This window comes from Bacteroidota bacterium (assembly GCA_016722565.1).
Classification (GTDB): Bacteria; Bacteroidota; Bacteroidia; order 2-12-FULL-35-15; family 2-12-FULL-35-15; genus 2-12-FULL-35-15.
In genome coordinates, this window is sequence record JADKIU010000002.1 from 57,672 (window position 1) to 173,014 (window position 115,343).

Annotated in this window: 98 protein-coding genes, 4 tRNA genes and 6 pseudogenes (2 of these 108 cut by a window edge); 60 read left to right on the plus strand and 48 right to left on the minus strand. The window is 36.5% G+C overall.

Annotated elements, in window-relative coordinates; all coding sequences use genetic code 11:
- The 10 genes from IPP64_05560 to guaB all read left to right on the plus strand — a co-directional run.
- Positions 1-1,027, plus strand: the 3' portion of a protein-coding gene (locus IPP64_05560; GenBank protein MBL0328882.1) for a LysM peptidoglycan-binding domain-containing protein. The gene continues 692 nt to the left of window position 1, outside the view; only the last 1,027 of its 1,719 coding nucleotides appear in the window; the start codon falls outside the window, past its left edge; its stop codon occupies positions 1,025-1,027.
- A gap of 2 nt (positions 1,028-1,029) precedes the next feature.
- On the plus strand, positions 1,030-1,923 hold the full coding sequence (gene hemF / locus IPP64_05565; GenBank protein ID MBL0328883.1) for an oxygen-dependent coproporphyrinogen oxidase: 894 nt from the start codon (positions 1,030-1,032) through the stop codon (positions 1,921-1,923).
- A 257-nt stretch (positions 1,924-2,180) separates the two neighbouring features.
- Positions 2,181-3,164, plus strand: coding sequence for a hypothetical protein (locus IPP64_05570; protein MBL0328884.1), 984 nt, complete (start codon positions 2,181-2,183; stop codon positions 3,162-3,164).
- Between the two features lie 113 nt (positions 3,165-3,277).
- The gene (locus tag IPP64_05575; GenBank protein ID MBL0328885.1) at positions 3,278-5,974 is read left to right on the plus strand and encodes a gliding motility-associated C-terminal domain-containing protein; all 2,697 of its coding nucleotides are present in this window, start codon (positions 3,278-3,280) and stop codon (positions 5,972-5,974) included.
- Between the two features lie 155 nt (positions 5,975-6,129).
- Positions 6,130-6,375, plus strand: a complete 246-nt coding sequence (locus IPP64_05580) for a hypothetical protein (GenBank protein MBL0328886.1) — start codon at positions 6,130-6,132, stop codon at positions 6,373-6,375.
- Positions 6,376-6,406: 31 nt separating this feature from the next.
- The gene (locus IPP64_05585; GenBank protein MBL0328887.1) at positions 6,407-9,967 is read left to right on the plus strand and encodes a PKD domain-containing protein; all 3,561 of its coding nucleotides are present in this window, start codon (positions 6,407-6,409) and stop codon (positions 9,965-9,967) included.
- A 97-nt stretch (positions 9,968-10,064) separates the two neighbouring features.
- Positions 10,065-10,673 (plus strand): tetratricopeptide repeat protein, encoded by a 609-nt coding sequence (locus IPP64_05590; protein MBL0328888.1) that lies wholly within the window; start codon positions 10,065-10,067, stop codon positions 10,671-10,673.
- Complete coding sequence (locus tag IPP64_05595) at positions 10,570-11,691, plus strand: tetratricopeptide repeat protein (protein MBL0328889.1); 1,122 nt, start codon at positions 10,570-10,572, stop codon at positions 11,689-11,691. Before IPP64_05590 ends, IPP64_05595 begins: the two co-directional genes overlap by 104 nt.
- Before the next feature lie 113 nt (positions 11,692-11,804).
- The gene (locus tag IPP64_05600; protein ID MBL0328890.1) at positions 11,805-12,503 is read left to right on the plus strand and encodes a SpoIIE family protein phosphatase; all 699 of its coding nucleotides are present in this window, start codon (positions 11,805-11,807) and stop codon (positions 12,501-12,503) included.
- 129 nt (positions 12,504-12,632) lie between these two features.
- Positions 12,633-14,102: an IMP dehydrogenase gene (gene guaB / locus IPP64_05605; protein MBL0328891.1), complete on the plus strand. Its 1,470-nt coding sequence runs from the start codon at positions 12,633-12,635 to the stop codon at positions 14,100-14,102.
- Between the two features lie 74 nt (positions 14,103-14,176).
- Here guaB and IPP64_05610 read toward each other — a convergent pair whose 3' ends face one another.
- Genes IPP64_05610 through IPP64_05620 form a run of 3 tightly spaced genes read right to left on the minus strand, consistent with a single transcriptional unit; the run spans position 14,177 to position 17,684 of the window.
- Positions 14,177-15,220: a PorP/SprF family type IX secretion system membrane protein gene (locus IPP64_05610; protein ID MBL0328892.1), complete on the minus strand. Its 1,044-nt coding sequence runs from the start codon at positions 15,218-15,220 to the stop codon at positions 14,177-14,179.
- 29 nt (positions 15,221-15,249) lie between these two features.
- Entirely contained in the window at positions 15,250-16,857 is a 1,608-nt protein-coding gene (locus IPP64_05615; protein ID MBL0328893.1) for a gliding motility-associated C-terminal domain-containing protein, read from the minus strand.
- Positions 16,824-17,684, minus strand: a complete 861-nt coding sequence (locus IPP64_05620) for a hypothetical protein (protein ID MBL0328894.1) — start codon at positions 17,682-17,684, stop codon at positions 16,824-16,826. The genes IPP64_05615 and IPP64_05620 overlap by 34 nt, the downstream gene beginning before the upstream one ends.
- Positions 17,685-17,983: 299 nt before the next feature.
- Here IPP64_05620 and IPP64_05625 point away from each other — a divergent pair, with 299 nt between their 5' ends.
- From IPP64_05625 to IPP64_05675, 11 genes are all read left to right on the plus strand, one after another.
- Positions 17,984-19,984: a peptidylprolyl isomerase gene (locus IPP64_05625; protein ID MBL0328895.1), complete on the plus strand. Its 2,001-nt coding sequence runs from the start codon at positions 17,984-17,986 to the stop codon at positions 19,982-19,984.
- A 165-nt stretch (positions 19,985-20,149) separates the two neighbouring features.
- On the plus strand, positions 20,150-20,992 hold the full coding sequence (locus IPP64_05630) for a peptidyl-prolyl cis-trans isomerase (GenBank protein MBL0328896.1): 843 nt from the start codon (positions 20,150-20,152) through the stop codon (positions 20,990-20,992).
- Positions 20,973-21,788, plus strand: a complete 816-nt coding sequence (locus IPP64_05635; GenBank protein ID MBL0328897.1) for a SurA N-terminal domain-containing protein — start codon at positions 20,973-20,975, stop codon at positions 21,786-21,788. The genes IPP64_05630 and IPP64_05635 overlap by 20 nt, the downstream gene beginning before the upstream one ends.
- Complete coding sequence (locus IPP64_05640) at positions 21,749-22,330, plus strand: peptidylprolyl isomerase (protein ID MBL0328898.1); 582 nt, start codon at positions 21,749-21,751, stop codon at positions 22,328-22,330. Before IPP64_05635 ends, IPP64_05640 begins: the two co-directional genes overlap by 40 nt.
- A gap of 67 nt (positions 22,331-22,397) precedes the next feature.
- A complete protein-coding gene (locus IPP64_05645) occupies positions 22,398-23,360 on the plus strand; it encodes an AAA family ATPase (GenBank protein MBL0328899.1) in 963 nt (320 codons plus the stop codon).
- A gap of 131 nt (positions 23,361-23,491) precedes the next feature.
- The gene (locus IPP64_05650) at positions 23,492-24,427 is read left to right on the plus strand and encodes a hypothetical protein (protein ID MBL0328900.1); all 936 of its coding nucleotides are present in this window, start codon (positions 23,492-23,494) and stop codon (positions 24,425-24,427) included.
- Positions 24,420-25,106 (plus strand): ATP-binding cassette domain-containing protein, encoded by a 687-nt coding sequence (locus IPP64_05655; protein MBL0328901.1) that lies wholly within the window; start codon positions 24,420-24,422, stop codon positions 25,104-25,106. The genes IPP64_05650 and IPP64_05655 overlap by 8 nt, the downstream gene beginning before the upstream one ends.
- A 91-nt stretch (positions 25,107-25,197) precedes the next feature.
- Positions 25,198-26,469, plus strand: a complete 1,272-nt coding sequence (locus IPP64_05660) for a T9SS type A sorting domain-containing protein (GenBank protein MBL0328902.1) — start codon at positions 25,198-25,200, stop codon at positions 26,467-26,469.
- Between the two features lie 2 nt (positions 26,470-26,471).
- Complete coding sequence (locus IPP64_05665) at positions 26,472-26,960, plus strand: hypothetical protein (GenBank protein MBL0328903.1); 489 nt, start codon at positions 26,472-26,474, stop codon at positions 26,958-26,960.
- Positions 26,961-27,010: 50 nt separating this feature from the next.
- Entirely contained in the window at positions 27,011-27,970 is a 960-nt protein-coding gene (locus IPP64_05670) for an NAD(P)-dependent alcohol dehydrogenase (protein MBL0328904.1), read from the plus strand.
- A gap of 39 nt (positions 27,971-28,009) precedes the next feature.
- Positions 28,010-28,870, plus strand: a complete 861-nt coding sequence (locus IPP64_05675; protein MBL0328905.1) for an alpha/beta hydrolase — start codon at positions 28,010-28,012, stop codon at positions 28,868-28,870.
- A 78-nt stretch (positions 28,871-28,948) separates the two neighbouring features.
- Here the strand turns inward: IPP64_05675 and IPP64_05680 are convergent, their stop codons facing one another.
- The 4 genes from IPP64_05680 to IPP64_05695 form a co-directional block, all read right to left on the minus strand.
- A complete protein-coding gene (locus IPP64_05680; GenBank protein MBL0328906.1) occupies positions 28,949-29,398 on the minus strand; it encodes a hypothetical protein in 450 nt (149 codons plus the stop codon).
- Between the two features lie 166 nt (positions 29,399-29,564).
- A complete protein-coding gene (locus tag IPP64_05685; GenBank protein ID MBL0328907.1) occupies positions 29,565-29,714 on the minus strand; it encodes a hypothetical protein in 150 nt (49 codons plus the stop codon).
- A 95-nt stretch (positions 29,715-29,809) separates the two neighbouring features.
- Positions 29,810-32,443 (minus strand): ATP-dependent chaperone ClpB, encoded by a 2,634-nt coding sequence (gene clpB / locus IPP64_05690; protein ID MBL0328908.1) that lies wholly within the window; start codon positions 32,441-32,443, stop codon positions 29,810-29,812.
- Positions 32,440-32,856, minus strand: a complete 417-nt coding sequence (locus tag IPP64_05695) for a hypothetical protein (protein ID MBL0328909.1) — start codon at positions 32,854-32,856, stop codon at positions 32,440-32,442. The genes clpB and IPP64_05695 overlap by 4 nt, the downstream gene beginning before the upstream one ends.
- A gap of 161 nt (positions 32,857-33,017) precedes the next feature.
- Between IPP64_05695 and IPP64_05700 the strand changes: the two genes are divergently transcribed.
- Genes IPP64_05700 through IPP64_05710 form a run of 3 tightly spaced genes read left to right on the plus strand, consistent with a single transcriptional unit; the run spans position 33,018 to position 39,167 of the window.
- Entirely contained in the window at positions 33,018-35,189 is a 2,172-nt protein-coding gene (locus IPP64_05700) for a tetratricopeptide repeat protein (GenBank protein ID MBL0328910.1), read from the plus strand.
- Positions 35,190-35,216: 27 nt separating this feature from the next.
- Positions 35,217-37,181, plus strand: a complete 1,965-nt coding sequence (locus IPP64_05705; protein ID MBL0328911.1) for a tetratricopeptide repeat protein — start codon at positions 35,217-35,219, stop codon at positions 37,179-37,181.
- A 3-nt stretch (positions 37,182-37,184) separates the two neighbouring features.
- Positions 37,185-39,167 carry a tetratricopeptide repeat protein gene (locus tag IPP64_05710; GenBank protein MBL0328912.1) on the plus strand — a complete coding sequence of 661 codons (1,983 nt, stop codon included), beginning with the start codon at positions 37,185-37,187 and terminating at the stop codon, positions 39,165-39,167.
- 2 nt (positions 39,168-39,169) lie between these two features.
- Here the strand turns inward: IPP64_05710 and IPP64_05715 are convergent, their stop codons facing one another.
- The 5 genes from IPP64_05715 to IPP64_05735 all read right to left on the minus strand — a co-directional run bounded on the left by IPP64_05715 (position 39,170) and on the right by IPP64_05735 (position 42,815).
- Positions 39,170-39,883, minus strand: coding sequence for a pirin family protein (locus IPP64_05715; protein MBL0328913.1), 714 nt, complete (start codon positions 39,881-39,883; stop codon positions 39,170-39,172).
- 105 nt (positions 39,884-39,988) lie between these two features.
- Positions 39,989-40,273, minus strand: coding sequence for a hypothetical protein (locus IPP64_05720; protein MBL0328914.1), 285 nt, complete (start codon positions 40,271-40,273; stop codon positions 39,989-39,991).
- 167 nt (positions 40,274-40,440) lie between these two features.
- On the minus strand, positions 40,441-40,980 hold the full coding sequence (locus tag IPP64_05725; GenBank protein MBL0328915.1) for a YceI family protein: 540 nt from the start codon (positions 40,978-40,980) through the stop codon (positions 40,441-40,443).
- Between the two features lie 91 nt (positions 40,981-41,071).
- Positions 41,072-41,521 carry a MarR family transcriptional regulator gene (locus tag IPP64_05730; protein ID MBL0328916.1) on the minus strand — a complete coding sequence of 150 codons (450 nt, stop codon included), beginning with the start codon at positions 41,519-41,521 and terminating at the stop codon, positions 41,072-41,074.
- A gap of 82 nt (positions 41,522-41,603) precedes the next feature.
- Positions 41,604-42,815, minus strand: coding sequence for an NAD(P)/FAD-dependent oxidoreductase (locus IPP64_05735; GenBank protein ID MBL0328917.1), 1,212 nt, complete (start codon positions 42,813-42,815; stop codon positions 41,604-41,606).
- A 98-nt stretch (positions 42,816-42,913) separates the two neighbouring features.
- Here IPP64_05735 and IPP64_05740 point away from each other — a divergent pair, with 98 nt between their 5' ends.
- From IPP64_05740 to IPP64_05760, 5 genes are all read left to right on the plus strand, one after another.
- A complete protein-coding gene (locus IPP64_05740; GenBank protein MBL0328918.1) occupies positions 42,914-44,218 on the plus strand; it encodes a hypothetical protein in 1,305 nt (434 codons plus the stop codon).
- On the plus strand, positions 44,215-44,808 hold the full coding sequence (locus tag IPP64_05745; GenBank protein MBL0328919.1) for a hypothetical protein: 594 nt from the start codon (positions 44,215-44,217) through the stop codon (positions 44,806-44,808). Before IPP64_05740 ends, IPP64_05745 begins: the two co-directional genes overlap by 4 nt.
- A 113-nt stretch (positions 44,809-44,921) precedes the next feature.
- Positions 44,922-46,034 carry an SPFH domain-containing protein gene (locus tag IPP64_05750; protein MBL0328920.1) on the plus strand — a complete coding sequence of 371 codons (1,113 nt, stop codon included), beginning with the start codon at positions 44,922-44,924 and terminating at the stop codon, positions 46,032-46,034.
- A 119-nt stretch (positions 46,035-46,153) separates the two neighbouring features.
- Positions 46,154-47,290: a hypothetical protein gene (locus IPP64_05755; protein MBL0328921.1), complete on the plus strand. Its 1,137-nt coding sequence runs from the start codon at positions 46,154-46,156 to the stop codon at positions 47,288-47,290.
- A gap of 308 nt (positions 47,291-47,598) precedes the next feature.
- The gene (locus IPP64_05760; protein MBL0328922.1) at positions 47,599-47,760 is read left to right on the plus strand and encodes a hypothetical protein; all 162 of its coding nucleotides are present in this window, start codon (positions 47,599-47,601) and stop codon (positions 47,758-47,760) included.
- Here IPP64_05760 and IPP64_05765 read toward each other — a convergent pair whose 3' ends face one another.
- The 3 genes from IPP64_05765 to IPP64_05775 form a co-directional block, all read right to left on the minus strand.
- A complete protein-coding gene (locus tag IPP64_05765) occupies positions 47,761-49,134 on the minus strand; it encodes a M20/M25/M40 family metallo-hydrolase (protein MBL0328923.1) in 1,374 nt (457 codons plus the stop codon).
- A gap of 226 nt (positions 49,135-49,360) precedes the next feature.
- Entirely contained in the window at positions 49,361-49,651 is a 291-nt protein-coding gene (locus IPP64_05770) for a DUF721 domain-containing protein (GenBank protein MBL0328924.1), read from the minus strand.
- Positions 49,648-50,781: a DNA replication/repair protein RecF gene (locus IPP64_05775; protein ID MBL0328925.1), complete on the minus strand. Its 1,134-nt coding sequence runs from the start codon at positions 50,779-50,781 to the stop codon at positions 49,648-49,650. Before IPP64_05775 ends, IPP64_05770 begins: the two co-directional genes overlap by 4 nt.
- A gap of 187 nt (positions 50,782-50,968) precedes the next feature.
- On the opposite strand from IPP64_05775, the gene IPP64_05780 reads away from it, so the two are divergent.
- Both IPP64_05780 and IPP64_05785 read left to right on the plus strand, forming a co-directional pair.
- Positions 50,969-51,655 (plus strand): tetratricopeptide repeat protein, encoded by a 687-nt coding sequence (locus IPP64_05780; GenBank protein MBL0328926.1) that lies wholly within the window; start codon positions 50,969-50,971, stop codon positions 51,653-51,655.
- 92 nt (positions 51,656-51,747) lie between these two features.
- Positions 51,748-52,242: a 6,7-dimethyl-8-ribityllumazine synthase gene (locus IPP64_05785; GenBank protein MBL0328927.1), complete on the plus strand. Its 495-nt coding sequence runs from the start codon at positions 51,748-51,750 to the stop codon at positions 52,240-52,242.
- 75 nt (positions 52,243-52,317) lie between these two features.
- Here the strand turns inward: IPP64_05785 and IPP64_05790 are convergent, their stop codons facing one another.
- Entirely contained in the window at positions 52,318-52,671 is a 354-nt protein-coding gene (locus IPP64_05790) for a hypothetical protein (protein ID MBL0328928.1), read from the minus strand.
- Between the two features lie 189 nt (positions 52,672-52,860).
- Here IPP64_05790 and IPP64_05795 point away from each other — a divergent pair, with 189 nt between their 5' ends.
- The 14 genes and pseudogenes from IPP64_05795 to IPP64_05860 all read left to right on the plus strand — a co-directional run bounded on the left by IPP64_05795 (position 52,861) and on the right by IPP64_05860 (position 66,790).
- Positions 52,861-53,064 (plus strand): DUF2892 domain-containing protein, encoded by a 204-nt coding sequence (locus IPP64_05795; GenBank protein MBL0328929.1) that lies wholly within the window; start codon positions 52,861-52,863, stop codon positions 53,062-53,064.
- A gap of 9 nt (positions 53,065-53,073) precedes the next feature.
- Entirely contained in the window at positions 53,074-55,479 is a 2,406-nt protein-coding gene (locus IPP64_05800; GenBank protein MBL0328930.1) for a heavy metal translocating P-type ATPase metal-binding domain-containing protein, read from the plus strand.
- 133 nt (positions 55,480-55,612) lie between these two features.
- Positions 55,613-55,789, plus strand: a complete 177-nt coding sequence (gene ccoS, locus IPP64_05805) for a cbb3-type cytochrome oxidase assembly protein CcoS (GenBank protein MBL0328931.1) — start codon at positions 55,613-55,615, stop codon at positions 55,787-55,789.
- A 3-nt stretch (positions 55,790-55,792) separates the two neighbouring features.
- Positions 55,793-57,922, plus strand: a complete 2,130-nt coding sequence (gene ccoN, locus IPP64_05810) for a cytochrome-c oxidase, cbb3-type subunit I (protein ID MBL0328932.1) — start codon at positions 55,793-55,795, stop codon at positions 57,920-57,922.
- Between the two features lie 6 nt (positions 57,923-57,928).
- Positions 57,929-58,111 carry a hypothetical protein gene (locus IPP64_05815; protein ID MBL0328933.1) on the plus strand — a complete coding sequence of 61 codons (183 nt, stop codon included), beginning with the start codon at positions 57,929-57,931 and terminating at the stop codon, positions 58,109-58,111.
- A 9-nt stretch (positions 58,112-58,120) separates the two neighbouring features.
- A complete protein-coding gene (locus IPP64_05820) occupies positions 58,121-59,335 on the plus strand; it encodes a c-type cytochrome (protein ID MBL0328934.1) in 1,215 nt (404 codons plus the stop codon).
- A gap of 4 nt (positions 59,336-59,339) precedes the next feature.
- A complete protein-coding gene (ccoG, locus tag IPP64_05825) occupies positions 59,340-60,758 on the plus strand; it encodes a cytochrome c oxidase accessory protein CcoG (protein ID MBL0328935.1) in 1,419 nt (472 codons plus the stop codon).
- A gap of 11 nt (positions 60,759-60,769) precedes the next feature.
- Positions 60,770-61,216 (plus strand): FixH family protein, encoded by a 447-nt coding sequence (locus IPP64_05830; protein ID MBL0328936.1) that lies wholly within the window; start codon positions 60,770-60,772, stop codon positions 61,214-61,216.
- A gap of 4 nt (positions 61,217-61,220) precedes the next feature.
- Positions 61,221-61,931, plus strand: a complete 711-nt coding sequence (locus IPP64_05835; protein ID MBL0328937.1) for a sulfite exporter TauE/SafE family protein — start codon at positions 61,221-61,223, stop codon at positions 61,929-61,931.
- Between the two features lies 1 nt (position 61,932).
- Positions 61,933-63,192: an aspartate aminotransferase family protein gene (locus IPP64_05840; GenBank protein ID MBL0328938.1), complete on the plus strand. Its 1,260-nt coding sequence runs from the start codon at positions 61,933-61,935 to the stop codon at positions 63,190-63,192.
- Entirely contained in the window at positions 63,183-64,553 is a 1,371-nt protein-coding gene (locus IPP64_05845; protein MBL0328939.1) for an MBL fold metallo-hydrolase, read from the plus strand. Before IPP64_05840 ends, IPP64_05845 begins: the two co-directional genes overlap by 10 nt.
- Positions 64,554-64,597: 44 nt before the next feature.
- Complete coding sequence (locus tag IPP64_05850; protein MBL0328940.1) at positions 64,598-64,948, plus strand: 6-carboxytetrahydropterin synthase; 351 nt, start codon at positions 64,598-64,600, stop codon at positions 64,946-64,948.
- Between the two features lie 55 nt (positions 64,949-65,003).
- Positions 65,004-66,355 (plus strand): annotated as a pseudogene (gene hemN / locus IPP64_05855) (oxygen-independent coproporphyrinogen III oxidase).
- Positions 66,356-66,367: 12 nt separating this feature from the next.
- Positions 66,368-66,790: a hypothetical protein gene (locus tag IPP64_05860; GenBank protein MBL0328941.1), complete on the plus strand. Its 423-nt coding sequence runs from the start codon at positions 66,368-66,370 to the stop codon at positions 66,788-66,790.
- 492 nt (positions 66,791-67,282) lie between these two features.
- Here IPP64_05860 and IPP64_05865 read toward each other — a convergent pair whose 3' ends face one another.
- Both IPP64_05865 and IPP64_05870 read right to left on the minus strand, forming a co-directional pair.
- Positions 67,283-67,579: a hypothetical protein gene (locus tag IPP64_05865; GenBank protein MBL0328942.1), complete on the minus strand. Its 297-nt coding sequence runs from the start codon at positions 67,577-67,579 to the stop codon at positions 67,283-67,285.
- Positions 67,522-67,722 carry a hypothetical protein gene (locus IPP64_05870; GenBank protein MBL0328943.1) on the minus strand — a complete coding sequence of 67 codons (201 nt, stop codon included), beginning with the start codon at positions 67,720-67,722 and terminating at the stop codon, positions 67,522-67,524. The genes IPP64_05865 and IPP64_05870 overlap by 58 nt, the downstream gene beginning before the upstream one ends.
- 35 nt (positions 67,723-67,757) lie before the next feature.
- On the opposite strand from IPP64_05870, the gene IPP64_05875 reads away from it, so the two are divergent.
- Positions 67,758-67,940: a hypothetical protein gene (locus tag IPP64_05875; GenBank protein ID MBL0328944.1), complete on the plus strand. Its 183-nt coding sequence runs from the start codon at positions 67,758-67,760 to the stop codon at positions 67,938-67,940.
- Here the strand turns inward: IPP64_05875 and IPP64_05880 are convergent.
- The 9 genes and pseudogenes from IPP64_05880 to IPP64_05920 form a co-directional block, all read right to left on the minus strand.
- A pseudogene (locus tag IPP64_05880) lies at positions 67,909-69,197 on the minus strand (homogentisate 1,2-dioxygenase). The gene IPP64_05875 and the pseudogene IPP64_05880 overlap by 32 nt on opposite strands.
- An 11-nt stretch (positions 69,198-69,208) precedes the next feature.
- Positions 69,209-69,613: pseudogene (gene paaJ, locus IPP64_05885) on the minus strand (phenylacetate-CoA oxygenase subunit PaaJ).
- A gap of 84 nt (positions 69,614-69,697) precedes the next feature.
- Positions 69,698-70,321 carry a phenylacetate-CoA oxygenase subunit PaaC gene (paaC, locus tag IPP64_05890; GenBank protein ID MBL0328945.1) on the minus strand — a complete coding sequence of 208 codons (624 nt, stop codon included), beginning with the start codon at positions 70,319-70,321 and terminating at the stop codon, positions 69,698-69,700.
- Positions 70,288-70,356: a hypothetical protein gene (locus IPP64_05895; protein MBL0328946.1), complete on the minus strand. Its 69-nt coding sequence runs from the start codon at positions 70,354-70,356 to the stop codon at positions 70,288-70,290. The genes paaC and IPP64_05895 overlap by 34 nt, the downstream gene beginning before the upstream one ends.
- An 18-nt stretch (positions 70,357-70,374) precedes the next feature.
- A complete protein-coding gene (paaB, locus tag IPP64_05900) occupies positions 70,375-70,746 on the minus strand; it encodes a 1,2-phenylacetyl-CoA epoxidase subunit B (protein ID MBL0328947.1) in 372 nt (123 codons plus the stop codon).
- 11 nt (positions 70,747-70,757) lie between these two features.
- Positions 70,758-71,628 (minus strand): annotated as a pseudogene (gene paaA / locus IPP64_05905) (1,2-phenylacetyl-CoA epoxidase subunit A).
- Between the two features lie 343 nt (positions 71,629-71,971).
- Positions 71,972-72,045 (minus strand) — tRNA-Arg (locus IPP64_05910).
- A 78-nt stretch (positions 72,046-72,123) separates the two neighbouring features.
- Positions 72,124-72,197, minus strand: a tRNA-Pro gene (locus IPP64_05915).
- A 93-nt stretch (positions 72,198-72,290) separates the two neighbouring features.
- A tRNA-Ser gene (locus IPP64_05920) sits at positions 72,291-72,382 on the minus strand.
- Positions 72,383-72,568: 186 nt separating this feature from the next.
- Between IPP64_05920 and IPP64_05925 the strand changes: the two genes are divergently transcribed.
- From IPP64_05925 to IPP64_05940, 4 genes are all read left to right on the plus strand, one after another.
- Positions 72,569-74,452, plus strand: coding sequence for a hypothetical protein (locus IPP64_05925; GenBank protein ID MBL0328948.1), 1,884 nt, complete (start codon positions 72,569-72,571; stop codon positions 74,450-74,452).
- Positions 74,452-75,984 carry an ABC transporter permease gene (locus tag IPP64_05930; GenBank protein ID MBL0328949.1) on the plus strand — a complete coding sequence of 511 codons (1,533 nt, stop codon included), beginning with the start codon at positions 74,452-74,454 and terminating at the stop codon, positions 75,982-75,984. Before IPP64_05925 ends, IPP64_05930 begins: the two co-directional genes overlap by 1 nt.
- Positions 75,984-77,270 carry an ABC transporter permease subunit gene (locus IPP64_05935; protein ID MBL0328950.1) on the plus strand — a complete coding sequence of 429 codons (1,287 nt, stop codon included), beginning with the start codon at positions 75,984-75,986 and terminating at the stop codon, positions 77,268-77,270. Before IPP64_05930 ends, IPP64_05935 begins: the two co-directional genes overlap by 1 nt.
- A gap of 123 nt (positions 77,271-77,393) precedes the next feature.
- Positions 77,394-78,761 (plus strand): peptidoglycan synthetase, encoded by a 1,368-nt coding sequence (locus IPP64_05940; GenBank protein MBL0328951.1) that lies wholly within the window; start codon positions 77,394-77,396, stop codon positions 78,759-78,761.
- Between the two features lie 193 nt (positions 78,762-78,954).
- Here the strand turns inward: IPP64_05940 and IPP64_05945 are convergent, their stop codons facing one another.
- The 13 genes from IPP64_05945 to IPP64_06005 form a co-directional block, all read right to left on the minus strand.
- A complete protein-coding gene (locus IPP64_05945) occupies positions 78,955-79,467 on the minus strand; it encodes a DUF4199 domain-containing protein (GenBank protein MBL0328952.1) in 513 nt (170 codons plus the stop codon).
- A gap of 43 nt (positions 79,468-79,510) precedes the next feature.
- Complete coding sequence (gene rho, locus IPP64_05950; protein MBL0328953.1) at positions 79,511-81,145, minus strand: transcription termination factor Rho; 1,635 nt, start codon at positions 81,143-81,145, stop codon at positions 79,511-79,513.
- 178 nt (positions 81,146-81,323) lie between these two features.
- Positions 81,324-81,821, minus strand: a complete 498-nt coding sequence (locus IPP64_05955) for a metallophosphoesterase family protein (GenBank protein ID MBL0328954.1) — start codon at positions 81,819-81,821, stop codon at positions 81,324-81,326.
- A 73-nt stretch (positions 81,822-81,894) separates the two neighbouring features.
- Positions 81,895-85,746: a gliding motility-associated C-terminal domain-containing protein gene (locus IPP64_05960; GenBank protein MBL0328955.1), complete on the minus strand. Its 3,852-nt coding sequence runs from the start codon at positions 85,744-85,746 to the stop codon at positions 81,895-81,897.
- 190 nt (positions 85,747-85,936) lie between these two features.
- Entirely contained in the window at positions 85,937-86,623 is a 687-nt protein-coding gene (locus tag IPP64_05965; protein ID MBL0328956.1) for a tetratricopeptide repeat protein, read from the minus strand.
- 70 nt (positions 86,624-86,693) lie between these two features.
- A complete protein-coding gene (locus tag IPP64_05970; protein MBL0328957.1) occupies positions 86,694-88,013 on the minus strand; it encodes a protein BatD in 1,320 nt (439 codons plus the stop codon).
- Positions 88,014-88,030: 17 nt separating this feature from the next.
- On the minus strand, positions 88,031-88,498 hold the full coding sequence (locus tag IPP64_05975; protein ID MBL0328958.1) for a BatD family protein: 468 nt from the start codon (positions 88,496-88,498) through the stop codon (positions 88,031-88,033).
- 66 nt (positions 88,499-88,564) lie between these two features.
- On the minus strand, positions 88,565-89,245 hold the full coding sequence (locus IPP64_05980; GenBank protein MBL0328959.1) for a tetratricopeptide repeat protein: 681 nt from the start codon (positions 89,243-89,245) through the stop codon (positions 88,565-88,567).
- 49 nt (positions 89,246-89,294) lie between these two features.
- A complete protein-coding gene (locus IPP64_05985) occupies positions 89,295-90,335 on the minus strand; it encodes a VWA domain-containing protein (protein ID MBL0328960.1) in 1,041 nt (346 codons plus the stop codon).
- 1 nt (position 90,336) lies between these two features.
- Entirely contained in the window at positions 90,337-91,347 is a 1,011-nt protein-coding gene (locus IPP64_05990; GenBank protein ID MBL0328961.1) for a VWA domain-containing protein, read from the minus strand.
- A gap of 15 nt (positions 91,348-91,362) precedes the next feature.
- Positions 91,363-92,355, minus strand: a complete 993-nt coding sequence (locus IPP64_05995) for a hypothetical protein (GenBank protein MBL0328962.1) — start codon at positions 92,353-92,355, stop codon at positions 91,363-91,365.
- Between the two features lie 64 nt (positions 92,356-92,419).
- Positions 92,420-93,283 carry a DUF58 domain-containing protein gene (locus IPP64_06000; GenBank protein ID MBL0328963.1) on the minus strand — a complete coding sequence of 288 codons (864 nt, stop codon included), beginning with the start codon at positions 93,281-93,283 and terminating at the stop codon, positions 92,420-92,422.
- Positions 93,284-93,396: 113 nt separating this feature from the next.
- On the minus strand, positions 93,397-94,392 hold the full coding sequence (locus tag IPP64_06005; GenBank protein ID MBL0328964.1) for a MoxR family ATPase: 996 nt from the start codon (positions 94,390-94,392) through the stop codon (positions 93,397-93,399).
- Between the two features lie 227 nt (positions 94,393-94,619).
- Between IPP64_06005 and truA the strand changes: the two genes are divergently transcribed.
- Positions 94,620-95,378, plus strand: coding sequence for a tRNA pseudouridine(38-40) synthase TruA (truA, locus tag IPP64_06010; protein MBL0328965.1), 759 nt, complete (start codon positions 94,620-94,622; stop codon positions 95,376-95,378).
- Positions 95,371-97,142 (plus strand): annotated as a pseudogene (locus tag IPP64_06015) (ABC transporter ATP-binding protein). The gene truA and the pseudogene IPP64_06015 overlap by 8 nt, the downstream one beginning before the upstream one ends.
- Here IPP64_06015 and IPP64_06020 read toward each other — a convergent pair.
- Both IPP64_06020 and uvrA read right to left on the minus strand, forming a co-directional pair.
- A complete protein-coding gene (locus IPP64_06020; protein ID MBL0328966.1) occupies positions 97,139-98,734 on the minus strand; it encodes a tetratricopeptide repeat protein in 1,596 nt (531 codons plus the stop codon). The pseudogene IPP64_06015 and the gene IPP64_06020 sit on opposite strands and share 4 nt — an antisense overlap.
- Positions 98,735-98,743: 9 nt before the next feature.
- A pseudogene (gene uvrA / locus IPP64_06025) lies at positions 98,744-101,657 on the minus strand (excinuclease ABC subunit UvrA).
- A 323-nt stretch (positions 101,658-101,980) separates the two neighbouring features.
- On the opposite strand from uvrA, the gene IPP64_06030 reads away from it, so the two are divergent.
- The 7 genes from IPP64_06030 (at position 101,981) to IPP64_06060 (ending at position 108,176) form a co-directional block, all read left to right on the plus strand.
- A complete protein-coding gene (locus tag IPP64_06030; GenBank protein MBL0328967.1) occupies positions 101,981-102,583 on the plus strand; it encodes a sigma-70 family RNA polymerase sigma factor in 603 nt (200 codons plus the stop codon).
- 224 nt (positions 102,584-102,807) lie between these two features.
- Positions 102,808-102,996: a hypothetical protein gene (locus IPP64_06035; protein MBL0328968.1), complete on the plus strand. Its 189-nt coding sequence runs from the start codon at positions 102,808-102,810 to the stop codon at positions 102,994-102,996.
- Between the two features lie 253 nt (positions 102,997-103,249).
- On the plus strand, positions 103,250-104,464 hold the full coding sequence (locus IPP64_06040) for a tetratricopeptide repeat protein (GenBank protein ID MBL0328969.1): 1,215 nt from the start codon (positions 103,250-103,252) through the stop codon (positions 104,462-104,464).
- On the plus strand, positions 104,461-105,129 hold the full coding sequence (locus IPP64_06045; protein MBL0328970.1) for an NAD(P)H-dependent oxidoreductase: 669 nt from the start codon (positions 104,461-104,463) through the stop codon (positions 105,127-105,129). The genes IPP64_06040 and IPP64_06045 overlap by 4 nt, the downstream gene beginning before the upstream one ends.
- An 86-nt stretch (positions 105,130-105,215) precedes the next feature.
- Positions 105,216-105,815, plus strand: coding sequence for a hypothetical protein (locus tag IPP64_06050; GenBank protein MBL0328971.1), 600 nt, complete (start codon positions 105,216-105,218; stop codon positions 105,813-105,815).
- 43 nt (positions 105,816-105,858) lie between these two features.
- Positions 105,859-106,797 (plus strand): tetratricopeptide repeat protein, encoded by a 939-nt coding sequence (locus IPP64_06055; GenBank protein ID MBL0328972.1) that lies wholly within the window; start codon positions 105,859-105,861, stop codon positions 106,795-106,797.
- 35 nt (positions 106,798-106,832) lie between these two features.
- Complete coding sequence (locus tag IPP64_06060) at positions 106,833-108,176, plus strand: hypothetical protein (protein ID MBL0328973.1); 1,344 nt, start codon at positions 106,833-106,835, stop codon at positions 108,174-108,176.
- An 8-nt stretch (positions 108,177-108,184) separates the two neighbouring features.
- Here IPP64_06060 and IPP64_06065 read toward each other — a convergent pair whose 3' ends face one another.
- From IPP64_06065 to IPP64_06085, 5 genes are all read right to left on the minus strand, one after another.
- A complete protein-coding gene (locus IPP64_06065; GenBank protein MBL0328974.1) occupies positions 108,185-108,385 on the minus strand; it encodes a hypothetical protein in 201 nt (66 codons plus the stop codon).
- Positions 108,386-108,431: 46 nt separating this feature from the next.
- Positions 108,432-108,968: a hypothetical protein gene (locus IPP64_06070; GenBank protein ID MBL0328975.1), complete on the minus strand. Its 537-nt coding sequence runs from the start codon at positions 108,966-108,968 to the stop codon at positions 108,432-108,434.
- Between the two features lie 77 nt (positions 108,969-109,045).
- Positions 109,046-110,995 (minus strand): T9SS type A sorting domain-containing protein, encoded by a 1,950-nt coding sequence (locus IPP64_06075; protein MBL0328976.1) that lies wholly within the window; start codon positions 110,993-110,995, stop codon positions 109,046-109,048.
- Positions 110,996-111,116: 121 nt separating this feature from the next.
- Positions 111,117-112,307, minus strand: a complete 1,191-nt coding sequence (locus IPP64_06080; GenBank protein ID MBL0328977.1) for a glycosyltransferase — start codon at positions 112,305-112,307, stop codon at positions 111,117-111,119.
- Positions 112,304-114,439 carry a cation-translocating P-type ATPase gene (locus tag IPP64_06085; GenBank protein ID MBL0328978.1) on the minus strand — a complete coding sequence of 712 codons (2,136 nt, stop codon included), beginning with the start codon at positions 114,437-114,439 and terminating at the stop codon, positions 112,304-112,306. Before IPP64_06085 ends, IPP64_06080 begins: the two co-directional genes overlap by 4 nt.
- 118 nt (positions 114,440-114,557) lie before the next feature.
- Here IPP64_06085 and IPP64_06090 point away from each other — a divergent pair.
- Positions 114,558-114,631 (plus strand) — tRNA-His (locus IPP64_06090).
- Positions 114,632-114,972: 341 nt separating this feature from the next.
- Here IPP64_06090 and nhaD read toward each other — a convergent pair.
- Positions 114,973-115,343, minus strand: partial view of a sodium:proton antiporter NhaD gene (gene nhaD, locus IPP64_06095; protein ID MBL0328979.1) — the final stretch only. The gene runs 910 nt beyond the window's last position; 371 of the gene's 1,281 nt are visible here — the last part of the coding sequence; its start codon lies beyond the right edge, outside the window; the stop codon is at positions 114,973-114,975.

The following is a 115,343-nucleotide window of genomic DNA, read 5'->3' on the forward strand; positions in this document are numbered from 1 at the left end:
GTTGATTAAAGGTGATGTGTCTTTTTCTAACAAAACAAATGTGGCCTTGCAATTTTATGAAGGTGCTTTGATGGCAATCGATTCGTTAAAAAAACAACATTTAAATGCAAAAGTGTTCGTCTACGATATTGATGATAAAGATTCTGCAAACATTGCGAACGTTTTAAAGAAACCTGAATTGGCGTCAATGGATTTAATTATCGGGCCTCTTTATGGTTCGGGCTTTATTCCTGTTGCAAATTTTGCAAAAGAACATTCCATTGCTATTGTTTCTCCTTTTACGCAAGTAAATAAAATTTTATTTAATAATCCTTATGTTTCAAAAGTATCACCTTCTATTACCATGCAGGTGGAACAAATGGCGCATTTTGTTGTGGATACATTCAAAACCCAAAATATTATTCTTGTCAATAATTCCAATATAAAGGAAGTTGCATTTTTTAATGCGTTTAAAAATGTGGCGAACCCCGAATTGGTAAAAGCCGGATTACCTGTTTCTGATTCTATTAAAATTGGATATGGATTAGGCAACACTCAGAGTTTATTAAGCACTTCGAAAGTAAATGTGATTATTCTTCCTTCAAACAATCAATCATACGTTACTGAATTTATTTCAAGTTTAAATGGGCTAAAGGATAAATATAAAATTGTGTTATTCGGACTTCAAAATTGGGTGAATTATGATAATTTGGATTTTGAATATTTAAATAATTTATCACTTCATCTGCCATCAAATACTTATATTGATTATTCGAATGTTTCCACCCAATATTTTGTGAAAAATTATCGTGCGAAATACAAAACAGAGCCAGAGACTTATGTTTTCCAGGGGTTTGATATTACGTATGCGTTTGTTTCTCTTCTCCAAAAAGAAGGAACAGGTTTTCTGAAAAATCTTTCTGAAAATAAATTTCAAGGGATTTCCAGCAATTATCAGTTTGCTCAATACCCTGCTGATAGTGGATTCGAAAATAGGTTTGTGTACATTCTCAAGTACAGTGAATATCAACTACAAAAAGCAAATTAAAGGTGCCGAATAAAGAACAGATTTCTGAATGGTTTATGCAATTGCAGGATGCCATTTGCAATGCATTGGAGCAAGAAGATGGTCAATCAACTTTTAAAGAAGATAAATGGGTGCGTGCTGAAGGTGGAGGAGGAAGAACCCGAATCATTCAAAATGGAAATGTAATTGAAAAAGGGGGCGTTTTATATTCTGCCGTTCATGGTCCCTTACCTGATTTTTTGAAACGAGACGTAACAAAACCTGCAACTACTTTTTATGCAACGGGAGTTTCCATTGTTATCCATCCCAATAATCCAATGGTTCCAATTATTCATATGAATGTTCGCTATTTCGAAATGGATAACGGTGTTTGGTGGTTTGGTGGAGGAATTGATTTAACCCCCCATTATGTTGTGGAGGAGGATGCTACTTTTTTTCACCAGGCTTTAAAACAATCCTGCGACAAACATCAACCTCATTATTATCCTGATTTCAAAAAATGGGCAGACGATTATTTTTTTATTAAACACAGAGATGAAACACGTGGAGTGGGAGGTATCTTTTTTGACCGACTTACCGCTAACGATGATATTTCAAAAGAACAGCTTTTTGATTTTGTGAAGGAAATTGGAAACACGTTTGCCCCGACCTACACAAAATTGATGAATAAAAATAAAAATCTACCATTTACCGAAGAGAATAAACAATGGCAGCTGCTGCGAAGAGGACGATACGTGGAATTTAATTTGGTCTATGATTTGGGCACCAAATTCGGACTGGAAAGCAATGGCCGTGTTGAATCTATTTTAATGAGTTTGCCCAAAACTGCCGGTTGGGAATACGATTTTTCACCCAAGAAAGATAGTTTAGAGTCAAAAACCCTCCAATTTCTAAAAAAAGACATCTCCTGGGCTTAATAAGGTCTCATTTCGAGCCTTTTTTTGCCTCCTATTTGCTTGATTGTTAGTAGCTTTTAGACTAAAATGCAACCTTTTGTATCAATTTAGTCTCTTTCTTGAGACTTAGACAGTTGCTTTTGGTATTACTATCGACAAAAACAACAAATTCGTCTAAGTTTTTGAAAATCATTAAGGCTAAAAAAACGGCCGAAATATTTTTTATTCGCCTCATTCTTAGGTAAATTCGTCAAACAAAAACTACAAAATCTCTCTAAATGACTACAAAATACTTTTTTAGAAATCTACGGATGCTTTTCTTAGCATTGGTTTTGGCTGTAAGTAGCGCAGCTGTTTCTCAAAATTCTCTTGCAGGCGGAATGGCCGTTTCCAATCCTTATGGGATTTCGGATAAAGATTGGACCTCTTATTTGAATAAAACCAATTTGCTTTCCGAAAAAGTGGATGTTCAGAGTTTTATCAATTATACCTTGTTTACCAATGATGGTAATTTCTATGATACCGAGTATTTCATGGATTATATCAAAGTGAAATTAAAAAAAGACAAAGAAGTACTTATATACAAAGTAGGAAAAGGAGAGATTTCTACTTCTGCTGAAATCAACAGCTATTACGCAGGTTTGCAACCACAATATCAAATTTATTTTTATGACTTTAAAAAGAGAAGAGATCAAATTGTAGAAGCTCATAATCAACGAGCACCTAGTATAGGCGTTTTTCCTACCCCTGCAAATTGTGGTTCTCCATGTACAAATCCTGGATTTGAGGCGGGTACCGGTTTTTGGGATTATTATACAGGAACAGCTTGCGCCAGTTCAACAAGTGACCCTTGTTCCATCGTAGCAGGATTTAGTTCATCACAACACATTATTCAAACTGTTGGAGGTTTTGATCCGGCTGTTGGTGGAACAATTCTACCTGTCGTTCCTCCCGGTGGTGGCAGCAGCACATTGATGTTAGGGGATGGGCCCGTTACCGGAGGTTATGCTTCTCGAGCGAGCATTTCGTTTACAGTATCTGCAGCCAATGCAAACTTTACCTATCGCTATGCTTGTGTTTTGCAAGATCCGGTTTCCGGACATTCAGATCCTGAACGCCCATATTTTAATGTTCACTTGCGAGATGGTTCCGGTGCATTAATTATGTGTGGTGAATACATGGTAATGGCAAAACTCCTCTTGTTGGTTTTACCGAAACTTCACCCGGTAGTACAATTTGGTACCGAAACTGGACAACAGTAGTAGTTCCATTAAGTGCTTATATTGGTCAATGTGTTACTGTTCAATTTACTTCTTCAGATTGTGCGCAAGGTGGTCACTATGGATATGCTTATATTGATGGAGATTGTGATCCATTGGCAATTTTAGCGTCATCACCTTCCATCTGTGGTGGAGGAACTGTAACGCTTACTGCTCCTGCTGGTGCAGCTGGCTATGCTTGGACAAATACCGCAGGTGGTACAACCGGAATTGTAGGCTCAACAACCGGATCAACGGCTGTTGTAAATGCTGCCGGAACTTATCAATGTGTAATTACCTCTGCTGCGGGTGCTTCCTGCACAACTACACTAACAATTACTGTTGGTTCTAGTCCTACAAACCCCGTTGCGAACTTTACGAATACAACTGTGTGTGCCGGTCTACCAACCGTATTTACGGATAGTTCAACTCCTGGTGGCACAATTACCAGTTGGTCGTGGGATTTTAATGGTGATGGAGTTGCAGATGATTTAACTCAAAATCCTTCTTATACTTTCCCGGCTGCAGGTACCTATCCTGTAACCTTAACAATTTCAAACGGCCCTTGTAATGCTGTGATTACTCAAAATGTTACTGTTAATCCTGGAGCACCACCTGTAATTACTCCTGCTGGTCCGTTTTGCGCAACAGCTCCTGTTGTTAACTTAGTAGGTACTCCAGTTGGAGGTACATGGAGTGGTACTGGAATTACAAATGCTGCTACCGGTGCTTTCGACCCTGCAGCTGCTACAATTGGAAACAATACAGTTACCTACACAGTAACAGGTGCTTGCGGTGGCTCTGCAACTGCAACGGTTGTTGTCAATGCAAATCCTATTACAACAGTTAATTCGCCATCTATTTGCCCAACCACATCTGCAACACTAACAGCAGCAGGTGCTACATCGTATGTATGGAGCACAGGTGCTGTCATTAACCCGATTTCAGTTACACCTGCAGTTACTACAACGTATACCGTTACTGGTACAACATTGGGATGTACTTCTTCTGCTGTGGCAACTGTTACTATTGGTGGGTCATTAGCTCCAACAGTAAATTCACCGACCATTTGTGCTGGAGGAACAGCAACTTTAACTGCAACCGGTGGAACTACATATTCTTGGGATACGGGGTCTACTTTAAACCCTTTAACTGTTAGCCCTGCTGTTACAACATCTTACACGGTTACTGCTACAACAGGTGGTTGCACAGGCTCCGCTATTGCAACCGTTACTGTGGACCCATTACCAGTATTGGTTATTACGAACCCTGCAAATATATGTTCGCCTGGAACATTTGATATTACTGCTCCTGCTGTAACAGCAGGAAGTTCAGGTGGTGGAACATTAACGTATTGGTCGGATGCTGCTGCAACGATTGCTTTGGCTACTCCAACGGCTGTTGGGACTGCAGGAACCTATTATATTCAATCAACAACTGCAGGCGGATGTACTGATATCGCACCGGTTACTGTTGCTTTTAATCCTCCACCGATTTCTAATGCCGGACCGGACATCATTATTTGTACAGGTGGTGTTGGAAACTTAGGTGCTGTGGCAACTGCAGGAGATACGTATTCTTGGTCACCAGCAACCGGATTGAGTAATGCTACAATTGCTGATCCAACTGTTACCTTAATCAATGCCGGTGGCCCTGCAATTATAAGTTCATACACAGTTACGACTACAAACGCTACAACTGGTTGTACTTCCACGGATGTTGTGGTGGTAACCGTAGATGCTGTTGCAACAGCAAATGCCGGTTCTCCGCAAAGTGTTTGTGAAGGAAATGGAATCACACTTGCCGGTGCAATTGGCGGTTCTGCAACCGGTGGAACATGGAGTGGTGGAGCTGGAAGTTTCTCTCCAAACAATACCACTTTAAATGCAGTGTATACACCAACTGCAGCTGAATTTGCCTCAGGTACAGTTACATTAACATTAACAACAAATGATCCGACCGGACCATGTACATTTGCTTCATCCAATGTCACCTTTACATTCTTCCCGAATCCTGTGGTGAGTTTTACTGTAAATGATCCTGATGGTTGTCCAACTCATTGTGTACAATTTAATGACTTATCTACTGTTGCCGGAGGAACCGTTGTTAGTTGGACTTGGAACTTTGGTGAAGGCGGTGCTCCTGATTTAACTCAGAACCCTGCAAATTGTTATGAAATTGGCGAAGGCTGGTATGATGTTTCTTTAACTGCAACATCTAATAATGGTTGTTCTTCAACCCTTACAATGCCGGCATATATTCATGTGTTCCCTAAACCAATTGCAGAATTTACTCCTACACCAAATCCTGCATCTATCCTGGATCCAATCGTTACTTTAGTAAACGGTTCTTCATCCGATGTCAACTCATGGTTGTATTATTTTGGAGATGGCGATTCAATTGGCTATTCAACACCGAGCCCTGTTCATTCATATCCGGATGTAGCATCTAGTAGTTATTTGGCTACATTGTATGTTTCGAATGTATATGGTTGTTTGGATACTGTTCAACATGTTGTTGAAATCGGACCAGAATTCACCTTCTTTATTCCTAATGCGTTTACTCCGAATGGAGATGGTGTAAATGATTATTTCTTTGGTCAGGGAATTGGAATTATTGATTACGATATCTTTATTTTTGATCGTTGGGGAAATGAAATTTTTCACGGAAAACATTTAAATGATATGTGGGATGGTAGAGCAAATGGCGGTGCCGATGTTGCTCAGCAGGATGTATACGTGTGGAAAGTTCGATTAACAGATGTGTTTAATAAAAAACACAATTACATCGGTACTGTAACACTTGTTAAATAAGGTTTTGGAGATTTAAATCTCCTCTATTAACGATAAAAGGTTAATAATTAGATTGTTGATGCAACTATTTGCGAATAATTGTATCTATATTAGCGATGTATTTTCTCTTCCTCTTAAGTGAAAATAGATGAATTTGTAAAACAAATTTTAAACTAATGAATCTAAAAATTAATTCTTTTATCGTTTTTGCATTTCTGTGTTGCTCTTCAGCATTCTCTCAAGACACAGTGAAAGTCAAAAAAGTGGTGCATAAAATTCCGGCAGCATCAATAAAGCCTGCCGACTGTTCTTCTGAAGTCAAAGCACCTCCCCGTGAAATTCTCCCAGTTTCAAACGGAATAAAAAGAGAAGAGCTTATCGTAGCTCCAACTGCTAAAGCCACTTCGAAATCAAAAAAATAAATCATGAAATTTTTCCCCCAACATTAAGATCATGAAAAAAATCTCTCTTATCCTCTCTCTCTTATCATTACCATTTATTGGGTGGTCACAAGGAGGAAACACCTGTGCCAACGCAATGGCCAGTCCGATTACAATCCCCTTTTCAAGTGCTTCCGGTACAACATGTGCTGCAACAACTACCAACGACTATAATTTAGTTGGTGCATCCTGCATGGATATGCTAAACATACAAGGTGCTGACTGGCTCTATTATTTTTGCGCTCCTACAACGGGAACAATCAATATCGCGCTTACAAATATGACATTGTATTGTTATGATCCTTTGCAACCATTTCAGTTTCCTGCACTTTCAGTTTGGCAAGGTTGCCCCGATGTGGGCTCCTGTGTGAGCGGAACAACAAGTCAAGGTACCCCTGAAGTTGGTGTAACGGCAACTGTTACAGCCGGACAATGTTATTACATTTTAATCGATTGTTATCCGGGGTATTGTCCTTGTTTTGATTATAACATAAATGTGAATTATGTAGTTACACCACCAACGCAACCATCTTGTACCAATATGGGATTTGATGCTGGAAGTTTTACTGGTTGGTCGGGCACCTATGGATATTCCATCCATGACGGTGCTCCTGGTGCGCCAACACCTACTTATAATCCGATTACTTATGCAATAGCAGCACCACAACATAGCATTACAGCAGGTGCAGGTGTAGACCCTATTGGCGGATTTCCTGTTGTTGCTCCCGGTTTAGGACCTAATTCTGCAATGCTTGGAGATGGTGTTACCTCAGGTTATGGTGGCGCAACCTTGCAGCAAACATTTAATGTAACAGCAGCCAACGCTTTGTTGACCTATCAATATGCGGTTGTTATTCAAGATGCAAATGGTGCCACTGCACATACTACCGAACAACAACCTTTTTTCAAAATTGAAGTATTCGATTGTGCCGGAAATCCAATTGTTTGTGGACAATATTTAGTTGTGGGAGGCCCCGGAATCCCTGGATTCTTTCTTGCACCTGGGTATACAGATGTTTATTATCGTCCTTGGACTCCAGTGGCTGTAGACTTAACACCTTATATCGGTTCATGTGCAACAATTAAATTTTCGGTTGGAGATTGTTCACTCGGTGCACATTTTTCTTATGCTTATATCGATGTGCAATGTTCTCCAATGGCCATCACTGGTCCTAATTTCGTTTGCCCTGGTGCTTCTACAACACTTACTGCTCCTGCAGGTGCTGCCGCTTATTCATGGGCTCCGGGTGGACAAACCACTCAGTCGATTACCGTTTCTCCGGCAACTAATACTACTTACACTTGTACCATAACATCGGTTGCAGGACCACTGTGTACAACATTATTGACCTATCCAGTTTCTGTGTATCCTCCCGCGTCTGTGACGTCTACCTCGCAAACTGTTTGTGCTGGAACTGCTGCAACAATATCAGCAACACCTACTGTTGCAGGTGGCGGTTTCTCTTGGTCTCCCGTTGGTGGAACAACTTCTTCTATTACCGTTACTCCACCTGCAACCACAACATACGTGGTGACTTATACTGATTTAAACGGATGTACAGATACTGCACATGGAATTGTTACCGTAAATCCTTTACCGGTGGTGGTGGTGAATTCCCCTTCTATTTGTCCAGGTGATACTGCTTTTCTTACAGCAACCGGTGCAACGTCTTATGTGTGGTCTCCTGGTGTAACGGTAACAGGTGTTGGAACTGCATATGCAACGCCTGCCACAACCACTTCCTATACAGTTACAGGAACAACAGGTTCCTGTTCAAGCACAGCAGTGGCAACTGTTTCGAATGGTGGCACTATTGTCGTCAATGTCAATTCTCCAACTATTTGTGCAGGACAAACAGCTAATTTAACAGCTACCGGTGGAACAACCTATGTGTGGACAGCAGGAGCAACATCTACTGGAGTAAATACGGCTGATGCTTCACCTGCTGCAACAACAACCTATACGGTTACAGGATCAACAGGCTCATGCAGTGGTACAGCAGTGGCAACCGTTACTGTTAATCCGCTGCCGATTACTACCGTTAATTCACCATCTATATGTGCAGGAGCAATAGCAAACTTAACTGCTGGTGGGGCAACTAGTTATACTTGGTCAGCCGGTGCAACTTCCACCGGAGTGAATACAGCTACTGCATCGCCCGCTGTTACCACAACATATACTGTTACCGGAACATCCTTAACCTGCACTTCAACTGCTGTCGCAACGGTAACAATTAGTCCTGCTCCGGTTTCAAATGCCGGTCCGGATATTTTAATTTGTACAGCTACTCCAGGAAATTTAGGATTTGCCGGAACGGCTGGTGATACTTACGTTTGGACACCTGCAACAGGTTTGAGTAACGCAACCATTTCAAATCCAATTGTTACTTTGATAAATCCGGGACCGACTGTTTCAACAACAACCTATACCGTTACAACCACCAATACCGCTTCAGGCTGTACTTCAACTGATGTGGTGATTGTGAGTGTTGATCCTGTTCAAACAGCAAATGCCGGATCTCCACAATCCCTTTGTTTTGGATCTAGTGTTACACTTGCCGGTTCAGTTGGTGGATCAGCTACCGGAGGAATTTGGAGTGGTGGCACGGGAACGTTTTCTCCAAATGCTTCAACCCTAAATGCTACATATACTCCTAGTGCTGCCGATACTGTTGGTGGTTCTGTTACATTGACATTAACATCAACCGGTTCGAGTGTTTGTCCGTTTGCATCCTCCAATGTGACACTTACATTTAATCCTTCTCCTGTTGTTGCTTTTTCTGTAACCAATCCAAATGGATGCCCTCCACTTTGTACAACATTTACTGATCTGTCAACAATTGTTGGTGGAGGTGTAATTGTCTCTTGGTTATGGGATTTTGGAGATCCAGCAAACCCTGCGAATACAAGCACCTTGCAAAATCCATCGCATTGTTATCCTGCTACAGGATCATATAACGTAACACTTACTGTTACTTCTTCAAATGGATGTAGCTCGACTTTAACCATTAATAATTTTGTGATTGTTTTTCAAAATCCTACTGCTGAATTTTCTCCAAGTCCAAATCCTGCAAGTATTTTTGATGGAAACATTACAATGAACAATCAATCCTCATCTGATGTGGTGAATTGGTTTTGGGATTTTGGTGACGGAGCAACATTATCTCCATTGGTTTCTAGTCCAACACATACCTTCCCAACAACTAATCCTGCTTCCTATAACGTTACCTTGATTGTAATGAATGCGGATGGTTGTTATGACACAGTGGTGCATCCTGTTGAGGTGGGGCCGGAGTTTACATTCTACATTCCAAATTGTGTTACACCGAATGGTGATGGTGTAAATGATTATTTCTTTGGCGATGGTGTTGGAATTGTCGATTATGATATTTGGATTTTTGATCGATGGGGAAATGAAATTTTCCATGGAAGCTATTTGTATGATAAGTGGGACGGAAGAGCAAACGGAGGAAAAGAAGTTGCTCAGCAAGATGTATATGTTTGGAAAGTTCGATTGACTGATATCTTTGATAAAAAGCATGCATATATAGGAACCGTGACGATTGTGAAGTAATAACGAATAACGAATTTTATAGCAAAAACCTTTCATGTAAATAATGGAAGGTTTTTGTTTTTTTATTGAGTTTATTCGATTTTACTATATTTGGTTAATGAAGAAATATTTAGTTATAAGTGTTTTTATTCTATCGATTGCAAATCTATTTGCACAAGAGCTTTCGCAGTTAGATTCAATGAGTCGGCTTATTAAATCGTCTGGAGAAGACTCTGTTCGAGTAAAAGCATTCATATATGTAACGAAAATTTACTACAAGGCATCTAATTTTGATAGCGCGCTGGTGAATGTTGATCGTGCAATTGCGCTTTCTCAAAAAATAAATTCAGATAATTATTTTGAACAACAACATCTTGGAAATGCATATCGAGCAAAGGCCCGTATCTACCAAAAATTTAAAAGTGATTATCGTTTAGCACTAAAATATTACAAAGACTATTATGAAGTTTCCGAAAAAATCAAGGATAAAGTTTCGATGGCGGATGCATTTCATGGAATTGCAAACATGTATCTCTATTTGAGTAATTACGATAAAGCGCTAACATATTATATTCAGTCGGCTAAATTGAATGAAGAAACCGGAAATGAATTATGGATGGCGAATGATTATACGAATATGGCAATTGTGTATATGCGTCAAAAAGCATATTCCGAAAGCAACAGATATATTAAAACAAGCTGTAGTCCCTTACGCAAAGGCAAATGATAAAGATGGACTCGTTTCTGCGTATAAGAATTTAGGAGTTTGTTATTCTGAAACAGGAAATTATGACGATGCATTGACCTATTACAATAAATGTGTGGAAATAGAAAAGGAGAAGCCGGATGAAGGTTTGGCTGGGACCTATAACAATATCGGTATTGTATTGATGAATCAGAAAAAGTCCAAAGAAGCATTGGATTATTTTAATCAATCCTATGAGATCTTACAAATTCATCCCGATAGCTTTGGGTTGGCGTATTGTTTTCAGGGGTTTGGAACGGTTTACTCAACAATGAATCAACATGCATTAGCGCAAGAATATCTCCTTAAGGCAACTTCCGTTGCTAAAAGCATGGGCATGACTTACGAATTGATGGACAATTACGGACTGCTTGCGGAAAATTATGCCAATTTAAAAGATTATGTAAATGCTTATAAATACCGCGGGCTGCAATCCGAATTAAAAGATACCATTCATAATTCAGATAGTAGAAATGCGTTTGCAGAAATGCAGACAAAATTTGAAACAGATGCGAAAGAAAAAGAAATAGAATTGCTTAAAAATGAACAGGACATCAATAACCTTGCGCTTGAAAAGCAGCGCGTTTTTATTATTTCAGCAATAGTTGGCATTCTTTCATTGTTGGTTATTACACTTCTGATTTATAACAGAAACCGCATTAAACAGCGATTGAATCTGGAACTTGAAAAGTTATCTTTGGTGGCACGTTCCACCGATAATATTGTGATTATCATGGATGCAAATGGAAAGATTGAATGGGCAAATGAAAGTTTTGAACGATTAAATGGAATTTCAATTGATGCGTTGAAACTTAAAAAAGGAGAAACCATATTTGAAGTGAGTAACAATCCTCGTATTCGTGAATATGTTAATAAAGCAATTGCAGACAAGAAATCAGTTGTCTATGAATCAAAGAATAGCAATCTTACCGGTGAGTTAATTTGGGAACAATCCATGTTGACACCTGTGTTTAATGAAAAAATGAGTTACAGCGATTAATCATTGTTGATACAAATATTACACAACGAAAGCATGATGAACAAATCATTCAAGAAAAAAACAAGGATATAATTGACAGTATCAATTATGCAAAACGCATTCAGGATGCAATCTTGCCTTCCATCGAAAACCGAACAACGATTTTCCCTGAATCTTTTATTTTATTCAAGCCAAGAGATATAGTAAGTGGTGATTTCTATTGGTATGCTGAAAAAGAGGGTAAAAAAATTATTGCTGCAGTGGATTGCACGGGGCATGGCGTTCCGGGGGCATTGATGAGTATGATTGGAAATGCATTTTTAAATGAAATTGTAAATAAACGAGGCATTACGAACCCCGGCTTGATTTTAAGTGAATTAAGACATTTGGTGATTAGTACATTAAAGCAATCTTCGAATCAAGGGGAGAACAAGGATGGAATGGATATCGCACTTGTAGCGTTTGATACTCAAACGAATTCCTTGGAGTTTGCCGGTGCCAATAATCCGCTTTGGATTTATACAACAGATAATGGCGAAAAGAAATTAGTTCAGATAAAAGGCGACAAACGACCGATTGGTTATTTTCAGGGTCGAGGATTGCCTTTTACCAACCATTCTGTGGATTATAAAGCGGGAGATGTGGCCTATCTCTTCACCGATGGTTTTGCTGATCAGTTCGGTGGTGATGCCGGGAAAAAGTTTAAATACAAAAAATGCAGGAAACCATTCTTGGGATTCAAAACGAAACATTCAGCAGTCAAAAAGAAATACTTGACAGGATTTTTGAACAATGGAAAGGCCCTTTGGAGCAAGTGGATGACATGCTGGTAATAGGAGTGAAGTTTCTATAAATCTCTTTATAGGCTTTTGGTAACGAAAAAAAATGTATCTTTGCGGGAATTTTAACCATAGCTAATAAAACCCGTCTACCGTCAGGCCGGTTCAAATATTAAAATTCATATGCCATTAGATTCAAGCAAATTTGTAGGTGAAGGCTTAACTTACGATGATGTACTCTTAGTACCTGCTTATTCCGAAGTACTTCCTCGTGAAGTAAACACAGCTTCCTTTTTTACAAAAAAAATTAAACTCAATACACCCATTGTATCCGCAGCTATGGATACAGTTACGGAGTACCAATTGGCAATTGCTATTGCTCAAGAAGGTGGCATCGGTGTGTTGCATAAGAATATGAGTATTGCTGATCAGGCCGATCAAGTTCGTAAAGTAAAACGTTCTGAAAGCGGTATGATTATGGATCCGGTTACTTTATTGGAAACGGCAACTGTGAAAGATGCCCTTAATCTGATGAGGGAAAATAAAATTGGTGGTATTCCTGTTGTAAACGATAAAAGAGATTTGATTGGAATTGTCACTAATCGTGATTTGCGTTTCGAAAAAAACCATAAACGTCCTGTGAAAGAAGTAATGACCAGCAAAAATATGGTGGTTGCTAAAGTGGGAACTGATTTGAAGAAAGCGGAACAAATTCTTCAACATCATAAAATTGAAAAATTACCGGTAGTTGATAAAAATGGAAAGCTGGTTGGACTCATTACCTATCGTGATATTATTAAAGTAAAAGTTCATCCCAATGCAAATAAAGATAGTTTAGGCCGACTTCGTGTTGCAGCTGCAATTGGTGTTACTGCCGATGCTGTTGAACGAGTGGATGCCTTAGTGAAATCTGGTGTTGATGCGGTTGTGTTGGATACAGCTCACGGACATTCCAAAGGTGTGGTGGATTCATTGAAAAAAATTAAGAAAGCATTTCCTGCCTTGCAAGTGGTTGTTGGAAATGTTGCAACTGCTGAAGCTGCTTTGGCTTTAGTGGCTGCAGGTGCTGATGCCGTTAAAGTTGGTATCGGTCCGGGTTCTATTTGTACAACTCGCATCATTGCTGGGGTTGGTGTTCCTCAATTAACGGCTGTAATGGAAGTGGCGAAAGCGCTAAAAGGGAAAGGTGTGCCATTGATTGCAGATGGAGGAATTCGTTTTACTGGTGATATTGTAAAAGCTTTGGCTGCAGGTGCAAGCTGTGTGATGATGGGTTCTATGTTTGCAGGTGTGGAAGAGTCACCTGGAGAAACCATCATTTTTGAAGGGCGTAAATTTAAATCTTATCGTGGAATGGGTTCCATTGAAGCAATGCAAATGGGCTCAAAAGACCGCTATTTCCAAGATGCGGAAGATGATATTAAAAAATTAGTTCCAGAAGGAATTTCCGGTCGTGTTCCTGTTAAAGGCAGTCTAGCTGAAGTGGTGTATCAATTTGTTGGTGGCTTGCGCGCTGGTATGGGATATTGCGGTGCTAAAACGATTACTGAGCTTCAAAAGGCAAAGTTCATTCGTATTACCAACTCCGGAATTCGTGAAAGTCACCCGCATGGTGTTTCGATTACCCGAGAAGCTCCAAATTATAGCAGATAATTATTTATTGTTAAGCTTAAAAAAGAAAAGGAATCCGGTTGGATTCCTTTTCTTTTTTAAGCTGATGAATTTCATTAAAACGACATAATAGGATTTGAATAAACTTTTGTATCCTTCAAAATTTCCTTTTCAATTTCATCCGTATTGATTTTGCCTTTTGGTCCTCTTGATATTTTTATAGACAGTGTTAATTCGTGTGCTTTTACACTGTTTTTGGCATCATTCAAGCCTGAGTTAATCATGTCGTAGCTATAGCCAAAAGTGAAATTGGCATGCTCAAAACCAATCACAATTGCATTCGCATCGTGCACACGATACCATCCACCAATCACAAAATCAAATTGTTCGTTGAAATGATAGTTGATATACAAACCTGCTGCTGGTTCAATATTCCCATTTTGGTTGTTTACACGAACAGCCGGACTTAAATCCACTTTGTTTTGTCCGAATATTTTTAATCCTGCTTGGTAGGAAAACCGCATTGGTAAGCGACCTTGACCACCAACCAAACTTTGGTTTGGTTGATTTAAATGATAGCCGGATAAACCCAAATAGGCATTCACTTTGGACTCAGACCGATTTGGATTGAAGAACCATAAAAAACCAAAGCCCAAATCCGGGTGTGTTACAGAACTATTTACTGAAGACTCGTTGGTGGGGTTGGCAGCATTGAATGACCCTGCTAAATACTGACTATCAAAAGTGAGTTTTGCGATGTCAACGGATTGTTGCACATAACCACCCATTAAAGACAAACATAAATTATTGTTGGGCGAAATTTCTTTGCTGTAATCTACGGCTAATGCAAAATCAGAAGTACTAAAAGCCCCTGCTTTATCATTCATAGCCGTTAAGCCAATATCAAATTTCCCATTTTGATTTTTTAAAATAATCGGATACATCGCAGTAAACGAAAAGGTTTTATAACCTTTTTCGATGGCTGACCATTGACTGCGATAATTTAATCCAAATTTAATATCTCTGCTGGTACCCATCATTGCAGGATTAATGCGTAACGGGTTTGCATACGATTGGGCAAAACGTGCATCTTGTGCAATCGATTTATTATTGATTAAAACCAATAAAATTGCTGAGAGTAGAATAAGTATTTTCTTCATGTTCTGTAGTTTAGATATCAGTAGTTTTTTTAGCGAATCAAATTGATCATGCCTTTTGAATCAATCACTTTACCATCAGACAGTGTTCCTCGTATTTGATAAATATATGCGCCTTCAGGTAGTTTGTCACCGTTTGATTGACGTGTTCCATCCCAACCGGTTAACATATCTTTTGTAAAAAAGATACGCTCTCCCCAGCGATTGTATACAGAAAATTCAAAGTCTGTTATTCCTTCTCCGCGAACATAAAATACGTCACTGATGCCATTGTCGTCAGGCGAAAAGGCCGTTGGTACCCAAAATGCAGGCTCTACAACGGTAATTTTTACAGCATCTGAAGTTTTGCATCCGTTTAAATCAGTAATCACAACCGTATAAGTGGTTGTAACATCTGGGCTTGCAATTGGATTATAGATTCCCGGATTGTTTAATGTAGCAGCCGGAGACCATACGTATGAGATTCCACCAGTAGCATTTAATTGTATTGCTTCTCCAACAGCGGTTGTGTCATCCATTCCTGCACTAACAATAGGAACGGCATTAACGGTAATGGTTACTTCATCTGTAACGGTTCCACATCCGTTTCCGGAAACAGTTAATGTATAAGTTGTGGTTGCAGTAGGAGTAGACATCGGATTGGAAATGGTTGAATCATTCAATGTCAAAGTAGGACTCCATGTATATATTTGCCCCACTATCGACCCTGTTCCTAATTGTGCGCTATCGTTTTTGCAAATTTCTAAATCGCTTCCTGCATTTGCCATTAAGGGCGAAAGCATGGTAATGGTTACCGTATCTTTATTTGAACAGCCTGTTGTGCTATTGGTTACTGTTAAAATATAATTGGTGGTAGTAGTAACCGGACTTGCAACGGGGTTGGAAATAGAGCCATTGCTCAACGAAGAGGAAGGTGTCCAACTGTATGTTAAACCTGCAAATGCTGTATCACCAAGAATGATTGATGTATTGAAACAAATGGTTGAATCAATCCCTGCATTTACAGCTGGTAATGTATCAATGTTTATTGTTTGCGTATTGGTGGTTGTGCAACCGTATTGATTAATAACCGTGAAGGTCACTGTTTTTGCTCCTCCATTGGAATAAATAATGCCAGTTGGGTTTTGAATGGAAGAGGTGTTCGGACTACCGCCTCCAAAGTCCCAGTTGTAGGTAACCCCAATACCGCTAGTTCCTGTGTTGCTAAAGTCTACACCCACACCCGGACAAACTGGATCTGTGGAAGAAAAGTTTGCAATAGGTTGTGGATTTACAGTAAGCACCATCGTTACTGTATCAGAACCTAAAGCTGTCGTTGCAATATGTGTAATCACTTTTGCTCCGGCAGTAGCATATAAGATTCCAGAAGGATTGTAGAGGTTAGAGGTGGCAGGTGCAGCACCTGTTCCAAAGTTCCACGAATGTGTAACCCCCGGAGTACCATACATCACGCTGTAAAAATTTTGTGTTTGGCCCATGCAGCTGGGAGTAGATATTGCAAATGAAGCATCGGCTGTTGCTGGAGGCAACGGAACGGTATATTGTAAGATGGTTCCATCAAGTCCAACAGCATACCCCAGATTTTCATCGTAAAAATCGGTTTTTGTTAGGCGAGAAGAACCTGGTAAAAGCTTGTCCACGTATTTCCGGCATCCACTGTACGCAAGATGATACCGGTATTTAAAGGAATATTGCCACCTACCATAAATCCATTATTAGCATCATAAAAATCCATTCCGGTTAAGTTATCAGTTGTACCGCTGGCAATAGTCCCCCAAGAGGTTCCGGAGCTGATGGTTTTTCGAATAACACCACCATCGCCACCAACAACAGCATCCGTTGCGGAGGTGAATTGTAAAATACCCAAATTTGCTGCAACACCACTTGTTAGGGTGCTCCATGTACTACCGGCTGTTGTTGTCTTTAATAGGACGCCACCATTTCCGGATGCATATCCGATTGAAGGCGTGGTGAAATAAATAGAGTTGATTTGCACCGAAGTAGGGGTGGTGGTGGTGGTCCAAGTCGCACCACCATTTGTTGTTTTTAAAATCAATCCACTTGCTCCGCTGATGTAGCCGTTGCTAGCATCCAAAAAGTAAACAAATCGCAAAGCGAGAGATGTTCCCGTTGTCATTGCACTCCAGGTGGTTCCACCATTTGTTGTTTTGAGTGCTGTTCCGTTATCACCTACCACAAAGCCGGTTAATACATCTAAAAACTGAATAGAATGGAGGTTTTGACCAGTTCCACTGGAAAGTGGCAGCCAAGAAACACCGGCATTGGTTGTTTTTCGAATAGTACCTGTGGCACCACATACAAAACATAAGGATGAGCTGGGGGCAGAAACACCAAGTAAAGTGGTGGTGGTTCCGCTGGTCAGGGGCGCCCATGTACCTTGAGCCAAACTGGTACAGATGGAACCCAAAGTAAGCGTTAAGATTAGTAGGGTAGAACGTATTTTCATAGTTTTAGTATTATCGTTTTCAAATATACTTATTGGAATCCAATAAGTCAACTGTTTCACGTACAAAACTCCTTATGGTTGCTGATAAATCGGATTTTCTCGATATGAGCTGTGTTTGTTTGGAAATCAATCTTTTATATTAAAACGTGAAGCTGTTAGAAGGATAAGGTTTTAAGCGACAAATGCTTAACAAATTTTAACACTGCAATTACTAAATTTTAAACCTTCTTTTTTTTTGATACATCGCATAAATAACTACATTTGTTACCCTAAATAAAAAAACCGTTAAAACTATGAATATGAGTGTTTTTTCAAGAACGTTGATGTTGCCGTTGGCACTGATTACAATGAATGCTGTTGCACAAAATAAGAAGCCTGCAGGGAAACCTGAGCCGACTCCTGTTGTTGCAAAAAGTGAACCTGTTTTAATGACAATAGGTACAACCAAAGTAACAGTTTCTGAATTCGAAAGCGTATTCCATAAGAATAACAGTAAAGAAGGCGTTGCAGATGCTAAATCACTTAATGATTATGTGGATTTATTTGTCAATTTTAAATTGAAAGTGAAGGAAGCGGAAGATTTGGGGTTGGACACTGCAAAATCATTTAAAGAAGAATTAGCAGGATATCGCAAGCAATTGGCGCAACCCTATTTAACAGATAAAGACGTAAACGAAAAATTACTAAGAGAAACTTACGAACGTATGCAAGAAGATGTGCATGCATCGCATATTCTTGTAAAAGTGAACGAAAGTGCATTGCCAAAAGATACTTTGGAAGCCTACAATAAAATTATGAAAATTCGTGCCCGTATCTTAAAAGGCGAAGATTTTAATAAAGTGGCTGCTGAAAAAGGAATCTCGGATGATCCTTCAGCAAAGGATAATGGTGGTGATTTAGGTTACTTCACTTCTTTGCAAATGGTATATCCTTTTGAAACGGCTGCCTATAAAACAAAAGTTGGTGATATATCAATGCCTGTTCGCACACGTTACGGTTATCACATCATCAAGGTAACAGAAAGAAGAAAAGCGCAAGGAGAGGTATTGGCTGCGCACATCATGGTGAAAACAACACCGAACATGAATAAAGAAGACTCGTTAAATGCGTACACAAAAATTACCGAAATCTATAATAAGTTAAAAGCGGGTTCAAAGTTCGAAGAATTGGCAACAGAATTTTCGGATGATAAATCAACCGCTAAAAAAGGTGGAGAATTGCCTTGGTTTGGAACTGGAAAAATGCCATTAGAGTTTGAGAAAACTGCTTTCGGAATTGCAAATAAGGGGGAGTTTAGTGCTCCAATGCGCACTAAATACGGATGGCATATCGTAAAACAATTAGATAAAAGAGGTTTAGCTTCTTTTGACGATATGAAAAATGATTTGAAAGCGAAAGTAACCAAAGACTCTCGTTCACAAGTTGGTCGTGCGTCTTTAATAGCAAAAGTAAAAGCTGAATACAAATTCAAAGAAACTCCAAAAATGGCAGATGAGTTTGTAAAAGTAGTAGATACAACTTTCTTTGAAGGAAAGTGGGATGCAGCTAAGGCTATCGCGTTAAAGAAACCAATGTTTAATTTTAATGATAAAGTTTACACACAAGTTGATTTTGCAAATTACATTTCTTCGCACCAAAGCAAACGTGCTAAGACAGATATTTCTGTTGTAATTAATCAGTTGTATAAACAGTTTGTTGAAGAGTCGGCTGTTGCTTATGAAGAAGCTCGTTTGGATCAAAAATATCCGGAGTTTAAAGCATTGATGCAAGAGTACCGCGATGGTATTTTATTGTTTGAATTAACGGATCAAAAAGTATGGAGCAAAGCAGTAAAAGATACTGTTGGTTCAAAAGCATTTTACGAAAAGAATAAGACCAATTACATGTGGGATGAGCGTGCTGAAGCAACTGTTTATAGTTGTACGGATGATAAAATAGCGGCAAAAGTAAGAGGGTTGATGAAAAAGAAGAAAACAGAAAAGGAAATTATAGCAGCCATCAACAAAGATTCTCAATTGAACCTTCAAACCGAAACACGTGTTTTCAATAAAGGAGAAAATGAATTCGTGGATAAAAACTGGAACCCAGGAACATCTGCTGACATGAAATCTGAAAAAGATAAAAAAACAGTTATTGTTGTTACCTCTAAATTGTTGAAGCCGGAGCCTAAATCGTATAACGATTCAAAAGGAATGGTAACTGCAGATTATCAAAATTATTTAGAAAAAGAATGGATTGCTTCTTTAAAAGCAAAATATCCTGTATCGATTGATAAGGCCGTTCTTTCTACAATTAAGTAATTAAAAAAACAGCATTTAAAAGTTTATGGTGTTAAAAGCGCCATAAACTTTTTTATTTATCAGAAAGGCACGATCCACCTTTGGATTTCATTTCCACAATGGTCGAGCCGTTTGAAACCAATACGATTAATTATAAAAGTGATACAACGCCTTACATATTTTCTAATGCTCTCCCTTCTGTTTGCATGTGATCGTTCACCCAAACAGGAGCAGAACAGAGTAGCCGTTGCCCGCGCCAATGAGGATTATTTGTATTTGGACGAAATTCAAGACATTGTTCCTTCTGGAACTCCTGCCAAAGACAGCACCGAACTTATCACGAAATACATTGATAACTGGATTCGTGAAACCTTGGTTACTCAAAAAGCAGAAAGCAATTTGGGAGATGAACAGAAAAATGTGGAAAAACAACTTCGTAACTACCGCAATTCACTAATTACTTACACCTACGAAAAAGAATTGGTAAAGCAAAAGTTGGATACCATCGTTTCTGATTCAGAAATAGAAGAATATTACAATAATAATCAAGCTGATTTTGAGTTAAAGGATAACATTATTAAAGTGGTATATGTAAAAGTGGATAAAAAAGCGCCAGGAATTGATAAATTAAAACGAATGTACAAATCAGATGTCGCTAGCGATCGGGAGCAATTAGCCAGTTATTGTCATCAATTTGCCAGTAACTTTTACCTGGATGATTCGTCATGGTTATTGTTTGACGATTTGTTAAAAGAAATTCCTATTCAAACCTATAATAAAGAGTTATTTTTACAAAACAATCGCTTTGTGGAAGTAAGTGATTCCTTGAATCATTACTTTGTAAATATAAAAGGGTTTAAAATCAGAAATAGTTTATCTCCTCTTGGATTTGAAAAGGAGAACATTAAAAATATTATATTAAACAAACGGAAGTTGCAGTTGATTAACAAGATGATTGAAGATGTTTACAACGATGCTGCCAACACCAATAAAATAGAAATCTATTCGAATGATAAACTCAAGAATTAAATTATTGCTTGCAGGATGCTTTTTACTATGCATGTTGGGCGTAAATGCGCAAGAAAAAGTAATTGACCGTATTGTTGCAGTGGTTGGAAATAACTACATTCTTCAATCTGATTTAGAGACACAATACCAGCAATTGATAGCTGCTCAAGAGCCAGTTGATGAAAACACACGTTGCAAAATTATGGAGGAGTTGCTTTATCAGAAACTGTTACTTGCTCAAGCACAAAAAGATAGTTTGGATGTGTCCGAAGGGCAAGTTGAGCAAGAATTGGAGCGTAGAATGCGCTATTATATTCAGCAATTCGGTTCTGAAGAAAAATTTGTTGCTTTTTATGGCAAATCGGTTGAAGATTACAAAATTGAATTAAAAGACGATGTGCGTGAATTGTTGTTGGAACAACAAATGCAAAGCAAAATTACCGAAGGTTTGTCGGTTACCCCAAATGAAGTAAAAGAATATTTTAAATCTATTCCGGAAGATTCTATCCCATTTATAAATGCTGAAATTGAAGTTGGACAGATTGTGAAGAAACCTTCTATTGCTCCGGAAGCAAAAAAAGCAGCGAAAGATAAAATCGAAGGATTACGTCAACGTGTAATAAAAGGAGAAGCAACTTTTGCTGCGATGGCTGCATTGTATTCGATGGATCCGGGCTCAGCAAGTAAAGGTGGTGTTTATGAAGGATTCAACGCGGGCAGTTTGTGCCGGAGTGGGATGCTTGGGCTTTTAAACTTAAGCCCAACGAAATATCGGAAGTGTTTGAAACCGTTTACGGATTCTTTTTTATTCAACTAATTGAACGAAGAGGTGAAGCGGTAGATGCCCGAAGTTTATTGATTGCCCCCGCGGTAGATGCAAATGATTTATATCGTGCAAAGCTTTCTTTGGATACCACCTATACCCGTTTGTTGGCGGATACTGCTACGTTTGCAGATATGGCTGCTCGCTATTCTGATGATGAAGAAAGTAAAAATAGTGGTGGATTAATCATTAACCCTTATACCGGTTCAACACGTTTTCAAATGGATGAATTAGGACAATATGAGCAAACCATCGCTTTTTCAGTAGATAATTTGAAAATTGGTGAATTTACGAAACCGATGGCAAGTACCACCAGTGACGGAAAGCAGGCATATCGTATTTTGTATGTAAAAAATAGAACCTTGCCTCACAAAGCCAATTTGGTAGACGATTATCAAAGTATTCAGAATGCTACTTTGTCGAAAAAACAACAAGCAGCTATTCAAGCCTGGATAAAGAAAAAATCAGCGAGCACGTATGTGCATTTAGCAGATGATTTCAAAAATTGTACATTTAATAATAAATGGATTAACTAAATTAATTTTTGAATGTGTGAATTTTAGATTTTTAGTTCTAAAATTCAAAAAATCAATAACTCAAAAAATGTATAAATCAGACGTAGAAGCCGTAGATGCATTTGTAGTAAAATACAAAACACTCAATGCTGAAATCAGTAAGGTTATTATTGGTCAAGATGAAGTAGTAAAGGATGTGCTTATTTCTATTTTTAGTAAAGGACATTGCTTGTTGATTGGTGTTCCAGGTTTAGCAAAAACATTATTGGTAAATACCATTGCAGATGTATTGGGATTAACTTATAACCGTATTCAATTCACCCCCGACTTGATGCCTTCTGATATTATTGGTTCTGAAATTTTGGGTGAAGACCGCAATTTTAAGTTCATTAAAGGGCCTATGTTTGCAAATATTGTATTGGCTGATGAGATTAACCGTACTCCTCCCAAAACACAAGCAGCACTCTTGGAAGCAATGCAGGAAAGAAGTATTACTACCGGTGGTAAACGTTATGAATTGGGAAATCCATTTTTTGTGTTGGCAACCCAAAATCCGATTGAGCAAGAAGGAACATATCCATTACCTGAAGCACAGCTCGATCGTTTTATGTTTAATGTATGGTTGGATTATCCAAAATTGGAAGATGAGTTTCAGGTTGTTAAAAGCACAACGTCCAATCTTAAAGTGGAATTAAAGAAAGTATTGTCTGCTGAAGAAATTATTTATTTTCAAGAGCTTGTTAGACGTATACCAGTTGCAGATAATGTATTGGAATATGCTGTAAAATTGGCTTCAAAAACCCGTCCGAATACTGAACATGCAGCTGAAGTATCTAATAAATATTTGTCTTGGGGAGCAGGCCCACGTGCCTCACAATTTTTGGTGATTGGTGCAAAATGTCATTCATTAATTAAAGGGAAATATTCACCCGATATTGAGGATGTAAAGGCTGTAGCGGCTGCCATCTTGCGTCACCGAATCGTCCGCAATTACAAAGCGGAAGCAGAAGGTGTGAGTGTAGATAAAATTATTGAAGAGTTAATGAAATAAATACACTCAAAAAAGATACCCGAGTGTACTATATAAATGAACAAAAAACGTCTCTCCCTTTGGATGGGCGTTTTTTATTTCTTAGAATGCTGTAATTATGCATATTGCAGAAAAAATGTTGTTTTAATAAAATGGCTAAATTACTTCGAATACGTCTGATACAGCTGAAAAGAGAATTGAATGATGTAGGCCCAGGGATTTTTTTGATACTCGGATTACTATTTTTTTTGGTGCTTGCAGCATATAAAGCATATCAAAAAACACCGGATGCCTATATTTTAACTGGGGCTCTTTTTGTTCTTTGTTTATCATTTCAACTTAAGCGTTTAGATAAATCATTTGTATACAATAATATTCAAAAACCTCGAAAAGAAATTTATTTAGAATATTTGGTTTTTACATTTCCTTTTGCTGTTCCTTGTTTGCTTTCCAACAATTGGTTGTGTTACCCCATCTTACTTATTTCACTTGCTGCTCTGCCACAGTTTAGGTATCGTTTTATGCAGAAAACCTATTTTAAAAATATAGGGGCAGTCATTTCACCTTCAAATTTTGAATGGATAAGCGGTTTCCGGAAATCGTTTTTTTATCTGATTCCGATTTATATCTTGGCTTTAGCTTTTTGTTGGGTTCGGATTTTTCCTTTGTTTCTGCTTTGGTTTGTTACGGTAACGATAGCCTCTTTTTACCAAGAATGTGAACCACTGCAAATACTAAAAGAAGGTAGTATGAGCCCCCAGAAATTTCTTAAACGGAAGATGATTCAACATTCGAAAATGCTGTTTTTGCTGTATGCCCCAGTTTTAATAACAAATACAGTCTTTAATACCGGAAATTGGTTTATGAATCTACTTTTTATCCCAACTCAGATAGCGTTATTGTGTTTTTCTATTTGCTTAAAATATTCGAATTATTACCCGAATAAAAATTCGATTATGAACAATATGATCTTGGCATTGGTTTCTGTCGGCTCAATAATCCCTTATTTTCTCCCAGTTCCATTGTTGATGGCATTCGACTATTTTTCAAAAGCAAAAAACAACTTAAAAAATTATTTAAATGATTAGTATAAAGAAATTGACTGTGAATTTTTCTAATGTAAATGTTTTAGATGACATCACTATAGATTTTGTACCCAATCAAATTTATGGAGTGGTTGGTTTAAACGGGGCAGGTAAAACGACCTTCTTTAATGCACTTTCTTCTGATTTGAAAGTTAGTAGTGGTGAACTGAGTTTTAATGGGAATCGAATTACTAATTCAGATATTGCCTATTTAGAAACCGTGAATTTTTTCTATTCAAGAATAACCGGGAATGAATATTTGAAAATATTCAAACAGACCAATATAAATTTTGATTTAAGTACATTGCAAGAGTTATTTAAATTGCCTTTGGACGAACTTGTTGAAACGTATTCCACCGGGATGAAAAAGAAGTTAGCACTACTGGCAATTTTGAAGCAAGAGAAACCTATATTTTTGCTGGATGAACCATTTAATGGGTTAGACCTCGAAACAAATAAGATTGTTGAGTTAATTGTGACAACGTTGAAAGAAAAAGGGAAAACGGTTTTTTTGTCTTCACATATTATTGATCCCCTGCTTACCGTTTGTGATGAAATTCATTTTTTAGAAAAAGGAAAATTTACTAAAACATTCGATAAACCAAACTTTTATAAATTGGAGGAGGAGTTGTTTCATAAACTAAAGACGGAAGCCAGAAGTATAATTTCAGCCTCGATATAAGCTATATAGACCATTCTTTAAATTATTTTCTTATTTTCTATGCAACCACTCACCACTTATTTGAGTCATTCTAGTACTTAAAATACTATATATGCAAAAACATTCATTCTCTCTTATTGCTTTCCTTATTTCTCTTGGTTGTTATGCGCAAGATACTTATAGAGCGCTATTTCTTGGTAATAGTTATACCTATGTAAACAATTTGCCACAAATGATAACGGATATGGCTGCTTCAACGGGTAACGTATTTATTTATGATAGTAATGCTCCCGGTGGTTATACTTTGCAAGGTCATTCTTCAAATGCTACATCGCTTGCTAAAATTGCCATTGGCAATTGGGATTATGTAGTATTACAGGAACAAAGTCAATTGCCTTCTTTCCCGATTTCACAAGTTCAAACAGATGTGTTTCCCTTTGCTAAAATGTTGGATAGTACCATCAATGCGGATAATCCATGTGCTGAAACGGTATTTTATATGACCTGGGGCAGAAAAAATGGAGATGCTTCCAACTGCGCCTCCTGGCCTCCTGTATGCACTTATGCAGGAATGGATAGTTTATTGGATTTGCGTTATCGCATGATGGCCGATTCCAATAATGCCATAGTTTCTCCCGTAGGAAGAGTTTGGAATTATGTTCGACAATTGTATCCATCCTTGGAATTATACCAGCCCGATGAAAGCCATCCCTCTGTTGCTGGAACCTATGTGGCTGCATGTACTTTTTATACAGTGATGTTTCGGAAAGATCCTACTGACATTACTTTTAATTCAACCTTAACACCAACGGATGCTGCGAACATTCGTGCAGCTGCAAAATTAATTGTATTTGACAGCTTAATGAACTGGCATGTTGGCGAGTATGATCCAATAGCGAGTTTTAACGCTGTTGTTTCCGGAACCAATCAAGTATCCTTTACAAATACATCTAACAATGCTTCTTCGTATTTGTGGTACTTTGGTGATGGTGATTCCTCTTTAGTTAGCAATCCGATTCATGTTTATCCAACAGGTGGAACGTATACGGTCACATTCATCGCTACTCATTGCGGTATTTCAGATACACTGGTTCAAGCTATTACAGCAACACCTACAGCTATTTCACCTTTAGAACAGGTTAGCGCTTCATTTTATATTTACCCCAATCCGGCTTCCACTTCGATTACAATAAATCATCCATTTAAAGGGAGTTTAAACTATCGAATCGTGAATGTGTTGGGGGCGAAACAAAAAACGGGGGTCCTCGACAAACCTGAATACTCGATTGAATTAGCCGCACTTGAAGATGGAGTTTATTTCATACAGATGTATCAGAATAAAAGACTATTAGGACAGCAGAAATTTGTTAAAATAACCGAATAAAAATGACCTCAATTGAAAAGTATTTTAATGCAGAAAAATCAGAAAGTTTACTTTTTGTTTTAGTGGGTGTAGTTACCATAGCAGTTGCCATCTATTTTTTCTTTAAATTAAAAGAGCCATTTTATACTGGGATTGGCCTTGCATTCGCATTAATTGCTTTGATTCAGCTCACCGTTGGCACTTCGGTTTATATTCGTAGTCCGAAAGATATAATTAGAGTTCAAGCGATGGTGTCGAATGAGCCATCAAAAATCCAGTCTGAAGAAATCCCAAGAATGGAAATAGTGATGAAAAACTTTGTAATCTATCGCTGGATTGAAATAGCCCTAATAATGATTGGACTGGTGTTGTTTTTTGCTACGAAAAGTAATTCTATTTTGAAAGGAGGAGGAGTGGGATTGTTTATTCAAGCAGGTTTTATGTTGTTGCTTGACTATTTTGCTGAAAACAGAGGAAAAGAATACGTGACATTTTTACGCGAGTTGTTGTAACAATTCGTTTCTTTGCTCGTCATCTGTTATCATTTAATGAGAAACTTCTTATGAGAGCAATTGTATATACTAAATACGGACCACCCGAAGTGCTTCAACTTAAAGAAGTGCCAAAACCGATTCCTAAAGACAATGAAGTATTGATACGTATTCGAGCCACGACTGTGAATCGAACAGATACGGGTTTTAGGGATCCTGAATATTTTGCAGTGCGAATTGTGGGTGGAATGTTTAAACCGAAAAACACAATATTAGGTTCTGAACTGGCAGGGGATGTGGAAGCGATTGGCAAAAATGTGACAAAATTTAAAGTGGGTGATGCTGTGTTTGGTTTAAAAACATATCAATTCGGAACACATGCCGAATACATTTGTATTCCCGAAAATGGTTCCATCGCATTGAAACCGATTAATATGTCGTATGAAGAAGCTGCGGCTGTCTGTGATGGCTTGATGCTTGCAATTAATTATATTGGGAAAATCGATTTTAAAAAAAATCCCCGCATCCTTATCAATGGTGCTTCCGGCTCAATTGGGTCTGCTGCTGTTCAGTTGGCAAATTATTATGGTGCTCATGTTACAGCAGTTTGCAATACAAAAACCATAGACTTAGTTAAATCATTGGGAGCAAACCGCGTGATTGATTATTTGAAAGAAGAGTTTACTGAGAAGAAGGAAGTTTACGATGTGGTGTTGGATGCTGTTGGAAAAAGTACATTTTTAAAATGTAAGAAAATATTGAAACCCGGTGGTATTTATTATTCATCGGAATTGGGTGCGTATTCTCAAAATGTTTTTTATGCTTTATTTACACCATTATTGGGTGGTAAAAAAGTGAAGTTTCCGATTCCTACCGATAGTCAGAAAGATATTCTTTTATTTAAATCGATTATAGAACAAGGACGTTACAAAGCTGTAATTGATAAAATATTCCCCTTGGAGAAAATTATCGAAGCAACTAAATATGTTGAAACCGGTGAGAAGACAGGCAATGTAGTAATTACAGTGTAATGGGGAAATCCGTATATTTGAAAGTATAAAATACGAACGATGAGAATACTTATATGTTTATTTGCAATGGTTGCTGTTTCATCTTTTGCACAAACCAAGAACGCAAAATCAGTTGATTCAAGCAAACCGTTTGTTCTTGGTGTGATAGAGGAAATCAAATCTGTAGAGTTATCCGAAACCAGAATCCTGAACATTTATCTTCCAGAAGGATATTCTAAGAATGACACCATAAAATATCCGGTTATCTATTTGTTGGATGGCTCAGCGGATGAGGATTTTATTCATATCGTAGGACTGGTTCAATTTAATAATTTCCCTTGGATTGATCGAGTTCCAAAGTCAATTGTAGTAGGAATTGCAAACATTGATCGAAAGAGAGATTTTAGTTTTCCTACCACGGTAGAGGCGGATAAAAAAAGATATCCTACAACCGGTCAATCAGATAAATTTATCGCATTTATTGAAAAGGAGCTTCAACCATTTATTGAAAAAAAATATAAAACGACTGATTCAAAAATGATTATTGGTCAATCATTAGGTGGGTTATTGGCAACGGAAATTTTATTAACCAAACCCACTTTGTTTAATAAGTATGTGATTATTAGTCCGAGTTTGTGGTGGAACAATGGTTCTATGTTGAAACAGTCATCGGTTGTATATGAAGAATCTTTTACTCAAAAAACGGATATTTATATTGGAGTAGGGAAGGAAGGATTGGCGAATACAGCAGAGCCGCATGTGATGGAAGTAGATGCAAATTTGTTGGCTGAAAAATTAAAAAATAGCAAGAGTAAAAGTTTAAATATACTTTTTGATTATTTACCGGAAGAAGATCATGCAACGGTCACCCATCAATCTGTTTTTAATGCTTTTCGATTACTCTATCCATCAAGAAAGTGAGGAAATAGCAACTAGGACATAACAAAAAAGCCAGGAGAAAAATCTCTTGGCTTTTTTGCTTCTACCACTACAAACAAATTATTTTTTCATCATGCGCTTGATGAGCCACAATACAATAAAGCCGATAGGCACAAAAAAGGCCCATAGGGGGTAGGCAGTAACTGTTGTATTGAAGCTAAAGTCTTCGGTATAAATTGTTAAATTCTTTTTGGTGTCAAACTTTTGGATAAAACTTGCTTTTCCATCTACAAATTCAATTACTTTATCTTCTCCATTAATTATAAAGTTGATTTTGCCTTTATTTAAAAGGAGTTTTGTATGATTAGGGTTAATAAATCGTAAGTTGATTTCTGCTTCTTTAAAAGTAAAAATTAAAGAAGGAATCGTCACCTCAATGTCATCGTTTGTAATACGCTCAATTACGATAGAGTTATCGACCATTTCCTCTACGGGCTCATCACCAACTTCCTTAGCAAATCCGGTAGCAATCGAACAAAATAAACTAATCGCAAAAAGTACTTTTTTCATGCTTTTTTTAATTTGAGCACAAATATACTCCTTTCATAAAACCATCAGCAAGTTTTTAGATAAAAGGCTGAAAATGGGGGCTGAAATTTCGTAAAAACGAAGTAAAAATGCCCTGCTCCGATATCTCAGAGAAGGGCATTTTTGAATGGGGATGTTGTTCTGCTGATTAGTCTATCAGCTTTGCTTCAGGATATTTCTCCTGCCATGCTTTTAGAGCACCTGCTGTACGAACGGTAATTGTTGTTCGAGTATCAATTTGTAATTTGAACTTTGGGCGGGTATCTATCACTTCTTTTTTAGTTTTCATAAGTTTCATTTTCTTTTGATTTTAATTACTTATATAACACAATATCTCTGCCAATTGTTTTGTGCTTAACATATTTTAACAGCTATTGGCATTTCTTTTAATGGTTATTTAGACTTCTCCTTTTTAGCCTTTTTGTCAGCATCAATTGGGTTTCTGAATACAAACTCGTTGTTGAAAACATCCAATACTATTTTAGCATCTTTTTCTACTTTCCCTGCCAAAATCTGTTTAGAAAGTTCGTTTAGCACCCGTTTTTGCATTACTCGTTTTACTGGTCTAGCACCAAACTGAGGGTCAAATCCAAGTTGTGCCAACCAATCTATTGCTTCAGGGGTTGCTGAAATGTGGATGTCGTTTTCTTCCAGCATTTTAGCAATTCCGGTAAATTGAAGTTCAACAATCCTGTGAACGTCTTCTCTGTTTAATGGCGTGAACATAATGGTTTCATCAATTCGATTCAAAAATTCTGGGCGAATGGTTTTCTTTAATAATTCAAAAACTTCCACCTTCGTTTTCGCCATAATTTGTTCTCTATTTTTATCGGTCAACTTTTCAAAGTTTTCTTGAATCAAATGTGAGCCCATGTTGGATGTCATGATGATGATAGTGTTTTTGAAATTCACCACGCGTCCTTTGTTATCTGTTAGTCGGCCATCATCCAAAACTTGTAACAAGATGTTAAATACATCCGGATGTGCTTTTTCAATTTCATCTAGCAATACAACACTGTATGGCTTTCTTCGAACAGCCTCTGTCAATTGCCCGCCTTCTTCGTAGCCTACATATCCCGGAGGTGCTCCAACCAATCGACTTACAGCATGGCGCTCTTGGTATTCACTCATGTCGATCCGTGTCATGCTGTTTTCGTTGTTGAACAAGAATTCAGCGAGTGCTTTTGCCAATTCTGTTTTGCCGACACCGGTTGTTCCAAGGAAGATGAAAGAGCCTATTGGTCGTTTGGTGTCTTGCAATCCTGCACGACTTCTTCTCACAGCATCGCTGATGGCTTCAATCGCTTCATCTTGTCCTACAACACGCTTGTGCAATTCATCTTCTAAGTGTAATAGTTTTTCGCGTTCACTTTGAAGCATTCGTGATACCGGAATACCTGTCCACACCGCAATTACTTCTGCAATGTCTTCACTTCCTACCTCTTCTTTTATCATTTGAGAACCGCTTTGTTGCATCTCAGCAAGTTTACTTTCAAATGATTTTAATTGAATTTCAGCATCCTTAATTTTTCCGTAACGAATTTCCGCTACTTTACCATAATCACCATTGCGTTCTGCTTGGTCGGCTTCAAATTTGAAATTTTCAATTTGTTCTTTAACCTTTTGAATTCCTTCTACTACTTCCTTTTCACCTTGCCATTTTGCGCGTAAATCACTTCTCTTGTCAGAAAGTTCAGCAATTTCTTTGTGAAGTTCTTCTAGTTTTTTTGTGTCATTTTCCCGTTTGATTGCCTCACGTTCGATTTCTAATTGACGAATCTTACGTTCTACCTCATCTAATTCTATTGGCATCGAGTTGATTTGCATTCTAAGTTTAGAAGCTGCTTCATCCATTAAGTCGATGGCTTTGTCCGGTAAAAAACGATCGTTGATATAACGTTGTGATAATTCGACAGCCGCAATAATCGCTTCATCCTTGATACGCACTTTATGATGTGTTTCATACTTTTCTTTGATACCTCTTAAGATGGAGATAGCATCTTCAGCACTTGGCTCATCAACCATTACTTTTTGGAAACGTCTTTCGAGTGCTTTATCTTTTTCAAAATATTTTTGAAATTCATTTAAAGTAGTTGCTCCGATTGCACGCAATTCGCCACGAGCAAGAGCAGGTTTTAAGATGTTTGCCGCATCCATTGCACCTTCGCCACCTCCTGCGCCAACAAGTGTATGGATTTCATCAATGAATAGAATGATTTCTCCTTCTGCGGAAATTACTTCTTTGACAACCGATTTTAATCGCTCTTCGAATTCTCCTTTAAATTTTGCACCGGCAATCAATGAGCCCATGTCGAGCGAATAAATTTGTTTTGATTTTAAATTTTCAGGAACATCACCATTAATAATTCGGTGTGCTAATCCTTCTGCAATTGCTGTTTTACCAACACCCGGTTCACCAACTAAAATCGGATTGTTTTTTGTTCTACGGGAAAGGATTTGAAGTACTCTACGGATTTCTTCATCGCGACCAATTACCGGATCAAGCTTTCCGTTTTTTGCTTGGTTATTCAGGTTGATTGCATATTTATTTAAGGCGTTATAAGTATCCTCAGCAGTTTGGCTGGTTACTTTGGCACCTTTTCTTAATTCAGCAATTGCAGCTTTTAAATCTTTTTCAGTTACGCCATTGTCTTTTAATAATTGTGAAATGGTGTCTTTGGTGGTTAATAATGCCAGCAACAAATGTTCGATAGAAACATATTCATCACCAAATTCTTTCAAATAACTGCTGGCTTTTGCAATGGCTTGGTTTGCATTATTGGATAGGAAGGGTTGTCCGCCCGAAACTTTTGGATAGCTCTCAACAATTTTATCCAAGGCTTTGGTGAAGATGGACGTGTTTACATTCAGTTTTTTTAAGATAAATGGGGTAACATGCTCATCTACTTCCAGAATACCTTTTAGGATATGTCCGTTTTCAATAGATTGTTGTCCATTGATAGTTGCAATTTGCACGGCTTGTTGCACGGCTTCTTGCGATTTGATGGTGTAGTTATTTAAGTTCATAGTTTTGAGTTTATTTGACTAATTTTTTCTTGTCTAGTTTGTGAAAATGTTTTCTGTTCATTATTTACAAATGTGTATATCACAAGTGTTTTTTCAAAAAGACTTTTAGCGATGTTATTCTTTTCGGATTTTTCGTGTAATTCTGCTGTTGCGAAAAGTACATCGGCCAAAAGATCTAGTTTGTGAATATGTATGTTTTTGTTTTTAATTAAATAATTAACTAAATGTTGTTTGTCCATAACAGCAAGTTTGGCAAATTCCACATCGAATTCGGTTTTTAAAAATTCATCAGCAATGCTGATTCCTGAATCGATTTTACCGGATGTTTTTGCATTTGTCATCTCACTAATTATGCGTGCAATCACAAGGGCTAATTGTTCAACTTGTTTTTCTATATAATCTTTTCTAATCATTTAGTCGGTGAATAAAGTCAAAATTTGTTCCAAAGCGGGTTGATGCTTTTATTAGGACGAATTGTCCGATTAGTTTGATTTTAAATGACTTATTGGCTTGTTGCCGAGGTTTTATCTGTCTATTTTGCATTAGATTTTTTTATTATTATATTGCATAGGATTTGAAACACGAAGTACTCCTATTGACTATGATTCCGAATAGAATTTTTGCTTTTATTGTTTTTTTACTATTTACCACGTCTTCCTTTTCTCAAAACAAGCAAACGCTTGATAGTTTGGAGAAAGTATTGAGTCAATCTCAGGTGGACACGGTGAAGGTGAATTGCATGGTAAAGTTGGCATCCGAGTATAGAAATAATGAACCTGAAAAGGCGAAGCAATATGCGTTGAAAGCGTTAGCATTGGCGCAGCAGAATAGTTTTAAGAAGGGGATAGCCAATTGTTATCATTTGCTAGGAATGATTTATTCACACTTGGCAGAGAATGAGAAAGCAATGGAATATTATATGTTCTCTCTGAAAATCAATCAGGAATTGGGAGATAAGCGAGCAATGTCTACATCTTATAATAACATCGGGTCGCTTCACTACTATCAAGGGAATTATGATAAAGCGTTAAAGTATTACTTGATTTCTTTGGAGATAGATGAAGAGTTGAAAGAAGAACGAGGGATGGCAAGCTCTTATAATAATGTTGGATTAATTTATTGGGCTCAAAGTAACTTTGATAAAGCGCAAGATTATTTTCAAATGGCTGTAAATATATACGCACATTTAAGAGATAAAAAAGGATTGGGAGGTGCTTACAGTAATATTGGTGGAGTTGCTTATTACAAGGGAAAACCGGACGTGGCAATTTTATATTTTCAAAAATCGTATGAATATTACAAAGACATAAATTTTAAAACGGGCTGTGCTACAGCACTCACAAATATCTCAGAAATATTAACGGAGCAAAAGAAATATGCTGATGCCATGAAATATGCTTTAGAGTCCATTGAAATACATGAACAGTTAGGTAATAAATCTGAAAAAACATACGGATTATTAGCCTTGGCTAAAATATATTCTTACCAAAAACAATATCCCCAAGCAATTGATAAACTAAAGGAAGTGATTGAATTGTCAAAGGAAATAAATGGACAAAAACAATTGAGTCAAGCTCATTTAATGACAGCACAAACGTACTATGAAATGGGAAATTATAAGCAAGCTTACCAGTCGTTTGAAGCCTATACCACTGCTAAGGATTCAATTTTTACAAAGGAAAGCACTGCTCAAATTGCAGAGATGAATACCAAGTACGATACGGATAAAAAAAATAAAGAGATTGAATTGTTGAAAAAAGAAAGTGAGATCCAACAACTCAATCAGGAAGCAGACCGCAGTAAGAATGCAATGATTCGTAATTTACTAATTGCCATCTGTGCATTTGTTTTGATATTGACTGTTGTGTTGTATAATAGAAATCAGGTAAAGCAAAAAGCCAATCTTGAACTCGCTGAAAAAAATAAAAGCATTGAAGAGCAAAAAGAGCAGATTCAATTTCAACACAGTCAGCTGGAGCATAAGAACAAGGAAATAACAGATAGTATCAAATATGCGAAGAATTTGCAAATGGCTATTCTTCCTCCCGACATTCAGGTAAAGCGATTGTTGCCCGATAGTTTTGTATTGTATAAACCTAAAGACATTGTAAGTGGCGACTTTTACTGGATAGAAGAGTGGGGCAGTCAGATTTTAGTTGCAGCGGCAGATTGCACCGGACATGGTGTTCCTGGTGCTTTTATGAGTATTGTTGGTAACAATTTGTTACAGCAGGCAGTGTTCAATTATGGTTTGTCGAAACCATTTTTAATTCTAAACAATCTAAATAAAAATATTTCAAGAATGTTGCATCAATCTGCTGAAGTAGTTACAGTAAAAGATGGAATGGATATCGCCTTGGTGAGCATTGATAAAGCGACAGGTTTAGTTGAGTTCTCAGGTGCTTTTAATCCTTTATGGATTGTTCGAAATAATGAGCTGATTGAAATAAAAGGAGATAAGCAGCCCGTTGGAGAATTTTTGGGAGAAGAATTACAATCGTTCACTCACAATGAGTTTCAGACTCAAAAAGGTGATATGTTGTATGTGTTTACAGATGGTTTTTCTGATCAATTTGGTGGTCCGAAAGGAAAGAAATTCAAGAACAAACAATTTCAGCAATTACTGATATCAATTGCTTCAAAACCAATGGATGTTCAAAAATCTATTTTGGAGAAAACAATGTTGGATTGGCAGGGAAATTTGGAGCAAATTGATGATATTTTGGTGATTGGCATGCGCGTTTAGTTAGATAAAAATGATTTAATAAAATAGATGAAACGATTTTTTACATGTTTTTTAGTGTTGCTCTTGACGACTCAACTTCAGGCGCAACAATCGAAAATTGATAGTTTGTATGCAGTATATTCAAAAACGGTTGAAGATACTTCGAAGGTGAATTTGTTAATTCAAATGGCAAATGTCTATGATGACAAAGAGATAGTAAAGGGAGTTGGTTTTATGCGCGAGGCGCTGGAATTATCGGAACGTATTAAGTATGATAAAGGCATTTGTTTAGCAAATAGTTTGTTAGGAGATTATTATGCTGAACAGTTAATCTATTCGGAAGCATTAAAGCATTATCTCAAAGCGACAGTGGTTGGAGAAAATAAGAAAATGTATAGCACATTGTCTTCTTGTTATAATAAGATTGGAATCATCTATTCCAATCAAAAGAAGAATGAACTTTGTTTAAAATATTTCAAAAAAGTGGCTGATATTGCTAAGTTGCAGAATAAGCCGGGACGATTTGCTATTGCTTGTAATAATATTGGAATCGCATGTAAAGATTTAGGTCGTTACCAAGATGCAAAAAAGTATTATTCACTGGCTTTGGCTGAATTTGAAAAAACGGATTTTAAGATTGGAATTGCATCGGTTAATAATGGTTTAGGTACGATTAGCGATTTGTTAGGTGATTATGATGAAGCATTAAATTATTATCGAATTGCGATTGATGTTTTTCAGGAGGCCAACGATTCATCAATGGCTGCCGGTTTGTACACCAATATTGGCGAAGTTTATAGTCATAAGAAGGAATTTAAAACAGCATTGGATTATTATCTAAAAGGGCTTAGTGTTTTAGAATTTCAAGAGAGCAAAAACAATAATTTTAGATTGGATGCTTATGATGGATTAGCCGATGTATATGCAAATTTGAAAAATTTCGAAAAAGCGTATTATTTCAAGAATAGATATCTAGCCTTAAAAGATTCTATTGATGATGTTGATGGTATGTTGCAGGTGCAAGAAATGGAAAAACGCTTGGAAAATGAAAAGAATGAGAAGGAGATAGAATTGCTTAAGCAAAAGGAAGAAATTCAAGCATTAAAAGTGAAGTCGCAAACTGAAAAACTAAAGAAGAGTAATATTATTATATTTTTCGTTGCCGGTATTTTGCTCCTTGCCTTGGTACTTTCCTTTTTTATTTACAAAGCGTATAAACAAATTAAAAAGACCAACATTGAATTGGCAGAAAAGAAAAAGGAAATTCAAGATAGTATTAATTATGCGAAAAAAATTCAAGAATCGATGTTGCCGGATGTTACCATCCTTGCTAAGCATTTTCCAAAAGGAGGATTTGGTTTATACTTGCCAAAAGATGTTGTGAGTGGCGATTTTTATTGGTTTAATGAGTTAAATGGATCCGTTTATTTTGCAGTTGCCGATTGTACAGGACATGGTGTTCCCGGAGCATTTATGAGTATGATTGGTATTGATAAGTTGAATAGTTTTATTGATAAGAAAGTTGAACAATTGCCACAAATATTGTCCTTGTTAAATATTAGTATTAAGCGTGCACTAAAACAATCAAAAGGGTCTCAGTCTTCAAGAGATGGAATGGATATCGCCTTGTGTTCGTTAAATACAAAAACAAAAGTGTTGCAATATGCCGGTGCAAACCGTCCAATCTGGATACTTCGAAAAAATGAAATTATCGAATACAAACCTACCAAGGCTTCCATTGCCGGACATGTAGAAGATTATCAGGAATATGTTGCACATCAGATTCAATTGGAAGACGAAGATATTATTTACATGTTTTCAGATGGATTTGCTGATCAGTTTGGTGGTAAGGATAAGAAAAAGTTTAGGTCGAAGTTGTTGAAACAAACGTTAATTGATATGCATAAATTGACAATGCGTGAACAAGAATTGAAGCTGGAGGAAGTTTTTATCAATTGGAAAGGCAATCTAGAGCAAGTTGATGATGTATTGGTTTTAGGATTTAAAATATAACACATGTTTAAAGTAAAGTTTACTGCATCTTTTGTATTCATTTTTCTTTCCAGTTTGGCTGTTTTTTCTCAAACGCCACCGGATAGTCTTTTTGAAATAGTGAACTCCAGTCAGCCGGATACGGCAAGAGTTAGCGCATTGTTAGAAATTGCCGACTATTACAATGATAGTAACCCCAACAAGGGAATCGAATATTTGAATCAGGCATATGAGATAGCTCAAAAAAATGGAGATCAACGTGGGATTTCAAATGTAACGAATCAGTTAGGGACAAACTATTACTTTATGGGAGATTACGAGAAAGCAATCCGTAATTTTTTGGAATCGCTGAAAGCAAATGAAATGATCAAAAGCGGAAAGGGGATTGCCGGTTGCTTGAATAATATTGGCAGTGTGTATGTTGCCCAGCAGGATTATAAAAAAGCGTTGGAATATCATTTTAAAGCATTAAAAATTCGAGAAGAAAATTTAGAAAACGGGATTGGAGATAAAAATTCAATTGCAATGTCGTATGGTAATATAGGGCAAGCGTACTATTATTTGAATGATTTTACCAATGCAATGGATTATTATAATCGCTCATTGAGAATTTCAGAAAGCACCGGAAACAAAAAGCGCATAGCACTAATGTTAAACAATATTGGGAGTATCTATGCTGAGGAGAAATTCTATGACAATGCCTTAGTTTATTTTACGAAATCATTGGGGATTCAACGACAACTTGAAGATAAAGTGAATGTAGCCATGGCATTAAATAATATTGGGGAAGTTTATTTTATGAAGAAGGATTATAAAAATGCAATTGATTATTATTCCCAAGGGCTTTCCGTATCCAAAGAAATCGATGATTTAGATGATTTAAAAACCAGCTATGATGGTTTGCATAACTGTTATGTTGCTTTAAATGATTATGTGAAGGCACATGAATATTTAGCATTATTTAGTGAAGTAAAAGATTCACTTTACAACTCTGAGAATTCTGCACAAATAAATGAAATGTTGACAAAATTTGATACTGATAAAAAGGAGCAAGAAATTCAGCTTTTGCAAAAAGATCAATTGATTACCAAGTTTTGGAGAAATTCGCTTATTATCGGTTGTTTTCTAATCTTGATTGTAGCGCTATTGCTATACAATAGGAATAAAGTGAAACAAAAAGCAAATGTTCTACTATCAAAACAAAAAGAAGAAATTGAATTGAAGAACAATCAGCTTGGATCAAAGAATAAAGAAATTACGGATAGTATTAAATATGCGAAACATTTGCAGATGGCAATTCTTCCACCAGATTCTCAAATCAAACGATTGTTGCCGGATAGTTTTGTGCTCTATAAACCAAAGGATATTGTGAGTGGTGATTTTTATTGGATTGAAGAATGGGGGACGCAAGTGCTGGTCGCAGCAGCCGATTGCACCGGACATGGTGTTCCCGGAGCATTTATGAGTATTGTCGGTAATAATTTATTGCAGCAAGCTGTTTTTAATTATGGCTTATCTAAACCATTCCTGATTTTGAATAATGTAAATAAAAATATTTCAAGGATGTTGCATCAATCGGAGGAAACAGCAACAGTGAAAGATGGAATGGACATCGCCTTGGTAAGTATTGATTATTCTAAAAATAGTATTGAATATGCCGGTGCTTTTAATCCTTTGTGGATTATCAGAAAGGGCGAGTTGATTGAAATTAAAGCAGACAAACATCCTGTAGGTGCTTTTGTGGGCGAGGAGTTAAAGCAATTTACACATCAGGAGTTTGTTTTTGAAAAAGGGGATACACTCTATATTTTTACAGATGGCTATGCCGATCAGTTTGGTGGGCCTAAAGGAAAAAAATTCAAGTACAAACAGTTGCAAAATATTCTACTTCAAAATTCGTCCAAATCGATGGCGGAACAGAAGTCTGTCTTAGAGTCGTCAATTGTAAGCTGGCAAGGAAATTTAGAACAGATTGACGATATTTTAATTATTGGTGTTCGATTCTAATTTTAATTCATTGGTACTTCAATCACCAATACTTCTGAATTAGCAGCGATATCAAGATGAATTGAATCGGTTTCCCAAATTCCAATTGCGTCACGTTTACCGGTTTTTTGTCCTTCTATGTTTGCCTCTCCTTCAATTACAAAAATGTAAGCTCCATTTCCTTTGTGTTGAATGGTGTAATCAATTGCAGTTTCGGAATCGAATTTTCCTAACGAAAAGTAGGCATCTTGATTGATCCACATTACATCATCAGCTTTAACGGGCGCGACAATGGTTTTGAATTTTCCTTTTTTATCATCCTCAGAAAATACACGTTGATCGTAACGGGGAGTAATGTTTCTTTCCTTTGGGAAAACCCAAATTTGCAAGAGATTAATTTCTTCTGTTTTCGAATGGTTGTATTCACTGTGCATCAATCCGGATCCGGCACTCATGGCTTGTATTTCGTTCGGACGAATGACGCCAATATTCCCCATACTATCTTTATGTTCTAGTGTTCCACTTAATGGAATGGTAACAATTTCCATATTGTCGTGCGGGTGCATTCCAAATACCATTCCGGGTGCAACAATATCGTCATTCAATACGCGTAGTAATCCGAAGTGTACTTTGCTTGGGTCGTGATAGCTTGCAAAACTGAATGAATGTTTTGCATTTAGCCAACCATGGTTGGCATGACCGCGTTCGTCTGCTTTGTGAAAAATCGTTTTACTCATGTTTATCGTTTATTAAAGTTTTGCCACAGATTCACAGATTATTTTGTTTGAGAAAATTAATTTGTGAGATTTTTTTTAAGTTTTAATCAGTGAATCGGTGGTTATTTAGTTCATTATAAGTTTTGGTAATTCGTTGGACACACTGTTGTGAAATGCCAATTCGAAAATTTCAGGTTTCATATAATGGATGAGTGGGAATGTTGCCAACAGATCCATTGCTTTTTTTTCTGACCCCGCAATCAGGGTCACCCAAACTTGAGATCGGTCTAATGCAAGAGAGTAATGAAGTACTTTTCCTTCATCCATCAATTCATCGATTCGTTTTCGTTGTTTTGGAATTAATAATATAAACTCTTCTGTTAATTCCGTTGGTAAAGAAATACTAATCATGTATGTATTCATTGTATTTTTTTTTAAGATTAAATAGCCTGTGAGTTTTTCATTTAAACCCCTACTTCAAATAGAGTAGGGGCTTAAATGATCGTTTACATGTGCTGTAAACATCTCTTTTTTTATCTAAATAAACAAATACAGATGTGGCAATGTTTAAAAAAAAGTTATTTTGAAGTGATGATTTCAATTTCAGCTTCTAACTTCACTTGTTTGCCAACCATTGCTCCACCTGCTTCTAATAATGCATTCCATTCCAAACCAAAATCAAAACGGTCAATAGAGCTTTCTAATGCAAATCCTGCACGAATATTTCCATAAGGATCAACTACTTGTCCACCATAATTTGCTTTAAACTCAATTGCTTTGGTAATTCCTTTGATGGTAATATCTCCTTTAAGGATAAACTCTTCTTCATTAAGTTTTTTCATTTCTTTCGATACAAACTTGATTGAAGGGAAATTAGCCACATCAAAAAAGTCAGGCGATTTTAAATGACCGTCTCTGTCAGCTACTCCTGTATTGATAGAATTGACATCGATTTCAAGATCAATCTTTGCATTTTCAAAATCCAATCCTTTTGTTTCAGCAGTTATTTTGTAGTTTCCGAATGATCCCTTAGCTTTTGCAATAACCATGTGTTTTACTGAGAAGTGTACACTTGAGTGCGCTTGATCGATTGACCATACTTTTGTTTGTGTTTCCATTTTTTTTGTTTTTAGTTGTTTTTAATTATTTGAAGTTGTAGTTTATAAATAGTTACATTTAATGTATATACATATATATTAGTAAAAAAATTTAACCTCTTAGTTTGTCGAGCAGTTGGTTGATGGTAGCGGCTTCTTTGTCCGAAAGGTTCTTCAGTTCTTTCAGCATTTCACCATCTAATTTATCCAGTTCTTCTAATAAATCCAATCCTTTTTGAGTAATTACAACATTTACGGCTCTTCTGTCATCCGGACAAACAGCACGGTCGACTAGTTTTTTGACTCTCAATTTTTCAACTAATCGGGATGCATTTGAATTTTTATCCAACATCCGATCAATCAATAAATTTACTGTAGCCGGTTTAGGATGTTGTCCTCTTAAAATGCGTAAGATGTTAAATTGTTGGGTGGATATACCGTATGGTTTAATGTGGCATGCATGTTTCGCACTCAACCAACCACTGGTAAATAAGATATTAATTAGCATTTTTTGATGCTCGTTTTTAAATTTTGATTGCTTTATTTCCTTTCCGATTTCCATCGCTTTTTAATTTACGATACAAAGATATGTAAAAATTAAATACAAATACATTATATGTATATACATTTATTTATAAAAAATGTTAAATGATATTATTTGCTACTATCCATGAGCTACTCCAGGCATTTTGGAAATTAAATCCGCCAGTAACGCCATCTATATCCATTACCTCACCCGCAAAGTAAAGTCCAGGAACAATTTTGCTTTCCATTCTTGAAAAGTCAATTTCCTTTAACTGAATCCCCCCGCAAGTAACAAACTCTTCTTTAAAAGTCGTTTTGCCTTCTATTTTATATTCATCACTCACCAGATAATGTGCAAGTAGGTTCGCGTTTTTCTTCGATAAATCTGCCCAACGAATTGCATCTGAAATTCCAGCTTTTATTACCAGATGTTCCCAAAGGCGTTTTGGTAATTCAAACGGACAGTTTGATAAAATCAACTTTGCCGGATTTTCTTCTTTTTGATTGTTGAATTCAATCTTTATTTTTTCTTCGGTATGCATGGGCAACCATGAAAGTATTGCCGTGAAATTATAATTGAAATCATTTAATATACGAGCTCCCCAAGCGGATGTTTTTAAAATAGCCGGTCCGCTCATTCCCCAGTGGGTAATCATTAATGGACCTTCTGATTCGAGTTTTGTTCCTGCTACTTTCACTTTCACATGGGGAACAGCAACTCCCATTAATTTGGTGATTTCGTTATTGGGAATATTAAAGGTAAAGAGGGAAGGAACCGGTTTCGAAATGGTATGTCCCAGTTTTTCCAACCAGGCATACGCATCTGCCTTGGGATTACCCCCAGTTGCAATTACCAGTTTATTGCAATGGAATTCACCACCACCATTTGCTTTTAAGGTAAATGTGCCATCATCATTTTTTATGATTTCTTCAATCGAAACATTTAACTTTATGTTTACGTTATTTTTTTCTGCTTCTTTAGTAAGACAATTAATAATGGTTTCGGAGTTATCTGATGTAGGAAACATTCTTCCGTCTGCTTCTGTTTTTAATTGAACACCTCTTTCTTCAAACCATTTGATGGTATCTGTGGTAGTAAATCGGCTAAAAGCACTTCTCAATTCCTTCTCACCACGAGGATAATTTTTAATCAATAAGTTATTGTCGAAACAAGCATGCGTCACATTGCATCGTCCACCTCCCGAAACACGAACTTTAGAAAGTAATTTATTGCTTTTTTCCAATAAGGTAATCGTAATACCGGGTGATTTCGGACTATTAATTGCTGTGAAAAAACCAGCTGCACCGCCACCAATTATTACAATATGCATGGGCTTCATTATATCGTTATATTTTTTGTAAGTATAGCCATTTTCTGTATATATTTGAAATGACTATTCAATAAAAACTACTATTCCAATCGATATTTATGAAAAAAATAAGTTTTTCTCAAAAGTTCAGATATAAGTTTGATAATTTAATGAGTAAAGGACCTATTGCGATGATTTCGTTATTAGCTGTTATGTCCTTATTTGTTGTATCAATAGCTGCGTTTGTTCTTTCCATGTTTCAAATCGCTCCATCAGATGGCGAACCCATGAACTTTATTGAAAGTGCTTGGCAAAGCTTAATGCGGACAATGGATGCTGGTACTGTTGGAGGTGATAGCGGTTGGGATTACCGGGCAGTTGGTTTAATTGTAACACTTGGAGGTATTTTTATATTCTCAGCTTTAATTGGGGTTTTATCCAATGGAATCAATGATAAACTGGAGCAACTTAGAAAAGGAAAAAGTTTTGTCATTGAAAATAATCATACCTTGATTTTAGGTTGGTCATCAAAGGTATTCACAATCATTTCTGAATTGGTTATTTCCAACGAAAATCAAAAAAATCCACGCATTGTCATCCTTGCTGATAAAGATAAAGTGGAAATGGAAGATGAGATCCGGGATAAATTAGGTGATTTAAGAAACACCAAAGTTATTTGTAGAAATGGCAGTCCAAATGACTTAGCGGATTTGGCAATATCTAATCCGCAAGCTTCTCGTTCCATCATTATTCTTGCACCCGAAGAAGGAAATCCTGATCCTCAAACCATCAAAACAATTTTGGCAATTACAAACAATCCTGATCGAAGAGAAGCACCTTATCACATTGTTGCCGAGATAAAAGATGAGAAGAATTTGGAAGTAGCAAAAATGGTAGGAAAAGATGAAGTGGAATTGGTTTTAACAGATGATGTAATTGCGCGTATTATGGTGCAAACATCTCGACAAAGTGGTTTAAGCATCGTTTACACGGAACTAATGGATTTTGATGGGGCCGAAATATATTTTAATGAAGAAAGTCTACTGATTGGAAAAACCTTTGCAGATGCAGTTGTGGCTTACGAAGATTCTACTGTGATAGGTTTGCAGTATGCAGATGGAAGCGTAAAAATCAATCCGGATATGAATTACAAAATTGTCAAAGGCGATAAAGTGATTGCAATAACGGAAGATGACGATACCTTGATCGTTTCAAAAAATAGTCCAGCAGTAATGAATTTAGCAGCAATTGTAAATAACAATTCATCAAAAATTGTTTCTGAAAAAATATTGTTACTGGGTTGGAATAAGCGCGCCATTACAATTATTAGAGAGATGGATAATTATGTTGGCGCTGGATCCTACATGAAAGTTGTTTCTTCCTACGATCACTTAGATGAAGTAAAGATGCTGCTGCCAATTTGAAGAACATCAAATTGGAGTTTGCTTGTGCGGATACAACAGCTCGAAATGTGATTGATGATTTGAATGTTACTTCTTATGATAGCGTTCAATTGTTATGTTACAAAGATGAATTGGAATTACAAGATGCAGATGCACAGACATTGATTAGCTTACTCCATATTCGCAGAGTGATGGAAGAAACAGGAAAAGATATAAAAGTTGTAAGCGAAATGTTGGATTTACGTAACAGAGATTTGGCAGAAGTTACGAAAGCAGATGATTTTATTGTAAGCGATAAATTAATCAGTTTATTAATGTCACAAGTTTCTGAGAATAAATATTTGATGAGAGTTTTTGAAGATTTATTTGATGCCGATGGTAGCGAAATTTATCTAAAACCGATGAGCGATTATATTAAATCGGGAGAAGAAGTAAATTTTTATACGATTCTTGAAAGCGCGAAACAAAAAGGTGAGACCGCAATTGGCTATCGTATCGCTTCATTGTCGCATGATAGTTCAAAAGCATACGGAGTGAATTGCAATCCTGTAAAATCAAAAACGCTGCGTTTTACAGCAGATGACAAATTAATTGTTTTAGCAGAAGATTAAGTAATTTTTTTTTGCCTATTTGAGGCAATTGGATTATGTTTGAATAATGTATTGTTTAACCAATTCTACCTTATCCTCGTTCGGATTCGGTGGATAATAAAAATCACAAAAAGATGGGACTATTTGATAAATTAAAAGGTGAATTTGTAGATATAATCGAGTGGACGGATAGCTCGAATGATACAATGGTATGGCGTTTTCCCCGTTACCAAAATGAAATAAAGATGGGTGCGAAGTTGACCGTTCGCGAATCACAAGTTGCCGTGTTTGTAAATGAAGGTCAAATGGCAGATGAATACAAACCCGGAATGTATGAATTGCAGACCCAAAATATGCCGATTATGACCACCTTGAAAGGTTGGAAATATGGTTTTAACAGTCCGTTTAAAGCGGAAGTTTATTTTGTAAATACGAAACAATTTACGAATCAAAAATGGGGCACAAAAAATCCGATCATGTTGCGTGATGCAGAATTTGGACCGATACGTATTCGTGCTTTTGGAAACTATGCGATTCGTGTTGTAGATGCAAAGTTATTCTTAAAGGAAATTGCCGGAACGGATCAGCATTTTACCACAGAAGAAGTAACTGAGCAATTGCGAAATATGGTAATTACTCGTTTTACAGATGCGATTGCCGAAAGTAAAATTCCGGTATTGGACATGGCATCCAATTATGATGAACTATCAAAATTGATAGGAAATAAAATAAATCCAGAGTTTAAAGAAATTGGGATTGAAGTAACCAAATTATTGATTGAGAATATTTCTTTGCCACCGGATGTAGAAGCTGCCTTGGACAAAAGAAGCAGTATGGGTATTATTGGAAACCTGAATGCCTTTACACAATATCAAGCTGCGAACTCCATGGAGAAAGCTGCCGAAAATGGCAATAGCATGATGGGAGCAGGCTTAGGAATGGGTATGGGCATGGGAATGGGGAACCAAATGAACAACATGTTCAATCAAAATCAAAACGTTAATAATCAGAATAACAATACACCGCCACCACCGCCACCGGCTACGCAATATTTTGTTGCAGTGAATGGAGCACAAACTGGTCCGTTTACCGAACAAGTGATGGCACAAATGATTCAACAAGGTTCATTGAAAAAAGAATCGATGATTTGGAAAAATGGAATGGCTGCCTGGGCTGCTGCAGAGCAAGTGGCAGAAATAGCAAAATTATTTTCTGCTGTTCCACCGCCATTGCCTCCGCCAATGTAATATGAATGATTATTAGTATGTCATTTCGAGCGGAGTCGAGAAATCTGTCATTCGGATTCCTCCAACTGTTTTCTCCAGATGGGGAGACGCTACGAAAATTAACTAATTCAGAAAAAACTATGAGTGCAGAATTCGAAGAAAAAACAAATGATATCAGCAACCAGCTGGATTGCAAAGATTGTGGTGCATTGCTAAAATACGCTCCCGGTACCGAACATTTGAAATGTGAATATTGTGGTGCTGCGAATGAAATTAAAGAAGCACTTGAAATAACGGTTGTTGAAGAAATTGATTTTGAAAAATTCCTGAATGAAAACAGCAGCACTGTTGAAAGGCAAGAAGTGGTAACAGTAAAGTGTGGCAACTGTGGAGCATCAAGTACATTAAAACCAAACATTACTTCTGATAGTTGTCCGTTTTGCGCAACACCCTTAGTTATTAGCGGTGGAACAACAAACAGCATTATTAAGCCTAAATATTTATTGCCATTTAAAATTGATCAAAAAAATGCATTTGAAGAATTTAAAAAATGGATTAAGAGCTTATGGTTTGCGCCCAACGATTTAAAACATTATGTTGATAATGCAGATAAGTTAAACGGAATGTATATTCCTTATTGGACCTACGATTCGAATACCTCAAGTGATTATACAGGCCAGCGTGGTGTTAATTATCAAACAACAGAAACCTACACAACCGTTGTGAATGGACGAACACAAACGAATACACGTGTTGTTACTAAAATACGGTGGAGTTATGTCAGCGGACATGTTTATAATAAGTTTGATGATGTATTGGTTTTGGCAAGTAATTCATTACCCGAAAAGTATACCAATGCTTTGGAGCCATGGGATATGGGAAACATTACAGCGTACAACGATAAGTTTTTGAGCGGTTTTAGAACAGAAAGCTATCAAATAGATGTAAAAACCGGTTTTGATAAATCGAAAGTGATAATGGATGCCGGCATTCGCGAAAGTATTTGTCAGGATATTGGTGGGGATCATCAACGAATAAGTTCGGTGAATACTGTTTACAATGACATTACCTTTAAACATATTTTATTGCCCATTTGGTTGAGTGCATTTCGTTATAATGAAAAGGTGTATCGTTTTATGATTAATGGGCGAACCGGGGAAGTTCAAGGCGAAAGACCATACAGTGCCATTAAAATTGTATTAACAGTATTGACTGTTATTGCAGTTGGAGTTGGAATTTATTTTGCAGTGAAAGCCTATAACGAAGGCAGTTACTAGGAAACAATATTTAGTATTTCGAAAGCCTTGGCAAATTTTGCCGAGGCTTTTTTTATTATCTGTGAATTATATAAACTTTTTAAGAAACAGTGTAAGAGATTTGTATTACAATATTCTCCTTTGTAAAAAAAAATCGTATGAAAAAGTTAGATAAAAAGTTAGAATACATAAAAAGCACCACAGCTAAACTTATCAAGGTGCAGCTGGATTATAGAACAGTGATCTCTATTTCGAATATTGAGAAACTTAAAATGTGGCTAGTCAGATACCCTGATGCAAAAGTAATAACAACATAAAATCGCAAGTGCATGAAATTACTCATCCCTGAAATAGAAAAAGATGTACTTGGTTTAGAAAAACCAACACATCAATTAAAACCAATGAAAATAAAGAGTGATGGCGGGTTTTTAATTATTTCTCTAATCCTTTTAATGGTTGTAGCGATTGTTGTTTTTTATTTTAGTTCTTAATTACAATCCATATTCGCTAATCATCCATATTAAAGCTGCCATGGATGCGCCACCCAATTCAAGTTCCCGCTTGTTTACGGTTTCAAACGTATCAATTGCAGTATGGTGATAATCGAAGTAACGCTGTGAGTCGGGCATCAATTCAAATATAGGTGTGCCGAGTGCATCGTGCAAAGGGCCGATATCTGCTCCGCCACCATCATTGTCGAAGTCGTACACACCATAAGGCAAGAATAGCGGTGCCCAGGTTAATAATTTTTTGCGTTGCTCAGGTTTAACATCATTGCTGAATCCACGAGGTGAAAATCCACCAGCATCCGACTCAATGGCTGCAGTATGTTTTTCGTTTTTGAGTTTTGCCATTTCAGCATATTTTTTTCCGCCACGCAATCCGTTTTCCTCATTCATGAAAGCAACAGCACGAATGGTACGTTTGGGTTTTAAACCCAATGCCTTGTAAATGCGAATTACTTCAATACTTTGTACAATTCCCGCTCCGTCATCATGAGCTCCTTCGCCATTATCCCAAGCATCCAGATGTCCACCAACTGTGATAATTTCATCCTTTTTCTCAGAACCATAAATTTCTCCAATCACATTGTAGGATTTTTCTTCCGGAAGAAATTTGCAGTTCATCTTTAAATAAAAGGTTAATTCTTTATCTGTTTTTAAATACGAACTCAACCAGTTTGCACCGTTGGTGCTGATGGCACATGCCGGGATTTTGTTCAAACTATCTTTGTATCCCATCGAACCGGTATGAGGGTTGTCGTCTTGTGCCATGGTAACGGAGCGCACCACAACAGCTACGGCTCCAAATTTTACAGCTTCGGATGCGCCAGCCCAACGTTGCATTACGGCTCCTCCATACGAACGGAAGGTTTCAACGTTGGTAGGATCCATTGGTTTGTTAAAGAAAACGATTTTGCCGGTAATTTTTTCTTTTCCGATTTTTTCTAATTCTTCAATTCCATTTACTTCGATTACTTGAGCAGTGATTCCTTCAGCAGGAGTACCCACAGAATTGCCCAATGCACAAATAGGAACTTCTTTGATTCCTTTTCCACCTGTAGAGATTACTTTGCCAATTTCTTTTTCACCACGAACCCAATGCGGAACCATGCATTCTTGCAAGTATACAGTGTCCGCACCTGCTTCTTTCATGGCTTTGAAAGTCCATTCTACTGCTTGTTGAGCTTGCGGAGAACCTGCTAATCGACCGCCAATTTTTTTGCATAAGTAATTGAGATTGGAATAACTTTTTCCATTGGTTAATGCTTCGTTGTATATTTTTTTGAAAACAGCAGAATCGGTTTGAGCGATTGTTGTTGTTGCAAAGAATAAAATGGTAGCGAGTGTAATTTTAGTTCTCATAGTGTGCATTGTTTTGCGAAGATGTCTGTGTGGGATTGGAACGCAGATTGCCGCAGATTTTTATGATAAAAAATGATTTTTTATTTTCTGTGTGTTTTTATGATTTGTTTCGTTTAATTTTTCAAACTATGACTTTCCTTCCGATAGCTATCGAGGGACGGTTCTATTCAACAATCACCTAGTCACTTAGTTACCTAGTCACCTAGTCACTTAGTCACCTAGTCACTTATTTTAATATTACATCGTTAATCACTTCTGTTCCCACTTCATCGTTCAGCATTTTTACAATTTTAGTTTTTGCCAAGGAAAGTTCATTTCGTAAAGCAGCGGAATCCAGCGTGACAAAAAGTTGTTTGTGTTTAATGTATAAATCTTTGGTATGCTTCGCAATCATTACTCCCATAACACTTTCCCAGGAAGCAATCAGTTTGCGTTCGGCTAGTTTGTCGTCCAGCTTATAGGCTTTGAGTAAGTGATCAATCACTTCTTTTAAACTATGTTCGTTGTGTTTGCTCACTTAGTTATTTGTTGTTGGTTAATTGTTTCTGTCACCGAAACATTTCCATTGACAATATTAAACACTTTTATATCTACATCACCGGATTGAAACAAATCTGCCAATCGGGTAGGGTGGGTGTCGGTAATGAATAATTGTCCGAATTTATCGCTGCTGACAATTTCCATCAGTTGTTTTACACGTAAATCATCCAGTTTATCATAGATATCATCAAGCAATAAAATAGGCGTAATGTTTTTTATTTTTTTGATAAAATCGAACTGTGCCAATTTAAGTGCAATTAAAAATGATTTCTGTTGTCCTTGTGATGCAAATTTTTTAATGGGGTAATCATTGATGGTAAATTCCAAATCATCTTTGTGAATACCAACAGAAGTATATTCAATTGCACGGTCGCGGTTCAATGCTTTTTCCAATACCTCTTCAAATGAGTTTTCATTCAAATGGGAGATGTATTGAATGTTCACCTTTTCTTTTCCTCCAGAAATAAGTTCATAATAGGTTTGAAAGGTGGATACAAAGTTTTTGATGAAATTTTGTCGACTTGCATGTACACTTTTCCCGTGTTCAATCAGTTGCATATCCCAAATTTCCAAAGAGGTTTTATCAAATTGCCGACTATCGCCAAATTGCTTCAACAATGCATTTCTGTGAGAGAGGACTTTGTTATAGCTGATTAAACGTTCGAGGTAATCTCTATCGAATTGAGCGATAACACTATCGATGAATCTTCTTCTACTTTCGCTACCTTCGGTAATAAGTTCTGAGTCGGCAGGGGAAATCATCACAAGCGGGTAGAGGCCAATATGGTCTGCTAGGCGGGAATATTCCTTTTTGTTGCGTTTGAACTGTTTTTTCTGGTTGCGTTTTAATCCGCAATAAATCTCATCGTCTTGTTCCGGCATCTCAAAAATCCCTTGAACCATAAAAAAAGAGGCATTATGGAGGATATTTTGGCTATCAATGGGGTTAAAAAAGCTCTTACAGAAGGATAAATAGTGAATGGCATCTAAAATATTGGTCTTTCCCTCGCCATTATTGCCTGTTAGGCAGTTTACCTGCTTGCTGAAGCTCAATTCGGCTTCGGGGTAATTTTTAAAATTTAAGACAGATAACTTCTTTAAAAACATGCGATTTTAATCCTAAAATAGTCCGGTTTTATCCACTACAGTCCTTTTTAGCAAAAGCAAGCAGGAAAACGAACTGAATGGTAAAAATAACCAAAAAACAGCCCAAAATTCAGATTGTTCAGAATTAATTATAGATATTGCAAAAAAAACTTATTTTTGCAGTCCATTAACAAGATTTAATAAGATTATGGCAAAACAAATTAATGACGAACCAATCGTTGACGTAGAACAAGCATTTAGTAAAACTGAACTTTATATTGAACAAAACAAGAAAAGTTTGGGGATTATATTTGTAGCAATAGTTGCCTTGGTGGGTGGATATTTTGCATATAAATTCTGGTATGTAGCAGGTGAAGAAACCAAAGCAAGAGCAGAAATGTTTGTTGCTGAAGATTATTTTGGAAAAGACTCTATTGATTTAGCGATGAATGGAGACAAAAATGGTTCTATTGGTTTTATAGAAATTGTTGAAAATTATGGAGTTACGCCTTCTGGAAATTTAGCAGAGTATTATTTAGGAATGTGTTACCTTAAAAAAGGACAATACGAAGAAGCAATTGCTCATTTAGAAGAATTTGATGGAAAAGATCAAATTGTTGCACCATTAGCTACTGCTGGAATTGGTGATGCGCATATGGAATTAGGAAGAGTGGATGAAGCCATTACATTTTATTTAAAGGCTGCAGAGCAAAACAATAACTTGTTTGATTCTCCTATCTGTTTGAAAAAAGCAGGTTTGGCATACGAGGAAAAACAAAATTATGGAGATGCAGTTAAAATTTACGAACGCATTAAAAACGAATATGCTGAAACTACTGAAGGAAGAGAAATGGATAAATTCATTGCTCGTGCAAAAGTGTTAGGCAATTTATAAAAGTAAATTTAAAGGAGTTTAAAGGTGATTTTTGTAAAAGAATCACCTTTTTTTATAACAGAATAATACAACATTTAACTTTTAGCGAAGCGATGTCATCAGCAAATAAAAACTTATCAAATTTCGAAGGAAGTGAAATTCCATCCGGCAAAGGGATGCGTATCGGTATCGTGGTGGCTGAATGGAATATTGCCATTACCGGAGCTTTACGTGATGGGGCGATGAATACATTGCTGAAGAATGGAGTTGCCGAAAAAGATATTGTTTTGAAATATGTTCCAGGTAGTTTGGAACTAACCATGGGAGCGCAATTTTTATGTGAGGATAAAACTATTGATGCCGTGATTACTTTAGGTTGTGTTATTCAAGGGGAAACCCGTCATTTTGATTTTATCTGCGATGCAGTTGCACATGGTGTAACCACTGTGAGTTTGAAATACAATAAGCCGGTTATTTTTGGTGTTCTCACTCCAAATACGATTCAGCAAGCCGAAGATAGAGCTGGAGGTAAGCATGGCAATAAAGGCGATGAAGCAGCAGTAACGGCATTAAAAATGATTGCTCTGAAAAAAGAATTGCACTTTTAAGAGTGGTCTATCCCAATTTATTTATTGTTGCAATTGTAATTTCGAGTTACAGATAGAAACAATCCGGTCTATTCTCTAAAGTATCTCCTTGTTTTTTTTATTTAGCAATAACCTCTTGGTGTAAAAATAACTTACACAAATCATTCCTGCTATAAATGGAATAGCTGCAAAATATTTCAATTCTTCGTGTTTTACAAACTCGCATACCATCCAATAGGAGTTGGCTGAAATCCAAAAACTAATGGCAGTTTTAATCCAAAATTCATCGTCCTTTTCTTTCCAAGCAGAATAAGCAATGATTAAGGATACCGTAAGTGTTGGTATAATCATTATTATTCCCATAATTCTCCACTCCATCATCCAGCAAGTATCTTTCAATAGCCATAGCGGGATATGTATGTTTTCGTAGTGATGTATTTTATGTGTCATATAAAAAAGCAAAAAGGTTGATATTGCTAAGGTACTAATTTCTCTGTTTTCAAAGCCTCATCTTGTTAATTCAAATCCATTTCAAATATGATAAAAGTCAGTTTTTGGATTGAAAATCATCATTTTCATCTTACAGATTAACCTGCACTTTTGTAATGTAAATATGAACTCACATTAATTAATTTGAATATGAAAAAGAACATTGGAAAAATAGACAAAGCAGTACGAATTTTCATTGGTGTAGCCATTATCCTTTTCGGAGCTACAAATAATAGCGTTTGGGGGATTTTAGGAATAATTCCAATTATCACTTCACAAATTGGGGTTTGTCCGATTTACTCAATTATCGGAATCAGTACAAATTCAAAAGAGCAATTTGTTACAAAAAAGTAGTCCTACTTTATGCAATTGCATTACAATATAAAAGAAGTCGGTCAACATGTTCACTGCTACCATTGTGGTGAGGATTGTGCCGATACTCCAATTGTATTTGATGAAAAAGAGTTTTGTTGTGACGGTTGCAAATTGGTGTATGAGCTTTTAAATGAAAACAATCTTTGCACGTATTATTCTCTAAATGCAAATCCTGGCATTCACCTTAAAAATGCTGTTCCTGCCGAGCGTTTCTTATATTTAGATGACAAAGAGGTTAATCAAAAGTTGATTCATTTCACAGAAGGGGATGAGTCGCGCGTGATTTTTTATGTCCCTAAAATGCACTGCAGTTCTTGCATTTGGTTGTTGGAAAATCTCCAACGAATCAATCCGGGAATCCATAGTTCTACTGTAAATTTCCTGAAAAAAGAAGTTGCTATTTCATTCAATAATAAAGAAGTGCTATTGTCTGCTATTGTTGATTTATTAGCAAACATTGGTTATGAACCGTTAATTAGTTTAAACGATTTAGAGAAAAAGAAAGAAAAAAGAGTTAATAAAACTGAAATAATAAAAATTGGGATTGCCGGTTTCTGTTTCGGAAACATAATGATGTTAAGCTTTCCTGAGTATTTTTCACTTGGAAATTTCTATGATCAAAACAACTTAAAACAGTTTTTTGGAATTGTAAATTTGGTGCTTTCTCTTCCTGTATTTTTTTATGCAGCTTCCGAATTTTTTATTTCTGCTTGGAAAGGAATTCAACAAAAGTTCTTAAACATTGACCTTCCAATTGCATTTGCAATAGTAGTCACCTTTGCAAGAAGCATCTATGAGATTGCTAGTGGAACGGGTGCGGGATATTTGGATTCAATGACCGGAATAGTGTTTGTTATGTTGGTTGGTCGCTACTTTCAAAATCTTACCTACGATAATTTATCATTTGATCGGGATTATAAATCTTACTTTCCGATATCTGTATCTTTAATACTATCCGGAAAGGAAAAAAGCATTCCCGTTTCTCAGTTAAAAAAAGGAAATCGAATTTTGGTTCGGAATAATGAGATTATCCCCGCTGATTCCATATTAAAAAGTGATACAACGTACATCGATTATAGTTTTGTAACCGGTGAATCCCGTCCGATAAAAAAAGTAAAAGGGGACTTGATTTATGCAGGAGGTCGCCAATTACAAGCGGCAGTTGAATTGGAAGTGGAGAAAGAAGTTTCTCAAAGTTATTTAACTGGTTTGTGGAATAAAGAAACAACCAGTACGAAAGAATCACAATCCTTTATTCATGTAACGAGTAAGTACTTTACAATCGTGCTTTTTACGATAGCACTTTCTGGATTTTTATATTGGTCCTTAACGGATGTCAACAGAGGGCTAAATGCGCTTACTGCTGTTTTAATTGTTGCTTGCCCATGTGCATTATTGCTATCAGCAACGTTCACCAATGGTAATCTATTGAGAGCATTTGGGAAAAGTAAGTTCTACGTTAAGAATGCTTTGGTGGCTGAAAAACTTGCAAAAATTGACACAATAGTTTTTGATAAAACCGGTACTATTACGCATGGTTCATCCGTGAAATTTGTCGGCAAGCAATTGTCAGCGGAGCAGCAATCCATCGTTGCTACAGTCACATCGAATTCGTTACATCCTTTAAGCAGAAAAATTTATGAGCTTTTTGCCGATACTGTAAAATTAACAATCAACGATTTTAAAGAAATACAAGGCCAAGGAATTCAAGCTGAAGTGGGAGGGAAGTATATAGTTTTTGGTTCTGAATATTTTGTAACTGGTAAAAGAAATACGGTTGCCTCTACAACAAGCAATGTTTTTTTATCTGTTGATGGAATTGTATTAGGTTATTTTACAATCAATAGTTCGTATCGTGAAGGTATTTTAGAATTGATACATGAATTGGATAAGACCTATGAAATACATCTGATTTCTGGTGATAACGATTCGGAAAGAACTGCATTACAAAAAATCATTCGTAATCCGAAACACTTACATTTTAATCAAAGTCCGGAAGATAAACTTGCTTATATCCGGTCCTTGCAAGATGCAGGGAAAAAAGTAATCATGTTGGGCGATGGATTAAATGATGCCGGAGCATTGTTGCAGAGTGATATCGGGATTTCAGTTTCGGATGACATTAACAATTTTTCGCCATCCTGTGATGCTATATTGCACGGAGATTCTTTCCGTAAATTGAAAGGGTTGCTTGATTTTTCGAAGAGCGGTAAAAATGTTATTCTGATCAGTTTTATCATGTCGATTTTATACAATATTGTCGGTATTTCATTTGCTGTTCAGGGTGATTTATCACCCGTGATTGCTGCAATATTAATGCCCGCGAGTTCTATTTCAATTGTTTTGCTGACGACATTGTCAACAAGTTTTTTAGCATATAAAAAAGGACTTTGATGTATTATTGATAACTAAATAGTTGAAAATCAACACTATTTGAAATTATGACAATTATCATATTTGGCTGTGACGGGACTCATAATTCTATTCCCAGCAAGTAAATAGATTTGTCGCATAAAATACTAATTCTATGAGTGCGCTATTTGTTTTAATCTGTATAAGTATCATCGTTGCTCTGCTTTTTTTAGTAGCGTTTATTTGGAGCGTGAGAAGCGGACAATATGATGATGATTATACGCCTTCCGTAAGAATGTTATTCGATAATGAAATTCCAACAAAAGAAAAAAAATCAATAAAAAATCAATAGATTATGAATGTAGAAAAATTTTCGTACGACAATAAGATTGTAAAACATTTTGCTTTTGCAACAATAATATGGGGTTTGGTGGGAATGTTGGTCGGTTTGTGGGTATCACTCCAAATGATTTATCCCACATTGAATATTCTTCCACAAACATCGTTCGGACGATTAAGACCATTACATACGAATGCGGTTATTTTTGCATTTGTCGGTAATGGTATTTTTATGGGCGTTTATTACTCATTACAGCGGTTATGTAAAGCCCGAATGTTTAGTGATACGTTGAGTAAAATTCACTTTTGGGCGTGGCAATTAATCATTGTTGCTGCGGCACTAACTCTTCCATTTGGTATTACAACAGGTAAAGAATATGCAGAGTTGGAATGGCCAATCGACATCGCTATCACATTAGTTTGGGTAGTTTTTGGATGGAATATGTTCGGAACAATCATCAAAAGAAGAGAGCGTCATTTATATGTTGGTATTTGGTTTTATATCGCAACATTTGTTACGGTAGCGGTTTTACACATTGTAAATTCATTTGAATTACCGGTTTCCATGTTTAAAAGTTATTCATGGTATGCGGGTGTTCAAGATGCCTTGGTGCAGTGGTGGTATGGTCACAATGCGGTTGCGTTTTTCTTAACTACTCCTTACTTAGGTTTAATGTATTATTTTATTCCTAAAGCAGCTGAACGTCCAGTTTATTCTTACCGATTATCTATCATTCACTTTTGGGCCTTGATTTTCTTATACATCTGGGCTGGTCCTCACCACTTATTGTATACTGCTTTACCTGATTGGGCACAATCGTTAGGTGTTGTATTTTCCATTATGTTGATTGCTCCATCTTGGGGTGGAATGATCAATGGTTTGTTGACCTTAAGAGGTGCATGGGATAAAGTTCGTGAGAGTGTGGTTTTGAAATTTATGGTGGTTGCCGTAACAGCATATGGTATGGCAACTTTTGAAGGTCCAATGCTTTCGTTGAAGAAAGTAAATGCGGTAGCGCATTTTACAGATTGGATTGTTGCACACGTTCACGTTGGTGCTCTAGGTTGGAATGGATTCTTAACATTCGGTATTTTATATTGGTTAATTCCGAAAATATTCAGAACCAATCTATACTCTACAAAATTAGCAAACTGGCATTTCTGGTTAGGTTCATTAGGTATCTTGTTTTATGCGGTACCATTATATTGGGCGGGGTTCACACAATATTTGATGTGGCAAGAATTTACTCCTGAAGGATTTTTGAAGTACACGAATTTCCTTGAAACTGTAACTCAACTTCGCTCGATGTACATGATGCGTTCATTAGGTGGAACGATGTATTTGATTGGTTTTATTATAATGGCATATAATATTTTCAAAACAGTGAAAATAGGTTCATTCCTTGCGAATGAAGATGCTGAAGCACCAGCATTGGTTAAAAATGAAGGAGCACATACTGGAGAACACTGGCACCGTTGGATTGAACGTAGACCAATCACATTAATGATTGTGAGTCTAGTGGTTGTGTTAATTGGTGGTATTATGGAAATGGTGCCTACGTTTTTAGTAAAATCAAATATTCCAACTATTGCGAGCGTGAAACCATATACACCTTTGGAATTACAAGGTAGAGACATATATGTTAGAGAAGGTTGTTATACCTGTCACTCACAAATGGTTCGTCCTTTGCGTTTTGAAACAGAACGTTACGGTGAATACTCTAAAGCAGGCGAATTTGTATATGATCATCCATTCCAATGGGGTTCAAAACGTACCGGTCCGGATTTGGCGCGATTGAATAATAAGTATCCTGATTCATGGCATTATAATCATATGCTGGATCCTACCACGATGTCACCGGGTTCTATCATGCCAACGTATGCTTTTATGTTGGATGATGCAATCGATACCGCTTCTACACCTGCAAAGATTAGAGCGATGATGAAGCTGGGTGTCCCTTATCCGAAGGGGTATGATAAGATTGCGAATGCGGACTTAATTAAACAAGCAGATCAAATTACTGCAAGTCTTAAAAAGGATAAAATTGAATCGTTAAATGATAGAGAAATCATTGCAATGATTGCCTACTTACAACGCTTAGGTAAAGATATTAAAGCGGAAAATGCTAAATCAACAACTAAATAAAATAGGATGAAATTTATAAACTATTTAGAATCAATTGCCGGAATTGAAATATTCCCATTGATATCGTTAACACTTTTCTTTACATTTTTTGTAGTACTTACTATTTGGGTAATAAAAGTGGACAAAAACAGAATTGTGGAAATGAAAAATATTCCATTGAATGAATCAAATGAGTCAAATCACCAATAAATTTTATTTATGAAAAATATCATTTTCAATAATACTTCAGGAAACAGTAAGTCGATTGTAAAATACATACTTACAGGAGTGATGCTACTTTTTACTATGGGTGTATTTGCACACTCGAATGTGAAAGAATATAACTACAATACAATATCGTTGTTTTCGAATTCATTGTTCTTGGCAATGTTGTTTATCGTAGTTCTTCTGTTAGTTATAATTGTCGTTCTAACTGATGTTCTTCGAAATGTTGCTGCTGCTTCGATGAAAAGAGAGAAAGAAAAAAAGAGTACAACTACAATTGTATCAGTAGCAATTTTAACTTTTTTTTTGGTGAGCAATACGTCTCAAGCCCAGGATGTTTTTCATGCACCTTTGGCGGATGCAGCGTATGGTGGTTTGAGTCGCACAGTGTTTTATTTTATGTCGTGTATTATCGTATTTGAATTAGTTGTTTTTCTTGTTTTAATTAATGCAATTCGAATATTCGTTAAACAAGAGGAGGTTGCAAGTGCATCTGTTGCAGAAAAAATAGCGGTGCCGGAAGTTTCCTTGTTAGAGAAGTTTAACGCTTCTGTGTCTCTTGAAAAAGAACAAGATATCTTAATGGATCACGATTATGATGGTATTAAAGAACTTGATAACGATCTTCCACCATGGTGGAAATATGGTTTTTATGCAACTATTGTTTTTGCATTTGTCTATTTAGTGCATTACCATGTTACTTCTACCGGTGATTTACAATTAGCAGAATACAATAAATCTGTTACCGTGGCTAATGAATCTAAAGAAGCGTATCAGAAATTGATGTCTGACAACGTTACTGAAAACAATGTTAAGTTGATTACTGATAAACATGAATTGGAGGAAGCCGGAAAATTGTATAAAATAAATTGTGCTGCTTGTCATGGTCAATTGGGTGAAGGCGGTGTAGGACCCAATTTTACAGACGCGTATTGGTTACATGGTGGTAGTGTCAAAGATGTATTCGTTTCTATCAAATACGGTTGGCCTGATAAAGGAATGAAATCATGGCAGGCAGATTTATCGCCAGCTAAGATGAGTGAATTGGCGAGTTATATAAAAACATTGGTTGGTACAAATCCTCCAAATCAAAAAGAAAAACAAGGCGAATTGTATGTAGAAGGTGGTGTTGTTTCTGATTCACTTGTTGCGGATAGTACTGTAATACTCCTTCCGAGCATCGATAGCACAAAGGCTGTAACAAAATAGCATTATGAATGACAAGGATGAGAATTCGAGTGAGTCTTTTAGGGATTCTATTTCAACAATAAATGAAGAGGGGAAGAGGTCGTGGATTTATGCCCAAAAACCTCAAGGACCTCTTTCTAATAAAAGAACACTTTTAAGTACCATTTATTTACTTGTCTTTTTTTATCTCCCATTTATTAAAGTTGGTGGAGAGCCGTTATTCTTAATTAACATCCCTGAACGGAAATTTATTTTATTCGGTGCTATTTTTTGGCCACAGGATTTGTTTTTGTTTGTGATTGCAATGCTTACTTTTATAGTATTCATTGTATTATTTACTGTTGTATTTGGTCGTGTTTTTTGTGGTTGGGCTTGTCCACAAACAATTTTTATGGAAATGGTTTTTCGTAAATTGGAATATTGGATTGAAGGTGATGCTCAATATCAAAAACGCTTAAACAGTCAACCTTGGAATGCAGAAAAAATCATAAAGAAATCGCTGAAAGTATCCAGTTTCTTCTTGGTTTCTTTTATCATTGCGAATACTTTTTTAGCCTACATTATTGGATCGGATGATGTTTTAGGTTTATACAAACAAGGCTTAGCTGCCAATGTTGGTACATTTGTTTCCTTATTGATTTTTACCGGTGTTTTCTTTTTTGTTTACTTATGGTTCAGAGAACAAGTATGTATTGTTGTTTGTCCTTATGGCCGTTTGCAAGGTGTACTTTTAGATAAAAATTCTATAATTGTTGCCTATGATTATGTAAGAGGTGAAAAACGTGCAAAATATAAAAAGAATGAAGAAAGAACAGCTGGCGATTGTATTGATTGCTATCAATGTGTAAAGGTTTGTCCTACCGGAATTGATATTAGAAATGGTACACAATTGGAATGCGTGAACTGCACTGCCTGTATTGATGTTTGTAATCACATGATGAAAGGTGTTGGATTGGAAGAAGGATTAATTCGTTTCGATTCCGAAAATGGTATTGCCAACAATGAAAAATTAAAAATTACTTCTCGTACGATTGCGTATTCATTTGTATTGGTTCTTTTGTTAGGTGTGTTAGTGTCCTTACTTCTTAGTCGTTCGGATGTAGAAACAACCATCTTGAGAACACCTGGAATGCTATATCAAGAACAACCGAATGACAAGATAAGTAATTTGTATAATATTAAGTTGATTAATAAAACACATGAATTGCTTCCTGTAACTCTTAAAGTAGAAGCAGATGCCGGAGAAATTAAGATGATTGGGAATGAAATTATTAATGTGGAGAAGGAAAATGCTGCAAGTAGTGAATTCTTTGTGATCATGGACAAGAAATTAATTACCTCCAGAAAAACGGAGTTGAAAATCAATGTGTATTCGGGCGGAAAAATTATTGAAACGGTGAAAACGAATTTTTTAGGGCCGATTACAAAGTCAAATCATAACTAAATTTATAAGTCATGTTAAACTTAAGCTGGGGAAAAAGAATTGCAATGCTATACATTGGTTTTGTTGCACTGGTTGCAGTGATGATTACGATGAGTATGCGACAAAAGATCGAGTTAGTGAGTCCTGATTATTATGACCGTGAACTTGTATTTCAGAATAAAATTGATGAAATGAACAATGCAAATGCTCTCTCTGAAAGGGTGAGTCATATAATTACGGATAATGCATTTGTAATTCAGTTTCCCACTCAATTTAAAGGAAGTACATTGAATGGTGATGTTTTGTTTTTTAGACCTTCTGATGCTTCAAAAGATTATAAAACAGCATTGGTTTTGAATCAAGCTGGTGAGCAAACAGTAGACTTAAAATTGCTTTCAAAAGGTATGTATAAAATGCAGATTTCCTGGAAAGTAAATGAAATTCCATATTTCGTTGAAGAAACAATTGTAATTCCTTAGTACCATGTATGCATTGTGGCCCGCTTTAACGTTAGGTTTTTTAGGTAGCTTCCATTGTGTTGGAATGTGCGGACCTATTGCTTTGGCATTGCCACTAGATAGAACGAATTGGGTGACTAAAGTATTGGGTGCAATCGTTTACAATTTAGGAAGGGCATTTGTCTACGCGCTTCTTGGTGGTTTGTTTGGTTTGCTTGGACAAAGTTTTGTGATTGCCGGATATCAGCAAACGTTATCAATCACCCTTGGCGTTGCAATTTTAATTATGGTACTCTTGCCAAGCTCATTTACTAACCGTTTTAAAGTTACATCCTTTATCTATTCTTTCATAGGGAAATTAAAACATCGAATTGGTTTACTGTTTAAGAAAAGCAGTTATTCTTCCCTTTTTCTAATTGGTACATTTAATGGCTTGTTACCATGTGGTTTGGTTTATTTAGGAATAGCAGGAGCGATTGCAACAGGAAACAGTTTGCAAGGATTTGCTTTTATGTTTGTGTTTGGATTGGGAACATTGCCTGCAATGCTTGGTCTCGCTTTGGCTAGTAGCAGCATCAGTTTGAATTTTAGAAATAAAATAAATAAGGCCGTGCCGGTATTCGTTGTCGCAATGGCTTTGCTATTAATTTTACGAGGATTGAATTTAGGTATTCCTTATGTGAGTCCCGAAATGTCATCAACTGCACCTAAATGCTCAAAATGTTGTCATAAGTAAAATGTACTGGAATAAATATACCCATGATGAAATGAAGCGCATTGTCTTTAATGCATTAAAAGATAATTCTGCTTACGACTCTACGGAAATTTTAGGCTTACCAGGTACTTACCTTGATAGAGAAACATTTTATGATGATGCCCCTTTTTTAAAAGATGCTCCTTTCTTATCTACACTTATTGCGAATCCAAATCATATTGGTTGTCATACCTTAACAGAGCAAGAACATGAAGATGTATTTAAAGGAACGCAAAAAATTGAGGTGGATTTGATTCGTTTATGTGCCGAGCAGATTTTTAAAGGAGATTTTAATGAGCAAGACGGCTATGTGGCCTCAGGAGGGACGGAAGCGAATATTCAAGCAATTTGGATTTATAGAAATTATTTTATTAAAGAAAAACATGCTTTTATTGATGATATTGCTGTCGTTTATTCTGAAGACAGTCATTATTCAATGGCCAAAGCAGCCAATCTCTTGCATTTGAACTCTATCGTTCTGAAGGTAGATGAATCTACAAGAATGATAAAGATGTCGGATTTGCATGAGAAAATAGAAGCAGCACGAATGAATGGTGTCAAGTACTTTATAATCGTTATGAATTTATCTACCACTATGTTTGGTTCTGTTGATGATATTAGTGCTGTTTCGGATTATTTTAACGATCTAAATTTAACTTTTAAACTGCACATAGATGCAGCTTTTGGCGGTTTTGTCTATCCTTTTACAAATCCTGAGAATGATTTTAATTTTCAAAATCCAAATGTAACCTCTATTACTATTGATGGACATAAAATGTTGCAATCACCTTATGGTACCGGAATATTTTTAATTCGTAAAGGCTATATGGACTATGTCTGCACGGACGAAGCGCAATATGTTCCAGGAAAAGATTATACATTATCAGGGAGCCGATCTGGTGCAAATGCTGTATCGGTTTGGATGATTTTAAGAACATATGGTTCGGATGGATGGAAAATGAAGATGGAGCAGTTAACTGACAAAACCTCTCGATTGTGTTCAAAATTATCAGATATGAATATTACCTTTTTTAGAAATCCATATTTGAATATCATTGCCATTCGAAGTAATTATATTTCAAATGCGCTTGCAAAAAAATATCATTTAGTAGCGGATACGTATGAGCACACTCCTCAATGGTATAAAATTGTCATTATGCCACATGTGAAGCAAGGCACTTTAGATGCTTTTGTAAATGATCTTCAATCAGAATTAAACTTAAATCAAAAACTATGTATATAGAACAAATTTATACCGGATGTTTGGCACAAGCTTCTTACTATATAGAGTCGGAAGGTGCTGCTGCTATTGTTGACCCGATGCGTGATATAGATGCGTATCTTGAACTTGCTAAGAAAAGAAATACACAAATAAAATATGTATTGAATACACATTTTCATGCTGATTTTGTTTCCGGTCATTTGGACTTAGCAGCTAAAACGGATGCAATTGTGGTATTTGGTCCTCATGCAATGCCAAAATACAGAGCATTTATTGCTGAAGACAACGAATTCATAACATTAGGAGACATTAAAATTAAAATTTTACATACGCCCGGACATACAATTGAATCTACTTGCTTTTTAGTGATTGATAAAAACAATGAACCAACAGCTCTATTCAGTGGAGATACCTTGTTTATTGGTGATGTAGGTCGCCCGGATTTGATGAGCGGAAATTTAAGTAAAGAGATTCTTGGCGCAAAACTGTATGAATCCTTGAATACAAAAATTAAAACCTTGCCCGATTCAGTAATTGTTTATCCGGGACATGGTGCCGGTTCGGCTTGTGGAAAAAATTTAGGCAAGGAATCCAGCTCTACTATTGGTGAACAGAAAAAATTCAATTATGCGCTGAAAGAAATGAGTATGGAAGCATTTATAAAAATTGTTACAGACGATCAGCCTCCTGTACCTGCATACTTTTTCAAAGATGCTCAGATTAATATCAACGGACATACAAATTTGGAGACTGTTTATTCTAAAAGCTTAAAGAGACTTTCTGTGGAGGCTGCTGATTCTGAAATTTCGAAAGGGGCGATGGTATTAGATACGCGGGTGTCGTCAGCATTCGCTTCGGGATTTATTCCGGGGGCTGTAAATGTTGATTTGGATGGACAGTTCGCAATTTGGGTAGGTACCTTAATCAATATTGATCAGCCATTATTAATTGTTGCAGATAAAGGAAAAGAAAAGGAAGCGATTACACGATTAGCCAGAATAGGTTTTGAAAATGTTGTAGGATATTTAGATTGTGAAGTAGCTAAATGGAAAAGTTCATTGGACACAATTCAGGTTGTTGCTCCTTCAGAGTTGGATTTAGAACTTCTAAGTTTAACAAACACATTGCTGGATGTAAGAAGATCATCTGAAGTTGAAAAGGATAAAATAAAAGGAGCGTATCATATTTCATTGCACGAATTGAATTCCAAACTGAACGAATTGGATAAAAATAAAACCATTGTTGTTTATTGTGCTGGTGGATATCGTTCGATGATTGCTGCTTCTATTTTAAAACGAAATGGATTTAAAAATGTGATTAATGTTTCCGGTGGAATTAATCTTGTGAAAAATCTTCGCCCGGAGTTGGTTGAAACCTATTAGTTGTATGAATATTGTTCCGAATTACGAAGGAGTTTAGTTTTGAAATGGCGCATGCTTTGTTTGGCTATGATGGTCCATGCAAAAATGTGCACGGACATTCTTATAAGTTAGCAGTTACAGTTTTAGGAACCCCAATTTCAGATCGTAATCATCCGAAACATGGAATGGTAATGGATTTTACCGATTTAAAATCCATTGTCAAACCAATTGTAGATGAGCTGGATCATTCCACCATTTTAAATGCAACTACAGAACATAAAAAAATGGCTGAAGAAAATCTTCTTTTTAGTAAATTAGTCCTAGTAAAGTATCAACCGACTTGTGAAAATATGTTGATAGATATTGCAAATCGTATAAAAGCCAGTTACATAAGAATGTTGAATTGCACCACTTAAAATTCAAGAAACACCAACATCTTTGCTGAGTGGTTTGCTGAAGATAATAAATAAGATGAATCTGATTAAAAAATATAATGTTGCCGGTCCTCGTTACACGAGTTATCCAACCGTTCCTTATTGGGATACGGAAGTTCCAAGTTTAAAGCGTTGGGAAGAGTCGGTGAAATTCACATTCGATCAAACGAATGCTTCTGATGGTATTTCCATATATATTCATCTCCCTTTTTGCGAGAGTTTATACTTATTGTGGCTGTAATACGCGAATAACAGTAAATCACACTGTTGAACCGATATATTTGCAAGCAGTAATTAAAGAATGGAAGTTGTATTTGACCATTTTTAAAGAAGTGCCAAGGATTAAGGAAATTCATTTGGGAGGTGGTACTCCAACTTTCTTCTCGCCTAAAAATTTAAAAAATTTAATCGATGGAATTTTAGCAGAGGCAATCGTTTGTGAAGATGCCGAATTTAGTTTTGAAGCCCATCCGAACAATACCACTTTTGAACATTTAAAGGTTTTATACGACTTAGGATTTAAACGCTTGAGTTTGGGTATTCAAGATTTTGACCCCAAAGTACAAGAAATTGTTAATCGTATTCAAAGTTTCGAAAGCGTGGAAAAAGTAGTGAATCAAGCACGTAATATTGGTTATACGTCTATTAATTTTGATTTGATTTACGGGTTACCCCTTCAGACCCGGAAAAGTGTAATCGATACAATTAATAAGGTGAATTTGTTGAAACCGGATCGCATTGCTTTCTATAGTTATGCGCATGTTCCTTGGATAAAACCTGGACAAAGAAAGTTTACAGAGTTTGATTTACCTGTTGATGAAGAAAAACGAGCTCTTTATGAGATTGGCAAAGAAAATTTGCCGAAAATGGATATGTCGAAATTGGTATGGATCATTTTTCTTTAAAAGCGATACACTTTATAAAGCTGCAGAAAATGAAAAGCTTCATCGGAATTTCATGGGCTATACACATACATTTACTAAATTAATGATTGGACTTGGTGTTTCTTCTATTAGTGATACATGGTATGCTTATGGACAGAACGAAAAGAAAGTGGAAGATTACTATGATAAAGTAAATAGTGGTGTTCTTCCAATTGTTAAAGGGCATTTTTTAACGACTGAAGATTTAATTCTTCGCCAACACATTTTGAATTTGATGTGTAAGTTTAAGACAGATTGGAAGGATGAAGCATCTCAAAGTGAATCCATTTACCGAGCAATTGAGTTATTAGCTGAAATGGAAAGAGATAAGTTGGTAGAAATTGGGGAGCAAGAGCTGAAAATTCGAAGAAATGCCCGTGCTTATATTCGGAATGTATGTATGGCTTTTGATGCTCGATTACTTGATAATAAACCGCAGTCGCAATTGTTTAGCAGTGTGGTATGAAAAAAAATCGCAATGTATATATTGTTATTTTATGTTTTATTTGGTCTGGTATGTTACTGGCTATTTCTTTTTGAGGCACCTGTTAAATTTACAGCCCCAAGTCTAACCCTCCCTGTTGCGTTGGATGTTGGGAGACACGTTTTTCAAGCATTTAATAAAGTGGAAATTATTTTTGGAACACTTTTGTTAGTTTTGGTTATTCGATCCCAATTAACAATGCTTAATAAGCTTCTTTTTGCTTTTGTTTCTGCTCTCTTAGTGCTTGAAAGTGTTTGGTTATTGCCTGTTTTGGATCAACGGGCGTTGATCATAATCGCAGGAGGGATTCCCGAAAAAGAATCTCTACATAGTTGGTATATTTTATTCGATGCTTTTAAAGTGATTGCTCTAATCACTCTGGGTGTAAATACTATCAAGCAGCTTAAAGCTGCTTGATAGTAGAATTTTACATATGTTTAGATAAGAATGTATTTAACTCTTTTCTCAATTCATTAAAGATTTTATCAAAAGATTGAATTTTATCTACTTCTCCGGCATGAACTGGAAATTTTCTGTGGTCTACACCAACTCCATTTTATTTACTTTTTTTCTAAGGCTTGTTCATGCAATTTAATTTTGACGAGAAATAACATCAATTTGTTCTTTTGAATGATAAATTGATTTTGCAAAATGTTCAACACTGGCCAAAACTTTTGACGAGTTTTTTTGCGCAATTTCAGCTATTCTGTTTTGCATGATTTTTAACTCATCATTGTAAAAAATTCAAGTTGTTTAACCATTGTTTGTGCTCTTCGTGCAATTGATATAATCCTTTCGTTTCCATAATTTTTGTTTTATTTGATTTAGAACAAAGTTCCTATTTCTGATTCATATCATTATGACGAATATCATGTTTTGGCATGATATCGCTTGGAATCAAGATGTATTCTAATTATAATGTGCCTCTGCGCTCTTGTTCTGTTTCAATTGATCAAATAAAGCCTTAAAATTTCCCTTTCCAAACGATTTTGCTCCTTTACGTTGAATAATTTCAAAAAATAGCGTAGGGCGATCCTCAACAGGTTTTGTAAATATTTGTAGTAGATATCCTTCTTCGTCTCTATCAACCATAATTCCTAACCCTTTAAGAGTAGCCATATCTTCCTCAATAATTCCAACCCTGTCTTTTACTGTATCGTAGTAACTGCCGGGAACATGTAGGAATTCAACTCCACGTTTTCGCATTTCTGAAATAGTAAATACTCTTCATAAAATTTTGCAACATTATTCATCTCGCCTAATTCCACATTTCCGACCATGTGATCGATATATTTTAATCCGCAGGTTCCGGGATTGTATTCCGATTCCCATTTTACATAGCCTGGCATAAATGCTCCTTTGTAATTTTTTCTTTCTATAAACAATGAATCGTATCACCATAAGTATGAATACCGGATTTTACGATTTCTCCGGAAGCATCTTGAAAACGGTTGGTTCCATGTATGGTTTGGCACCACGACTTACAGTTTCATTGAATGCTTTGCGCGCATCATCCACCCATAATGCGATAAATTTTACACCATCACCATGTTTACGAATGTGGTGAGAAATATCACTGTCCGGGTTGAATGGAGTAGTGAGAACAAACGAATTTTATCTTGAACGAAAACAGGATGTTTTTCTTTGTCTCCTGTTTCTAATCCACTATACGCTAAAGATTGGAAACCAAATGCTGTTTTATAGTAGTGTGCTGCTTGTTTTGCATTACCTACATATAGTTCAACATAATCGGTTCCGTTAATTGGTAAAAAGTCTTGAGCTTTTTCAAATACTTTTTCTCCACTATAATCATAGTTTTGTGGGCCATGAGGAATCCCTGCGGGGTGCAAGGTGATTTGCCCTTTACCAATGTTGTTGCGACTCATAAAATCACCATCAACATAATATAGCAATTCATCCGAATCAATGTTGCTATGATGGTAAGGTGCAGGAATGGCATCCGGATGGTAATCATATAAACGGGGCACAAATGAACAAATAACAAACCCTCGGCCTTCAAAATTTTGGTGAATAGAGGAGGCATGTGAATGCGTCCAGTTATTGGTTCAAAATTAAAGATTGAAAATGCGTATGGATAACTGTAACCATCCCACCCAACAACATCAAAAGGATGTGTTTGATAGACATACGGATAAATCAATCCGCGTTTTTTTATGCGAACTGAAAATTCTCCCATTTCATCATGGGTTTCAAGGGAATGAGGTAATTTTAAATCGCGTTCACAAAATGGAGAATGTTCCAGCATTTGTCCGAATTCATTCCGATAACGTTTTGGGTTCTAACTTGGCCTGGGATTCAATTACTAATAATTTATTTTCGGGGGTGTCAAATTTCATTTGATATACGGTTCCTCTTGAATAACCAAATAATCCCCTATTCAAAATCAACAACACCATACATCGAATGTAATGTGCCGGAACCTTTATCAACAAAAATCAATTCATCTGAATCTGAATTTTTGTAAAAATACTGGTCATCGAAGCGGAGGGAGCAGCAATTCCAATGGCCATATCATCGTTTACAAAAAGTATCTTTCTACTTTTGATGTAATCACTCTGGTGCAACATCAAAACTTTGAAAACTCATAGCTCTCAAATTATCTTCAATGGCAATCTCGGTCGAACAGAATAGGGATACCCATTTCTTTCACCATTGTAGGAGGATTTAAATGGTAAACCAAAGAGGATGTCCCTGAAAACCCTTCAGTTCCAAAATAATTCCTCATGAAATAACTACCATCTTTTTGACGAAAAACAACATGTCGCTTTTTTGGAACATGTCCTATTGATTGATATACTGGCATAATTTATTTTTTTAGTGACATTTAAAATATTCGAATGGCTCTTTGCATTTTTCACATTTATACAATGCTTTGCAAGCTGTTGAACCAAACATGCTGATTAATTCTGTTTGTGCTGAATTGCAGTGTGGACATTTTACGAATTCATTTTTTCCGAAGGCATGTAATTTATTACAAGCAACGGATACCGGAGGGGCAATTCCATATTTGCGCATTTTTTCTTTCGCTGCATTGCTCATCCAATCAGTTGTCCATGCCGGTGCATACACCAATTTTACTTTTACATCAGCAACTCCTTTTCTTTTAGGTTCTGTTTGATATCCTCTTCAATCATTCCCATAGCTGGACAACCGGTATAAGCAGGTAATAATATCTTCCCAACCTTCTTCAGATAAAATTACATCTCTTAACATTCCCATTTCTTGGATACTCACTACAGGAATTTCCGGGTCTGGAATTGTGGAAAGAATATCGAAAAATATCTTCTTTTGTATAGACAGCTATTACCATTGTGCTGTTGGATATGCGCGTTGTAAATATTGCATTTCTGAAAGAATATGTCCAAGGTATTCGGTGTGAATACCTTTTCTACTGCCTGTTTGCATATAGTCTGACTCAGGAAGCACCAATGTCGCCTCTTCAATCACTTCTTTTATGTGATTCAACCATTGAGGTTTCAAGCTATCTAAATCAACAGCAATACCTTCTTTAATAAGTAGTTTATCTACTTCATTCATCTCAAATAATTCATCAGTAAACATCCAAACATCATTGATGGCACGTTGCATTTTTGTATGACTTACTTCTGTTCCTTCGCCTAATCTGCAGGTCCAATCGCTGGAATGTGCCAAATGATATCTCACTTCTTTTACGGCTTTAGCAGAAATTGCGGCAATAGTTTCATCTTTGCTCTTCATCAATTCTGTATATAAAAAAAACTCAAATGCCGAAACAATTAATTGGCGAGCAATCGTTGAAGCAAAATCTTTATCAGGTAATTCCATAATCAGATTGTTATAGAATGATCGCTCCCCACGTTTGTATGCTAAGTCATCTGCTGTTTTGTTTTTTCCTTCAACCTGTGCTGCATATCCTAAAATGCTTGAGCTCTCCCAATATGATCCAATGCCATATTTGTAAGTGCCAAGTCTTCTTCCAAGATGGGGCCTTTGCTACAAGTTCAGCCAAACGATGCCCAAGTACCAATGAGTTTGTCGCCTAGTCGCAAGGCATAATCGTAAAGTGCTTCTGGTTTTTCATGATTAAATATTTTTAGCGCCTTCGGCATTTCATAAAAAAGTTGATGTCTGTATACTTTATCATTTGAAGGTTCAAATAACATGTCTTCATCATTCGGATTGGATGCAATGATGCAATTGGAAGGCACCACCCAAATGCTGGTTCCTTCTCCTCTGCGTGTATAGATGTCACGCGCATTTTGGATGGCCATTTTTTTGTCGGATGCATGGATGCTTCCTGCGTGTGCATATCTGTTTCCAGATTTTGGTTGGATAAATACTTCCCAAAGATCAAGTTGTGTATCTGTTGCCATGGTTTTTAGAATTATGCGGTTGTTAAATTTTCTATATTAAGTTTTCTTTTTTTGTAAGCTTCTGCTGCTTCTCTTACCCAAGCACCTTCTTCATGATATTTAATATGATGTTCCATTCGTTGTTTGTTGCAAGGTCCATTTCCATTAATCACCTTGAAATTCATTCCAGTCAATTTCACCGTGATCGTAGATGTTTTTCTTTTCATTCCATTTTAGTTCTTTTATCAGGAATGGTTAATCCGATTACTTCTGCTTGTTGTACAGTTTTATCAATAAACTTTTGGCGCAGCTCATCGTTCCCTTCTCGTTTGATTTTCCATTTGAAAGCATCTGATGAATGAGGCGAATCGCTGTCGTGTGGCCCAAACATCATTAATGCAGGCCACCACCATCTGTTCATCGCATCTTGTGCCATGGCTTGTTGTTCTTTTGTACCTTTCATCATCTTGGCCATGATTTCATATCCTTGACGTTGATGAAAACTTTCTTCTTTGCAAATCCGAACCATCGCTCTGCTATATGGACCATAAGAAGTACGTTGTAAAGAAATTTGATTTACGATGGCAGCACCGTCTACTAACCATCCAATCGCACCGATATCCGCCCATGTTAATGCGGGATAATTAAAATGTTGGAATATTTTGCTTTGCCCGAATGCAATTGATTAATCATTTCGGAGCGGGTGATGCCCAAGGTTTCAGCTGCGCTATATAAGTACAATCCATGTCCGCCTTCATCCTGAATTTTAGCTAATAAAATTTGTTTGGCACGTAAGCTAGGTGCTCTGCTAATCCAATTTCCTTCTGGTTGCATGCCAATAACTTCGGAATGTGCATGCTGCGACATTTGGCGAATCAGATGGTTTCTATAGGCATCCGGCATGTCGTCTTTGGGTTCAACAAATTCGCCTTCATCTATTCGTGATTGAACTTTGTGTTGTTTGCTTCCATAATTGTTCAATTTTATTGTTGAAACAAATGTATTTGTCGAAACAAAAAAAAGAACTGATGAAAATCAGACTTGACGAAAGTCATATAAAAAGTCAAGAAGATAGGGGGCGATTTAATTTGAGTTGGCTGGTTTATTCTTGTTTGAGGGATGTTTAAGCGTTTTTTTTAACAAAAACTAAAAATGAAAAATAGAATGTGCTGATAAAAATCAGTTGTTTAGATAAATCAGCGTGAGTGAGATTAAACAAAAAAAGCCACAAATTGTGGCTTCCAAGTGACCCCATTTGGATTCGAACCAAAGGCCTACGGTTTAGAAAACCGTTGCTCTATCCAGCTGAGCTATGGGGTCAATTTTTGATGAAAAAAAAAGGTTAATGATGAATGTTATAAGTAAGATATAACAAATAACCATTAACCATTTATGTTGTCGGGGCGGCAAGACTCGAACTTGCGACCTCCTGGTCCCAAACCAGGCGCGATAACCAACTACGCTACGCCCCGAACTATTATTAAAGAACTGTAAAGCGGATGCAAATGTACTATTATTTTTTATCTGACAAACAAAAAAATAGCTTTTTGTTTGTCAATCGCTTTTGGCGGAGAGAGAGGGATTCGAACCCTCGGTACCGGTTTCCCAGTACGACAGTTTAGCAAACTGTTCCTTTCGGCCACTCAGGCATCTCTCCGAACCCTTTTTTCAAAGGAATGCAAATGTAAAAAAAGATTTCCTATTCCAAAACAAAAATTTCATATTACTTCCTTATTTACCGCTCTACCTATTTTTAACCATTTCGCTAATATTTTAACGAAATTGTAACGCTTGAGTGTTATATTTGTAATACATTCGTTATTAACTACTAAAATCGCTTGATATGTCAACAAATAATAGGATACTATTCTTATTAATCAGCTCCCTTTTTCTTCTGTTTACCGCCTGTGGTGGCGATAAAACTTCTGAAAACACCGATACGAATGGGGATGATAAAAGCATCTCCGCTCATCAAACGCAATACATAAAAATTGAAGATGCAACCACCTTTTTGCCCTCTTGGTCAAAAGAAAATACCCTCGTTTACAATGTTGTAGGTGAACCCGATGAAATGCATCCAACCAATGGAATTATGGTATATCGTGGCGAAATCATGGGTTATACGCAAGTCTATATCATTGGAACCGATTTTCAAACCCTTACTTTACGCCCTATTGCGGTAAAGGACATGCCTGTTGTTTCTGAAAACGGAAAAGAATATACCTATGAAGTGCGTGACGATATCAAATTTGACGATGGAAGTACACTTTCGGTAGAGGATATCATTTATACCTTTAAAGCTAATAAATGCCCGTTAACAAACAACCCTAGCGCGAAGTCATATTTAGAGAATATGGTCGAAATTGTTGCTGACAAAACGAATCTTAAAATGTTTAAAGTAATCATGAAGGAGAAATATATCCAGAATATCAGCTTTTTAGCCGAATTTCCGATTATGCAACGTACCTTTTTTGATCCTAAAAACGTGTTAGCGAACTATACATTTGCTCAATTTAATGATAAAACATTCAAAGCGGATGCTCATAAAGACCTTGTTGCTTGGGCAACCGAGTTTAACGATGCAAAGTACAGCCGTGATCCTAAATATACAGTAGGAGCCGGTGCTTATCGAATGGAAAAATGGGAGCCTGGACAAAGTATCACCTTGGTGAAAAAAGAAAATCACTGGACCAAAGGAATGGATAAAATGTATTATGCCTCTTATCCGGATAAGATTATTTTTAAATTGAATAAAGAGCCGAATTCTCAAATGCTTGAGTTTAAAGCACAAACATTGGATGCATCAACATCACTTTCGAATAAAACGTTGATGGAGCTCCAAACGGATAGCACCTTTAATAAAAATTACAACTCACGCTTTACCGATACCTATAACTATGGCTACGTAGCTATGAATATGAAACCGGATGGTGTTAAACATAAAAAATTATTTGTCGATAAAAAGGTGAGAAGAGCCATGGCTTTGTTAACGCCTTTGGATGACATGAATCGCATCAGTAATAAAAATAAAAACAAGCGAATTGTTGGACCGGTTTCCTTTTTAAAACCACAATACAATTCCGATTTAAAATTGATTCCTTTTGATATTGAAGCTGCAAAAAAACTGTTGGATGAAGCTGGTTGGAAAGATACAGATGGTGATCAGATTCGTGATAAAATGATTGATGGCGAAAAAGTAAAAATGGAATTTACCTTGAGTTATTTTACAACTTCCGTTGAATGGAAAGATGCAGCTAAAATGATTTCTGAGCAAATGTATAAAGCAGGAGTTGTTGCGAATCTCAACCCTCTAGATCCTTCTGTGATGGTAGAGCAAGCCGCTAGCCATAATTTTGATATGTTCATTGCTTCTTGGGCAGGGAATGTGTTTCCGGAAGATTATACGCAGATTTGGCATACCTCTGCCTGGACAAACAATGGATCGAATTTTACAGGTTTCGGAAATGCTGAAACGGATGCATTGATTGATTCTATAAAATATACACTTGATCCAACAAAATCAATTCCGATGATGAAACGTTTTCAGGAAATTGTGTATGATGAACAGCCCTACATTTTTATGTTTGCAGGACTTAGAAGAAACATTATTCACAAACGTTTTGGCAATCAGGAGATGTATTTTGAACGCCCCGGTGTTTGGTTGAGTAATTTGCGTTTATTGTCCGGAGCGGGTTCTGCTATGAAAATGTCGGCAACTCCAAATTAATGGAATTACGAAATCGAAGAGTAAACAGAACTATATTTTCTTTTGATACCGATATGTTTCAATACATTGTAAAACGTATTTTTATTTTTATTCCCACGCTTGTTGCTATTACACTTTTAGGGTTCATCATCAGTGTAAATGCTCCTGGCGATGCGGTTGAGCGGATGGTTCAGTCTGTGAGTGCTGGTGGAGATATGGGAGCTCAATCAGTAAGTATCATCGAACAAAAAAAAGGATGGCGCGCCAAACTTGGTTTGGATCTTCCCGTATTTTATTTCTCATTAACCTCTCTTTCACGCCCCGATACACTTTACCGAATCATTGATAAAAATGAAAAAGAAGCGTTGGATCGTTTGATTTCCATTTATGGTAACTGGGAAGAGATTCAAAACTACCATCGTTCCTTAAACACATTTTACCTTTCTCAAATTTCGTTTGTTCCCGACAGCAATCAACTAAAACAATACGATAAAAATAAGGTACTTGAAACATTGAATCAGTTGAAGTCGGAAGCCACTGCTTTAAAAAACACTCATGAAAAAACTCTAATAGAGGTAAAGCTGAATAAAATTAAAACATTGCTTGCTGCTTACCCTTTCTTAGAATCCTTCAAACCGCGATTCGAAAAAGTAAAACACGATTTTTCTTTGCTTGAAAGCAATGCAAGTGTTTGGAAAAACTATATTCCTCGTATTGCTTTTTATGGGACTAAAAATCAATACCACCGCTGGCTATTCGGTGATGGAGGAAAGTTTTCGAAAGGATTACTGCTGCACGGTGATTTTGGAACATCCTATGTTACTCGTCAACCCATTTCAGATGTAATTTATTCTAAAATAGGGTGGTCCTTGTTTTTTTCTATGTTATCTGTTGTTTTAGCCTATTTAGTGAGTATTCCGATTGGAGTAAGAGCCGCTTCAAAACGTGGTTCTCGGTTTGATAAAACATCGTCTATTGTTTTGTTTTTGCTCTATTCAATGCCATCCTTTTGGTTGGCAACATTGCTGTTGATGACCTTTGCAAATACAGATGTGCTTTCATGGTTGCCGGCATCCGGAGTTAAACCTGCTTTGGGATATCCTGACGGAGCTTCTTTTTGGGAGATGGTGAAAATCTCTTTTCCCTACATTATTCTTCCTGCGATTTGTTACACCTATAGTTCTTTTGCATTTTTATCTCGCACGATGCGTGTCTCGATGCTAGAAGTGGTCAGTCAGGATTATATTCGAACAGCTCGTGCAAAAGGCCTGTCGGAGAATAAAGTAATTTGGAAACATGGGTTTCGAAATGCATTGCTTCCCATTATTACTGTTTTTGCGAATGTTTTTCCTGCAGCTATCGGAGGCTCTGTAATAATTGAAAGTATTTTTACAATTCCAGGCATGGGCTCCGAAGCAATTTATGCCATCTACAACAATAATTATCCAATGATTATTGCCATTCTTACCATCACCGGTTTTTTAACGTTGGTGGGCTATTTGATTTCTGATATTTTGTATGCGCTTGTTGATCCACGAATTTCTTATAAATGATGGAAGAGCAAGAAATAAATATCACAATTTCAGATTCCAGTCACTTCGAGCGAAGTCGAGAAGTTAATTTTAAGAAATTTGCTTGGCGACAATTCAAAAAAAATAAACCTGCTTATTATTCGTACAAAATTTTAATTTTTCTAGCAATCGTTGCATTGCTTTCGCCCATCATCGCCACAGATCAGCCACTATATTGTAATTATAAAGGGGTGACAATGTTTCCAGCATTTTCATTTTCTAATTCTTGTGAGATAAATCCCATTGCGTACGCTCCCGATAAAACAGATTACGACAATGCTGATTATGTTTCCCCGAATGGAAAACAAATTTTTATTGACAAACAAGGCAATGAACTGCCGATGCCATTAAAATTTAAGCATTGGCTGGGGACAGGTAAGGCAGGCGAAGATGTGCTTTCGGGCTTGGTGAATGGAACTCGTATCTCTTTAAGCATCGGACTTATTTCCATGACGATTGCTTCCATTTTAGGGATATTCTTGGGTGCTATGGCTGGATATTATGGAGATAAAAAATTACAAACCACAAGAGGTTCTTTCTGGACAATGGTGATTGGAATTGTCTTTGCTTATTATTATGGGTTTTCAGTGCGTTCTTACAACATTACCGATGCGTTTGCAATTTCAGGCTTTGCCGTTCTTGTTCAACTATTGATTTCAATCTTTATTTTTTGCTTGGTTGCGTTTCTTTTTTATTTATTGGGCAAACAAATTGGGAAAATTTCTTTCTTAAGTACTCCTGTTTTTATTCCCGTGGATTCAATTGTTTCCAGAGCAATTGAAATTTTAATATCCATGCCGTTGTTGATTTTAATTATTTCAATTTCCGCCATCGCAAAAGAAAAATCAATGATTAATGTAATGGTGATTATTGGACTCACTACGTGGACAGGTATCGCAAGGTTAACGCGAGCTGAATTTCTTCGCATCAGCAATCTCGAATACATTCAAGCTGCAAAATCGATGGGGTTTAACGAATTTCGGATTATGTTCAAACATGCTTTACCCAACGCTTTGGCTCCAGCTTTGGTCGCCATAGCATTTGGAGTCGCATCGGCCATTTTAATTGAATCTTCTTTGTCTTTTTTAGGCGTGGGTGTTCCTCCAACAACTGTTACCTGGGGTTCATTGCTCAATGCAGGAAGAGAACAATTCAGCGCCTGGTGGTTGGTTGTCTTCCCCGGATTAGCCATTTTTCTGACCGTTACGATCTATAACCTTTTAGGTGAAGGATTGCGCGATGCCTTGGATCCGAGGTTGAAGAAGTAGCTGTTCAACATTTTTCTGTTTAAAACTTCCGGTTTAATATTTCTTACCAATCATTTCATTCGCTAAGTTTATTCCTAGTTAAAGTCGGCTTTCAACTTTAAATTTTAAACTTTAAACAAAACAATGAACGTACATTTAATTGCAATAGGCGGAAGTGCCATGCACAATATGGCTATTGCCATGCATAAAAAAGGTTTTAAAGTGACAGGTTCAGATGATGAGATTTTTGAACCTTCCAAAACTCGCCTCGCTAAACTAAATCTGCTACCTTCAAAAGAAGGTTGGGATGTTAATAATATTCATTCGGGCTTGGATGCCGAAATTCTGGGAATGCATGCTCGTATTGATAATCCCGAATTGATAAAAGCTCAGGAATTAGGATTGAAAATCTATTCCTATCCTGAATACATTTACGAACAAACAAAAGATAAGATCAGAGTGGTTGTCGGTGGAAGCCATGGCAAAACAACTATTACGGCCATGATTTTACATGTTTTGAATTTTCATAAGATTGATTGTGATTATCTGGTAGGAGCCCAACTCGAAGGATTTGATACAATGGTGAAGCTGACCAAAGAAGCAAAGATTGCCGTAATTGAAGGAGATGAATATTTATCCTCACCAATTGACAGACGTCCTAAGTTTCACTTATACAAACCAAATATTGCTATTTTAAGTGGGATTGCTTGGGATCACATCAATGTTTTTCCCACATTTGATTTTTATGTAGAACAGTTTCGAATTTTTGTGAATCAGATAGAGCAGGAGGGAAGCCTTGTCTATTGTGAATTAGACAATGAAGTAAAAGCGGTTTGTGAGCTTGCTCGTCCAGATATTAAGAAGTTTCCATATGCAGTTCCAAAGCATAAAATAGAAAACGGAATTACCATTTTAACTGTCCAACAACCAACAACCAACAACTATGAACTAAACATTTTTGGGGACCATAACTTAATGAACCTAAACGGTGCACGTTTAGTTTGTAACCAGTTGAATATATCAGACGAACAATTTTACGAAGCCATACAAAGTTTCAAAGGAGCTGCAAAACGTTTGGAATTGGTGAAAAGGAATGCTGTAACGGCCATGTACAAAGATTTTGCACATTCCCCTTCTAAATTGAAAGCAACTACACAAGCGGTAAAAAAACAATTTCCAAATCGTAAATTAATAGCGTGTATGGAATTGCATACGTTCAGCAGTTTAACAGAAGAGTTTTTAAAGGAATACAACGGTTCCATGGAGTTAGCAGACGAAGCGGTTGTGTATTTCAATCAACATACAATTGAACATAAAAAACTAAAACCTATATCTGAAGCACAAGTAAAAGACGCATTTGGAGGAAACAATATTCGGGTTATTACCAATACACAAGTGTTGCAAGAAGAACTCTTGAAAATGAATTTTGAGAACAAAAATTTATTAATGATGAGTTCCGGTAATTTTGATGGGATTGATTTTAAAGTATTAGGAGAAAAGGTGGTGAAGTAAGATTTTTACCTCAATAGTCTTTTGTAACGTAATGCCCTGCCCCGACATATGATCTGCAGATTGGTGAGACTGGTCACACAAGGAAGAGATTGCTTCGTGCCTCGCAATGAAATTCTGATTTTTAATACGCTTATAACGAAGCGTCATTGCGAACGAAGTGAAGCAATCTCGTTCAAGACGGAGTTGGATGCTATTAATTCTCGCTGTCAGAAATTGCCGGATTTTTTCTTCTGAAAATAGCGCTGGCTAATAGAGATGATATTAATCCAAAAAACAGTATCGGAGGAACGAGTTTAAAAGAGTTGAATGTGCTTCTTTCCTCAACTAAAAATTTATTCAATTCATCTCCGGTAAGAGTCTTTGCGAATTCAGATTTTTTAGCTTCACTTAAAAAAAAGTCGATGGTATCAGGAGTAATAAATTTAAAATAAAGGTAGTTGAAGATTCCAATAACCACTGCTAGCATTAAACTGTAGAGAACTCCTGCCTTAAGCCCTTCGCTGAATTCTAAAAAGCCTTGATTGCCTTTCTTTGTAAGAAAAATTGTTAAAAATATACCTGTAATTAATACGCCTAAGGTTACATAATTTCTGTAGATATACACTTCAACAGAATAAAATCCAAGAGATTTTGCAAATGCATACCATGCAATACAATTGATAAGCCCGGCTATAATTCCTAATTTAACGCTGATTCCAATTTTCATACTTAACAAGACAATGTTTCAGATTCTTAATTTGAAATTATTTTTATCCATTCATCGAAATCAAAAACTCTTCGTTTGTTTGAGTGTTCTTGATTCTATCTTTCATAAATTCCATTGCCTCTACCGGATTCATATCCGACAAATGTTTACGTAATATCCAAACACGTTGTTGTGTTTCTTTATCCACCAATAAATCATCTCTACGGGTGCTGGAAGCCACAATGTCGATAGCCGGATAGATACGTTTGTTTGCAATCTTACGATCCAATTGAATTTCGGAGTTACCGGTTCCTTTAAATTCTTCAAAGATAACTTCATCCATTTTAGAACCTGTTTCCGTTAATGCTGTCGCAATGATGGTTAATGAACCACCACCTTCAATTTTACGAGCAGCTCCGAAGAAACGTTTAGGTTTATGCAATGCATTTGCATCCACACCACCGGATAATACTTTTCCGGATGCTGGCTGTACTGTATTGTAAGCACGTGCTAAACGTGTAATCGAATCTAATAGAATACAAACGTCATGACCACATTCTACCATACGTTTTGCTTTTTCCAAAACAATGTTTGCAATCTTTACGTGGCGATCAGCTGGTTCATCAAATGTTGAAGCAATTACTTCTGCTTTTACACTTCGTGCCATATCGGTAACCTCTTCCGGACGTTCATCAATCAATAAAATGATTAAATACGTTTCCGGATGATTTGCTGCAATGGCATTGGCAATGTCTTTTAATAAAACGGTTTTACCGGTTTTCGGTTGTGCAACAATCAAAGCACGTTGCCCTTTACCGATAGGCGTTACTAAATCCACAATACGAGATGATAGATTTTGTTGCGGATGCCCAGTCAAGTTAAATTTCTCGTATGGGAATAATGGAGTCAAGTAATCAAAAGGAACTCGATCACGCACAAATGCAGGTTCGCGGCCGTTGATTTTTTCTACTTTGATTAATGGAAAATATTTTTCTCCTTCTTTTGGAGGACGAATGGTTCCTCTTACTGTATCACCGGTTTTTAAACCGAATAATTTGATTTGCGATTGAGAAACGTAAATATCATCCGGTGAATTTAAATAGTTGTAATCCGATGAACGCAAGAAACCATAACCATCGGGCATGATTTCCAAAACGCCTTCACTCGAAACAATTCCATCAAAATTATAAACATCAGATTGACGAGCATTGTTGTATTTGGATCGGTTTTGATTGTCTCTGTTATCCGTATTCCCGTTGGTGCTGTCGTGATTTGTTTGTTCTTGAGCAGATTGTTGCTCGTTTTGATTTTGGTTTTGATTGGTGACCGCTTCAGATGAATTTTCGTTAACAGTTTCTGTAACAATTGGAGGCGTATCGTTTGAAGTTGCAGTGCTATCATTTTTGTGAGAATTAAAATCTTCGTCATTAAAAATGGTTGCCGGCTCGTCTAGTTTTACTTTTGGAGTAGTGTCAGTATTTTCAGGTTTTATTTTTCTAGGGCGAAGTACACGTTCTTCGGATTTAGTATGTGAAGGTTTAGATTCAGGTGTTGTGCCGGGTGTGATGGCCTGCTGATCTAATATTTTATAAATCAACTCTTGTTTTTTTAAAGCTTCAAATTTTGGGATATTTAAGCTTTTTGCAATGTCTCTTAATTCTCCAACAAGTTTGTTGTTTAATTCAATAATGTCGTACATAGTTTGTTTGTTAGGTTAATACATCAATTCGAATGATTGATTGTTTAGGATAGAAGTATGAAATAAATGTGTTTATTCGATAAATTTTTTGATTGTCTTTGTTATGAGAATACATAACAGCGAAACGCACTACAATAATACGAAGAAATTTTAATATACAAGGGATAATAAATAAAATTTATGCCCTTTTTCCGAGCTCAACAACCTCTAAATCTTTAATTTTTTCGCCATCAATGGTGAATCGTACCATCGTTTTTACGGCATGGAATCCATGGTTTCCGGCCGCTCCTGGATTAATGTGAAGCAATTTATGTTTGTCGTCATACATTACTTTTAAAATATGTGAATGACCGCAAATGAATAATTGAGGCTGATGTTCTTTGATTTCGTTTAATGCTTCCATTGAGTATCGGTTAGGATATCCACCAATATGTGTCATAAAAACTTTAACTCGTTCACACATAAAAATCTGATTCAACGGATGCACTTTTCGCACATCTTGTCCGTCAATGTTTCCGTATACAGCTACCACGGGTTTTATTTTGGAGAGCTCATCGGTTACCGAAATTGTTCCAATATCACCCGCATGCCAAATCTGATCGCAGGAGTCGAAGTACTTAAAGATTTTTGGATCCAGGTAATTATGTGTATCTGATAATAGCGCTATTCGAAGCATCGTACAATATTAAATAAAAAATGTCCAGAGATGAAAAACTCTGGACATTTAAAATTTTAATTCAAACAAACAATTATTTCACAATCGTAACAGTACCAATGTATTTGTGTTTTTTACCAAGATTGTCTTTTACTTCAATATTGTAAACATACACATCTTGTTGGGCAATTTCGGTTTTGTTTTGAACTCGGCCATCCCAACCTTCATTCACAGAAGTAGAATTAAAAATCATATTGCCCCAACGATCGAAGATTCGCATTGTAAATTCGTCTATGTTTTGGCCTTTGGGAGCAAACACCGGATTCAAGCCATCACCGTTCGGTGTAAATCCACTAGGGATATAGAAGGTATATTCAGGCTCAATAAATAAACAATTGGTAATTGAATCGGCACAACCTCCTGCGCTTTGAACAATTAATGTTACACAATACATTCCCGAATCGGCATAGGTATGTGTTGGATTTGTTGCATTACTTGAATTTGGATAATATAAGTTTCCAGCATCACCAAAGTCCCATGACCAATTTACAGCATCAGAAGAAAGATCTGTAAAACTGATTACAGGATTTGCAGTATTTGTTGGTTGTGGTCCGAAAATAAATGCAGCAACCGGTTGTGGTGAAACATTAATCATATTGTTAATTGTGCTTGTTGCGGTACAACCTCCACTGGATGTTACCGTTAAAGTGATGTCATAAAGTCCTGAATTATAGCAAATAGGAGCAGGAGCCTGAAGTGTAGACACACTTCCATTATCAAAATCCCAACTCCAAGCAGCTGTTGTACCACCGGCTACCGTTGATGCGTCAGTAAAAGTTACACACAATGGTTCACATCCAGAAGTGATGTTTGCACTGAAAGCTACTACCGGAACAGGTAAAACCGTTACAGTTATTGTTCCTGTAGCTGGCAAAGTTGTACAGCCATCCGTTACCGTTATTGTATAGGTTGTTGTTGCAGCCGGAGAAACAGAAAACGTGCTCGCTGCTCCACTTCCTGGCATCCAGTTATAGGTATAACTTCCATCTCCACCTGCTGCAACAGCAGATAGTGTGGTGCTTGCACCCGGACAGATTGAAACGTTAGCTGAAGGCACAACTGATAATGCAGGGTTAACGGTTACCGTAACAGTTTGCGGACTTTGTGAAATACATCCTGCTGTATCTGTAGCAATTACGGTATAGGTTGTTGTAACAATTGGAGATACTGTATTGCTCGCTCCCGTAAACGCAGGTGCCATCCAGTTAAAGGTATACCCTCCCAGAGGATGTCCACCGGTTGCTGTTGCTGTTAGTGTAGTGCTTTGTCCGATACAAATGGTTACCGGAGCTATTGGGTTTATTAAAATAACGGGTGGTTGCGTAATGGTTGTACTTGCTGTAATAGTACATCCGCTTGCATCAGTGATGGTGCAAGTGTATGAGCCCGGACATAATCCTGTGATTCCCGGAGTTGTTTGTCCGCTATTCCATAAATAGGAATAAGGTGTTACTCCTAAACTTGCTGTAACAGTAGCTGTACCATCACATAATCCGTTGCATGTAACAACTGTTGACGCTATTGTTGCTGAAACACCTGGTGTGTTTGGAACCGTTAAGCAGATACTATCAAAACAGCCATTTGCATCTGTCACAGTAACGCAATATAATCCTGGGATTAAGTTAGATGCTGTAGCTGTAGTTTGACCATCTGACCATAAATAAGTATAACCACCAACTCCGCCTGCTGCCACAACAGTTGCCGAACCATCGGGCTGATTACAGTTTGAAGTTATTGTTGAACCGGTTAGTGTGAGTAATGTGGGTTCAATTACTTGTATTGTATCTTGAACGGTACAGCCAAATAAGTCGGTTACAATTACCGTATAGGTATTTGCACATAAACTACTAACAGAAGTTGTTGTGGCTCCTGTTGACCAATTATAAACGTATCCACCAAAACTACCTGCAGCAGAAACCGTTCCGGTTCCATCACATGCTCCGAAACAATTAGCTGGTGATCCGGATGCTGTAATTGTTAGAGGTGTTCCTACAGTGATGGTTACGACATCAGTTCCTGTACAACCTAAAGCATCTGATACAGTTACTGTATAAGTGGTGGTTGTTGCAGGTGTTACGTTTGGAGTGGCACTTGCAGAAAATCCAGGTGTTCCCGGTGCATCCCATGAATAGGTATATCCTGCTCCGGAAGGTGTTACTCCCAATGTATAATTCCCTCCTGCACAAATACTGTCATTTAATCCTGCGTTTACAACCAAACTTGGTGCAACTGTTACTGTAACAGTAGACATTGGACCTATACATCCCAATGTATTACTTTGAACATAATAAGAAGTTGTTGTTGTTAATGGAGGAGTAGTAAATGTTGCACCTGTACCGAGCAATGTTCCTGCTACAGGCGCATTGTACCACATGTATATCGCTCCGGAACCGCTTGCAGTTAATGTTGCTGTTAAGCCATTACAAATTGTAACATTAGCAACGGTTGGCGCAACGGGTGTAGGATTCACCACAATATTTACTGTTCCTGGCAAGCTAGTGCATCCGGCGGCAGAAGTAGCCGTTACAGAATATGTTCCTGTAGCGCCAACTGTAGCGGAAGCAATTGTTGGGTTTTGCAAGGTGGATGTGAATCCTCCTGGGCCAGTCCAACTCCAGGATGGGCCAGTTGAAGTGGTTGATAAGTTTAAAGCTGTTCCAGAACAAACCGGAGTTGTTCCAGCTGCTACCGGAGTTGCAGGAGTGGGATTAACCGTAACAGTTGTGGAGGAAGCAATTCCAAGGCAACCTGCTAATGTAGGAGTTACAGTATAAACACCCGAATTGGCTGGTGTAGCACCTCCTATTGTTGGATTTTGTAATGTTGAGGTAAAACCACCCGGTCCCGTCCATGCATAAGTAGCACCCGGAATAGCCGGAGTTGCTGTTAAATTTAAGGCTGTTCCTGCACAAATAGGACCGTTATTCCCCGCTGTAATGGTCGGTACAATTGTTTGAAGAACAACAACCGTGTCTGTGCTAGCCAAAGTAGCACCACAGCCGGAAGTTCCTGTAATTTGAGCATAATAAGATGTGCTCGGCTGTCCGGCAGGAGGTGTAACCGTTATTGGTGAGCCAGTTCCTACTAATGTATTGGAAGGCAATACATACCAGTTAATCGTGTACGTTGCCACTCCATTTGGAGTATAGCGCCATGCTTCGTTTGTTGCAGTCCATGCGGTACTGTTTCTTCCAGGAACGGTATACGCAATGGTTCCATGAGCGTTGTGTATTCCTTGCACAGCAGTCCCACCTGCCCAAGCTAAACAAGCCGGTTTTGTTGCAATGTGATTTTCAATAATATTTGTTGATTCATAAATAATGATTTGGAATCGGCCTAAGGTTGTGGTGCAAGAAAACATTGGGCAGTTATTCCATGACACAACCAATCTTCTGTTTGGTGCTGTTCCCAATGTTTGGTAGTTGATGTATGGTCCACCAGCAATTCCTGGATGCCAATCTTGCCAAGGTCCCATGATACAATTTTTTGGAACAGTCGCTGCAACAGAAGGGATCGGAGCGGATGTAAATGTTGTGGATGTAGGAGCAAAGGCAATCCAGCCATTTGACCCGATATAAAAATTGGTATAACTATTCCCGAAGAAGCAAAAGGTAAATCCTATTGGCAATATTCCACTTTGTGAGTCATCCGTTAGTGTTACAAAAGTGCCACCAGTATAAGGCCCCGGAGCATAACCGATGCTACTTACAGCATAACTTGTTGTAGGTAAGCTACCTGGACCACCAGGTGTTACCACCGCAGTTAGATTCGCGCTACCACCCGAACAAATGGTTTGTGTTTCCGGTGAAGCATCTACTATCTGAGCGAGAGAAACACTCGAAATTGCTAGGAGTGCTGCAGTCGATATGGATTTTATATAGTTCATTGTTTGGTGTAGTAAGTAAGTAAAAAACAAGAGAGTAACTTATAATGTTTAATCCAATCAAATTAGATACAAAATAGATACAAAAAGATAAGGAAAGGTTGCATCCGTATCTGATTTTGTTAAAAATATGGAGATAATATTGAAGTCTGCGCTATTATTGGATTAACAGGGCGAAAGAAGAGGTGAAAATTTAGATTTTTGAGATAAATTTGGACTTAATCCAACCAACATTTCCATTGGCAATTTTTATCTCTGTCCATTCGGATTGCTCCTCGGTAATTTCAACTTTTGTCCCTTCATGTAATATGAAGAGTTTTGTCCCTTTTTCATCAGGTGAACCTGTAATGGTAGCTGTTCCTGATATGACAATCGCGTTTGAACTGTTTTTTGTAAGTTCGTATTTGTCTTGCGCAACGAAATACAAGAAAATGCTCAATATAAAAAGAAGAAGTCCTACGAAAAAACCCAGCTTTTTTAATCCACTTCGGTGTGAAGTGATGTAAATTCCAATGAAAATCAATGCTGCAACAAAAAATAAAATACAGCTAATTGACCAGGCTTTTTCACTGAAAATATTCACAATCCCATTTTTCCATTCGGATAAAAAGAGCTGTGGTGCCGCATCAATCTTATCCTCCGTTTTTTGATTGGCTAATTTTAAATTCATCACCAAGTCTTCATCATCGGGATTAAGTAATTTGGCTTTCTCATAATTTAAAATGGCTAAGCCGATGTTGTTGGCTTTATAATGTGCATTGCCGAGGTTAAAATAAAGTTCCGAAGATGCTTGGTTGGAATCGATGATGCGATTGTATAAATCAATAGCTTTTTGATAATCGCCTTTTGCATAAGCAGAATTGGCGCTATCAAATGTCATTTCATTTGTATTCGCAAAAGAGGAATTGCAAATGAAAAGAGCAATAAAAATTATATGCAAGAATTTGTGATTAAACAATTTCATCTTCAATTTTTGTAATGAGTTCAACAGTATTGTCGTAAATTCCTTTTAAATCACCGGATGCAGCACTTGGAGCATATCTTGCAAACTCACAATTATCAAGGGTTGTCATCAGTTTTTCAATAGTTGGTGCGGAAACACTTCTGCTTTTTAACGTTTCTGAAATATGCTCTTTGTTTAATTCGGCAACAGGTAAATTCAACTTATCGCTGATATAGCCATAGAGTGATTTGAATATTTCAATGTAAAACAGTTCTTTGTTGTTTGAATTTAAATGCCCTTCGGCAACTGTTAGTCGTTTGCGAGCCATTTTGGTCGCTTTTCTGCTTTTTACGGCAACACCATCTTTATTATCTGCGATGTTTTTACGTCTAATAAAAACAAATGCAATGAAACAAAGTAGGGGACTGATTAAAAGTGAATAGAAGAGCGCAGAACCAAAGAAAAAATGCTCTTTATCTTTTAAGTTCGTTGTTGTTTTGATGTAACGGATATCGTTACCCAACACTTTAATATCTTCTTTTGCATTTGTTCCGCCAATCACTGTTGCAACAGTCCCATCTCCTTTGTCTACATGTAAATTAAACGTAGGGGAAGGGAGTGTAATGTATTCTTTTTTTATAGGATCGAAATAACTGAAGCTAAGCGGTTCAATGGAGTATTCGCCCTCGTGACGAGGTATAAAAAGATAGTCGAAGGTTTTTGAACCACTGATTCCACTATTTGTTACAGCAATGTTTTCACTGGTTTTTGCATCGTACGTCTCAAAATCTTCAGGAAAATTTACTTTTGTCGGCTCAACTAATTTAATGTTTCCTTTACCGGTGAGCGTTAGTGTAAGGTTAACAGCATCATTTGCTTTTACTTTGTCTTTTGACATTACTGCTTTATACGTATAGCTACCAACTGCTCCTGAAAAACCTTCCGGTTTTCCTTCTTCAGGTAATGCCATCACATCTATTGTAACAGGTGAGCTTTTTAACGGATACAAAACCTCTTCGTAGCCACCACCTATAATTTGTTCAAAAATATCTCTTGGTTTGCGTTTTGATTTTTGACGAACAATGCACTCGATTTCAAAAGGGTCGATGGTTAATTTACCTGCATGTTGCGGAATCAAATACGTTTTGTGAATTTCACCCACAACATACGTAATGCCATTTATGGTTTCATTGGTTTGTTTGGTAGCTTCTTTGTTTTTGATTTCTTGAACAAAAAAACCATCATAGGCAGGGAGTTTAGATAAGCCTCTGATCTGCATTTCTAAGCGCGTATATACTTTAAAAGTAACTTCAATTACCTCTCCCATATATACTTTTGATTTGCTTACACTTGTTTTTGCAAAATATTATCTCCAATATCAGAGCTGGTTGGTTTTGTTACATTCTGATTGCCGGAATTGTTATTTGAATTTCCTGAATTTCCTGCTCCTTTTGTAACTTCAATTGAAACGGGATTTGATTGAATAACTTTGCCACCGGAACTTACCGAGGCGGCACCAATCGTAAATTTTCCTTCTTTTTTTGCTCCGATAACATACGTTAATGAAGAAGATTGTGTTACCGTTCCATTCACAATGGATGTGCTGGAAGATTGATAAGGGCCTTCATAAATTTCGAAATCATTCATTGCAGGTAATTTGAAATTGTTACCTGGTCCACTTAATGAAAATTGTATTTGAAATGCTTCGCCTACTGCAACTCTGTTTGAGCTAACAGAGGTCGTCAGCTTTTGAGCCAACAAATAATTGGTCAGAAGTAAAAATAAAAATGCTATGTAAACGATTCTTTTCAATTGCTTTTTTGCCAATTGTGACTTTTTCTTTTTAGTTTAAAACAATCACCATTTTAGTTTTGTTTTCTACCAATCTTTTTCAATTTCTACTTTAACACCTTTTGTTTTCCCTTTCTTCATTTTATCTTGAAGGTTCTTCTCGTCATTTTGTAAGGCGTCTAATAAGCGTTGAGCATCTTCTTTCGAAATTTTATTCTTTTGTTCTTCTTGTTTGTCTTTATTTTTATCCTGTTCTTTTTCTTTCTCTTCTTTTTCTTTCTTTTCCTTCTCTTTGTCCTTGTTCTCTTTTTTATCCTCTTTCTTTTCTTTGTCCTTTTTTTCTTCTTCTTTCTTTTGTTGTTGCTGTTGTTGTTTTAAATATTGCTGTGCATAAGCTAAATTATATCTAGTGTCTGCATCATTCGGATTGTTTTTTAAAGCATTTTTATAAGCATCAACACTTTCTTGATATTTTTTAGATTTCAATAAGGCATTTCCCAAATTATGAAATGCTTTGGCAAGTGTGTCTTTTGACGTAGCTCTATGGGTTAATAATTGAAATTGGTTGGCAGCTTCCTCATATTTCCCTTGTTTGTAGTAGGCATTTCCTAAGTTAAATGATCCTTTATAGGAATCTTTATTCTTTGCTAAAGCCTTGTTGTATTCTTTTTCTGCTGTCACATAATCCGATTTCTGATACGCTTCGTTTCCGTTCTTGATATGTTTTTTTTCTGATTGGGCAGAGGTGAACAAAGGAAATGCAAGCATTAGAATAAACAATGCGTTTATCCAATATAAATTAACCGGTATGTATGGGCTACTTCTTTTCATTTCCAAATAAATTCAAGCGTTGATACAATTTGCTTTTTCGCTCTGTAAGAAGGGTTTCAACAAGAAGAAGCAAAAATGCTCCCGCAATAAACCACTGAAATCGATCTTCGTAATCACTATACATCTTGCTTTCAAATTGTTTCTTTTCCAATTTGTCAATGGCATCCAGAATGTTGTTTAATCCAGCATCCGAATTGGTTGCGCGAACATAAATTCCATTGCCGGCTGCGGATAGTTCTTGTAACATTTGTTCATTCAATTTTGTCACAACCGTATTGCCTTCTTTGTCTTTTTTGAATCCCTCACGGACATTGTTTTTATAGATAGGGATAGGAGCACCTTCGGCTGAGCCCATTCCAATTGTATGAATGGTAATGCCTTTTTCAACAGCTGATTCAGCCGCATTAATTGCATTTTGGTCATGGTTTTCTCCATCGGTAATAATAACGATGGCTTTGTTTTTTCCTTCGTCTTTACCAAATGAATTCATCGCCATGTCAATTGCCTTTCCAATATCTGTTCCTTGGGTAGGAATAAGGTCGGTGCTGATGCTTTCTAAGAATAGTTTTGCAGCAGAGTAATCCGTTGTAATGGGAAGTTGAACATACGCTTCCCCTCCAAATACAATAATTCCGATACGGTCACCTTCTAGTTTATCAATTAACTTTGAGAGTGCTTGTTTGGATTTTTCTAATCGATTGGGCTGCAAATCTTCCGCCTTCATACTGTTAGAAACATCTAAGCAAATCATTAAATCCGCTCCTTTACGTTTCACTTCTTCTAATTTACTTCCTACTTGTGGGTTGATTAAACCAACAATCAGAAGCGCAAATGCAAGTAAATACAATACATTTTTCCAGATTCGTTTTGTTTTAGAAACATCCGGGAATAATTGCTGTACAATGTGAATGTCTCCAAAAGATTTTATTGCTTTAGTTCGCCATCTGCTAACCAACCATAAAGCAATCACCAGAATTGGGAGAATTCCGAAGGCATAAATGAAATATGTATTTTCTAATTGAAACACGTTAGGATATGCTTTTTAGTATGGTGTTTTTTAATAAAAATTCAATCAATAATAAAATTACTGCGGCAATTGCAAAGGGTAAAAAATGTTCTGATTTATTTGTAAAGTTCTTTTCTTCAAAGATTGTTTTTTCCAAACGATCAATCTCTTTGTATACCTCTTTCAATTTATCGTTGTCTGTTGCTCTGAAATATTTTGCACCGGTCATGTCCGCAATTTCTGTCAATGTTTTTTCATCAATTACAACGTCCGCATATTCATAGGCGTAACTTCCATCCGGATAAATCCCCGCAAAAGATAACGCCTTACCCATTGTTCCTAAGCCAATGGTATACACTCGAATTCCAAATGCTTTTGCAATTTCTGCAGCAGTGATTGGTGCCACTGAGCCTTGGTTATTAACCCCATCAGTTAATAAAATCACCACTTTGCTTTTTGCTTTACTGTCTTTAATCCGACTTACAGACGTTGCTAATCCATTTCCGATTGCTGTTCCATCGGCAAGCATACCTAACTTTATCCCGGTAAATAAATTCTTAATCACATCGTGATCGGAGGTGAGCGGACATTGAGTAAAACTTTCTCCACTAAAAATAACTAAGCCTATTCGGTCATTTGGACGGCTATCGATGAATTTAACGGCTAATTCTTCGGCTGCTTCCAATCTGTTGGGTTTAAAATCTTTCGCGAGCATACTGGACGAAATATCCAGTGCAATCACAATATCAATTCCTTCTGTTTTTACATCTTTGAAACTTGAACGGGATTGAGGGCGCATCAACACAAGAATTAAAGCAGAAAGCGCAGCCAAACGAATTACGATTATCAAGTGACGTAAATATTGCTTGAACGAAGGTTTGATTTTTTCGAAACCACTAAATGAAGAAGTCTTTATTTCTGCTTGTATTGATTTATTTTTGAATAGATACCAAACGAGAATCATCGGAATTACGAGAAATAACCATCGTAATTCTTTGTTTGCAAATGTGATATCGTTAAAAAAATCAAACATTAGTGGTATATGCTATTAATTAATTTTTTTCTTATCAGTTATTTCTTCGTCTTTTTTTGTACCATTGATAAAGGCATAACTATTACTCATGCTTAAATCATTTTCGGTTGGTAACGGTTGCTCTTTGGCAAATTTTACTAAGTCCGCCAAAAGCAATACTTGTTTTAGTTTCGACTTGCTGTCTTCATCAATTGCTACGTTTCTAAAACCGAATAAAATTTCATCTGTTGTTTGCTCCATCGCCTGAATTTTATAACGATTTTCAATGTATTCACGGATAATGTCGGTAAGCTGACTATGATATAATTTCAACTTGCCTTCTTGCCAAAGGTTTTGTGTTTTAAGGTCATCTAATTTTTCAAACGCAATGATATGTGCTGGGATTTTCGGTATTTCTACTTCAACCATTACCGGTTTTACTTTTCGAGTATATTTGAAAATCAATAAAAGAATAACGATAACCAAAATTGCGCCCAGTATTACCCAAACTACAAGCATATTGTCTTTTATCCAATCCATCCAGTTGTAGGTTTGCTCGTAGGGCTCTTTAATATCTTTTATTGCTTGGGTAGTATCGACAGTCATGGTACTTACTTGCAGTAACAAAGGATCTGTGTATACACCATTGGTATCTCCGGCTAAAAATTTAAATGGAGGAATTGCCCAATATCCCGAATCAAAAGATGTGATGCTTAGGATTTGTGTTTGTGTAAATAAAAACGGATCATTTTTGTCAACGATGGTATCAATTTTACTCTGACTCACCACTTCAACTTCTTTTCGAATGGTATCCGCTATTTCGGGCCACAATACTTGAATGCGTTTTCCATTGTCTACTCTGTATTGGATACTTAATTCTAATTTTACTTGTTGTCCAATTTGAATCTCATTGCTGTCAAGTTTAGCTGTAGCTTTTATTTTTTGTGCAAAGGAAGCAACAGGAATAGCAAGCACAACCAGCATCAGTAATGCAGGAACGATAATTTTAAAGTTTAACTTAATATTCATTTTTATTCGCTATTCTTCTTTTTTTGTCAACTTAATCTGCTATTCGGGAGGCCGGTTTAATACCTTATCTGCGTTTAAATAAATTTGTCAAAGGAGGAATGTATGATTCTTCTGTATTAATATTTGCTGCATCCACACCACTTTTGTTAAATGTGTCTTTTAAAAATGCTTCGTGTTTTTTTGCATTTACAACGTATTGCGTTCTTACTTTTTTGTCAGATGTGTCTATCCATTTCAATTGACCGCTTTCTGCATCCACTAATTTTAATAATCCAACATTCGGTAGTTCTAATTCTCGTTTGTCATAGATGCGCAAAGCAATTAAATCGTGTTTTTTGTTGGCAATTTTCAGTGCATCACTAAATTTCGAGTCCATAAAATCAGAAATGACAAATGCAATGCTTCTTTTTTTAATGACACTTGTCAAATACTTTAGTGCCAGTTCAATATTTGTTTTTTTATGCTCCGGTTTGAATTCGATTAAGTCACGAATAATTCTTAGAACATGTGTCTTTCCTTTTTTGGGAGGAATGAATTTTTCTATTTTATCAGTAAAAAAGATCACACCAATTTTATCATTGTTTTGAATGGAGGAGAAAGCAAGAACAGCACATAACTCGGTTATTAAATCCTGTTTTAGTTGTTTTCTTGTTCCAAATTCACCCGAGGCACTTACATCAACTAAAATCATAACGGTCATTTCACGCTCTTCTTCAAACACTTTTACAAATGGAGAATTAAAGCGGGCGGTTACATTCCAATCGATGGAACGAATGTCGTCTCCGGGCTGGTATTCACGTACTTCAGAAAATGTCATTCCACGCCCTTTAAAAGCACTATGATACTCTCCGGAAAATACTTGGTTGGAGAGACCACGTGTTTTTATTTCAATCTTTCTTACTTTTTTTAAAAGCTCACTTGTTTCCATATAACGAATAACGAATCTTTACGAATATTACGAATAACGAATCTTTACTAAATTCTAAAACCTGTTTTTAAACACCTAGATTTGAAAATTAGTTTTGATTGGTTATCTGTAAATTATGGCACTTCAACTGTGTTTAGAATCTCGTTAATGATCATTTCTGAAGTGATGTTTTCAGCTTCTGCCTCATAAGTTAAACCAATACGGTGGCGCAATACATCATTACAGATAGCGCGTACATCTTCAGGTATCACATACCCTCTTCGTTTGATAAATGCATAGGCTTTGGCAGCCATCGCTAAATTGATGCTCGCACGTGGAGAGCCTCCGAAACTGATTAATCCGGCAAACTTGTTTAATTTGTATTCTTCAGGGAATCGGGTAGCAAAAACAATGTCAACAATGTATTTTTCAATTTTTTCGTCCATATAAACATCCTTCACAACTTTTCGCGCACTGAGGATGTCTTCCGGTTTTAAAATCGGATTTACGGTAGGGTATTGGCTTGCTAAATTTTGACGAATGATTTTTCGTTCATCCTCTTTGCTCGGATAACCAATCACTACTTTTAGCATAAATCGATCTACTTGTGCTTCAGGCAATGGGTAAGTTCCTTCCTGCTCAACTGGGTTTTGTGTTGCTAATACTAAAAATGGGTTTGGTAACTGAAAGGTTTGTTCACCAATGGTTACTTGCTTTTCTTGCATTGCTTCAAGTAAGGCACTTTGAACCTTTGCCGGAGCACGGTTAATCTCATCAGCTAAAATAAAATTCGCGAAAATTGGACCTTTCTTTACAGAAAATTCTTCCTTTTTCTGACTGTATATCATTGTTCCTACTAAATCGGCAGGAAGTAAATCGGGTGTAAACTGAATACGGTTAAAGTCAGCATGAATACAGCTGGCCAACGATTTTATGGCTAATGTCTTTGCCAATCCTGGAACCCCTTCGAGAAGAATATGTCCGTTGGATAATAACCCAATCAGCAAACGTTCAACCATGTGTTTTTGACCCACAATTACTTTATCCATTTCCATGGATAGCAAGTCAACAAAGGCACTTTCCTTTTGAATGCGCTCGTTCAATTCTTTGATATCAGTCATTTGTTTGATTTTTTTGTTCTGCAGGAGCAGAATCGTTTAGCATTTTTAGTTTGTGCAAAATTAATACAAACCTACGCGAATAGGGTATTGGCGCTGTTAAAAATTGTTAAAGTAAATAAGTGAATTGGTGTAATTCAGATGGTTAGATAAACAATTTCGAGCATTAATTTCCTTACATTTGTCCTTCCTCTTCTCGATTGCTTTCGGGATTGCTTTGGACGACTCTCACTATGTTAATGAAACGTTATTTTATTCAGCTTTCATATAATGGAACTGCTTACCATGGTTGGCAAGTTCAGATAAATACGTTTTTGACAATTCAACAAGTTATAAATGAAATGCTCTCTAAACTGTTGAATGAAGAGATTTCGGTGATGGGTTGTGGGCGAACGGATACAGGGGTACATGCATCGGATTATTTTGCGCATTTTGACACCTCCGTGGATTTACTTGCGGATGAAGCGAAATGGGTTTTTAAATTCAACCACGCCTTGCCTCCGGACATCGCAATTCATAAAATTTTAAAAGTGAAGGAGAATGCAAATGCGCGCTTTGATGCCATTGCAAGAACTTATCAATATGTTATTAATAGAAAAAAAGATCCTTTTCGAATCAGCAGTTCATGCTTTATTTACGGTGATTTGAATGTTCTTGAAATGAACAAAGCTTGTAAGATATTGTTTGATTATAGTGATTTCTCAGCTTTTGCTAAAAGCAATACACAAACCGGTTCAAATATTTGCAAACTCTATAAAGCAGAATGGAGAGAAGAAAATGATTTATTGATTTTTACAGTTTCCGCGGATCGTTTTTTAAGAAACATGGTGCGGGCAATTGTTGGAACCATGTTGGAGGTTGGAAAAGGAAAAACTACGTTGGCAGAATTTAAAGAAATCATTGAAAGTAAGAAACGTTCAAATGCTGGATTGTCAGCTCATGCATGTGGATTGTATTTAATAAAAGTAGATTATCCGAAAGATTATTTTAATGTCTAAAGAGAAGAAAAAAACAATTATTGGAAAAGCAGTTGATGTAGCGATTCTGAAAAGGATATTTACCTATGTAAAACCCTATCGCAAAAATTTTGCGTTAGCTGTTTGTACGACTATCTTTCTAGCATTTCTTTCTCCGGTTCGACCAATCTTAATTCAATATACGTTTGATCATTATGTAGCGACACCCAATCCTTCCATGTTGTTGATCATGACAATGGTATTGGTTGCATTGCTTGTTTCTGAAGCTTTGATGCAGTTTGTGGATTCCTATTTAACCAATAGCTTGGGACAAAAAGTAATTAAAGATATTCGCGTTCAATTGTATAAACACATTCTGAATCTTCGATTGAAGTATTACGATAACAATCCCATTGGAATGATGGTGACACGTGCCGTTTCTGATATAGAAGTAATTGCTGATATTTTTTCTAACGGTTTGATTGTTATTATCGGTGATATTTTAAAAATTGTAGTGATTGTTTTTGTGATGTTCTTCATCAATTTTAAATTAACCATCATTGCACTTACAACAATTCCTTTGCTACTGATTGCTACTTATATTTTTAAAAAGTCCGTTCAAAAGTCCTTTCAGGACGTTCGCACACAGGTAGCACGTTTAAATACGTTTGTTCAAGAACATATTACCGGAATGAGTATTATTCAAATTTTTAATCGCGAAAAAGCGGAATACAAAAAATTTGATAAAATCAATAGACTGCATCGCGATGCAAACATTGATTCGATAATGGCGTATTCCATTTTTTTTCCGGTGGTTGAGATTCTTTCTTCTTTGGCATTGGCATTAATTGTATGGTGGGGTGGAAAAGGTGTATTGGAAGGACAAACAACTATTGGGCAATTGATGTCCTTCATTATGTTTTTAAACATGATGTTTCGCCCCATTCGTCAACTTGCGGATCGATTTAATACCTTACAGATGGGGATGGTTTCGTCAGAGCGTGTTTTGAAAGTATTGGATACAGTTGAAATTATTCAAGACAATGGAACGAAGCAAGCTGCCGGATTCAAGGCAATGTTGACTTTCAAGATGTATGGTTTGCTTACAATGATGAAAATTGGATTATAAAAAACATATCGTTTTCTGTGAAAAGCGGGGAAACAATTGCCCTTGTTGGTGCAACTGGAGCCGGGAAGTCGTCTATTATTAATCTACTCAATCGTTTTTATGAGTACAACAAAGGACGTATTTCCATCGATGGCATCGATGTTAGAGATTATGAATTAACTTCCTTGCGACAAAATATTGGTGTGGTTTTGCAAGATGTATTTTTGTTTTCAGATTCCATCGCGAATAACATTTCTTTGAATAATCCTGAAATTACTCGGGAAGAGATTGTTGCTGCAGCTAAAATGGTAGGAGCCCATGAGTTCATTAGCAAATTGCCGAATGGTTATGATTACAATGCGATGGAACGTGGCGGTATGTTATCTGTTGGACAACGCCAATTGATTTCATTCATTAGAGCTTACGTTTATGATCCAAAAATTTTAGTACTGGATGAAGCTACCTCCTCCATTGATACCGAGTCGGAGAAATTGATTCAAAATGCAATTGAAATCCTTACAAAAGGAAGAACATCCATTGTCATTGCTCACCGGTTGGCAACCATTCAGAAAGCAGACAAAATTATTGTGATGGACAAAGGCGAAATTATTGAAATAGGAAATCATCAGGAATTACTGAAACAAAATGGACAATACAAACGATTGTTCGAATTGCAATTTAAAGAAGAGCTAGCCTAACGACTTCCAAACTGTATGTTTAACTCCGCTTTTACAGCCCTCACAAATTGAGGATCCGGTTTAAATCCCATCCTCATCGCCATTTGTAAATCATACGAACAAGCTTTGATGTTTTTCATGTAATAGTAGGTTAATGCTCTGTTGTAATAGATACTTGCATCCTTTTCATTCAGTTTTAAAGCTGTTGAATAATCCGTAATCGCTTCCTCATATCGGTTTAGCATTCCATATGCATTCGCACGGTTGGTGAGTGTCTTTGAATCATTTGGTTTGTAGCGTAACGCAATTGTGTAGTCTTCTATGGCCTCACTTGATTTTCCAACTTTCGTATAATAAACCCCTCGGTTGTATGCAGCATTCCATTGGTTTGGATTTTGTTTCATTGCATTGTCCCATAAGGTAAATTCGTTTTTCCATGTATCCAAGTGGTAAAAACCGGAGAAGGAAATAATAACTAAAAAAACTCCTAGAGCATATTTTAGATAATCGTTATTGAATTTTTTATTCCAGAAATGAGCAATAAGAAGTGCAATTCCGAACATTCCGAAGTACATATAACGGTCAGCAACATTCGAATAGCGTTGGTAATAAAATGTGACCAATCCAATAACCGGTAATAACGAAAAAACAATAATGGAGTAGGAGGTAAAAAGTGTTTTGTAGTTTGAGCGTTTAAGAAACAAAAACAGAAATATTCCTGCTGTTAGGATAAGTGCGGCATACATCTCCCAACCTTTTACAATTGTCTCCGGTGTTATTCCATAACAAGCAGAAAGATTGAATGGCAAAATGATTTTGTAAAAATAAAAGGCAATCGAGTAGCTGGCAACGAGTGGACGTTGCGCTATCGGAACAATAACGTTCATGATCTCGTTTGTTTGGCTGTTGCTTGTTAAAAGCAAAATGGGGATGAATAATATAAACCAAATGATAATGGCTTTTAATGCTGTTTTAAAATGATTCGTGTAAAATGCCCAGATTAGTATCAATGCAACAAAGGGCAAAGCAACGGCAGACGGCTTGCTTAATAATGCCAAAACATAAAAAAGTGTTGCAAGTATAAAGGAGCGTGAACGTAATACGGTTTTGAAAGAATCAAAAAAATCGATATTTTTTAATAAAACATAAATGGAGAGCAAACTAAAAAATACGGCCAAAATACCTCTGAACTCAGATACCCAGGCGACACTTTCAACCTGAAGCGGGTGGAGTAGAAAAAACAAAGTTCCTGCAAATGCTGCCGGACTGTTTTTAAACAACAGCATTAAAATCAAGAAAACAAGAATGGAATTGGAAGTATGAAAGAGGATATTGGTGAAATGAAAAAGTTTAGGATTCAACTCTTTCTTAAATTTGTTATAAGATAACTTTTTTACACCTGTCCAGATGGTATACGTCACTGGAATGTACATTCCATCGTAGGGTTTTGCCCAAATGTTGGCAAGATTGCCTTTCATTACATCCTCATGCCGTGTGAGATGCGAAAGCTCATCGTCCCATACAAATTCATGATTTAATGTTTTTCCAAAAAATAGAAACGATATTAAAATGATTAAAACAACAAATGTTTTTGTAGGGATTGTTTTAGGCATGTATCTGTTTTAAATTTTATCTTTTAGATATTGGCCAGTGTAGGATGCCTTGCAATTCACTAAATTTTCAGGAAGACCTTCAAATACAATTGTTCCTCCTGCATTTCCCCCTTCCGGTCCTAAATCAATAATCCAATCAGCACATTTAATGATTTCTGAATTATGCTCAATAATGATTAAAGAATGCCCTTGTTTGATCAATGCATTGAAGGCATAAAGCAATTTAGAAATATCATGAAAATGCAATCCTGTTGTAGGTTCGTCAAAAATAAACAAAGTTGGAGTACTGCTATTTTGCCCAATTCCCAAAAATGAAGCGAGTTTGATACGTTGCGCTTCACCACCGCTCAAGGTGCTGGAGGGCTGCCCTAGGTGCACATATCCTAATCCTACATCTGAAAGTGGCTGTAGTTTCTGAATGATTTTCTTTTCAGTATTAGATGGTCGTTGAGGCAAGTTAAAAAAGTCGATGGCATCATCCACCGTCATATTTAAAATGTCAGAAATGTTTTTATCCTGATATGTGATTTCCAGAATATCTTGTTTGAATCTCTTGCCATTGCAGGCCTCGCAAACCAGATGAATATCCGCCATAAATTGCATTTCAACTGTCACTTCGCCTTCCCCTTCGCACACTTCACATCTTCCTCCATCGACATTGAACGAAAAATGGGAAGGTTTGTAGCCTCTGTTTTTGCCAACGTTTGATCCGCAAATAAGGTACGAATTTCATCGTATGCTTTTACATACGTTACAGGATTCGAACGAGATGATTTTCCAATCGGATTTTGGTCAATCATTTCAACGGCACCTATGCTTTTGTAATCCCCATTTAATTTTTCAAAACTTCCGGTGGCTTCTCCAAAACCTCCATGAATCTTTTTTAATGCAGGATACAAAACACGTTTTACCAAAGATGTTTTTCCTGAACCACTAACACCGGTTACCACGCACATAACATTTAAAGGAAATTTTACATTCACTCCTTTTAAATTGTTTTCTCTTACTCCCAATAGTTCAATAAAGTGATTCCAATTTCTTCTGGAGGAAGGTACCGGAATACTTTCTCTGCCGGTCAGATACAATGCGGTTAAACTTTTTTCTTCCTTTGCCAATTCTTTATGAGTGCCTTGGAATACCAATTCTCCTCCATGGGTACCAGCAAGCGGACCGATGTCAATCAGTTGATCGGCAGCACGCATGATTTCTTCATCATGTTCAACAACAATTACAGTATTGCCAATATCGCGTAACGAGTTAAGGACTTTTATTAATCGTGTGGTATCACGTGAATGTAGCCCGATACTGGGTTCATCTAAAATGTACATGGAGCCCACCAAGCTGCTTCCCAAGGATGTAGCCAAATTAATTCGTTGTGATTCACCACCGGACAAGGTGTTGGACAAACGATTGAGGGTTAAATACCCCAACCCGACATCATCTAAAAATTGCAAACGATTTTTTATTTCAACTAAAATTCGTTTGGCAACTTCTGTTTCGTAGTCGGTCAATTTTATTTTTGAGAAAAAGCTTAAAGACTCCTTAATGGGCATTAATACCACATCATTAATCGAGTGTTCAGCAACTTTTACATAGGTCGCATCTTTCCGAAGGCGGGTACCTTGGCAATCGGGGCAAGTTGTTTTTCCTCTGTAGCGAGACAACATCACTCGGTATTGAATTTTATAGGCTTGTGATTCCAAATGCTCAAAGAAGGCCGTTAATCCTTGGAAATATTTGTTTCCGGTCCACAGTAACTTTTTTTCTTTTGCAGTTAAATCGTAAATGGAACGGTGAATTGGGAAGTCAAATTTATGCGAATTGGTAACTAAAACATTCTTCCATTCACTCATCTTTTCACCTTTCCAACAAACAATGGCATCTTCGAAAACAGAAAGGTTTTTGTTGGGAATCACTAAATCCTCATCAATACCGATAACGGTACCAAATCCTTCACAATGTTTACATGCACCAATAGGGTTATTGAAACTAAAAAATTAGTGGATGGTTCTTCGAACGTCATTCCGTCCAGCTCAAATTTATTTGAAAAAACTCTAAGTTTTTCGCTAGTATGAGCTTTCTTTTCTTCTTTTGACTTTTGACTTATAACTTTTGATTTGCTCTTTTTGTCAGTATCTGAAATTTTACTCGTTACTTCTTCGTTCAGTATCATCTCAATTGCACATTCACCGTCACCTTCATAAAAAGCAGTCTGAACAGAATCGGAAATTCGATTTTCATTATCTTCATCATCTGGACGAACTGTCAACCGATCAACCACAATATAAATTTGATCTTTTTCAGAAAATTTTGCTGCAACAAAGTCTTCTATCTTCGAAACAATCCCGTTTTGCTGAACGCGATTAAATCCTTGTTGCGCGAGTAATTCTAATTGCTTTTTGAACGTTTTATCCGCTTGCTTTTTGACTGGTGCAAGAACCAGAATTTTTGTTTCAGGAGCTAAAGCTTGAATGTATTTAGAAACATCATTAACAGTGTCACGTTTAACTTGATTACCGGAAATGGGTGACATTGTTTTGCCGATGCGTGCATACAACAGTTTGAGGTAGTCGTAAATTTCCGTTGAAGTCCCAACAGTAGAACGCGGATTTCTTGAATTAACCTTTTGCTCGATGGCAATCGCAGGTGAAATACCTTTAATATAATCTACTTCCGGTTTATCAATTCGTCCAAGAAACTGGCGAGCGTAGGAGGAAAGACTTTCTACATAACGTCTTTGGCCTTCTGCATATAAAGTATCAAAAGCAAGGGACGATTTTCCAGAACCAGAAAGTCCGGTTATTACTACTAACTTATTTCGAGGAATAGCAACATCAATATTTTTCAAATTATGCACTCGGGCACCTTTAATGATGATGTATTCTTTTGAATTGAGGTCTTCTATATTTTTAGGCTTAGCCATTAATTGTGTAAAATGTATGATGAAAAATGTGAAAATTTGAGAAAGTGACCGCTATATTTCACTCATTTGTCTCAAAGGCTCGCAAAATTAATCAATTTCGTTTTGTTTTTAGGGATATGTAATGTATATTTGTTAAAGCAAAAGAAATTATTTTCATTTCAACGCAACATTTGAACAATTTCTTCGTTAAACAATTCATATTTCAATTTATTATTCACCCGAGGCGATTTAACAAAATTTGTAAAAAGCCTTTAAAAACTGAAGAACCATAAGGAAAACCTTTACTTTTTTATAATTAATCATTACATAAAAAAGGAGGTCCTATGCCTATTCAACAGTTTGTTGACGATCAAGAACTCGTTAATCAGTACATCAAGGGTGATGAATCAGCACTATCTTTATTGATTACACGCCACAAACGTAGAATTTTCAGCTACATCATGCTTACTGTTAAGGACAGAGCATTAGCAGAAGATGTTTTTCAAGACACCTTTATTAAAGTGATTAATACCTTGAAAAAAGGGCATTATAACGAAGAAGGTAAATTTTTGCCTTGGGTATTGCGTATTTCCCACAATTTAATCATTGATACCTTCAGAAGGGATAAACGTATGCCAACTATCAGCGGAGGAACGAATGATGAAGGAGAAGAATTTGATATTTTTAGCGTATTGGGCGTGTATGATAAAACGGCTGAAGAAGAGATTATTCAATCTCAAGTGCGCAAAGATATCCGTAAGCTTGTAGAGGCCTTACCTGCAGAACAAAGAGAAGTTTTGATGATGCGTCATTATTATGATATGAGTTTTAAAGAAATTTCGGAACAAACCAATGTGAGTATTAATACTGCTCTCGGTCGTATGCGGTATGCTTTGATCAATCTCCGCAAGATGATTGAGGAGAAAGAGTTGGTTATTAGTCTTTAAATTAGAAATCATTTTGGTTGAATGGGTTAATTAAGTTATAAAAAAGGGCTGTTTCTTTGGGAGCAGCCCTCTTTTTTATTGAAAGTCTTTGTAGTAATGTCTTTTCGACTACCCTTTTTTTGTCATTTCGACCGCAGCGGAGAAATCTTTTATGTTTTTTTACCCTTTATACAATATTCCAGAATTGGCTTCGTTATCCTATCATAAACCTCTAAACAAACTGAATGAATAAAACATCTACTAAAAAAATTATTGAACCAACGAGTACCGAAATGAATGAAAAAAATGATGATAGCAAAGAGTTTCCTTATGAACCAGGAAAAAACGTCATCAACAACATTCTGAACTATTCAAAAGCGCTCTCCATCCGCAAATCTAAAAACGGTGAACAGTTCGAAATGGTACTAAACTAAGGTCAAAAGAATTTGAAAAAGCCCCTCCGAGATATTCGGAGGGGCTTTTTTTTGGTTATATTTGAATGGAATCTATTATTTTTAGAGTGTTTATATGACACAAAGAACATACTCCTTCTTAATTGTTTTCACTTTTCTATTTTGCATCTCTTCCGATGCACAAATAAGTTACTACGATTCTATTCTTCAGCTCTCGAAAACCACCAAGGTTGATACTCTAAAAGTTCGCTTATTAAATATATTAAGTGAAGAGTTGTGGCAAATTGGCGATTATAAACAATCCAACGCATTTGCTGAAGAAGCACTTACAATGTCAGATAAAAACATTATTAAGGCCAAAGACAGTTCTTACCGTATTTTCTTAAAAGAAAAAGCAAACGCGTGTAACAATCTAGCCATTATTAATCGATTTTTAGGAGATTATTCCGATGCTATCAAAAATCATTTAGCTGCACTAAAAATACGTGAAGAAATTGGTGATAAAAAAGGAGTAGCACGTTCCTACCTTGGTATTGGATCTATTTACAATTTTATGGGTAAAAACACTGAAGCTTTAGACTATAAGTTTAAATCTAAAAAAATATTTGAAGAAATTAATGATTCTGCGGGAATGGCTAAGGTTTATAATCATATTGCATATATTTTTTATGACTTAAACAAATACGATTCAGTTGACAAATACAATAACAAATCCTTAATGATATATTTGAAAAATTTGAATATCCGTGGGATGGCTGATGTGTATGATTTGTTTGGGTTAACTTATCTTAAGAAGAAAGAGTATAATACTGCAATAGAAAATTTTAATACTTGTTTACAATACCGAACAATGTTGTTTTCTCAAAATGAAATTGCAGAATCCAACATTTTTTTAGGCTTGGCACATAAAGAAATCAAAGACTATGGTAGGTCCTATAAATATTATAAAACAGCTTTGTCACTTGCCAAACTTATTGGAAGTAAGGAGCATCAGAAAAATGCGTATAAAGGGTTGTATGAGTTGGATAGTATAAAAGGAGACTTTACTTCAGCTTTTGCAAATCATAAGTTATATGTTACTTATCGTGATAGCTTGGTAGGACTGAAAACTTCTGAAACAATTACCCAGCTTCAAGGTCAATTTGAGAATGAAAAGAAAGAACAGATTCGTGCAATGGAAGAAAAACAAACTGAAATGAAACGGATGGCAGAAGAAAAGGAACAGAAAGTGATTTTATACGCTGTATGTGGCGGTTTAATATTAATGGTTGTTTTGGCGATTGTTATTTATAGAGGTTCCAAACAAAAACAAAAAGCGAATATAGAACTACTCGCTAAAAATGAGATTATTGAACAACAAAAGAATACAGTTGAAGATAAACAAAAAGAAATTATTGATAGTATTCGATATGCAAAGCGCATACAAAATTCATTGTTGCCCACCGAAAAATATATTGATAAATCATTTAAACGATTAAAAGACAAATGAAAAAGGTTTTTATAATTCACGCACACCCTGAGCAAAAATCTTTTTGTTCTAGTCTAAGAATGCACGCAAAACAGCATTTTACTTCTAAAGGGTATGAGGTGAAAGAAAGCGATTTATATAAAATGGGGTTTAATCCTGTTGGTGGTGCAACTGATTTTACATCCGTTAACAATCCTGACTTTTTTAAATATCAAATGGAACAGGTAAATGCTCATACCAATAATTTGTTTGTCCCCGACTTAAAAATGGAGATGGAGAAGCTGGAGTGGTGCGATATACTTATTTTTAATTTTCCTTTGTGGTGGTTTGGTTTGCCGGCAATTTTAAAAGGCTGGGTTGATCGCGTATTTGCAATGGGGGTGGTTTATGGAAATGGAAAAGGGGTTTATGAAAATGGTACCTATAAAAATAAGTTGGCATTTATCACCATGACGACCGGTGGTCCGGAAATAGCTTACAATGGTGGTAAAAATGGGGAATTAGATACGATACTTTTCCCAATTCAGCATGGTATGTTCTATTTTGTGGGAATGACTGTTTTGCCCCCATTTATTAGCTTTAGTCCAGCTCGTAAATCAGACCCGGAATTGAAGGCCGAATTAGATAGATATTCGGACTATTTAAATAGCTTGGACATACTATCTCCCATTTACAAAGCTTCTTAAAAATAAAAATGCGTCATTTAACTATTATTCTTACCTTGTAAAAGAATATAAATCTATAATTGAATAACTCTTTAAAAAACTGCTTTATGAAACGAATTTTAGTCGTTGCTTTTTTATTCTTTTCTGTTAATACAATTTTCGCTCAAGATTTTATGGATAAAATTGTAAAAAAGACATGTGAGTGTTTGGATAATATTTCAGATACCTTACCGGAAGATCGATTTAACATGGAATTAGGATTGTGTATGTTAGATGCAGCAAATCCATATAAAAAACAAATCAAAAAGGAATATGGTATTGACTTAGAAAATATCGACACAGAAGGAGAACGATTAGGTCGGATCATTGGTCTCAAAATGGCCGGTGCTTGTCCGAATTCATTGGTGAAAATTACAAATCGGGTAAAAGTGGATGAACCGCCTCCTGTTGATGAATTGTCTGTTGTGGGCACTGTAACTAAAATCGAAGATGATTTATTTGTTGTCATTTCATTAAAAGATGAGCTTGGAAAAATTACGAAATATTATTGGTTGGGCTTTATTGAAACCGCCAATGATTTAACGGGTTCATACTCCTCTCTTCAAGGGAAATCTATTCGTATTACCTACATCAATCAGGAGTATTTTGAGCCTAAATTGAAGGAGTATCGACAATTTCCGGTTATCAAAAAAATTACGATTTACTAAACAGCAGAAGCATTACTATTCACTAAATTTATTTTAAGGTCAAATGAAAAAACTACTCCTTGTAATTGTGTTGTTCATTCCTACAGCCTTGTCCTTTGGGCAAACAGCCGAAGAGTTTGATGCGATGGCTGATAAAAAAATAGAAGCAAAAGATTTTCAATATGCAATGGTTATGATTGATAAAGCCATTGCTTTGGACTCAAAAAATCAATGGTATTTGCTAAAAAAAGCTGAAATTCAATTTGCTTTATCAGGACCTAAAGACGCCTTAAAAATTGTTGGAAGAGCAATTAAATTAGACGAAAAAAATGCGGAAGCATATAGCAGGGCAGGGGTGTATTATGATTCAAGTGGAATGACGGATTCAGCTTTATATATGTATAACCAAGCAATCAGCCATGCTACAAACGACACCTCGAAACATTCCTACATTATGAACAGAGGTACCGCTCGATTAGGTAACAGAGATTTTAAAGGTGCTGTGAAAGACTTTGAGACAGTTTTGGCTTTCGATCCAGTTAATATTGCTGCCCTAAACAATGTATCTGCCTGTTATGGTGATTTAGGTATGATGGATAAAAGTATCCAGAGTTTAAAAAAGATCATTGTTCTTGATCCATCATTTATTGGTCCATATGTCAATTTGGGATTTATTTATGCAGACACGGATAGTTTGGATTTAGCGCTCAGTTATTTTAATAAAGCACTTGCAATTGATTCCCAAGATGCCTTAATTTATAATAATCGTGGATATGTGTTTTATAAGAAAGGCGATTATACAAATGCTTTGAAAGATATTAATCTCTCTATTAAATTGTATCCAACCAATAGTTATGCCTATCGAAATCTAGCGCTTGTTTATCTTGCACAAGGCAAAAAAAAGGAAGCTTGCTCAGTTCTCGAGTACGCCAGAGATTATGGCTTTGAGCAGCGCTATGGCCCGGAAGTAAATGAATTAATGAAAAAAAATTGTAAGAAATAGTTCTCGGGTTGAAGATTCGGATAGGCATATGTCTTTTGTTTATTACTGCTTGGGTAAATTGTTCTGTTGCCCAAAATGATTCAATTCGTTTTCTTGAATTATTAAATAAATATCCTCTAAACGCCAGTATTGAAAAAAAACGTGATTTTGTCAGGGAACTTTATGATAGCATCAAAGAGAATGGCAACCATCAACGAACCTATTATTTTTTAAAAACAGCGTCTCGTTTTTTTAAAGAGAAAAATGAGGTGCTAACCTCTGGAGCCACACTTAATTATTTAGGCCTTTTTTATAATAATATTGGGAAGTATAATGATGCTATCCAATCTTTTTCATCCGGAATTTCTTTGTTGGAAGAGTATAAAAAGAAAAATGAGAACATCAATGAAACTCATTTGGTATTATACTTAATTTACCTTAATTATGGGAATACATTTTATTTTTTGGATGAGCCAAACAAGGCACTCGTCTATTACAAAAAAGCATTGTTTGAATTAAAAAACAAAACGAATTTAGATCATTCCGATAGTCTGAAAATAGCTCAAGTATTTAATAATTTCGGAATTACTTATAGTTTAAAAAAGGATAATGAAACGGGGAGGTATTATTTTAAAAAAGCCCTGGAAATGAATACGCAGTTGCGGGATTCGATTCGTATTGCGAATGTGTTAAGTAATTTGGCAAGTTTGCATTCGAATGAGAATGAGATGGATAGTGCATTAAGTAAATATTTTGTTGTAAAGCAGATTTATGAAAAAACGCAGAACAAAACGGATATCGGTTTTATTAACGGACAAATTGCTTCTGTTTATCTGGATATGAACAATCCTAAAACGGCTTTGTCATATGCACTTGTTGCTTTACAGTATTGTGATACAACGGCCTATTCACATGAACTTGTAAGCACATATGATGTGCTCAATAAGATCTATGGCAAATTGCTCGACTACAAAAATGAAGTGAGATTTTTACGTCTCTATACTGCTGTTTCAGATTCTGTCAACAGAGAAGAAACCATTAATGAAATTAATAGGAAGGAATTGTTACTGCAATTTAATACCTTGCATGTAACTGACAGCATTAAAGCTGCAGAAGAATTAAAGCGCAAAGATTTAAGTGTACAAGCTAACAAACGGCAGAATTATTTTTTAATTATCGTTTTGCTCCTCACATTCGTAGCTTTGGGCTTGATTTATTCTCGATTTAAAATAACGAAAAAACAGAAGGGTATTATTGAGATTCAAAAGGGGATTGTAGATGATAAGAATAAAGAAATAACGGATAGTATCAATTATGCGAAACGGATACAAAATTCGTTGTTACCTACCGAAAAATATATTGATAAAACCATTAAACGATTAAATAAGAAGTCCACTTAATCGAGCAGTTAACTATTTATAAAATACGTGTTTATTTTTCGAGAATATTCAATCGCTACACCTTGGTGTTTCATCTGGTTGACGAGCCGAAATAATGTACGTTCCGAAACGCCAATTTTATTTGCTAATTCCTTTGGTGTTCCCGTTGCATTTCGTTTTGCTAAGTTGCGGATACGATGAAGCCGTTCTTGATATTCGTAAATTTTCATAACGATGGATTTACGACACAGGAGCGAGTGTCAGGTGTAATTTAAATTAAACTGAATAAGCTTGATTAGGTTTAACTATGAAATCAAGACTCTGAATAACCACTATTGGTTTTTTCTTTCGGTGATAAAAGTATATTCTTTTGTGATAGCCTAGAAAAAATAAGTACTTATTTTTTTTGCTGGATATTTTTAAACTCATTCTTCCACCTAAATAGGCAAACGGAAGAAATACTAAAACAGAGCAAATAATAACCCAAGTGGGATGTGCCAATGAAATTAAGCTAAACATACCAACACCCATAAAAATGCCTCCCAGCGACATGGCTTTATTCATTTTGTTATCAATTGCAATAGAGGAGGCGATAAGTCCGCCAACAAAACATGCCAAGGCATAATTCAGCAGTATAATTAAGTGCAAGGAAACGGGGGCGTTTGTGACGAAGGATTTAAATGCTTCCGGGTCGTTCATGTTTATTCCTTCCGGCAATGGATTTAGGATATGAGCCAATGCCTCACCAATAACAATGATGATGATACTAACGACCACACCGACAACAACTGCAATTAAGTTTCTAAATTTCATAACTGAACTATTTATTTCAAAGATAAAAAAAAGCCCCGAGGAAACCTCGAGGCTTTAAAATTTTAATCAAACAAAAACTATTTCACAATTAGCTTTTGGCTGTATGTTTTTCCTTCAACAACAGTACTTACAAAATAAATACCAGTGTTGTAAGCTGTAATATCTAATTGAATAGTATTGTTACCAGCAATTAAATTTTTATTCATTGTGGTAACCGCTTGTCCAACTGTATTGTAAACAGTAACACTTGCTTTAGAAGATTTTGCTGAATTAAATACTAAGTTTACATTGTTGGATGCAGGGTTAGGATACAAGCTGATTTCAGAAAGTAATTCGTTTTCAGAAACCGATGCTCCACATGCTAAATCAGCAACTGGGATTTTGTAGTAAATAATGTTAGCTGGACCTGCTTGTGGATCCGGAGTTGTGGTTGTAGAAACACCATGTCCTGCAGCTTGGTCATCTTGTACAATTACATGCACAAAACCATCAACATCTTTTGCCATTGCTCCGTAAGAACCTTCATGATAATCAAACGATGCGCTTGTGTAGTCTGGTTGAGTAATATCAATTGGATCACACCATGTAGCACCATTGTCATCAGAACGCATTACGTATTGGTGACGGAAGCTTTTTCCTGGATTAACAGGGTCAGTTAAAGTAGCATTTGCAATGTCGTATCCTTCTCCGATATCATTGATTCCTTCGAAAACTGAACTATATGTTACAAATAATTTACCTGATGCATCGATACCGGCACTTGGGAAAGAGGTTAAAGATGTTTGGAATGTCCCAACACCTAATACCGCACCGGTAGGATCGTTGTATACGTTTAATAAACCATCGCTGTTGTAATCTTTACAAGCAGCAATCATAACAGGAGCAGAAGTACCCATTGTTTCGTTCCAGTACATTAAGCCATCAGTATAAGGGAAATAAGATAATGCTGAACCATCACCCAAAACGCGCATTCTTCCGAAGAATACATGTGCATTGTTTGAAGCGTCTAATATCACATTTACAGATGCATCATTAGATTCAACTGTATCAGGATTTCCATCCGCAGGATTTGTATCTCCTGTTGTCATTGTTGTAGCATCAAATAAAGGAATAGGGAATTGGTGAACAATTGTTTTTGTCCATGTATTTCCATCGTCTGTTGATTTGATTAATACAACATCCACATCAAAACCACCAGCAACAATAGCAATGGTTGATCCGTTAGCATCAATTGAATAAGAATCTCCACCAAAACCAAGGTAAGATGCAGCATCAATTTGAGGGATTACTGTTCTGATTTTATCCCAGGTAACACCACCATCCAATGAACGTGTGTATGCAATTGCACCATCTTGTCCCATGTATGGAGTCGTTCCTGTTCCAGATGTTTGAGAGATAACATGCATCGATTGACCAGCAGGTCCACCAACTACAATACGAGCCCAAACATCAGGTACACCTAATGTTGTTTGTGTCCAAGCTCCTGTTCCTTTTACTGGACGTTTTAAGAATGCTAAATCTGTAGTAGCTGTAGTGTGCGCCACAACAACTTCTCCACCCGAACCAGTTGTTCCAAGGTTTGTAAATCCTGTTCTAACAGTTTCGATACGTACAGTTGGACTTGGCATCCATGCTGTACCATCAAAATAGTTGTAGCCTGTTCCTCTGTCTGCCCAAGCAGGGTCAGCAGCGAATGTCCAAGTTGCACCAACTGTACCATCAGCATTTTTTACAATACGATTACAGATTGAAGCATTTGTTTGGTTTTGATATTCAGTTGTTCCGATAACAGCAGATGTAAAAGCTCTGTTTGTTGGTTCTACTTGCGGTCTACCGCTTAAGTTGTATACCATCGATTCAAAAGAATCAGTTGGTCCGCCTAGTGGTGCTTGAACCGCAGCTGATTGTTTTGCAGCAAATGGCTTCACTTTTTGTAGGGAAACTATTGAAGGACCGGTATACGTGCCTTGAGCAATAGCAGCACTTCCAACTCCAAAAGCTAACCCAATTAGTAAGGATTTTTTCATAGCATTTAAATTTTAAGATTAATTGAGGGTTAAATTGTAATACAAATATAATATAATGAGAATAGTATGCAAATATTTTGCTAAGAACTTGTAAGGATTGTTAATAAATGGTGAAGAGAGGCTAAGATGGCTGATTTTTGTTCAAAATTCGATGGTATAAATCCTGGTATTTCTCACCAACTTTTTTATAACTGAAATGTTCTTGAGCATATTTACTTAACACATTTTTTTGATAATATCCATGTTTACATTTGTCAATTACCTTATTTAATGTTTGCAAGAGTGCCTTTTCATCACCTGGTTTCACCAATGATCCCAATTGTTCTTTAATGTGCTCCGGTATTCCCCCTACATCCGATGAAACTATCGTAATGCCACTTGCTAAAGCTTCTACTATAACACAGGGTAGATTTTCATAGTTGGAAAAAAGAATAAAGCAATCAGACGTTCGCATAATGGATGCTACTTCTGAGGTTGTTTTTGTTCCATCAAAAAAAGCAACGGTGTTATAAATGTTTAATTTTTTTGCTGTTTCAATGTGTGGAGTGGTATCACCATCCCCAATAAACCAAATTTCAAAATCGGTACGTTTTTCCGACAAATCCTTTGCTACTCGAAGCATACCGGAAATGTTTTTATGCAAATTGTCTAATGTTGAGATGTGAATAATTTTTATTTTATCGTGTGTTTTGGCTGTTTCTAAAGGATGAAATAATTGTGTGTCGGTTACATTGTAAATTACTTCATAATCATTTTTTAATCCCAATTGCTGCATTGCTTCTCCTAAGTTTTTAGAAACAGGCGTAATGCAATTGGCATTTTTTGCAATAATTTTTGAAAGCACTCTTTCTACTATGCTGCGGTGTGCCTTTTTTGAAGGCAAATAGCCGGTCCAATGTTCCGTAATAATATAAGGGATATGCTTCGTTTTTTTTAGATACCAAGCAACTATACCTGCGGGATAGAGTTTATTGTGATGAATCAAGTCAATTGTCACAAATTGTTGTCTTACTTTTTCTAATCCAATTCGGTGTGCCTTGATGTAGCGTATAACTTTTTGTAAATGTGATACAATCGGAATAGAATGATTTATTTTTTTATAATACACGTTAATGGTGAGCACATTGTTTATTTCTTCCGTTACTAGTTCGTATGTTTCTTTGTTTGTTTCGTCCGAACAAACGTATAAGGCAATAACATTCGATTGCAATGCAACTGCTTCTGCATGTTTTTGAACAAAATTTCCAAGAGTTGGAAAAACTCGGCTGGGGTACCAACTTGAAAGAAAAAGGATATTTAATTTTTTATTCATTTCAATTTCTTTTTCTTCAAACGGATGGAATTGCCAATAACAATCACATCGGAAAATGCCATGGAGAGTGCACCCAGCATTGGATTTAATAAGCCTGCAGCAGCAATTGGAATCGCGATTACATTGTAAAAAAATGCCCAAAATAAATTTTGTTTGATGGTAATCAAGGTATGCTTACTAATAAGTTGTGCTTCTACTAATGTTGTTAAATCGTTATGTTTTAATAGAACAATCTGTGCTTGCTGAATAGCAACTTGAGTGGCATTGCTTAAAGATATGCCTACATTTGCTTTGGCCAAAGCTGGTGCATCATTAATTCCGTCACCCACCATTGCAGTAGGTGTTTCTGAATTTAATTTTTCAATTAGAACTAATTTCTGAGCTGGAGATTGTTCACTATAAACAGTAGAAATGCCTACTTCTTTTGAAAAAGCATCACATTTTGTTTTGCTATCCCCGCTTAATAAAACACTGTTGATTCCATTTGCTTTGAGTGTTGCGATGGTTTCTTTTACATTTGCCTTTAAAGCATCAGTAATATCAATCATGGCAATAAGGGCATTGTTTTTTGTAAGGTAAATGTTGTGTGAGGAATCACTTGTAAGCGTTTCTGCTATTTTATAGGATCCTACTTTGTATTCATTCTTATTGGAATCAATCGCGAATATTCCTAGTCCTTTTTCTTCTCGGATAGTATCAAATGTTATCAAGGCTTCAGTCGTACTCAATTCTTTTACAATCGACTTTGCAATCGGATGGGAGGAATGTTGTTCCAGCTGGAAAAGAATTGCTTTTACTTCCTCTTCTTTACTATTAAAGCATTGAATTTTCTGAATTTTAAATTCTCCAGTGGTTAATGTTCCGGTTTTGTCAAATACAATCGTTTTGATTTTAGCAAATTCTTCTAATGTATTTCCACCTTTAATAAGAATCCCTCGTTTTGCGGCTCTCCCAATTCCTACCATTACTGCGGTTGGTGTAGCTAATCCCATTGCGCATGGACAAGAAATAACAAGAACAGCAATACTGCGCATCATTGCTTCGCGGAGTGTTAGCTCCAATAAAAACGGTGATACAAAGAAGGTGAGTAACGAAATGCCCAATACAATTGGGACAAAAATGGCACTTATTTTATCACCTAATTTCTGGATATCCGGTTTTGCTTGTTGCGCTTTTTTTACGAGCTCAATGATTTTAGAAAGTGTGGTGTCATTTCCAACTCTTTCTGCACGCATACGGAAGTTCCCATTCAAAACGATAGTGCCGCCCGTTACTTTTTGACCCGTTGTTTTTTCTGCAGGAATACTTTCTCCTGTAAGCATTGCTTCATCAATGCTAGCTTCACCTGAAATTAGTTCCCCATCTACCGGGACTTTGTCGCCTGAATTCACTTGCAATAATGCACCAACGGGAATATCCTTGTAATTAATCTCAGTAATAACTTCTTTTCCAAATTGCAATCCCACAATCTTAGCTGTACTCACATTTAAAGACGTTAGTTCTTTAATTGCAGAGGTAGTCTGTTTTACAGAACGTTGCTCTAAGACATTGCCCAATAATACCAGGGTGATGATGGTAGCTGTTGTTTCGAAAAATAGATAATTGTGAGCCTGGTGGGAATCGAATAAATACATTCCGATAACACTATATATGAAAGCCGCAGAAGATCCAATAAATATAAGGACATCCATGTTAGGAACTCCTATTTTAACAGAGCCGAATGCACTTTTCCCGAATTGAATCAATCCAATCACAAATACCGGGATACATATCAATAATTGGACGATTGGCTGATTTAATAGAAAGTCGTGTGGAAGGAGCATATGACTAAAAAAAAGCACAGCTGTAAAAGGAATGGTTGCAAAAAAACGCTTTTCGATGGTCGAGCGTTTGCCTTCATTTGCTTCCTTTATTTTACTGTCAATTACTTTGTATCCAAGACTTTGTATCTCTTTTATGGCTGGTGGAAGGATGTGTTTGTTTTGTAAGTAAAAACTAGCCTCTCCGGTAGCAAAATCAACATGAACATTCTCCATACCACTTTTTTGGAGGCTTTTCGTGATTCCGGCAGCGCAGTTGGCGCAATCCATTCCTTCTATGTGAAGAATAGTGTTTTGTGGTTGTTGCTCCATAGTAGCTACGAAATTACTAATAAATGACGGGGAGTGGAAGTAAAATAGCGCAAATTATTTGTAGTAATATTTCGTACAATTATAAAAAATTCTATCTTTGCACCCTCAAAACACTATGGTGGCCATAGTTCAGTTGGTTAGAATATCGGTTTGTGGTACCGAGGGTCGTGGGTTCGAGCCCCATTGGCCACCCTTAATTCAAAAGCTCCTAATTTTAGGGGCTTTTGTCATTTTTAGATTTCTCCCGTTAAAAACAGAGAAAAACTTTCTAGGTAAATCAACCCTTTTATGAATATTTAGGTTGTTCGAGCCCCAGTCCGGGGTGATAGGTTTTTATTAAGTTTGAGGAATAACTTTAAATTTTAATAAATATGTCGAAGAACAAAAATCCACTTGAAGGCTTATCAGTAGAAGAAATTAAATTTCTTGATATGTTGGCTAGAATATTTGTAAAGTCAATTATTAAAAAGGTCGAGGAACATAATCAGTTAGCGTTGATTTTTGAGTCAAAAAAATTAAATAAAAAGTAATCATTAACTAAAAATATGATGCTGTAAAATATAGGTAAAAGCACCAGCAAAATATCCAAGCAACGCTAACCATGAAATTTTTTTCATATACCAAAAGAAATCAATCTTTTCCATTCCCATAGCTGCAACACCAGCTGCTGAACCAATAATTAGTGCGCTTCCTCCTGTTCCAGCACAATATGCAAGAAACTCCCAAAAGTAATGATCTGTAGGGTATGTTTGTAAATCATGCATTCCCATAGATGCAGCAACAAGTGGAACATTGTCTACAATTGCAGAAAGCAATCCAACAGACATCACCACAATATTGATGTTGCCTATTTTTTCATCCATTAGAGTTGCAAGTTGTTCTAGCTGTCCTGTTGATTGAAGGG

Coding starts and splice junctions, on each gene's coding strand:
- IPP64_05570 (MBL0328884.1), top strand. CDS start 2,181: ATGACTACAAAATACTTTTTTAGAAATCTACGGATGCTTTTCTTAGCA.
- IPP64_05580 (MBL0328886.1), top strand. CDS start 6,130: ATGAATCTAAAAATTAATTCTTTTATCGTTTTTGCATTTCTGTGTTGC.
- IPP64_05585 (MBL0328887.1), top strand. CDS start 6,407: ATGAAAAAAATCTCTCTTATCCTCTCTCTCTTATCATTACCATTTATT.
- IPP64_05590 (MBL0328888.1), top strand. CDS start 10,065: ATGAAGAAATATTTAGTTATAAGTGTTTTTATTCTATCGATTGCAAAT.
- IPP64_05595 (MBL0328889.1), top strand. CDS start 10,570: ATGATTATACGAATATGGCAATTGTGTATATGCGTCAAAAAGCATATT.
- guaB (MBL0328891.1), top strand. CDS start 12,633: ATGCCATTAGATTCAAGCAAATTTGTAGGTGAAGGCTTAACTTACGAT.
- IPP64_05610 (MBL0328892.1), bottom strand. CDS start 15,220: ATGAAGAAAATACTTATTCTACTCTCAGCAATTTTATTGGTTTTAATC.
- IPP64_05620 (MBL0328894.1), bottom strand. CDS start 17,684: ATGAAAATACGTTCTACCCTACTAATCTTAACGCTTACTTTGGGTTCC.
- IPP64_05625 (MBL0328895.1), top strand. CDS start 17,984: ATGAGTGTTTTTTCAAGAACGTTGATGTTGCCGTTGGCACTGATTACA.
- IPP64_05630 (MBL0328896.1), top strand. CDS start 20,150: ATGCTCTCCCTTCTGTTTGCATGTGATCGTTCACCCAAACAGGAGCAG.
- IPP64_05635 (MBL0328897.1), top strand. CDS start 20,973: ATGATAAACTCAAGAATTAAATTATTGCTTGCAGGATGCTTTTTACTA.
- IPP64_05645 (MBL0328899.1), top strand. CDS start 22,398: ATGTATAAATCAGACGTAGAAGCCGTAGATGCATTTGTAGTAAAATAC.
- IPP64_05650 (MBL0328900.1), top strand. CDS start 23,492: ATGGCTAAATTACTTCGAATACGTCTGATACAGCTGAAAAGAGAATTG.
- IPP64_05655 (MBL0328901.1), top strand. CDS start 24,420: ATGATTAGTATAAAGAAATTGACTGTGAATTTTTCTAATGTAAATGTT.
- IPP64_05660 (MBL0328902.1), top strand. CDS start 25,198: ATGCAAAAACATTCATTCTCTCTTATTGCTTTCCTTATTTCTCTTGGT.
- IPP64_05665 (MBL0328903.1), top strand. CDS start 26,472: ATGACCTCAATTGAAAAGTATTTTAATGCAGAAAAATCAGAAAGTTTA.
- IPP64_05670 (MBL0328904.1), top strand. CDS start 27,011: ATGAGAGCAATTGTATATACTAAATACGGACCACCCGAAGTGCTTCAA.
- IPP64_05675 (MBL0328905.1), top strand. CDS start 28,010: ATGAGAATACTTATATGTTTATTTGCAATGGTTGCTGTTTCATCTTTT.
- IPP64_05680 (MBL0328906.1), bottom strand. CDS start 29,398: ATGAAAAAAGTACTTTTTGCGATTAGTTTATTTTGTTCGATTGCTACC.
- IPP64_05685 (MBL0328907.1), bottom strand. CDS start 29,714: ATGAAACTTATGAAAACTAAAAAAGAAGTGATAGATACCCGCCCAAAG.
- clpB (MBL0328908.1), bottom strand. CDS start 32,443: ATGAACTTAAATAACTACACCATCAAATCGCAAGAAGCCGTGCAACAA.
- IPP64_05695 (MBL0328909.1), bottom strand. CDS start 32,856: ATGATTAGAAAAGATTATATAGAAAAACAAGTTGAACAATTAGCCCTT.
- IPP64_05705 (MBL0328911.1), top strand. CDS start 35,217: ATGAAACGATTTTTTACATGTTTTTTAGTGTTGCTCTTGACGACTCAA.
- IPP64_05710 (MBL0328912.1), top strand. CDS start 37,185: ATGTTTAAAGTAAAGTTTACTGCATCTTTTGTATTCATTTTTCTTTCC.
- IPP64_05715 (MBL0328913.1), bottom strand. CDS start 39,883: ATGAGTAAAACGATTTTTCACAAAGCAGACGAACGCGGTCATGCCAAC.
- IPP64_05720 (MBL0328914.1), bottom strand. CDS start 40,273: ATGATTAGTATTTCTTTACCAACGGAATTAACAGAAGAGTTTATATTA.
- IPP64_05725 (MBL0328915.1), bottom strand. CDS start 40,980: ATGGAAACACAAACAAAAGTATGGTCAATCGATCAAGCGCACTCAAGT.
- IPP64_05730 (MBL0328916.1), bottom strand. CDS start 41,521: ATGGAAATCGGAAAGGAAATAAAGCAATCAAAATTTAAAAACGAGCAT.
- IPP64_05735 (MBL0328917.1), bottom strand. CDS start 42,815: ATGCATATTGTAATAATTGGTGGCGGTGCAGCTGGTTTTTTCACAGCA.
- IPP64_05740 (MBL0328918.1), top strand. CDS start 42,914: ATGAAAAAAATAAGTTTTTCTCAAAAGTTCAGATATAAGTTTGATAAT.
- IPP64_05750 (MBL0328920.1), top strand. CDS start 44,922: ATGGGACTATTTGATAAATTAAAAGGTGAATTTGTAGATATAATCGAG.
- IPP64_05755 (MBL0328921.1), top strand. CDS start 46,154: ATGAGTGCAGAATTCGAAGAAAAAACAAATGATATCAGCAACCAGCTG.
- IPP64_05760 (MBL0328922.1), top strand. CDS start 47,599: ATGAAATTACTCATCCCTGAAATAGAAAAAGATGTACTTGGTTTAGAA.
- IPP64_05765 (MBL0328923.1), bottom strand. CDS start 49,134: ATGAGAACTAAAATTACACTCGCTACCATTTTATTCTTTGCAACAACA.
- IPP64_05775 (MBL0328925.1), bottom strand. CDS start 50,781: ATGTTTTTAAAGAAGTTATCTGTCTTAAATTTTAAAAATTACCCCGAA.
- IPP64_05780 (MBL0328926.1), top strand. CDS start 50,969: ATGGCAAAACAAATTAATGACGAACCAATCGTTGACGTAGAACAAGCA.
- IPP64_05785 (MBL0328927.1), top strand. CDS start 51,748: ATGTCATCAGCAAATAAAAACTTATCAAATTTCGAAGGAAGTGAAATT.
- IPP64_05790 (MBL0328928.1), bottom strand. CDS start 52,671: ATGACACATAAAATACATCACTACGAAAACATACATATCCCGCTATGG.
- IPP64_05795 (MBL0328929.1), top strand. CDS start 52,861: ATGAAAAAGAACATTGGAAAAATAGACAAAGCAGTACGAATTTTCATT.
- IPP64_05800 (MBL0328930.1), top strand. CDS start 53,074: ATGCAATTGCATTACAATATAAAAGAAGTCGGTCAACATGTTCACTGC.
- ccoS (MBL0328931.1), top strand. CDS start 55,613: ATGAGTGCGCTATTTGTTTTAATCTGTATAAGTATCATCGTTGCTCTG.
- ccoN (MBL0328932.1), top strand. CDS start 55,793: ATGAATGTAGAAAAATTTTCGTACGACAATAAGATTGTAAAACATTTT.
- IPP64_05815 (MBL0328933.1), top strand. CDS start 57,929: ATGAAATTTATAAACTATTTAGAATCAATTGCCGGAATTGAAATATTC.
- IPP64_05820 (MBL0328934.1), top strand. CDS start 58,121: ATGAAAAATATCATTTTCAATAATACTTCAGGAAACAGTAAGTCGATT.
- ccoG (MBL0328935.1), top strand. CDS start 59,340: ATGAATGACAAGGATGAGAATTCGAGTGAGTCTTTTAGGGATTCTATT.
- IPP64_05830 (MBL0328936.1), top strand. CDS start 60,770: ATGTTAAACTTAAGCTGGGGAAAAAGAATTGCAATGCTATACATTGGT.
- IPP64_05835 (MBL0328937.1), top strand. CDS start 61,221: ATGTATGCATTGTGGCCCGCTTTAACGTTAGGTTTTTTAGGTAGCTTC.
- IPP64_05840 (MBL0328938.1), top strand. CDS start 61,933: ATGTACTGGAATAAATATACCCATGATGAAATGAAGCGCATTGTCTTT.
- IPP64_05845 (MBL0328939.1), top strand. CDS start 63,183: ATGTATATAGAACAAATTTATACCGGATGTTTGGCACAAGCTTCTTAC.
- IPP64_05850 (MBL0328940.1), top strand. CDS start 64,598: ATGGCGCATGCTTTGTTTGGCTATGATGGTCCATGCAAAAATGTGCAC.
- IPP64_05860 (MBL0328941.1), top strand. CDS start 66,368: ATGTATATATTGTTATTTTATGTTTTATTTGGTCTGGTATGTTACTGG.
- IPP64_05865 (MBL0328942.1), bottom strand. CDS start 67,579: ATGCGAAAACGTGGAGTTGAATTCCTACATGTTCCCGGCAGTTACTAC.
- IPP64_05870 (MBL0328943.1), bottom strand. CDS start 67,722: ATGCCAGGCTATGTAAAATGGGAATCGGAATACAATCCCGGAACCTGC.
- IPP64_05875 (MBL0328944.1), top strand. CDS start 67,758: ATGAATCGTATCACCATAAGTATGAATACCGGATTTTACGATTTCTCC.
- paaB (MBL0328947.1), bottom strand. CDS start 70,746: ATGGCAACAGATACACAACTTGATCTTTGGGAAGTATTTATCCAACCA.
- IPP64_05925 (MBL0328948.1), top strand. CDS start 72,569: ATGTCAACAAATAATAGGATACTATTCTTATTAATCAGCTCCCTTTTT.
- IPP64_05930 (MBL0328949.1), top strand. CDS start 74,452: ATGGAATTACGAAATCGAAGAGTAAACAGAACTATATTTTCTTTTGAT.
- IPP64_05935 (MBL0328950.1), top strand. CDS start 75,984: ATGGAAGAGCAAGAAATAAATATCACAATTTCAGATTCCAGTCACTTC.
- IPP64_05940 (MBL0328951.1), top strand. CDS start 77,394: ATGAACGTACATTTAATTGCAATAGGCGGAAGTGCCATGCACAATATG.
- IPP64_05945 (MBL0328952.1), bottom strand. CDS start 79,467: ATGAAAATTGGAATCAGCGTTAAATTAGGAATTATAGCCGGGCTTATC.
- rho (MBL0328953.1), bottom strand. CDS start 81,145: ATGTACGACATTATTGAATTAAACAACAAACTTGTTGGAGAATTAAGA.
- IPP64_05955 (MBL0328954.1), bottom strand. CDS start 81,821: ATGCTTCGAATAGCGCTATTATCAGATACACATAATTACCTGGATCCA.
- IPP64_05960 (MBL0328955.1), bottom strand. CDS start 85,746: ATGAACTATATAAAATCCATATCGACTGCAGCACTCCTAGCAATTTCG.
- IPP64_05965 (MBL0328956.1), bottom strand. CDS start 86,623: ATGACATTTGATAGCGCCAATTCTGCTTATGCAAAAGGCGATTATCAA.
- IPP64_05970 (MBL0328957.1), bottom strand. CDS start 88,013: ATGGGAGAGGTAATTGAAGTTACTTTTAAAGTATATACGCGCTTAGAA.
- IPP64_05980 (MBL0328959.1), bottom strand. CDS start 89,245: ATGCTTGCATTTCCTTTGTTCACCTCTGCCCAATCAGAAAAAAAACAT.
- IPP64_05990 (MBL0328961.1), bottom strand. CDS start 91,347: ATGTTTGATTTTTTTAACGATATCACATTTGCAAACAAAGAATTACGA.
- IPP64_05995 (MBL0328962.1), bottom strand. CDS start 92,355: ATGAATATTAAGTTAAACTTTAAAATTATCGTTCCTGCATTACTGATG.
- IPP64_06000 (MBL0328963.1), bottom strand. CDS start 93,283: ATGGAAACAAGTGAGCTTTTAAAAAAAGTAAGAAAGATTGAAATAAAA.
- truA (MBL0328965.1), top strand. CDS start 94,620: ATGAAACGTTATTTTATTCAGCTTTCATATAATGGAACTGCTTACCAT.
- IPP64_06020 (MBL0328966.1), bottom strand. CDS start 98,734: ATGCCTAAAACAATCCCTACAAAAACATTTGTTGTTTTAATCATTTTA.
- IPP64_06030 (MBL0328967.1), top strand. CDS start 101,981: ATGCCTATTCAACAGTTTGTTGACGATCAAGAACTCGTTAATCAGTAC.
- IPP64_06035 (MBL0328968.1), top strand. CDS start 102,808: ATGAATAAAACATCTACTAAAAAAATTATTGAACCAACGAGTACCGAA.
- IPP64_06045 (MBL0328970.1), top strand. CDS start 104,461: ATGAAAAAGGTTTTTATAATTCACGCACACCCTGAGCAAAAATCTTTT.
- IPP64_06050 (MBL0328971.1), top strand. CDS start 105,216: ATGAAACGAATTTTAGTCGTTGCTTTTTTATTCTTTTCTGTTAATACA.
- IPP64_06055 (MBL0328972.1), top strand. CDS start 105,859: ATGAAAAAACTACTCCTTGTAATTGTGTTGTTCATTCCTACAGCCTTG.
- IPP64_06065 (MBL0328974.1), bottom strand. CDS start 108,385: ATGAAAATTTACGAATATCAAGAACGGCTTCATCGTATCCGCAACTTA.
- IPP64_06070 (MBL0328975.1), bottom strand. CDS start 108,968: ATGAAATTTAGAAACTTAATTGCAGTTGTTGTCGGTGTGGTCGTTAGT.
- IPP64_06075 (MBL0328976.1), bottom strand. CDS start 110,995: ATGAAAAAATCCTTACTAATTGGGTTAGCTTTTGGAGTTGGAAGTGCT.
- IPP64_06080 (MBL0328977.1), bottom strand. CDS start 112,307: ATGAATAAAAAATTAAATATCCTTTTTCTTTCAAGTTGGTACCCCAGC.
- IPP64_06085 (MBL0328978.1), bottom strand. CDS start 114,439: ATGGAGCAACAACCACAAAACACTATTCTTCACATAGAAGGAATGGAT.